The 110,680-nt window shown below is 64.5% G+C and carries 87 protein-coding genes, 3 pseudogenes and 1 riboswitch (1 of these 91 running past the window's edge); of the genes and pseudogenes, 52 read left to right on the forward strand and 38 right to left on the reverse strand.

What is annotated here, in order from left to right; translation table 11 throughout:
* The 5 genes and pseudogenes from E1H16_RS12775 to E1H16_RS19045 all read right to left on the reverse strand — a co-directional run.
* On the reverse strand, positions 1-315 hold the 5' portion of the coding sequence (locus E1H16_RS12775; RefSeq protein ID WP_134324256.1) for an L-threonylcarbamoyladenylate synthase. It extends 303 nt beyond the left edge of the window; 315 of the gene's 618 nt are visible here — the first part of the coding sequence; it begins with the start codon at positions 313-315; its stop codon lies beyond the left edge, outside the window.
* A 33-nt stretch (positions 316-348) separates the two neighbouring features.
* Positions 349-1,029, reverse strand: coding sequence for a lysoplasmalogenase (locus E1H16_RS12780; protein ID WP_134324257.1), 681 nt, complete (start codon positions 1,027-1,029; stop codon positions 349-351).
* Between the two features lie 94 nt (positions 1,030-1,123).
* Positions 1,124-3,142 carry a flavin-containing monooxygenase gene (locus tag E1H16_RS12785; RefSeq protein ID WP_134324258.1) on the reverse strand — a complete coding sequence of 673 codons (2,019 nt, stop codon included), beginning with the start codon at positions 3,140-3,142 and terminating at the stop codon, positions 1,124-1,126.
* Between the two features lie 111 nt (positions 3,143-3,253).
* Positions 3,254-3,781: pseudogene (locus tag E1H16_RS12790) on the reverse strand (HNH endonuclease); the annotation flags it as partial.
* A 91-nt stretch (positions 3,782-3,872) separates the two neighbouring features.
* Positions 3,873-5,135: pseudogene (locus E1H16_RS19045) on the reverse strand (DUF222 domain-containing protein); the annotation flags it as partial.
* Positions 5,136-5,325: 190 nt separating this feature from the next.
* Between E1H16_RS19045 and E1H16_RS12800 the strand changes: the two are divergent.
* Positions 5,326-7,599 carry a penicillin acylase family protein gene (locus E1H16_RS12800; RefSeq protein WP_134324260.1) on the forward strand — a complete coding sequence of 758 codons (2,274 nt, stop codon included), beginning with the start codon at positions 5,326-5,328 and terminating at the stop codon, positions 7,597-7,599.
* A 60-nt stretch (positions 7,600-7,659) separates the two neighbouring features.
* On the opposite strand, the gene E1H16_RS12805 is transcribed toward E1H16_RS12800, so the two are convergent.
* Together E1H16_RS12805 and E1H16_RS12810 are read right to left on the reverse strand one after the other, a co-directional pair.
* Positions 7,660-9,138 (reverse strand): lipase maturation factor family protein, encoded by a 1,479-nt coding sequence (locus E1H16_RS12805; RefSeq protein ID WP_243837847.1) that lies wholly within the window; start codon positions 9,136-9,138, stop codon positions 7,660-7,662.
* Positions 9,139-9,147: 9 nt separating this feature from the next.
* Positions 9,148-9,558, reverse strand: coding sequence for a DUF5709 domain-containing protein (locus E1H16_RS12810; protein WP_134324261.1), 411 nt, complete (start codon positions 9,556-9,558; stop codon positions 9,148-9,150).
* 128 nt (positions 9,559-9,686) lie between these two features.
* On the opposite strand from E1H16_RS12810, the gene E1H16_RS12815 reads away from it, so the two are divergent.
* The 3 genes from E1H16_RS12815 (at position 9,687) to E1H16_RS12825 (ending at position 12,118) form a co-directional block, all read left to right on the forward strand.
* Complete coding sequence (locus E1H16_RS12815; protein WP_134324262.1) at positions 9,687-10,448, forward strand: SDR family NAD(P)-dependent oxidoreductase; 762 nt, start codon at positions 9,687-9,689, stop codon at positions 10,446-10,448.
* A 96-nt stretch (positions 10,449-10,544) separates the two neighbouring features.
* A complete protein-coding gene (gene deoC / locus E1H16_RS12820; protein ID WP_134324263.1) occupies positions 10,545-11,207 on the forward strand; it encodes a deoxyribose-phosphate aldolase in 663 nt (220 codons plus the stop codon).
* An 83-nt stretch (positions 11,208-11,290) separates the two neighbouring features.
* Positions 11,291-12,118, forward strand: coding sequence for a crotonase/enoyl-CoA hydratase family protein (locus E1H16_RS12825; protein WP_134324264.1), 828 nt, complete (start codon positions 11,291-11,293; stop codon positions 12,116-12,118).
* Positions 12,119-12,207: 89 nt separating this feature from the next.
* On the opposite strand, the gene E1H16_RS12830 is transcribed toward E1H16_RS12825, so the two are convergent.
* The gene (locus E1H16_RS12830; RefSeq protein WP_134324265.1) at positions 12,208-13,815 is read right to left on the reverse strand and encodes an AMP-binding protein; all 1,608 of its coding nucleotides are present in this window, start codon (positions 13,813-13,815) and stop codon (positions 12,208-12,210) included.
* A 112-nt stretch (positions 13,816-13,927) separates the two neighbouring features.
* Here E1H16_RS12830 and E1H16_RS12835 point away from each other — a divergent pair, with 112 nt between their 5' ends.
* Positions 13,928-15,379, forward strand: coding sequence for a hypothetical protein (locus E1H16_RS12835; RefSeq protein ID WP_134324266.1), 1,452 nt, complete (start codon positions 13,928-13,930; stop codon positions 15,377-15,379).
* Positions 15,380-15,545: 166 nt separating this feature from the next.
* On the opposite strand, the gene E1H16_RS19050 is transcribed toward E1H16_RS12835, so the two are convergent.
* Entirely contained in the window at positions 15,546-15,776 is a 231-nt protein-coding gene (locus E1H16_RS19050) for a DUF559 domain-containing protein (RefSeq protein WP_424948527.1), read from the reverse strand.
* Here E1H16_RS19050 and E1H16_RS18805 point away from each other — a divergent pair.
* Positions 15,747-16,049 (forward strand): hypothetical protein, encoded by a 303-nt coding sequence (locus tag E1H16_RS18805; RefSeq protein WP_243837848.1) that lies wholly within the window; start codon positions 15,747-15,749, stop codon positions 16,047-16,049. The two genes, E1H16_RS19050 and E1H16_RS18805, sit on opposite strands and share 30 nt — an antisense overlap.
* An 809-nt stretch (positions 16,050-16,858) precedes the next feature.
* Here E1H16_RS18805 and E1H16_RS12845 read toward each other — a convergent pair.
* Together E1H16_RS12845 and E1H16_RS12850 are read right to left on the reverse strand one after the other, a co-directional pair.
* Positions 16,859-17,947 carry an AbrB family transcriptional regulator gene (locus E1H16_RS12845; RefSeq protein ID WP_134324268.1) on the reverse strand — a complete coding sequence of 363 codons (1,089 nt, stop codon included), beginning with the start codon at positions 17,945-17,947 and terminating at the stop codon, positions 16,859-16,861.
* A 279-nt stretch (positions 17,948-18,226) separates the two neighbouring features.
* Positions 18,227-18,988, reverse strand: coding sequence for an enoyl-CoA hydratase family protein (locus tag E1H16_RS12850; protein ID WP_134324269.1), 762 nt, complete (start codon positions 18,986-18,988; stop codon positions 18,227-18,229).
* A gap of 330 nt (positions 18,989-19,318) precedes the next feature.
* On the opposite strand from E1H16_RS12850, the gene E1H16_RS12855 reads away from it, so the two are divergent.
* The 3 genes from E1H16_RS12855 to E1H16_RS12865 all read left to right on the forward strand — a co-directional run bounded on the left by E1H16_RS12855 (position 19,319) and on the right by E1H16_RS12865 (position 23,355).
* Complete coding sequence (locus E1H16_RS12855; RefSeq protein WP_134324270.1) at positions 19,319-20,110, forward strand: TIGR03084 family metal-binding protein; 792 nt, start codon at positions 19,319-19,321, stop codon at positions 20,108-20,110.
* Between the two features lie 160 nt (positions 20,111-20,270).
* Positions 20,271-21,656, forward strand: coding sequence for a TIGR01777 family oxidoreductase (locus E1H16_RS12860; protein ID WP_134324271.1), 1,386 nt, complete (start codon positions 20,271-20,273; stop codon positions 21,654-21,656).
* Positions 21,657-22,020: 364 nt separating this feature from the next.
* Positions 22,021-23,355, forward strand: coding sequence for a hypothetical protein (locus E1H16_RS12865; protein ID WP_134324272.1), 1,335 nt, complete (start codon positions 22,021-22,023; stop codon positions 23,353-23,355).
* A gap of 56 nt (positions 23,356-23,411) precedes the next feature.
* On the opposite strand, the gene E1H16_RS12870 is transcribed toward E1H16_RS12865, so the two are convergent.
* The 4 genes from E1H16_RS12870 to E1H16_RS12885 all read right to left on the reverse strand — a co-directional run bounded on the left by E1H16_RS12870 (position 23,412) and on the right by E1H16_RS12885 (position 29,868).
* Positions 23,412-25,181, reverse strand: coding sequence for an acyclic terpene utilization AtuA family protein (locus tag E1H16_RS12870; RefSeq protein WP_134324273.1), 1,770 nt, complete (start codon positions 25,179-25,181; stop codon positions 23,412-23,414).
* Positions 25,178-27,151 (reverse strand): acetyl/propionyl/methylcrotonyl-CoA carboxylase subunit alpha, encoded by a 1,974-nt coding sequence (locus E1H16_RS12875; RefSeq protein ID WP_134324274.1) that lies wholly within the window; start codon positions 27,149-27,151, stop codon positions 25,178-25,180. The genes E1H16_RS12870 and E1H16_RS12875 overlap by 4 nt, the downstream gene beginning before the upstream one ends.
* A 5-nt stretch (positions 27,152-27,156) precedes the next feature.
* On the reverse strand, positions 27,157-28,686 hold the full coding sequence (locus E1H16_RS12880) for an acyl-CoA carboxylase subunit beta (protein WP_243837849.1): 1,530 nt from the start codon (positions 28,684-28,686) through the stop codon (positions 27,157-27,159).
* Positions 28,687-28,881: 195 nt separating this feature from the next.
* Entirely contained in the window at positions 28,882-29,868 is a 987-nt protein-coding gene (locus E1H16_RS12885; protein ID WP_134324276.1) for a hypothetical protein, read from the reverse strand.
* Positions 29,869-30,280: 412 nt separating this feature from the next.
* On the opposite strand from E1H16_RS12885, the gene E1H16_RS12890 reads away from it, so the two are divergent.
* The 6 genes from E1H16_RS12890 to E1H16_RS12915 all read left to right on the forward strand — a co-directional run bounded on the left by E1H16_RS12890 (position 30,281) and on the right by E1H16_RS12915 (position 36,639).
* On the forward strand, positions 30,281-30,949 hold the full coding sequence (locus tag E1H16_RS12890; RefSeq protein ID WP_134324277.1) for a TetR/AcrR family transcriptional regulator: 669 nt from the start codon (positions 30,281-30,283) through the stop codon (positions 30,947-30,949).
* A 573-nt stretch (positions 30,950-31,522) separates the two neighbouring features.
* On the forward strand, positions 31,523-32,191 hold the full coding sequence (locus E1H16_RS12895) for a SipW-dependent-type signal peptide-containing protein (RefSeq protein WP_134324278.1): 669 nt from the start codon (positions 31,523-31,525) through the stop codon (positions 32,189-32,191).
* A gap of 51 nt (positions 32,192-32,242) precedes the next feature.
* Positions 32,243-32,908 (forward strand): signal peptidase I, encoded by a 666-nt coding sequence (locus E1H16_RS12900; protein ID WP_134324279.1) that lies wholly within the window; start codon positions 32,243-32,245, stop codon positions 32,906-32,908.
* Positions 32,905-33,714, forward strand: coding sequence for a hypothetical protein (locus E1H16_RS18435; RefSeq protein WP_166741755.1), 810 nt, complete (start codon positions 32,905-32,907; stop codon positions 33,712-33,714). The genes E1H16_RS12900 and E1H16_RS18435 overlap by 4 nt, the downstream gene beginning before the upstream one ends.
* Complete coding sequence (locus E1H16_RS12910) at positions 33,711-35,630, forward strand: choice-of-anchor G family protein (protein WP_134324281.1); 1,920 nt, start codon at positions 33,711-33,713, stop codon at positions 35,628-35,630. The genes E1H16_RS18435 and E1H16_RS12910 overlap by 4 nt, the downstream gene beginning before the upstream one ends.
* 169 nt (positions 35,631-35,799) lie before the next feature.
* A complete protein-coding gene (locus E1H16_RS12915; RefSeq protein WP_208379042.1) occupies positions 35,800-36,639 on the forward strand; it encodes a DUF169 domain-containing protein in 840 nt (279 codons plus the stop codon).
* 120 nt (positions 36,640-36,759) lie between these two features.
* Here the strand turns inward: E1H16_RS12915 and E1H16_RS12920 are convergent, their stop codons facing one another.
* Positions 36,760-37,407 (reverse strand): nitroreductase family protein, encoded by a 648-nt coding sequence (locus E1H16_RS12920; protein WP_134324282.1) that lies wholly within the window; start codon positions 37,405-37,407, stop codon positions 36,760-36,762.
* Positions 37,408-37,523: 116 nt separating this feature from the next.
* Positions 37,524-37,674, forward strand: a riboswitch (cobalamin riboswitch).
* A gap of 114 nt (positions 37,675-37,788) precedes the next feature.
* Here E1H16_RS12920 and E1H16_RS12925 point away from each other — a divergent pair.
* The 9 genes from E1H16_RS12925 to E1H16_RS12965 all read left to right on the forward strand — a co-directional run bounded on the left by E1H16_RS12925 (position 37,789) and on the right by E1H16_RS12965 (position 48,278).
* Positions 37,789-38,778, forward strand: a complete 990-nt coding sequence (locus E1H16_RS12925) for an ABC transporter substrate-binding protein (protein WP_208379043.1) — start codon at positions 37,789-37,791, stop codon at positions 38,776-38,778.
* Between the two features lie 38 nt (positions 38,779-38,816).
* On the forward strand, positions 38,817-39,869 hold the full coding sequence (locus E1H16_RS12930; protein WP_134324283.1) for an ABC transporter substrate-binding protein: 1,053 nt from the start codon (positions 38,817-38,819) through the stop codon (positions 39,867-39,869).
* A 34-nt stretch (positions 39,870-39,903) separates the two neighbouring features.
* Positions 39,904-40,983 (forward strand): FecCD family ABC transporter permease, encoded by a 1,080-nt coding sequence (locus tag E1H16_RS12935; RefSeq protein ID WP_134324284.1) that lies wholly within the window; start codon positions 39,904-39,906, stop codon positions 40,981-40,983.
* Positions 40,980-42,050 carry a FecCD family ABC transporter permease gene (locus E1H16_RS12940; RefSeq protein WP_134324285.1) on the forward strand — a complete coding sequence of 357 codons (1,071 nt, stop codon included), beginning with the start codon at positions 40,980-40,982 and terminating at the stop codon, positions 42,048-42,050. The genes E1H16_RS12935 and E1H16_RS12940 overlap by 4 nt, the downstream gene beginning before the upstream one ends.
* Positions 42,047-42,877, forward strand: a complete 831-nt coding sequence (locus E1H16_RS12945; protein ID WP_134324286.1) for an ABC transporter ATP-binding protein — start codon at positions 42,047-42,049, stop codon at positions 42,875-42,877. The genes E1H16_RS12940 and E1H16_RS12945 overlap by 4 nt, the downstream gene beginning before the upstream one ends.
* Positions 42,874-43,362: a (2Fe-2S) ferredoxin domain-containing protein gene (locus E1H16_RS12950; protein WP_134324287.1), complete on the forward strand. Its 489-nt coding sequence runs from the start codon at positions 42,874-42,876 to the stop codon at positions 43,360-43,362. The genes E1H16_RS12945 and E1H16_RS12950 overlap by 4 nt, the downstream gene beginning before the upstream one ends.
* 316 nt (positions 43,363-43,678) lie before the next feature.
* The gene (locus E1H16_RS12955; protein WP_134324288.1) at positions 43,679-46,249 is read left to right on the forward strand and encodes a choice-of-anchor G family protein; all 2,571 of its coding nucleotides are present in this window, start codon (positions 43,679-43,681) and stop codon (positions 46,247-46,249) included.
* A gap of 52 nt (positions 46,250-46,301) precedes the next feature.
* Positions 46,302-46,868, forward strand: a complete 567-nt coding sequence (locus E1H16_RS12960) for a hypothetical protein (RefSeq protein WP_208379044.1) — start codon at positions 46,302-46,304, stop codon at positions 46,866-46,868.
* Positions 46,869-46,952: 84 nt separating this feature from the next.
* Positions 46,953-48,278: a copper amine oxidase gene (locus E1H16_RS12965; protein ID WP_166741756.1), complete on the forward strand. Its 1,326-nt coding sequence runs from the start codon at positions 46,953-46,955 to the stop codon at positions 48,276-48,278.
* Between the two features lie 26 nt (positions 48,279-48,304).
* Here the strand turns inward: E1H16_RS12965 and E1H16_RS12970 are convergent, their stop codons facing one another.
* Entirely contained in the window at positions 48,305-49,513 is a 1,209-nt protein-coding gene (locus tag E1H16_RS12970; protein ID WP_134324291.1) for an ATP-grasp domain-containing protein, read from the reverse strand.
* A gap of 47 nt (positions 49,514-49,560) precedes the next feature.
* On the opposite strand from E1H16_RS12970, the gene E1H16_RS12975 reads away from it, so the two are divergent.
* The 5 genes and pseudogenes from E1H16_RS12975 to E1H16_RS19105 all read left to right on the forward strand — a co-directional run.
* A complete protein-coding gene (locus E1H16_RS12975) occupies positions 49,561-50,112 on the forward strand; it encodes a TetR/AcrR family transcriptional regulator (RefSeq protein WP_134324292.1) in 552 nt (183 codons plus the stop codon).
* A 130-nt stretch (positions 50,113-50,242) separates the two neighbouring features.
* Positions 50,243-51,277 (forward strand): intradiol ring-cleavage dioxygenase, encoded by a 1,035-nt coding sequence (locus E1H16_RS12980; protein WP_134324293.1) that lies wholly within the window; start codon positions 50,243-50,245, stop codon positions 51,275-51,277.
* Positions 51,278-51,334: 57 nt separating this feature from the next.
* Positions 51,335-51,613: a twin-arginine translocase TatA/TatE family subunit gene (locus E1H16_RS12985; RefSeq protein WP_134324294.1), complete on the forward strand. Its 279-nt coding sequence runs from the start codon at positions 51,335-51,337 to the stop codon at positions 51,611-51,613.
* Entirely contained in the window at positions 51,610-52,407 is a 798-nt protein-coding gene (gene tatC, locus E1H16_RS12990) for a twin-arginine translocase subunit TatC (RefSeq protein ID WP_134324295.1), read from the forward strand. The genes E1H16_RS12985 and tatC overlap by 4 nt, the downstream gene beginning before the upstream one ends.
* Positions 52,408-52,420: 13 nt before the next feature.
* Positions 52,421-52,549, forward strand: a pseudogene (locus tag E1H16_RS19105) (twin-arginine translocase TatA/TatE family subunit); the annotation flags it as partial.
* A 363-nt stretch (positions 52,550-52,912) separates the two neighbouring features.
* Here E1H16_RS19105 and E1H16_RS12995 read toward each other — a convergent pair.
* Genes E1H16_RS12995 through E1H16_RS13005 form a run of 3 tightly spaced genes read right to left on the reverse strand, consistent with a single transcriptional unit; the run spans position 52,913 to position 56,565 of the window.
* A complete protein-coding gene (locus E1H16_RS12995) occupies positions 52,913-54,427 on the reverse strand; it encodes a sensor histidine kinase (protein WP_134324296.1) in 1,515 nt (504 codons plus the stop codon).
* The gene (locus tag E1H16_RS13000; protein WP_134324297.1) at positions 54,420-55,133 is read right to left on the reverse strand and encodes a response regulator transcription factor; all 714 of its coding nucleotides are present in this window, start codon (positions 55,131-55,133) and stop codon (positions 54,420-54,422) included. The genes E1H16_RS12995 and E1H16_RS13000 overlap by 8 nt, the downstream gene beginning before the upstream one ends.
* Before the next feature lie 25 nt (positions 55,134-55,158).
* Positions 55,159-56,565 carry an ankyrin repeat domain-containing protein gene (locus E1H16_RS13005; protein WP_208379045.1) on the reverse strand — a complete coding sequence of 469 codons (1,407 nt, stop codon included), beginning with the start codon at positions 56,563-56,565 and terminating at the stop codon, positions 55,159-55,161.
* A gap of 100 nt (positions 56,566-56,665) precedes the next feature.
* Between E1H16_RS13005 and E1H16_RS13010 the strand changes: the two genes are divergently transcribed.
* Entirely contained in the window at positions 56,666-57,910 is a 1,245-nt protein-coding gene (locus E1H16_RS13010) for a sensor histidine kinase (RefSeq protein WP_134324298.1), read from the forward strand.
* Positions 57,907-58,536, forward strand: a complete 630-nt coding sequence (locus tag E1H16_RS13015) for a response regulator (RefSeq protein WP_134324299.1) — start codon at positions 57,907-57,909, stop codon at positions 58,534-58,536. The genes E1H16_RS13010 and E1H16_RS13015 overlap by 4 nt, the downstream gene beginning before the upstream one ends.
* A gap of 15 nt (positions 58,537-58,551) precedes the next feature.
* Here E1H16_RS13015 and E1H16_RS13020 read toward each other — a convergent pair whose 3' ends face one another.
* Positions 58,552-60,135 carry a class I adenylate-forming enzyme family protein gene (locus tag E1H16_RS13020; RefSeq protein WP_134324300.1) on the reverse strand — a complete coding sequence of 528 codons (1,584 nt, stop codon included), beginning with the start codon at positions 60,133-60,135 and terminating at the stop codon, positions 58,552-58,554.
* Between the two features lie 161 nt (positions 60,136-60,296).
* Between E1H16_RS13020 and fumC the strand changes: the two genes are divergently transcribed.
* Positions 60,297-61,688 carry a class II fumarate hydratase gene (gene fumC, locus E1H16_RS13025; protein WP_134324301.1) on the forward strand — a complete coding sequence of 464 codons (1,392 nt, stop codon included), beginning with the start codon at positions 60,297-60,299 and terminating at the stop codon, positions 61,686-61,688.
* Between the two features lie 120 nt (positions 61,689-61,808).
* Here fumC and E1H16_RS13030 read toward each other — a convergent pair whose 3' ends face one another.
* Together E1H16_RS13030 and E1H16_RS13035 are read right to left on the reverse strand one after the other, a co-directional pair.
* Positions 61,809-62,795 (reverse strand): MerR family DNA-binding transcriptional regulator, encoded by a 987-nt coding sequence (locus E1H16_RS13030; RefSeq protein ID WP_134324302.1) that lies wholly within the window; start codon positions 62,793-62,795, stop codon positions 61,809-61,811.
* Between the two features lie 61 nt (positions 62,796-62,856).
* On the reverse strand, positions 62,857-63,513 hold the full coding sequence (locus E1H16_RS13035; protein WP_134324303.1) for a HEAT repeat domain-containing protein: 657 nt from the start codon (positions 63,511-63,513) through the stop codon (positions 62,857-62,859).
* 117 nt (positions 63,514-63,630) lie between these two features.
* Between E1H16_RS13035 and hrpB the strand changes: the two genes are divergently transcribed.
* Together hrpB and E1H16_RS13045 are read left to right on the forward strand one after the other, a co-directional pair.
* On the forward strand, positions 63,631-66,099 hold the full coding sequence (gene hrpB, locus E1H16_RS13040) for an ATP-dependent helicase HrpB (RefSeq protein WP_208379046.1): 2,469 nt from the start codon (positions 63,631-63,633) through the stop codon (positions 66,097-66,099).
* Between the two features lie 64 nt (positions 66,100-66,163).
* Complete coding sequence (locus E1H16_RS13045; RefSeq protein ID WP_134324305.1) at positions 66,164-67,309, forward strand: acyl-CoA dehydrogenase family protein; 1,146 nt, start codon at positions 66,164-66,166, stop codon at positions 67,307-67,309.
* 87 nt (positions 67,310-67,396) lie between these two features.
* On the opposite strand, the gene E1H16_RS13050 is transcribed toward E1H16_RS13045, so the two are convergent.
* Positions 67,397-68,500, reverse strand: a complete 1,104-nt coding sequence (locus E1H16_RS13050) for a nitronate monooxygenase (protein ID WP_243837850.1) — start codon at positions 68,498-68,500, stop codon at positions 67,397-67,399.
* Positions 68,501-68,722: 222 nt separating this feature from the next.
* Here E1H16_RS13050 and E1H16_RS13055 point away from each other — a divergent pair, with 222 nt between their 5' ends.
* The 3 genes from E1H16_RS13055 to E1H16_RS13065 all read left to right on the forward strand — a co-directional run bounded on the left by E1H16_RS13055 (position 68,723) and on the right by E1H16_RS13065 (position 72,990).
* Positions 68,723-70,273 carry an acyl-CoA synthetase gene (locus E1H16_RS13055; RefSeq protein WP_134324307.1) on the forward strand — a complete coding sequence of 517 codons (1,551 nt, stop codon included), beginning with the start codon at positions 68,723-68,725 and terminating at the stop codon, positions 70,271-70,273.
* A 292-nt stretch (positions 70,274-70,565) separates the two neighbouring features.
* Positions 70,566-72,104, forward strand: coding sequence for a class I adenylate-forming enzyme family protein (locus E1H16_RS13060; RefSeq protein ID WP_208379047.1), 1,539 nt, complete (start codon positions 70,566-70,568; stop codon positions 72,102-72,104).
* Between the two features lie 412 nt (positions 72,105-72,516).
* The gene (locus tag E1H16_RS13065) at positions 72,517-72,990 is read left to right on the forward strand and encodes a PaaI family thioesterase (protein ID WP_134324308.1); all 474 of its coding nucleotides are present in this window, start codon (positions 72,517-72,519) and stop codon (positions 72,988-72,990) included.
* A 173-nt stretch (positions 72,991-73,163) separates the two neighbouring features.
* Here the strand turns inward: E1H16_RS13065 and E1H16_RS13070 are convergent, their stop codons facing one another.
* Together E1H16_RS13070 and E1H16_RS13075 are read right to left on the reverse strand one after the other, a co-directional pair.
* Positions 73,164-73,943, reverse strand: a complete 780-nt coding sequence (locus E1H16_RS13070; RefSeq protein ID WP_134324309.1) for an IclR family transcriptional regulator — start codon at positions 73,941-73,943, stop codon at positions 73,164-73,166.
* The gene (locus E1H16_RS13075; RefSeq protein ID WP_134324310.1) at positions 73,936-74,325 is read right to left on the reverse strand and encodes an AMP-binding enzyme; all 390 of its coding nucleotides are present in this window, start codon (positions 74,323-74,325) and stop codon (positions 73,936-73,938) included. The genes E1H16_RS13070 and E1H16_RS13075 overlap by 8 nt, the downstream gene beginning before the upstream one ends.
* Positions 74,326-74,519: 194 nt before the next feature.
* On the opposite strand from E1H16_RS13075, the gene treY reads away from it, so the two are divergent.
* From treY to E1H16_RS13105, 5 genes are all read left to right on the forward strand, one after another.
* On the forward strand, positions 74,520-76,823 hold the full coding sequence (treY, locus tag E1H16_RS13080) for a malto-oligosyltrehalose synthase (protein ID WP_134324311.1): 2,304 nt from the start codon (positions 74,520-74,522) through the stop codon (positions 76,821-76,823).
* Positions 76,816-78,558, forward strand: coding sequence for a malto-oligosyltrehalose trehalohydrolase (treZ, locus tag E1H16_RS13085; protein ID WP_134324312.1), 1,743 nt, complete (start codon positions 76,816-76,818; stop codon positions 78,556-78,558). The genes treY and treZ overlap by 8 nt, the downstream gene beginning before the upstream one ends.
* A gap of 221 nt (positions 78,559-78,779) precedes the next feature.
* A complete protein-coding gene (locus E1H16_RS13095; protein ID WP_166741757.1) occupies positions 78,780-79,898 on the forward strand; it encodes a CaiB/BaiF CoA transferase family protein in 1,119 nt (372 codons plus the stop codon).
* 122 nt (positions 79,899-80,020) lie between these two features.
* A complete protein-coding gene (locus tag E1H16_RS13100) occupies positions 80,021-81,601 on the forward strand; it encodes an ABC transporter substrate-binding protein (RefSeq protein ID WP_134324315.1) in 1,581 nt (526 codons plus the stop codon).
* Positions 81,602-81,693: 92 nt separating this feature from the next.
* Positions 81,694-82,809 (forward strand): CaiB/BaiF CoA transferase family protein, encoded by a 1,116-nt coding sequence (locus tag E1H16_RS13105; RefSeq protein WP_134324316.1) that lies wholly within the window; start codon positions 81,694-81,696, stop codon positions 82,807-82,809.
* Between the two features lie 141 nt (positions 82,810-82,950).
* Here the strand turns inward: E1H16_RS13105 and E1H16_RS13110 are convergent, their stop codons facing one another.
* The 8 genes from E1H16_RS13110 to E1H16_RS13140 form a co-directional block, all read right to left on the reverse strand.
* Positions 82,951-83,922 (reverse strand): aldo/keto reductase, encoded by a 972-nt coding sequence (locus E1H16_RS13110; protein WP_134324317.1) that lies wholly within the window; start codon positions 83,920-83,922, stop codon positions 82,951-82,953.
* Positions 83,923-84,105: 183 nt separating this feature from the next.
* The gene (locus tag E1H16_RS13115) at positions 84,106-84,678 is read right to left on the reverse strand and encodes an NADPH-dependent FMN reductase (protein ID WP_134324318.1); all 573 of its coding nucleotides are present in this window, start codon (positions 84,676-84,678) and stop codon (positions 84,106-84,108) included.
* A 51-nt stretch (positions 84,679-84,729) separates the two neighbouring features.
* Positions 84,730-85,581, reverse strand: a complete 852-nt coding sequence (locus E1H16_RS13120; RefSeq protein ID WP_134324319.1) for a YwiC-like family protein — start codon at positions 85,579-85,581, stop codon at positions 84,730-84,732.
* A gap of 44 nt (positions 85,582-85,625) precedes the next feature.
* A complete protein-coding gene (locus E1H16_RS13125) occupies positions 85,626-87,137 on the reverse strand; it encodes a class I adenylate-forming enzyme family protein (protein ID WP_166741758.1) in 1,512 nt (503 codons plus the stop codon).
* Positions 87,138-87,266: 129 nt separating this feature from the next.
* Positions 87,267-88,361 carry a cytochrome c oxidase assembly protein gene (locus E1H16_RS13130; RefSeq protein WP_134324321.1) on the reverse strand — a complete coding sequence of 365 codons (1,095 nt, stop codon included), beginning with the start codon at positions 88,359-88,361 and terminating at the stop codon, positions 87,267-87,269.
* 13 nt (positions 88,362-88,374) lie between these two features.
* Positions 88,375-88,512: a hypothetical protein gene (locus tag E1H16_RS18440; RefSeq protein WP_166741759.1), complete on the reverse strand. Its 138-nt coding sequence runs from the start codon at positions 88,510-88,512 to the stop codon at positions 88,375-88,377.
* Between the two features lie 152 nt (positions 88,513-88,664).
* Positions 88,665-90,863: a linalool dehydratase/isomerase domain-containing protein gene (locus E1H16_RS13135; protein ID WP_134324322.1), complete on the reverse strand. Its 2,199-nt coding sequence runs from the start codon at positions 90,861-90,863 to the stop codon at positions 88,665-88,667.
* A 29-nt stretch (positions 90,864-90,892) separates the two neighbouring features.
* The gene (locus E1H16_RS13140; protein WP_134324323.1) at positions 90,893-91,144 is read right to left on the reverse strand and encodes a hypothetical protein; all 252 of its coding nucleotides are present in this window, start codon (positions 91,142-91,144) and stop codon (positions 90,893-90,895) included.
* 278 nt (positions 91,145-91,422) lie between these two features.
* Here E1H16_RS13140 and E1H16_RS13145 point away from each other — a divergent pair, with 278 nt between their 5' ends.
* Positions 91,423-93,327, forward strand: a complete 1,905-nt coding sequence (locus tag E1H16_RS13145; RefSeq protein WP_134324324.1) for a M3 family metallopeptidase — start codon at positions 91,423-91,425, stop codon at positions 93,325-93,327.
* Between the two features lie 37 nt (positions 93,328-93,364).
* Here the strand turns inward: E1H16_RS13145 and E1H16_RS13150 are convergent, their stop codons facing one another.
* The 3 genes from E1H16_RS13150 to E1H16_RS13160 are packed head-to-tail and all read right to left on the reverse strand — an operon-like array spanning position 93,365 to position 96,260.
* The gene (locus tag E1H16_RS13150) at positions 93,365-94,207 is read right to left on the reverse strand and encodes an ABC transporter ATP-binding protein (protein ID WP_134324325.1); all 843 of its coding nucleotides are present in this window, start codon (positions 94,205-94,207) and stop codon (positions 93,365-93,367) included.
* Entirely contained in the window at positions 94,204-95,253 is a 1,050-nt protein-coding gene (locus E1H16_RS13155) for a FecCD family ABC transporter permease (protein ID WP_134324326.1), read from the reverse strand. Before E1H16_RS13155 ends, E1H16_RS13150 begins: the two co-directional genes overlap by 4 nt.
* Positions 95,250-96,260: a FecCD family ABC transporter permease gene (locus E1H16_RS13160; RefSeq protein ID WP_134324327.1), complete on the reverse strand. Its 1,011-nt coding sequence runs from the start codon at positions 96,258-96,260 to the stop codon at positions 95,250-95,252. Before E1H16_RS13160 ends, E1H16_RS13155 begins: the two co-directional genes overlap by 4 nt.
* Before the next feature lie 44 nt (positions 96,261-96,304).
* On the opposite strand from E1H16_RS13160, the gene E1H16_RS13165 reads away from it, so the two are divergent.
* From E1H16_RS13165 to E1H16_RS13185, 5 genes are all read left to right on the forward strand, one after another.
* Positions 96,305-97,339, forward strand: coding sequence for an ABC transporter substrate-binding protein (locus E1H16_RS13165; RefSeq protein ID WP_134324328.1), 1,035 nt, complete (start codon positions 96,305-96,307; stop codon positions 97,337-97,339).
* A gap of 140 nt (positions 97,340-97,479) precedes the next feature.
* Positions 97,480-98,682: an AI-2E family transporter gene (locus E1H16_RS13170; RefSeq protein WP_166741760.1), complete on the forward strand. Its 1,203-nt coding sequence runs from the start codon at positions 97,480-97,482 to the stop codon at positions 98,680-98,682.
* A 104-nt stretch (positions 98,683-98,786) separates the two neighbouring features.
* Positions 98,787-100,364, forward strand: a complete 1,578-nt coding sequence (locus E1H16_RS13175; protein ID WP_243837851.1) for a long-chain-fatty-acid--CoA ligase — start codon at positions 98,787-98,789, stop codon at positions 100,362-100,364.
* Positions 100,365-100,437: 73 nt separating this feature from the next.
* On the forward strand, positions 100,438-102,069 hold the full coding sequence (locus E1H16_RS13180; protein WP_134324331.1) for a long-chain fatty acid--CoA ligase: 1,632 nt from the start codon (positions 100,438-100,440) through the stop codon (positions 102,067-102,069).
* On the forward strand, positions 102,066-103,538 hold the full coding sequence (locus tag E1H16_RS13185) for a bifunctional phosphatase PAP2/diacylglycerol kinase family protein (RefSeq protein ID WP_134324332.1): 1,473 nt from the start codon (positions 102,066-102,068) through the stop codon (positions 103,536-103,538). Before E1H16_RS13180 ends, E1H16_RS13185 begins: the two co-directional genes overlap by 4 nt.
* Positions 103,539-103,571: 33 nt before the next feature.
* On the opposite strand, the gene E1H16_RS13190 is transcribed toward E1H16_RS13185, so the two are convergent.
* Entirely contained in the window at positions 103,572-104,786 is a 1,215-nt protein-coding gene (locus E1H16_RS13190) for an MFS transporter (protein ID WP_134324333.1), read from the reverse strand.
* A 52-nt stretch (positions 104,787-104,838) separates the two neighbouring features.
* Between E1H16_RS13190 and E1H16_RS13195 the strand changes: the two genes are divergently transcribed.
* The 4 genes from E1H16_RS13195 (at position 104,839) to E1H16_RS13210 (ending at position 110,309) form a co-directional block, all read left to right on the forward strand.
* Complete coding sequence (locus tag E1H16_RS13195; RefSeq protein ID WP_134324334.1) at positions 104,839-105,657, forward strand: HpcH/HpaI aldolase/citrate lyase family protein; 819 nt, start codon at positions 104,839-104,841, stop codon at positions 105,655-105,657.
* A complete protein-coding gene (locus tag E1H16_RS13200; RefSeq protein WP_134324335.1) occupies positions 105,657-106,835 on the forward strand; it encodes a pyridoxal phosphate-dependent aminotransferase in 1,179 nt (392 codons plus the stop codon). The genes E1H16_RS13195 and E1H16_RS13200 overlap by 1 nt, the downstream gene beginning before the upstream one ends.
* A 136-nt stretch (positions 106,836-106,971) precedes the next feature.
* Positions 106,972-109,434, forward strand: coding sequence for an HAD-IC family P-type ATPase (locus E1H16_RS13205; RefSeq protein ID WP_208379048.1), 2,463 nt, complete (start codon positions 106,972-106,974; stop codon positions 109,432-109,434).
* Positions 109,435-109,451: 17 nt separating this feature from the next.
* Complete coding sequence (locus E1H16_RS13210; RefSeq protein ID WP_208379049.1) at positions 109,452-110,309, forward strand: SDR family oxidoreductase; 858 nt, start codon at positions 109,452-109,454, stop codon at positions 110,307-110,309.
* Positions 110,310-110,680 lie beyond the last annotated feature (371 nt).

The raw sequence follows: 110,680 nt of genomic DNA on the forward strand, positions 1-110,680 counted from the left end.
ATGGCTGGCCTTCATTATGAACGTGTACGGGCCAGGCGTTGCGTTCTTGAGTACTCGGAACAGCGAGTTGTCGAACATGACGTATTCGTTCATCTGCGAGAAGTCACGGCAGACGAGGGTGAAGTCGTGCTTACTGTCTAGCTTTCGGATGTCGCGAATCCGCTGCAGCGCGTCCTTATTGGCCAACGAGCAGCCCAGCGCGTAACAGGAGTCAGTGGGGTATGCGATCAGGCCACCGTCCCGGATGATGTTCGCTGCCTTCTCGATCAGGCGAGGCTGCGGGTCAATGGGGTGGATGTCGATGTAGGTGGCCATGCGCCGATTATCCACCGCGGGGCAAGTGTCGGGTCACCCGACCGAGTGGCGGGGGTGGTCGACTCCTTTGAGCCGGGCGCGCCGGTGCGCGACGCCGTACGCGAGCAAGCCTTGACCGACCAGATAGGTGAGCATGATCCAGAAGTCGGCCATCGGCAGTGAGATATCCGTCGCGAACGCGCCAACGGCGATGAGTCCGTCGGAGAGGAGAAACAGCGCGCCGCCTGCGGTCGTCATGCCGTTGAACCCACTGGCCAGCACTGCCATGGTCCCGAGCGCGGCGCCGTAGATCAACACCGGCACAAGAAGGTTCCCGGCGTGCGGGGCGCAGAAATAGACGAGTACGCCGATCGCTGCCGCGTAGGCCAGCAGCCACGGAGAGCGGAGGTAGGAGTCCCGCCAGTGTGGAAGGAACGACGCGATATAGGCGATCTGCGCGAAAAGGAACGCAGCCACCATGACGAGGAAGGCAGGGTCGCCGGTGAAGAAGTCAGGAAGGGCGTCACCGAGCCAGGAGAAGAACAACGCGACCAGCACGAACCGGGTGCGGCGCCCACTCGGCGGCCGCTGCGCTAGGAAAGCGACGACGAGCAGCGGCATCGCTACCCACTGGGTGACCTGAGCCAGGTCGGCGGCGTCGGCGAGTTGGGCGATGAGGTGGGTGACGACGAGCGCGCCGTACAACGCGGCCGCCCACACCCGAAACCTGTCCATCGCCCGACAATAACGCCGCGCTGCGTCGGCGCTACCGGTGTATCTACCCGGGTTGGCGATTCTGAACCGCCGGACTGGCGCGCGTGGGAGCTCGTCAGGTGACCTTTAGGTCCTTACCGAAATATGGTGCGATGACATCTCGCAGGCGCATGATGTCGTCTTCGTCGTCCGTCTTCGGCGTGGTGGGCTGGTCGCCGCTCGGATCGCGCAGCCATTCCCACAGCAGTCGGGCATCGAACGCGCCATTCGTCGCCGAGCGGCCGTGTTCATTGGTGTAGTAGTTGTGCGCGCGAGGGTCGAGATAGACCTTGGTCGCGGCGGCCTCATCCAATGCGTTGTTGTAGTTCCAGTACGCCGTTTCGGTGACTTCGACTGATTTCTTGTCATCCAGGATCAACCGTTCGATGCAGGCGAGTGCGAATCGGGTAACGAGTTCCTCGAGGTGAATCGCGGCGAATCCGACATTCGCGTTGGTGTTCGGTCCGTACAACATGAAGAAGTTCGGGAAGCCCGGCATGCTGTTGCCGAGATAAGCGCGTGCGCCGTCCTTTTCCCACAACTGCTCGATGGTGCGGCCGTCGCGACCTCGGATCTCCATCGGCCAGAGGAAGTCGTTGGCGCGGAACCCGGTGGCCAGCACGATCACGTCGACCGGGCACTCGGTGCCGTCGGCTTTCACGATCCCGGTCTCAGTGACGTGACTGATGCCCTCGGGGACGAGTGTGACGTTATCGCGCAGGATCGCGTCGTAGATGCTGTAGTCTGCGTCGACCAACACCGGCCTCGCCGACATCGGTGGTGCATCCGGCAGCATCGCGGCCATCAGGTCGGGATGAGAGCCGAGCTTCTTGCGCATGAACGCAAGCCGCTGTTCACGCAGTTCTTTGTTTGCTGCGCTGACGGCATGCGGGTCGTCGAAGTTCGGATCGACCTCGTTGGCTGGCGCAGTTTCACTTGGTCGTAGTGCCCACGAGTAGGAAAACCGCACGAAGTTAGGAAAGTACGGGAAATTCCGGTCCAGCCAACTCACCTGATCTGGGTACGGGCTGAGGTAGCCGGGCGTGTCATACACCCAGTTCGGAGTGCGCTGGAAGAGATAGACGTGCTCCACCTCGGCATCGGCAGCGAGTTTGGGCACTAGCTGGTAGCCAGTGCAGCCACTGCCGACGATAGCAACCCGTTTGCCAGCCACATCCAGTGACGACGGCCAGCGAGCGGTGTGGAAGTAGTCGCCGCTGAAGTTTTCGATGCCAGTGATGTGTGGAATGTTCGGGCGAGAGAGGAATCCGACCGCAGTAATCACGACATTCGCCCGCAGCGTTGTCGCACCGCCCGGGCCGTCGACGCTGACGTTCCATATGCCTGCCTGGTCGTCCCACGTCGCCGCGGAAACCTCCGTGTCAAAGGTGATGTGCTCGCGGAGCGCGAAGTGATCGGCGATCCAGTTGACGTATTTTTCGTTCTCGGCTTGCTCGCAGTACGGCGACGGGTAGGAGAAGTTTGCACCGAATACGTGCGTGTAGATACGGCTCGGAGTGTCGACTCGGGCGCCCGGGTAGCGGTTCTCGTACCAGGTTCCGCCCACCTGCGAGTTCTTTTCTATGACGCGGAACTCGACGCCGGCCTGTTTGAGTTGTACCGCCGCATTCAACCCGCCCATGCCCGCGCCAATCACCAACACCGAGAACCCAGCGAGTTGGTCCGGAGTGGGTTGTGAGGACCAGGACAGGCCGCGCACATGTGGGTCGAGTCCTAACTGTTCGACCCACATGTCCAGTTCGGCGGCCGGCACCGATGTGCCAGCGGTCAGACTGAGACTGCGCTGCAGGCGCTCGCGTGGGCCGAGCGGGACGTCGTGCATCCCCGTGTCGCGGCACGCCTTCAAGAATTCCCCGGCCTTCTGCCGTATCAGCGCGACGTCGTCGGCGGAACCGATTACCTGCTTGGAGCGAAATCCAGAGACCACGGTGTCGACCGTGACACCGCTTGCCAAACTCTCGTCGCCGGTCAACTGGTAGACGAGCCCGCGCAAGACAAGCGGATCGGCGTACTGCACCGCGTCGTCAATTAGCTCGTCGCTCGCGTCAAGCAGTTCTGGCTGTGTCGTGGCCATCAGCCACACCCCTTATCGTCGCTGCACACTTCGGCCGAGTTTAGTGGACGCGTTGTTGAGCAGATCACAATTGCCGGTCGCGTCTTCGCGTTCCCGCGGGAACGCCAAGAGTTAGTAGCGGGCGTCGTGGTTCGTGCGAGGTGAGGTGGCGTGGCGCTCAAGCAGGGACCAGTAATCGCATTCTCTGATACGGGCGCCCGACCAGCGTGGATAGACGTTGGTGTCGCGGTCGTGGAAGTTCGTGTGCTCGCGGACGGACTGCATTTCAGAGGGGAGGTCCCAGTCGGGATCGATTGCGGTGAGCGGTGCGGCAGGGGACCTCGGGTTGAGGGCCACTGGTTGAGGCTCCAGGATGCGCGCATCTTCGACAAGATTGCCCGACAGCAATTGCTGATCGAACGTGAGGTGGTCGTCCAAGTCGTTGAGCTGCTGGCTGTACTGGCTGGGGTGCTGAGCGGTGATCTCGGTGCCACCGATTCGGGTGATACGGTAACCTCGGCTGTTCGCGCGTTTGGTGATGGTGACGCCACCGGCGTGCACTAGGACGTGGTGATGCTGGCACAGCAGGATCATGTTTTCGACGTCGGTGTCGCCGCCGAGCGACCACGCGGTGATGTGGTGGGCGTGCAGGCGAACCGCGCGCGTGCAACCGGGGTGCTGGCAGTGCCACTCGGGCCATCATGGCCCGGCGCTGATGACGGCTCGCGAGGCGTTGCGTGCGGCCGAGGCGCAGGACCTCGCCGGTGGTCGGATTGGTGACGACGGTCTGGATCTGGCCGGTGCAGGCCACGCGGGCGGCAGTGGTGGCGGTGATGTGTCCTACTGTTTCGATCCACGCGGTCGGCCGCGGCGGGAGCGTCTGGCTCGCGGCGCTGCTGGGTGTGGGGTCGAGCGTTCCCGCGGGAACGCCGTGGCTCGTATCCGGCGCCGGGTCTGCGAGTGGGGACGTCGACGCTGCGTTGAGATCTGCGGCGCTGACGGTGATCACGACGATGTCGCGGTCTTCTCCGGAGTTGTCGACGGTGCCGGATTCGACGTAACCGCGGGCGACATCGAGCAACGCATCGGCGCGCGTGTATCGCGGCGGGTCCTGGTCGCCAGGGTCCGCGGGATCATTCGTAAACCCATCAGCATTGGACGTCGCGGCGAGGGCGTCGTCGAGCGTCGGCTCGTCGGCGACTTCGGCGGCCTGCTGAGATGTCCGGTAGCGCGTGACCGCGACCTCCAGAGCCGCGAGGACCGCAGCAGCTTCTTCAGCCGGTAGATACGCGGTGATCTGCACAGTCCCGTCGGTGTGATTACGGGTGGTGACTCGGCGCGGCTCCTCGGCGACCAGCCGGTCGGCGCGTCCGGCGCGGAATCCGCGGACGCCGCGTTCGAGCTGGGCAGCGGTCCAGTTGCGCGCTCCTTCGAGCAGGATCGTTTCGTCGATCATTCCGGTCAGGCGCGTGCATTCGCGCACCTTGGAAAACGACAACTGCCCGTCACCGAACGCGGCGGCGATCAATGGCATTTCGCGTAGCGCCCGCGCAACTCGTACGTGTTCACGCGCGGTGCCGGCGCTCATCGAGCACGCATACGCCAGCCACTGCGCGGTCGAGTCCATCCACATCTGGAACGCTCCGCCGCGCGCGTCGAACTGGCCGACCATCTCGACCCACGCCGCCGTCGTGCGCGCGACCTTCGACGCGCCAGCCGAGATCTGCGCACCGAGCTCTACGGCTGCGGCGTAGTCCAATGCATCTGCGGCAGCGGTCCCAGCATCGCGCGACTCCGTGTCGCGAACCGCATCGATCGGTCGATCAAGTTGAACCGTCATTCCGCTCTCCAGCGAGGTAGCGCGGCAACCGAGCGTCACCACTGGCATCGACGCTATCGGTCGGGTCTGACAACTTTTCCAAACGCTCAGGGCAGTCGACCGGCGGGCGCAACTGCTCAGCCGCGCAGACAAACTCTGGACGAAGGTCGCGGCCGGTGCGGTGGTCTTGAACATGCTGACAACCACCACGAATCGCCGAACCCGGCGGGATCGTCCGGGTGATTCCTAGATCGGCGCGAGCAACGAGCGACGTCTAGGTTCTGCACGGCACAAACCGTTAGGTTCCCGAGGCCGGAGTCTAGGAAGACCGCTTTTCCATGCATCGTCACGCGGGAAGTCACCGAATCGTTGCTAGGGTCGGCGAATGGAGCTCAGCATCGATGTCTTGGACGGCCAGGTCGAGATCTACTTCGATGAGTGGGGGATAGCGCACGCCCGCACAGCGACCGTGCATGACGCTTTCGTTGCCCAGGGGTACTTGCACGCGCGTGACCGGCTATGGCAGATGGACGCCGTACGCCGCCAGATGTCTGGGCGCTGGTCGGAATGGGTTGGCCCGCAGGGCATCGAAGCCGACAAACTTGCCCGCCGACTGGATGCGGCCGGCGCTTCGCGGCGTGACTTCGACGCGCTCACCGACGAAGCCCGCGACATGCTCACGGCGTACGCCGACGGCGTGAACGAGTGGATCGAGTACGCCGCCAGCAACGACCTGCTGCCGTACGAGTACACGCTCGTCGGTGGCGCTCCGGAACGCTGGCAACCCTGGCATGGCGTCGCCGCGATGCGGCAGCGTGGATATCTGATGGGCTCGATCTGGCATAAGCTGTGGCGCGCTGCGGCGCTGTCACACCTTCCGCCATCGGACGTCGCCAAACTCCGCTTTGATGACGGCGGCAATGAGGCGCTGGTCTTCCCACAGGGCGAGCGGGCAGCGCGGTGGACGGCCGACCTCGCTGAACTGGGCCCCGGTATCGAGGCGCTGATGACGCTCCAGGACCCGACACACACCGGTGGTGGCAGCAACAACTGGTGCGTCAGCGGTTCGCGGACGGCGACCGGGCGGCCGATCGTCGCCGGCGATCCGCATCGCGCCTTCGAAATGCCGGGAATGTATGCGCAGCAGCACATCGCGTGCGACGAGTTCGACCTGATCGGTTTCACCATCCCGGGTTCGCCCGGCTTCCCGCATTTCGCGCACAACGAAAACGTCGCATGGGGCGTCACGATCGCCTTCATGGATCTGCACGACCTCTTCATCGAGAAAACCGACATTGAGAAAGCCGATGGCGGAAGGTACCTGTTCAAGGATGAGTGGCTGCCGATGGAGCACCGCATCGAGACCATCGACGTCCGCGGCAGCAAACCTGTCGAGTTCGACGTGTACGCCACCCATCACGGGCCGCTCGTTATTGGCGACCCAGCCAAGGGAACGGCTATATCACTGCGATCCATCCAGTTCGAACCCACGGACCACTCGCTGGACTGCATGCTGCCGATGATGCGCGCAACGACGAGCGCCGAATTGCTGGACGCCGTCCGTGGGTGGGGCCTGGTCGACCACAACCTCGTCACGGCCGACACCAGTGGAAATATCGCGCACCGGATCCGCGCCATCGTGCCGAAGCGTGGGCCGATTAATGGCTGGCTGCCGGTTCCCGGGTGGACTGGCGATTACGACTGGGACGGCGTCATTCCGTTCGAAGACATGCCGCACTTCGCGAACCCGGAGCGCGGGTTCCTGGTCACAGCGAACAACCGAGTCCTCGACAGCGATCCGGCCACAGGCCGATACCTGGCCACCGACTGTCATCCGCCGCAGCGGTTCGAACGAATCCAGTCGAGGCTGGCGGACCTGCCGCAGGCCACGATCGCTGACATGGCCGACATACACGCCGACGTCGTCTCGTTGAACGCCCCGTTGTTCATAGCGCTCGCCGAACGCGCCGAGCCGGCCACCGCCGCTGGCCGCGACCTCGCCGCCACACTCGCCGACTGGGACACGCAGATGCTCCCTAATCACGTTGCCCCAACCGTCTATACGGACCTGCGTTGGGAGATGGCGCGGCTCGTGGCAGAACGCACCGGACTCGTGCAGAGCGCCTCTTCGGCGTACGCTGTACCGCCGCCGGGATTTGCGCCGGTGACCCAGTTGTGGTGGACCATCGCAACCCTCGTGCGGCAGGATGACCGATCGCTACTTGGCGGATCTACCTGGGAAGTGATCGCTGCCGAGGCGCTCGATAACGTCGCGGCCAAGGGAAACCCGCTGTCGTGGGGTGAGCGGCATCGAGTCGCGCTGCAGCACCCGCTCGCGACCGCGTTTCCGGACGCGCGCGCCACGCTTAATCCGGTCGGGGCAGCGCTCGGCGGCGATAACGAGACCGTGCTCGCGATGGGCGCCGGAGCGGCTGGTGATAGCCGGACGATCTCCGGATCAGTAGCGCGCTATGCCTTCGATGTAGGCGATTGGGACTCCTCTCGATGGGTTGTGTTTGGCGGCACGTCGGGGGATCCGGCCTCGCCGCACTACAATGACCAGCACGAGATGTGGTCCAGAACAGAGATGTTCCCGATGGTCTATTCGTGGAGCGCCATTGAGAAGTACGCAGATCGACTCACTCTCAAGCGCGCCTAACGAGCACGTGAACTCTGAGCGCCCGGGCAACAACGCGGCGCCCCCGACTGTTGCTGACAGTCAGCGGGCCAGGCGACGCGGAGCGGAGAGCTCGCGGCGGTTCGATCGAACCCACCAGGCGCCGTCCTCGCGGCGTTCCGCCCGCGTGGAGAATCGATAGTCGTACAGCACCACGCGGATCCAGCGCGGTGGGGTGTCGCCGAACGGATCAACGCGGCACATTTTCCGCAATGCGGGCTCACCGCGCAGCAACCCCACCACCAGCCGATCCAGCCAAGCGCCCCGAAAATGGGGCGACAATGCGGCGAACCAGAGCTGCCATCCGAGCCGTAGGTGGTACGGCGCGACTTGCGGCGGGCGACGTCGCACATCGCCGGGTTTCCCGTAGAACTCGTACTCCAGCCAAGGCTCACCTCGATCCGCGCAGCCCTCGATGATGATCTCTCGACGCTGCTTGCCGACCGTCCCGAACGCGCCGTATGACGACCCCAACAGCAGGGGGTTGTAGCGCGCATTCATCTTCTGATCCCGCGAAACGAGATTGCGCAGCGGTTGCCACACCAGCGCGAGCGACACGGCGGCGAACACGATCACGGTGACGAGCCACCACCCAGGTTGCGCCGCAAACTCCGGGCGAAAGCCCTCTAATCCAATCGCGGAATCAGCGACGAGACTCAGGCACAGGAAGACCGTGAGCAGGTTTACCCACGCGAAGTTTCCCGACAGCAGCAGCCAACACTGCGTCGCGGCCATCGCGAGCGCGGCGTACGAGCGGAGCGGCTGCGGCGCGAACAGCAGGAACGGCACCACGAGTTGGACGACGTGATTAGCGCCGGTCTCGACCCGATGCAGCACCTTCGGCAGATGATGGAAGTACCAGGACAGCGGCCCGGGCATCGGCTGTGTTTCGTGGTGATAGTCCAACGCAGTCACGTTGCGCCACTCGGCTCCGCCGCGGATCTTGATCAGCCCGGCGCCCAACTCCACCCGGATAAGCAGCCAGATCAATGCTGCGACCACGAACACCGATGGCTCCTGCGCAGCGGGTCCGAGAAACGCGCAGATAAATACGGCCTCACATAACAACATCTCCCACAGGAAGCCGTACCAACGCTGCCCGACGTTGACGATCGATAAGTAGATCGCCCACATCACCAACCACACGGACAAGTGACCCCACGCGGGCAGGCGCGCCGTCAGTCCAATCACCGTCACCGCGGATAGGGCCAGACCGACCCAGCACAGTACTTTAAAGAACCGGTCGCTGTAGTGCAGATCGAACAGGCTCGGGCGATCCCGAAACCGAGTACGCCGCAGGAACGGCTCGACCGGCATCAACCCGCGTGCCCCCAGCAACCCGGGGAACTGGGCGAGAGTGCTCGCCAGCGCTATCAGTAATAGCGCCGCCACGCCATGCTCGAGTACAGCGCGCCCCAACCAGGCGTCCGACACGTCGGCCCACGTCGACGCGAGCACACCCCGTGGCGAGCCAGCCATCAACTCAGCGAGCGGCGCCTCGCCGCGGCCGGTCGGCATCATGCATCGCCGTTACTCGTCATCCGGCACGATGTGTACGGCGGCTTCTTCAGCGCTGGCCGCCGCGCCGTCGATCCCGACATCATCGGCAATCGACGACGACTCCTCGTCTTCTCCGGTCCCCTGGTCCGGCGCGACGAGGCGACCGGATCGTGGACCGCCGACCTCGCCATCGTCCAGGTCGTCGTCCTGCCAGTCGCTGCCGTCAGGCTCAGGCTCTTCTTGCGCGAGACGCTGCTCGAGTGACTCGCCGCGCGATTCTTCATTCGCGGTGTTGCCGTAGCCCTGCCCGACCGACCAGCCGTCGCGGGTGGCAAACCCCTCGTCGAGGGCGTCGTCCACGCCGCGATCATCGAGGGTGTCCTCGCGTTGCAGCTGGTCCTCATCATCGACGCTGTAGTCGCCGTAATCTTCGGTGCCCATGGACGAATCTTAGGCGAGTTGCGCTCGAATCGAGAGTGGCACGATCGTGTCCGTCAGGCCAATCCATTACGGTCGAGGCAGCATACGCCCGCAGCTGTGGCGGGCACACGATCGAAAAGGACTCCTCGATGAGCAACTATTTTGACCTGTCCAGCAAGCGGGCCGTGGTGACCGGTGGTGGCACCGGAATCGGCCTCGCGATGGCCACCTCGCTCGCCGAAGCCGGCGCAAAGGTCATCATCTGGGGTCGCCGCCAGGAGAAGTTGGACGAGGCCGCCGCTGCCCGCCCGGAGCTCGGGCTGCGCACCCGCGTGGTCGACGTTGCCGACCGTGATGCCGTCGTCGCCGGCGTCGCCGCCGCGGCCGAAGAGCTTGGTGGACTCGATACCGTTGTCGCGAACGCGGGTGTCGGCGCCGGGGGCACGAAGCTTGAGGACGTCGATCAGGCGCACTTCGACAAGGTGCTGTCGGTCAACCTCGAAGGTGCGTTTTGGACGATCCAGGCCGCCAGCGACAAGATGCGCGAACTGGGCAACGGCGGCTCGATCATCACGATCGCCAGTCTCGCCGCGCTCGACGCGACCCCGCGCAACTACGCGTACGGCGCATCGAAGGCTGCCGTGGTGTCGATGACGAAGGCTTCCGCGGTCGAACTCGCGCGCTACCAGATCCGCGTGAACGCCGTCCTGCCCGGATGGATCCGCACCGACATGACCGAGGGCTCGCAGGGCAACGAAAAGTTCAACAACGCCATCATGCCGCGCACGCCCGCCCGCCGCTGGGGCAACCCGGAGGACTTCGGCGGAATCGCCGTCTACCTCGCCAGCGACGCAGCGGCCTATCAGACCGGCACGCAGACCGTGATCGACGGCGGTTACTCGATCTTCTAACTGGTGTTCGAGTTCCTGCGGCCGGTGACCACATCGAAGGGTCACCGGCCGCTGGGATAGTGTCGGTCCAGTCGATGACACCGGGATGATGACCAGATGAACGACCTCAGCCGTGTTCAACTCGCGAGCTATGTCGACCACACCCTGCTAAAGACCGATTCCACCGAAGGCGACATTGTCGCGCTCGCCGCGGAGGCGGTTGATCTGGGGACATTCGCGATCTGCGTGTCCCCATCGATGCTGCCGGTGGACGCGCCGTTGGGGGAGGTGCTGGTCGCCACCGTGTGCGGATTTCCGTCGGGCAAACACCTCAGCTCGATCAAGGCCGCCGAAGCCGCCGAGGCCGTCCGCGGCGGGGCCGACGAAATCGACATGGTGATTGATATCGGTATGTTGCGCGCCGGTGACCCACAGGCCGTGGAAACCGACATTCGTACGGTCCGCGAGGCGGTTCCGGACTCCACATTGAAAGTCATCATCGAATCCGCCGCGCTCAGCGATGCCGAGATCGTTGATGCCTGCCGCGCTGCCGAATCCGCCGGCGCAGACTTCGTGAAGACCTCGACGGGGTTTCACCCGAGCGGTGGCGCCAGCGTCGACGCCGTACGCCTCATGCGTGAGACCGTGGGCGATCGCCTTGGGGTGAAGGCCTCTGGTGGCATCCGCGCGTACGACGATGCGCTCGCGATGATTGACGCGGGCGCTACCAGGCTCGGGCTCTCCGGCACCGCGGCCGTGCTCGCCGGTTGTCGCTGCTGAACAGAACGTGGCGAGCGGCGTACCGCGGTCCGGCAGCGTGGACTGCTCTGGCCACAAGATGACACGTCAGTCATAATTGCCGCATGACAGACGAGCAGATCCGCACCGAAGACCGCGTCCGCTACACCATCACCGAGGACGGCATCGCCGACGTCCGGATGGTGCGCGAAGACAAAATGAATGCCCTCGACGACGCGATGTTCGAAGCGTTGATCACCGTTGGCCAGGAAATCGCCGCCAACAACAAGGTCCGCGCCGTCGTGATCTCCGGTGACGGCCGCGCGTTCTGCGCAGGTCTGGACTTCGGTCGCTTCGAGGCGATGAAGGGCGGCGCCATCCGCGCCGTCAGCCAGCGCGATCCGATCGGCCCGGCGAAGGCGACCGGTCAGCAGGCACCGCACGTGTGGACCGCCATGCCTGTCCCGGTCATCGCGGCCGTGCACGGATTTGCGTTCGGCGGCGGCTGCCAGATCGCCCTCGCCGCTGACATTCGCATCGTGCACCCCGATACCAAGATGTCGCTCCTGGAGACGAAGTGGGGCCTCATCCCCGATATGACCGGCACCCAGTTGCTCGCCGGTCTGGTACGCCGCGATGTCGCCAAGGAACTGATTTACACGCACAAGATCGTCGACGGTGTTGAGGCCGAGCGCATCGGGCTTGCGACGCACACCTCGCAGACGCCGTACGACGACGCGATGGCGCTCGCGAAGGAAATCGCCTCGAAGTCCCCGCACGCGATCCGGCACGCGAAGGTCCTGACCGAGATGGCCGGGCGCGCGAGCCTCGAAGAGGGATTCGATCAGGAGCAGGTTGCGATCAAGGACCTCATCGGTACGCCGAACCAGGTCGAGGCCGTTACTGCGGGAATGAGCAAGCGCGAGGCCAAGTACGCCGACTACGACGGCTAACGACTCACAGTTTGTCCGCGGGCGGGAGCCGCGCCATCACCGATGAGTGCGGCTCCCGCCCGTTTCCTTTCGCCGTACGGCTCGCCCCGCTACCCGAGCCGTTCGGCGGCCCATTCCTTCAACACAGCCGCACGAATCTTCGTACCGTTCGTCCCTGTCGTCACCGGCATCTCGTCGATGACGTACACCGCGACCGGAACCTTGTAGCGCGCCAGCGACGCGCGGCAGTACTCTACCAACTCCTCGCCGTTCACCGCGGCGCCCGGCTTGAGCGTCACGAACCCGACGGCTTCATCACCGGCGTCTCGGCGTACGCCGACTACCTTCGCGATTTCCACGGCCTCGTGAGAGGCGAGATGATTGGCGATCTCGTCCGGCTCGACCAGGAATCCCTTCAGCCGCAGCGCCTCCGCGGCCCGGCACACGTACCGGAACGCGCGGTCGTCGATCGCGCGGCCGAGGTCGCCGCTGCGTAACCACCCATCGGCGGTGTAGTTCTGCTCCATCTGATGCGGCTGTCCGAGGTAGGCGTCGACGGCCTGCGGACCTTTGAACTGGACCTCGCCCTCCGAACCGTCGGTGATTACCCGCTCGCCGTCGGCGATCCGGTAGTTCAGTGAGTCGACCGTCAACCGGCCGCCTGGTTCCCACCGCTCGGGCGCAGCGATCTCTGGGCCGGACACGGTCAACAGCGCGAAGGTTTCCGACGAACCGTACAGACCAGTCACATGCGCCCCGGCCTGCTCCTCCAGCATCTGGGCCAACGAGCGAGACGAGCCTTGGAAGTCAGCCATGCCGACCCATTTCAGGTTGGACAGGTCCTGCCCCCGACCCACCTCGACCACCCGCGTCATCATGTCGTCGCCGAACGCGAGATGAGTGATGCCATCGGCGCCGACGCGGCGGACCACTTCGGCGGGATCGAAGGACGGATGCAGCACGATCGTGCCGCCGGCGGCCAACATCCCGAACGCGCCGACAAAACCGAACGTCCCGGAGAAGGGCAACGCCGCCAACAGGCGATCGCCCGGACCGGCCATCATCGCGCGGCCAGCAGCCTGGATCATCTCCAACGTCGCCGCCTGCTTATGCGCCGCCAGCTTCGGCAAACCGGTCGACCCGGACGTTGTGACGGCCAGATACAACTGGTCTGTTGTCGGCTCAGATAACTCGTCAGGCCCGAGCGGCTGGGTGTCGGCCGAAGGGAGCCACACTCCGCCGCCCACGTCGTACGACGCGGAATCGGCGACGTCGGCGTCGCCAGGGGAGGTCAGCGGTACCACCGCCGGCGCGCGCCAGCCATCCGTGCTCGCCGCTGCGGCCGCCGCTTCACGAAGCCGATTGATGAGATCGAGCCCGACGAATCCGTCCGCGATCGCGACCACCTTCGGCCGCGCGAGCGTCAGTACGTGCGTCACCTCGTGCACGTTATAGCGGGTGTTCACGCCGATGACATGGCCGCCGAGCGACCCGACAGCCAGCTGCCACGCCAGTGCCGACGACCAGTTCGGTAGCCAGATGGCGGCGCAGTCGCCTTCACCGAAACCCTGGTCGTGCAGATCGCGGCGTAGGCGCAGCGCCAGAGACATCAGCGCGGCGCGGTCGATCGCGACGAGATCGTCACCGACGGGTTCCAGAACGGCGGTCGCGGACGGATCGTGTTCGGCCAGGTTGCTGAGGTGAGACAAAACGGTCATCCGTCCATCTCAAACCACGGCCCACCGCGCGGCAATACCGGGGGTGGGTTCTGCTCGTTTAGGGTCGGCATACAGCGGTTTGGGATTGATCGCCGCGTGTCTGGAGGCAGCCATGGCGGACACCTCGCGCGGGGTCGTCGTACCGCTCGAAAACGGTAAGCGCAGTAGTACGTCGTTCGGTCGGGCGGTAGTGAGCGCGGCGCTGGCACACGCCGACCCGATCGGGTCGGCGGCCGCGGCGCGAGAGACGGACTGGCGCCGCAAGTACCCCGAACATTTCCGCCGACTACTCGAGGCCGGGCTGAATGGCGAAGAGGCCGCCGTGGACATCGCCCGGCGCGGGCTGGCCGAGGTGCACGCTCGGATGCGATTTGCCGAGGACGGTACTGATCACGCGCTGTCGCACGCGTTCGGCGCGGAGCCGACCCACACCACGGAAGTAGTGACCGGGACGGCCGAGCCCGAGCACGAACTAACGATCCCGTTCCGCGGCGAGCGCTTAGCCGCTGAGAACCTGCGGCGGCAACTGGACGACTGGGTTGCCCGCGGGTCGATGGAGCCGAGCGCCGCGGACGCCGTGCGTGCGGTGCAGCAGAACCCGGACTGGCTGCGGCTTCCCGGACGCACGCTGGCGGTGTTGGGTGCGTCGTCCGAGATGGGACCACTGCGTTCGTTGCTGCGATGGGGCGCGAGCGTGGCCGCCGTCGACCTTCCCCGTCCCGAGCTGTGGCGCGAGACCTTCTCCTGGGCGCGGCAGTCGGCCGGCACGCTGCAGGTTCCGGTTCGCGACGGCGACCTGCCGGCGGACCAGCGCGCGGGCGCCGACTTGCTGCACGACGTGGGTGCGGTCGGCGGGTGGCTTGCTTCGCTACCGGGCCCGTTGGTTCTGGGTAATTATGTGTACGCCGACGGCGTGGTGAACCTGCGACTGTCTGCGGCCGTCGACGCGCTCACGTCCTGGCTCGCGTCGCAACGTCCGGACGATGTGGAACTGGCGTTCCTCGCGACGCCGACCGATGTGTTCGGCGTACCGCGCGAAGTTGTCGAGTTCAGCGAGCAGGCTTACCGCGCCGGAGGGATATCCAAGGTGATTCGGCCCGCGGCGCGCCTTGTCAGCGGCGGGCGGCTATTGCGCCGGAACTATGCCCCCGGTTCTGCGCCTGGGCTCAACGACAGCATGGTGCTGCAGCAGGGCCCGAACTACTTGCTCGCGAAGCGGATCCAACGGTGGCGGGCCACTGTGGCGCGCCGCGACGGACTGCCGGTGTCGATGCTCGTCGCGCCACCGACCCGCACCCGATCGGTACTGAAGAATCGGGCGCTCGCTGCCGCGTACGCCGGTGCGCATCGATTCGGCGTGGAGGCATTCGCGCCGTCCACCAGCAATACGTTGATGGCGGCGCTGCTGGTGCACGATCTGAGCACCGGCCCGCGGGCGTTGGATGTGCCGTGGCGCGAGGAGGCGGCGAAAGCTGTGCACGGCGGGCTGTGGCGCGGCCCGTACGACCCGCGCTCAGCTCTCGGCCTGGCCGTAGTCCTAGGCATCGGTCGCGCCAAGTCCTAGTTGCCCCGCGGATGACAGCCCGCCCCGCCAAGGGCAGGGACCGGGTTTCCCTCCGCGTCGGGGAGGCCGTCCAAAAACGCAGCGAAAACAATGGGGCATCGCGCTCTGCGCGATGCCTACCCGATTTCGCTGCGTGTTTGGCGCTATCGGGCGTGGTGACGGCGGTCTACGCCGCGAGTCGGTTCCGCCTCCGCCTGTGCCGGTGCTGAAAATAGTGCTCGCGGCGACGGATAAGGGTGAGCAGCGAGGTCATAACAGCCTCGCCCTGATCAAACACCTGGCGGTACGTGAGTCGAACACATAGGTAACCCAAAGTGTGGAGCGTGAGGTCGCGATGCCGGTCGGTTTCGTAGGCTAGCCGGTTGGTGTGGTGCTCCACGCTGTCGAGTTCGAGCACCAGACGTTGGCCGACGACCAGATCAACGCGTCCCAAGCCTCGAATCCGGACCTGCGGTCGTACGTTGACATTGATCCGAGCCAAGCGATAGCGAGCAACGGATTCAGTCCCCGACTCGGCGCGCTCGTCTACAAAATTCAAGAGTCTTCGGACTCGTATCGATCGACCCTCGAGCGCGTCCCGCACGTCCCCGAGCACGCACTTGCGCTGGTAGAGCATCGAATCGATGATTGCCACGAGCTCTTCGTCGCTGACGCATCCCGATGCCGCTGACAAGGCAACCATCAACGGATCGACAGCGCGGGCTGGTCGCAGGTCGCCCAAGTGTTGGCCACATTGCAGTGCGTCTGATTTGGTCGTCGACCTGCCGCCCCGATACTGGGCGTGGTCGGTCAGACGCATGTGAACTCGCGTGTGCTCTGGGGTCCAGACGCCGTGCAGTTTCAGAGCCGATATGCAACTAAGAACGCCGCCGGCTCGCACGGCCGCTGCCACATCCGCGTTGTGGTCGGGCGTTGCGTACCAGCCATGCCGGAGACGGTGCAGAGTGCCCGCGTTCGCCGCCTTGCGAATGTCGTAGCGCGACATTCCGGACTGACAGAGAAGGCCAGCACGCAAGACCCCGTAACTGTTTCTGATCGCGAAATCTAGATCCATGGACCCAATCTGGCCGGAGAACGGCGATTCGACCCAGTGCAGTTGAAATCTGTGGATTACCTGTGGACAAGGAACACGGGAGACGCGTCATGGTGCTATGTGTCGCTCGTCGGGCTAGCAGACCGAGGATTGCTGCAAAAAGCGCAGCGAAATCGGAGGGGCATCGTTCTCTAGGCGATGCATAGGCGATTTTGCTGCGTTATTGGGGAGGGGATGCGGAACCGCCCCGGCGAACTTCGACAGAGGTGCCTCACAGCCTCGGCGAGTTGCGCGCTGCCCAGATGCGGGCGGGATGTGGCGTGGCTTTAGTGAGGTGCGGGAGGGGACGTCGCGGCGTTAGCGAGGTGCGGATGGGAGGTCGGACGGGTCTTCAGCGAGTCGCAGAGGCCGTCGCGTTTCAGCAAATGGCGTGCCGACGCGCTGGTTCAGCGAGCTGAGGAGGTTTCGGCGGAGTCATCTGGTTCGGTCAGGTCCTCGCGGCCGAGGATCTTCGACAGCAACGGCGCCATTAGCAGCACGAGTAGCAGTCGTGCCAGTTGCACCGCGAAAACGTACGTCGCATCGGCGTGTGAGTCGGCGGCAATCGCGAGTACGGCGGGCAGTCCGCCTGGCGTAGTCGCGAGGTACGCGGTCAATGCGCTGACTCCGGTTGTCGCGGCCAACACCCAGCCCAACAGCGCACTGCCGAGGACGACGACGGCAATCAGCACGACGGCGGCCGGGAGCAACTTGGCAATTGACTTCAGACTTGCCCTGGTGAAGCGGAGTCCGACCTGCAATCCCAGCAGGATGAAGCAGGCCGCGACGATCGGCCCGGGCACTTCGACCGGGCCGAACCAGCCACTGATCGCCAACGCCGCTGACACGGCCATTGGGCCGAGCAAGAAGAACGTGGAGATCGGGATTGCCCAACCGATCAGCGCGCCCACCCCGACGCTGAGCACGGTGAACCCGAGACTGCTCCACAACTCGGTGTCCACGTCGGACGGTGCGGCGGTGTGTTCGCCAAAGACAAGCAGGACGACGGCGGGAAGAGTGACGAGTATCAGCAGGACGCGCACGTACTGCACGACAGCGACCACCCGGTCATCACCGCCGAGTTCACGCGCGATCGAGGTCAGGGTGCCGGCGCCGCCGGCGATCATCGACAGGACGCCGGTCAGCCGCCCGATCTTGCCGAGCCGTGCGAGCAGGAATCCGCCCGCGATGCTGAGCGCGAGCGTCGCGGCGGTAACGACGACGGCAACGAACCAGCCGGACGCCAACCGTTGCAGTGCTGGAAGTGTGACGGTTGCGCCGATCATCGTCCCGATCACGGCCTGCGACACTCGGGTAGTACGGCGACCAACTTGCGGTGGATTGTCCAGCGTGAGCGCGACGACACAGCCCGCGACCAGCCCGCCGAACAACGTGGGTGACGGGACATCGAGCAGGTTCAATCCGAACCCGACGAGGACGCCGACGACGATGGCGATCAGCCACGTCGCGAGCGTTCGTCGTCGGTCCCGGGTCACCCGGCCATGGTTCCACTACCCGATACGGCGGTCCACACGGGCGGGCAGGTGCAGGGCAGTCGCCGTGCGGTGGATCGGCCCACCCAGGAGCGCAGGTGCTGGGTGGTGTTGTTCCGGCGGGCGGGCAAGTGCTGTGCGGTGCGTGGGTCCGGGCGGGTGAGGCGGAAGCGATGGTTTACGTAGGCAGTGACCATTACCCGGTGCGTTGGTCTACGTAGGCGAGCGGGTGCGTTGGTCCGGGCGAGCGCTACGCGACGCAGCGCATGGTGGCAGAGACGGTTACTGCTGCCACGTGGGCTTGCGCTTTTCGCGGAACGCCATGATCCCTTCTTGAGCTTCCGGCGAGGCGAATAATCCTTCCGACAGCGTCACCATGGCGGCGCCCTGCTCATCGATCCGCGCGACCAGATCCCGGCTGAGCAATTCCTTCGTCTTCGCCAGGCCTTGTGGCGAGGCCATCAGCAGCCCGTCGATGGTCTCCTGCAGGACGGCGTCCAGCTGATCGGCAGGCACCGCGCGGCTGATGAGCCCGGCGGCCTCTGCGTCGCGCCCGGTGAAGGTCTCACCGGTGAGGTACCAGCGAGACGCGAGGCGCTGGTCCATCCGCGGAAGCGTCGTCAGCGAAATGATCGCCGGCGTGACCCCGAGCCGGGCTTCGGTGAATGCGAAGGTTTGCTCATCGACGGTCAACGCGATATCCGCCGCTCCGACGATTCCGAGGCCGCCCGCGCGGACAGCACCCCGGGCATGCACGATCACGGGCTTCGGCAGCGATGCGATCAACCGCAGCATCGCGACCATCTGCGCCCCGGAGTTCATCCCGGTGCCGCTCGTTGCGGCTTTCAGATCGGCGCCAGCGCAGAAGACCTTGCCCGCGTGCGTGATGACGATGACTCGAACTTCGGCGTTCGTCTCACAGGTCCGCAGGTGCGCGAGCAGTTCGTCCATCAATTGCGCCGACAGCGCATTGCGGTTCTCCTGCGAATCTAGAGTGATCGTTCCGACGCCGTTGGCGATATCAAGGTGCACGAGTTCGGGCATAACTTCTCCTGGATCGGTCGGCGACTACGTCGTACGTTAGTTCTTCGCCGCTGCCGGGGAAACCCAGTGCGCACAGGAGCCAGGGAACACGCAATGCATCGCGCCCGGACACCGCGCACCGCACCGTGGCTGCTGGCGGGAACAGCCGAGCGCGACTCGCGCTGGCGGCACTGTCCCGGCCCAGAGGGCATAACGACCCGGCTATTCAGGACATGATCGGCGGTTCGGACACAGTCCCGGTCGCGACGGCGTAACCGTTGGCCGCTTGGCGGATCCTGCCGGTGGCCGATAAGTTGATGCCAACGTCAACTTCGAGGGAGTGAGAGCGACATGGCAGACATCGAGTCGTTGATCGCCGATTTGCGCGCCGAGCAGGAGTCCGTGGACGGGGTGCTGGCGCAGATCGACGCCGCCGCCTGGCAGACGGACACTCCGGCTGAGGGATGGAAGGTGGCCGATCAGGTCGCGCACCTGACCTATTTCGACGGCGCCGTCACGCTCGCGGTCACGGACGCCGATGCGTTCTCCGAAAGCCAGTTGAACCGCAAGGCCGATGCCGACTACGTCAATACTGTTGCCAAGGACCTCGTCGCACTTCCCGCCGAAGAGTTGTGGCAGAAGTGGAAAGACGGACGCGATGCGATGTACCAGGGCTTTCGTGACGCCGATCCGACGAAGCGCTACCCGTGGTACGGACCCCCAATGAGCATCGCCTCCGCCTGTACTGCCCGGATCATGGAGACGTGGGCCCACGGACAAGACATCTGCGACGGAGTCGGCATCCAGCGGGCGCCCTCGGATCGACTCAAGCATGTGCTGTTCATCGGCTACAAGGCTCGCCCGTTTGCGTACGCAAATCGTGGCCTTGATCTGCCGGCGGGCGACGTCCGCCTCGAGTTGACCGGTCCGGACGGCGGTACCTGGACGTTCGGGGACAGCGATACGGACGTGATCCGCGGCAGCGCGCTGGACATGGCGTTGTTGGTTACGCAACGCCGTCACCGTGCGGACACCTCACTGACGGCTGAGGGCCCGCTCGCCGATGACTTCCTGGACAAGGCGCAGGCGTTCGCCGGTCCGCCCGGAGGTGGCCGCCGACCGGGTCAGTTCCCGAAGTCGTAACGCACTCGGCACAACAAAGATGGAGCCGTCGGTCAGCTGGGTACGAGCCCCGGCTGGCCGCCCATGCCAATCCCGAGGCGCCGGAACGCCGGAACGTCGGAACGTTAGAACGTCCGGTTCGACGCGCGCCTGTTCGCGAAATTGCCGCAGAATCGGACGTATGCGTTTCGAGCACGAACTGACTCTGCCCTACCCGCGCGACCAGGTTTTCGCCTGGCATGAACGGCCGGGTGCGCTTGTGCGCCTCACTCCGCCGTCGTTGGCTCGCGTCGTGCAGGAACCGACTGAGGGTATCCGGGACGGCTCGGTCGCCGTACTACGACTGGCCATACCAGGCACAGTGGGCGCCGCCGGGCTGCGATGTACGGCGCAGCACTCCGGCTACGACCCACCCGCGAAGTTCGAGGATTCGATGATCGGCGGGCCGATGAAGGCCTGGCACCACACGCATCGGTTCATCGACGCTCCCGCCAACGGCACCATGATCCGAGACGAGGTTGATTTCGAACTTCCGGCGCCAGCCATCGGGCCCGCTGCAAAGATCGGCGAGCGGGTGGCCTTGCAGCAACTGTCCCGGATGTGGGCATTCCGCGATCGTCAATTGGCGTTTGACCTCGACTTCCACTCGCGACACACGACGCCCAAGACCGTCGCGGTCACCGGAGCTACCGGAATGGTCGGCACCCAACTCGTCGCCTTCCTGCGAGGTGGCGGGCACGACGTACATCGGGTCGTCAGGACTGAAGCGCGCGGCGGCGACATTGCCTGGGATCCTGCTCGCGGCATCCTGGACGCCGAACAGTTACGGGACGTCGACGTCGTCATCCATCTCGCCGGCGCCCCGATTGGACGCCGCTTCACCGACAAACATAAGAAGGCCGTCCGCGACAGCCGGATCGATGGCACGAGGCTCATCGCCGACACGCTCGCCACATTGGCGGACGACGGCCGCCGTCGCGCGCTGATCAGCGCATCTGCCTCTGGCTACTACGGCGCAAATCCCGGCGATGAAGTGCTCGCCGAGGACCGCGCGCCCGGAGACGGATTCCTCGCGGATCTCTGTCGTGACTGGGAAGCAGCCTGCCAACCAGCCCGGGACGCCGGCGTACGGGTGGTGAACGTGCGCACCGGGATCGTGCAATCGGCGGCTGGCGGACAATTAGGGATTCAGGCGCCGCTGTTCCGCCTTGGTGCCGGTGGCCCGCTCGGCAGTGGGGACCAGTGGATGCCGTGGATCGCGCTCGAGGATGTCGTCGGCATCTACGCGCACGCTGCCATGCACGAGGATCTCGAAGGCCCGATCAACGCGGTAGCACCTGGAATTGTCCGCAACGCCGAGTACGCCGACGCACTCGCGCACGTACTGCATCGGCCGGCGTTCCTGAAGGTGCCGAGGATCGGCCCGGCGATGCTGTTCGGAGCTGACGGCGCAGACGAGTTCGTGATGGCCGGGCAGCGGATGTCCGCGGAAAAGATCGAGACCGCGGGCTACCGCTTCGGCTACCCAGAACTCATCGACGCACTCGGCCACACCCTCGCTCGATGACTGGAATGCGATAACCGGACCCCGAACGCGATCACCGGAATGCGATTACCGGAACGCGATCGCCGGTATGCCGCGGGATACGCCTCGCAAAGGTCAGGCTCGAGAGACACCTGGGTGGACGCGCCGTCATCGTCGGGGCTGCCGCGCTCGGGCGCGAACCCGTATCCCGCTGCGTCGGCAAGCGGCCAGCTACAGCCGCTACGCGCTCGTGGTGTCTCGATTCAGCGTCGGTGACCTGTATCGAATCCGCCGGTGCGCGGTTTTGTCGGCTCCGTGCCCAGCGAGACCGCGCTGTGCCCTGTGTATTGTCGGTGCGCGCCGATGGACGATCAGCCGGCGCTGATGTTTGAGGGTAGGAGTTTCTGTGTCGATCTATGACTTGTCGAACCGGCACCCGGATGACCTGATGCGGCGGTTGCGAGCCACGACTGCAGAAATCGGCGGAGACGACGCGGTCGCCGAGATTGATGCGCTGGAAAAGCGCCTCCAGCGATACTCGCATCTTCCCGGCGTGCTCAAAGGTCTGGCGAAACTCGACTTCAGCGCTGCGTTGTGCGATGCAGCGGCGTACGTCGTCCGCGGTTCGACGATGCAGAAGTTGGTTGATGACACCTTGTTCGGGGCATGGGCGGTATTCGTGCTCGCGGCTCGCAGCGATGCGAGCGTTATTGACGAGATCGAAGCGGGCGTCAGCGGTGATTACGTCGCCGCTCGGGTCCGCGAGTTGCGCAACGGTACGAAGAAGGCCGTTGATCGCCGCGCAGCTGAACCCCAGGTTACGGCTGAGGCTGCGCCCGCGGCATCCGGCAACGAGCTCGCCGGACCGGCGTCGGTGGGCAAGGTCAAGGCCTGGCTGCGCGACCACCCCGACGCCGACCCGCGCATCCTCGCGCCGAAGCCGAAGCAAAAGGCCGCGATGGTGGCCGCCGCCATCCGGGCCTTAGCGCAGCTGGGGACGCCGGCCGCGTTCGAGGTGATCAAGCAGTATGCGACCGATAAGCCCACGGACCCGATGCTTGAGGAGCTCAAGCGCGCCTGGCACGGGTTCGACGAGCGCGAGTTCGCGGCCGCGATGTTCCGCCCGAGTGAGGCGCTCGGACATCTCGACCTGGGCATCGTGACCAAGCTGGATGGCATCGATGCTGTCGACGGACTCCGGTCGCTGCGGGTCGTCATCGATGACAACAAGTCCGGTCAGACCGATCTCACGCCGCTGCGCGACTGCTCGACTCTGACCTCGCTGGACGTGCAGTTCAACGAACCGGTGGGTCCGGCGAATGTCGACTGGCTGCGTCCGTTGTCAGGTCTACGGTCATTGCGCCTGGCCGGGCCGATGGACGGCGTTGACCTCACTGTGCTGCGGGAGATCAACGTGCAGTCCCTGTCGATCAGCCTCGTGGGTTGTGACGGATCGATCCTGCTGGAGGTCCCTCAATTGAAGGAATTGACCCTCGTGGGCGCCAGTGCGCGGCACGACCCGGGACCTGCAGTCGCTGCGCACCCGGGTCTCACACAGGTCGTGCTCGACCTCGTCGAGCGCGGCGTAGCGGTCTCGGTCTACAGCTTCGATAGTTGGTCGAGCGAGGTCCTAGCGGAAGCGGAGACCGCCGGAATGCACCTCACCGGCCGCAGCGGACTTACCACGATTGACGCGGCTAGGCAGTCCAGACGGAGCGAGAGGGCTGGGCCCGTCGGGTAGGCCGACGGGCCGCTGGGGCCGATCGGGTAGGTGCGTCGGAGATAGACTGGTTGAGATCACGCGCCCGGTAGGAGCGACTCCGGGACATCCAAGTGCCGTGCCCGCAGAAACTCTCCGAGCCCCTTCGCCTGCGCATCAAACCTCAACGATGAGGACACACCGTCTCCGAGGAACCCTTCGACGATGAAGTTCACCGCCCACAGGTTCGGCAGCACATACCGCCGGATCGGCAGATCGGCACAGCCCGGCAAGAGCGAACGCACCCGCGCGGTGCTCAGGTGCTCGTTCAAGAAGTCGAACGCCTCCTGACTGCGCGCCCACACGCCGACATTCGCGTGCCCGCCTTTATCCCCGGACCGTGCGCCGGCGATCGTCCCCAGGGCCACGCGCCGCGTTGGGCCATCAGCGGTGGTCAACGTGCCCTCGTCGTACGACGGAGGATCCAACTCGAGCGAGGAGATCGTGCCGCTCTCCGGCAGTGTGAACGACTCGTCGCCGATCTGTCCGTGTGCCGATACGACACCGGCGGCGACCACCGCCGGGATGTACGTCTCGTACGACGTTGCGCCACCGGGCGGTGAGGTGCCGAACAGGCCCGGATAACTCGACAGCCCGGTCTGGATCACCGCCCCACTGAACGCGCGGCCTACCAGTTTCTCGTCACGGTCGGCGACGGCGATCCGCAGGATCGTGTTCGCGGCGCCGAACGACTCGGGATCGGCGGCTGTGTTGCCGATCAAATCGACCTCGACCCGCTCGTAGGCGTCCTTGCCGCCGGGAATCATGTCCCAGATGGCCTCTTGGGCAACCCGCGCCTTACCTTCGGGATCATCGCCGGTGAGAACCATCAGCATCTGGTTGCGATATCCGCCCTCGACGGCCATTGACACCTTCAGGCCGCTGGGCGGGGCCTCGCCGCGTACGCCGGAGATCTCCACGCGATCAGGCCCGTCCTGTCGCAACTGGATCGAGTCCAGTCGCGCGGTCGCATCCGGGTTCGCATACTGTGGCCCGCCCACCTCGTACAACAGTTGCGCTTTGATCGTGTCGACGGTGACCTGCCCGCCCGTGCCGGCGTGTTTGGTGATCACCGACGACCCGTCCGGACGGATCTCGGCCAGCGGAAAGCCTAGGCGCCGATAGTCGGCAACCTCGTCATAGAAGGAAAAGTTGCCGCCGGTGGCCTGCCCGCCGCACTCAATAACGTGCCCGGCGACGATCGCGCCGGCGAGCTTGTCGTAGTCCGAACGTTGCCAGCCGAACGCCCAGACGGCCGGACCTACGACGACCGCAGCGTCGGTAACGCGCCCGGTCACCACGATGTCGGCACCCCGGTTCAACGCCTCAGCGATCGAGTAGCCACCGAGGTAGGCGTTCGCTGCCAGCGGCGTACGCCCATCGAGATCGACGGGTTGGCCCCCGTCGAGTTGAGTGAGCTGACCGGAGGCGATGAGTTCGGGCACGCGCTGCAGGATGTCGTCACCGTCGACGTACGCGATCTTCGGTGACAGCCCAAGGTTCGCGGCGACCTTCTCCAAGGCGCGGGCCGCGCCGGGCGGGTTCAGCCCGCCGGCGTTCGAGACGATCTTGATGCCCTTATCCATACAGGTGCCCAAGACGTCCTCGACCTGGGTAATAAAGGTGCGAGCGAATCCGGCGTCCGGGTTCTTCGCCTGCTGGCGTCGCAGGATGATCATCGTCAACTCGGCCAGCCAGTCACCGGTCAGTACGTCGATATCGCCGCCGTCAACCATCTCGCGGGCCGCCGACAGGCGGTCGCCGAAGAAACCGCTGCAGTTCGCGACGCGCAGTAACTGTCGACTCATGACTCCTCCACCAGGACGAGGGGATCGTGATAGTCCACGGTATCCCCGACGTTCACGTAGATCTCCCTCACCGTCCCGGAGCCGCCGGCGGTGAGCTTGTGCTCCATCTTCATCGCCTCGAGGGCGATCAGCGGCTGGTCGGCCTCGACCGCATCGCCGACCTGCACGTCGATCGATACCACCAAACCAGGCAGTGGTGCCAGAACGCTGCCAGCAGCGCCCTCGGCGTCGTCCTCGCCGCCGATCACCGCTACCGGTGACAAGACGACGACGCCGCCAGGCGAATGCACGACCGTCTGCTTTCCCGCGATAACAGCGAACCGGCGCCGTACGCCGTCGATCTCCAGGAATATTGCATGATCTCGTCGGCGCGCCACACGCACCGACGTCTCCGCGGAATCACGCACCAATGACCAGGTGCCGTCGCGCTGCGGGATCAGATCGACGACGATCTCCTCGCCGTCCACCAAATACTTCGAGGTGATCGGCAGGCTGCGTAGATTCCGGAATCCGACCGGCGCGAAGGAGTTCGGCCCCGGAGCCCCCGAGAGCAATTCGGTAAGCGCGGCGGCGACTGCTGCGAGTCGTACGTCCTCAGCGCTGGCCGGCGAATCAACGAGCGAACCGCGGCGGTCCAGATAATCGGTTCCGACCGGACCGGATACGAACTCGTCGTCGCCGAGAATCGCCACCAACTGACCGATGTTGGTTTTGACACCGGCAACTTCGACACCCAACAGCGCCTGACGCAATAGCGCCAGTGCGGTCGGGCGGTCCTCGGCGTACGCCACCGCCTTGGCAATCATCGGGTCGTAGCGAGTGCTGACCACACTGCCTGTCTCGACGCCGATCTCCCAGCGCACGCCGTCGATCTCGGGTACGGACCAATGCGTGATTTCGCCGGGAGAAGGTAGGTAGTCGTTCGTCGGGTCCTCGGCATAGATGCGTGCTTCGACCGAAGAGCCCGCAGCGAGACTGTCGGCGTCGGCGTCGAACCAGGAGGGCAAGGGTTCGCCCGAAGCAACCAGGATCTGCAGTGCGACGAGATCGATGCCGGTGATCTCCTCGGTGACCGCGTGCTCTACCTGTAGGCGGGTGTTCATCTCCAAGAACGCGAAGCCATCGTCGAACGCGAGGAACTCGACCGTTCCGGCGCCGACGTAACCGATCTCCTTAGCCAACGCAGCTGCAGCCGAGCAAATGTCATCGCGCATAGTGGCCGGGTTAGTCGCTGGGGCGGGCGCCTCCTCGATGATCTTCTGATGTCTGCGCTGCACGGAGCAGTCGCGGGTGCCGAGGTGGATTACCCGCCCGGACGAATCACCAAAGACCTGCACTTCGACATGACGCGGGCCTTCCAGATAGCGCTCGACAAACAACGTGCCGTCACCGAACGCTGATGCCGCGCCGCGTGCGGCTTCCACCAAGGCTGTTTCCAGCCCGTCGTGGGAGTCCAGACGGACCATGCCTTTACCACCGCCGCCGGCGGATGGTTTGACCAACAGTGGTGGCTGCAGGCCCTTGATCGCGGTGACTGAGGCTGCGACGTCCTCGGTCACCGTGACCGAATCGAGCACCGGAACGCCTGCTGCTGCGGCGATCTCTTTCGCGCCGATCTTGCCGCCCATCTTCTCGATGGCTTCAGGGCTTGGACCGATCCAGGTCAGTCCGGCATCGATGACGGCGCGTGCGAAATCGGCATTCTCGGCGAGGAATCCGTAGCCGGGGTGTACGGCGTCCGCGCCGGCCTGGCGTGCGGCATCGAGAATCTTCTCGATGGATAGGTACGGCGACGCTGACTGGTCATCACCGAGCGCGATCGCCAGGTCCACATCATCGAGATAGCGCGCGTCGGCGTCGCTGGCGGCGTACACACCGGCCGTGCGGATACCCAACTGAGCGGCGGTACGTGCGACACGGGAAACGATCTCGCCGCGATTGGCGACGAGGATGCACGAAATTCGGGACATCTCACTCACATCCGGTAGGCGGCGTAGCCGCGTTCAGAGTCGATCGGGTTACCGCGGGCAGCTGACATCGCAAGCCCCAGCACGGTTCGGGTGTCGCGTGGGTCGATGATTCCGTCGTCCCAAATCTGACCTGTCGCGTACAACGCGGTCTGTTCGGAGTCGATCTGCGCTTCGACCGCGGCGCGCGCCTGTGCCTCGGCGTCCGCGTCGAGTTCGCGCCCGGAGGCCTTCGCCGCATTCTCGCGCACGATGGAAAGAACTCCAGCGAGTTGTTTTCCACCCATGACGGCGATCTTGTGCGTCGGCCAGGAGAAAACGAACCGCGGATCGTAGGCGCGGCCGCTCATCGCGTAGTTTCCCGCGCCGTACGAGTTGCCGACCATCAGCGAGTAGTGCGGCACGCACGAGTTGGAGACCGCGTTGATGAGTTTGGCGCCGTCCTTGATGATTCCGCCTTGCTCGTACCGGGTGCCGACCATGAAACCGGTGATGTTGTGGATGAACAGCAGCGGAATCGACTGCTGGTTACACAGCTGGATGAACTGGGCGCCCTTCTGTGATTCCTCGCTGAACAAGATCCCGTTGTTCCCGAGAATGCCGATATCGCGTCCGTGCAGCCGCGCCCACCCGCACACCAGGTTCGCGCCGTAGAGCGGTTTGAACTCTTCGAACTCTGAGGCGTCCACGGTGCGCGCGATGACGTCGCGGATGTCGTAGGGAATGCGAGGGTCGACCGACGGTACGCCGAGGAGTTCGTCGAGGTCGTACACCGGATCTGGTCCGGTGGCGCCGTCGGGGGCCGGACGCGACATCCGCAGGTGTCGCATGATCTGCCGGCCAAGCGCGATCGCCTCGAACTCGTCGCGGGCGAGGTAGTCGGCCAAACCGGACTGCTTCGCATGCATCTCGGCGCCGCCGAGGGTCTCCTCGTCGGCGTCCTCATTGGTTGCCATCTTCACCAGGGGTGGACCGCCGAGGAACACTTTCGCGCCGCCCTTGACGAATACGGTGTAGTCGCTCATGCCAGGGACGTACGCCCCGCCGGCCGTGGAGGATCCGAAAACGAGTGCGAGGGTCGGGACGCCGTTCTTCGAGAGCCGGCTGATCTCCTTGAATGTGGCGCCGCCGGGGACGAAAATCTGCGACTGAAATGGCAGGTCGGCGCCGCCGGATTCGGTCAGGTTGATCAACGGAAGCTTATTTATTCGGGCGATCTCGTAGCCGCGTAGCGCCTTGGCGACGCTGACCGGAGACTGCGATCCGCCGCGAATTGTCGGATCGTTGGCCATGATCAGGCACTCGGTTCCTTCGACCTGACCGATCGCCATCATCATGCCGCCGCCGAGCGGGTGCTCGGTGCCGTAACCGGCCAGGGGTGAGAGCTCCAGCATCGGTGCGCCGCGGTCGACGAGTAATTCGACGCGCTCGCGTGCGGGAAGTTTGCCGCGCTCGCGATGGCGCGCGACGTACTTCGGTCCGCCTCCGGCGAGTACCTTCTCGTTTTCGGCGTTGATCTCGTCTAGCAGGGCGAGCATCGCCTCACGGTTCGCGACGTATTCCGGTGATCTCGTGTTGAGTCGGGAATGGATAGGCGGCACGGTTCCTCCAGCGCTGGTCGGAGACGGGTTTGCGACGCGCAGTGCTCACTCTCGGCCAGTTCTGACAAATGTGTCAAGTTCCGCGATCGTGTCGTGCAGCCACCCACCCGGTGCTCGGCCAGGCGACCGCGCTCAGCCCGTCGACGCGGTATCGGGACTCGGTGCCGGGGTGGGAGTCTCGTTCGGAGTCGTTGGGGCAGTCCCGCCCTGCTCGGTGTCGGTCGATTCGTCCGCGCCCGAGCCCGAGTCGGTGCCTGAATTGGTATCGGTGTCCGTGTCGGTACCGTCCGGTTCGGTCGCCGGGCCGTCGTCGGTCGCGGTGTCGGTATCAGATTCCGTGGTGTCGGTGGCCTCGGCGTCGTTCTTATCCGCGTCCGCCGACCTCTCCGTGTCCGTGGTGGGAGCTGCCGGTTCGGTCGTCGTTGGCTCGCCAGGTACCGGTGCGGGTGCCTGGGTGGTTGGTTCGGCCACCTCGCCCGTATTGCTGTTGTCGAGCGGGTTGGGCGGCGCCTGCGTTGGCTTGGCCGCGACGCCGGTACCTTCTGCGATACGCGAAATCGTGGTTGATCCGTGGTCGCCGGACAGCGAGGAGCCGGTCAGGGATTCGTAGGCGGTGATCAGGCCGAAAGCGACCACGAATGTTGCGAGGGTGCCGACGAGGGCGATCCGCCATTTCGTGCGCAGCGAACGTATCCAGTCACTGGCGCGCGACGTCCGGAATCCGGCGGTCGTTGCACCTTCCTCGCGTGCCGCCTCGAGCGTTGTGGGCTGCGGCGCGTCGGTACGTCGGCGCGCTGCGCGGTCGTACGCGATCCGCAGGCCGTCACGGCTGCCCTCGAGCGAGGCATTGAACAGGGCGCTTGCGACGCCGGAGACGAGGCTACCGACGCCGGCGCCGATGATCGTGCCCGCGACACCGAGCTGTGCGCCGAGCGCGGCGGCGATGACTGCCGCGAACGCGCCCGCGAGCAGCCCATTCCATGACAGGTCGATCTTGCGTCGGGTGGTGCGGGCCTCGCCGTCATCGCGTCGTTCGACCTCGGGAGTCAACGTCGCGGTAGCGCTTGTGGCGGGGCTGGTATCGGTGGTTGGTCGGCTGGGGAACTGCTGGTCGGTCAAGGGTCCAGGTTCTTTCATCGCGGTGTGATCGAGTCGCCGTTCCAGGCGCCCCAGGCGCCGAGGAACGGCCATCCAGGCTACGCCGGAAGTTACGAGTCGGTAACGATCGTGAAGTGCTTCACCGAGATCGGCCCCAAATTCGCTCCTGGCCTCACCTGGGTCTCACGATGCGACTCGTGCAGAGCTGACCGGGAGCGTTCGGCGCGCGGCACCCGCCGTGGGAAGTGGCGATATTTAGTCGCGCGGTCGCTGCCGGTTCGGGGGCGGCAGCGAGTTGGTGCACGCGTCGCGCGTGGTGGTGGCGCGGGCCGCGCGAGGGATCCACTTGTCTGCTCGCGCCGACACTTCGACGCAAACATGACAATCGTGTCAAGTTTCCGATACGGTGTGGTATGACTCGAAGGAGCACGCGATGACGAAGGCCGTCCCGGCGCAGGCGAGTGCCGCACACGTGTCCAACGGTGAAGCGTTGCCAGCGACCGAGCGAGGTCGCCGCAAGCGCGCGGCGATCGTCGCCGCCGCGCGTGAGGTTTTCGAGGAGTCTGGCTTCAAGGACGCGCGAATCGCGGATATTGCTCGTAAAGCCGGGGCGTCGTACGGGTCGTTCTATACCTACTTTGCTTCCAAGGAAGAGATCTTCCAGGAGGTCGTCCAGCAGGTCACGAATGAGATGTTCAATTTCTCGCGACCAAGCGGAACTCGCGCGGACAATCCGGTACAGCGGATCGAAGCAGCAAATCGACGATACGTGCAGGCGTATGCCCGTAACGCCCGAATGATGAGTGTGATGACCGAGGTCGCCGCGTACGACGACTTCACTCGCGGTCTGGCGCGGCAGATCCGGGAGCGGTTCGTCGAGCGCAATGAAGAAGGCGTCCGGCGTTTGCAGAAGCAAGGACTGGCCGACGAGAACCTGGATGCCCGGGTGGCTGCGGACGTCCTCGGCGGGATGATCGAACGCTTCGCGCACGTGTGGGTGGAGAGTCGCTCGCAGCAGGAGATCGACGCCGCAGTTCCGGTTCTGACCAAGATCTGGGCGCGCGGGCTCGGGTTGGACGAGTCCGAGATCGAGCAACTGTAGCTACCACGCTACTGCGGGCGGGCTAGCTCGCCGCAATCGCGGCGCCGCTTCCCAGCGCCGTTTCGCGTCCTCGAGCCGCTCCACATGCTCGCGTTGTGTAGCAAGGGATCGGGATCGCCCACACCACTCGAGCGCCCTTTCGGCGAGCTGCCGATGGCAGGTGACCGGCAACCAACGCCGTTGCGCTACCGGTGTGCATACACCCACGGCGTCCGGAGAAGTGGGTTGACTGACTCGGTCCCTAACGACCCCGTATCGACATGCGATCGATGGTGTCCGCGGCCTCGTACTGGGGTGATACGAGCATCACCCAGGGTGATGAAATCGGCGCACAGTTTTCACCCTTGTCGACCTGTGTGCTGGGTGTGAAACTACTTCCGAGTGCGGTGCTGGACGCCAGTTATATCGGCGAACAGCAGCGTGATCCTCGCGTTGAGAATGTCCGACCGACAGAACGATCCGGGCATCTCACGGGTCGCGCCCGACACCCAATCCGACCGATGCGTCTACTTTGGCGTGCCCTGCGCCGGGACTGATGAACGCATCGGACCTATGTACTCGAAAGGAACCTCCATGGCTACTCAGCAGTCACGGAAAATGCGAAAGATCGCGGCCGTTGCCGCGGGCGCGCTCGTAGTCGGAGTCGGCGCCAGCTTCACCCTGGCGTCGTGGACCGACTCGGAGTGGGTCAGTGGCAGCGTGGACGGCGAGACTCCCGGCGTCGGCACCAGCGACTTCGAGGTGCAGCAGAACACCAGCTCGCCGTACGCCGATACGGGATGGACCGATGAAGAGGAGAACCCCGGCGGTGCGCTGCTGTTCTCCGCCGGCGCCCTGAGCCTGACCCCCGGCGACAGCATCTACGCGCCCGTCGCGTTGCAAACCACCGAAGACTCGCTCGCCGCCACCGTAAACCTGCAGGGCGCGGTCGCCTCAGCCGGAATCACGATCGACGACCCCGATGGCGCGCTCTGGGCGGCCATCGACGTCGATGTCTACACGGCAGCCGGCGCTACCCCTCCGGCGTGCACCCCGGCCGACTTCGACGCTGCCGACTGGACTGCGATCCTCACCGGCGGACTCGACGACGCAGCGACGGCGCCGCAGGACCTGGCAGCGGAGTCCGGCTCCACTCAGCACTACTGCTTCGTGCTCACGCTGCCGGATGACGCGGCTGACACCTTGCAGGGCCTCACCATCGCCCCCGCTTGGGAGTTCGCTTCCGAATCCGTCGACGCGTAAATACTGCGCGCTGAAGCGCACTAGCCGAACCAGCAGACGGGACCGACCGCAATGATCAAGAAGATCATCGGAGCTACTGTCACGACGCTAATCGTCGCGACAGCAGTTGGTCTCGTCTGCTGGTTCGTGCTTGCGGCGACGACCGGTGCCAGCCTGATCACGTTCCGGACCGGGTCGATGGCGCCGAGCATGCCGCAGGGTGCAATCGCGGTTGCGATGCCCGTCAAGGCGTCCGAGATCAAGGTCAACGACGTCGTCACCGTGCAGCGTCCGGGCGAGTCACTTCCGGTGACACACCGGGTTGTGGAGGTGCGCACCCCTGAGGAAGCCACCACGCCGGACGGGATCCCGGACAACGCGCGCGAGCTCGTGCTCAAGGGCGATGACAACGATGTGGCCGATTTCGAGCCGTACGTAGTGACCGACGCGAAGAAAGTGGTCTTCTCACTCGCGAACGCCGGTGCGGTACTCACCTGGCTCAAGACACCTATCGGGATGGGCTTGATGATCCTGCTGGTCGGTGCGCTGACCACCTGGGCATTCTGGCCGGCCCGGGAGATACCGGATTCGGAAGACTCCGCTTATGCCGAATCGGACGGATCCACAGATCCTCCGCCGGACGACGATGCGAATCCCAGCAGCGCGGACCGTGCCGGTACGGATCCGGCTGATTCCTCGGCGGAATTGGCCCACGAAATCTTGGGAGCTAACAGATGACGGCGAACGACGCACGCCCAATGCGCCCCAAGGGGGCTCGGGCGAAATGGCGCGCCGCCACGTTCGGGGTACTCGCGCTATCGACCGCCGTCTTCGCGGTTGGCGCAGTCATGACGGTTGATCGTGCTTGGGCCGCGTTCGAGGATGTGACTGAGACGGGCGTGCCCGGGCTGTTGCACCTCGCTGTCGATGACCGCGGTCCCTTACACGTCGAGCTCGCTCCCGGCGAGAGTGCCCATTGGCTGATCCAGGCAGAACTCGACGACGCGCCGAGTGGGGCGCTGACCGTCGAAATGCATGCCAGCGGGGAACTGATCGAGCAGGACCAGTTGCTCGTCGCGGTTAGCGCTTGTTCTGGCGAGTACTACGATCCTTCGGTCACAGAGCCTGCGTGCGACGGTGAGCAGAGTGAGATTCTCGCAGTCACGTCGCTCAGCGCGGTCTCGTCCGCGGGCGCTCTCTACGAGCTCGGCGAAATCACCCCGACTGATCCGCAACAGGTGTTGGTCACCTTGTCGCTACCGGACGATGCGAGTTACGACGACGGCGCCAGCGCCGACATCTTCGTCGGCTTCCACGCGTCCGGGGCGGACGACCCCGGTGAGCCACCGACAGGTACGCCACCGACGGGTACGCCGCCGACCGGAGCACCCCCAGCGGGTCCCGGGTCGACGGGAACGCCACCGACGGACTCCCTCGCGTCAACGGGTGCGGATGTCCGTGCCCTGGCCCTACTTGCCATCGGTGCCATCGGAATCGGCTCCGGACTCGTCATGCTGCGGCGTGAGCCCGGGAAGGAATCATGAAGATCTTCACCAAGCCCCGGTCCGTCTTGCGAGGTCGCGGCACCACTGTGCTCGCCGCGACGATGGTGACGACGTCCGCGCTCCTCGCGCAGACCCTGGTAGCGACCAACGCGACGTGGAACGACGCCGAGTGGGTGCACTCAGATGGGGTCGGCACCCTTGATTGTGTGGAGCCGGCTGGCCAGTTCGCCACCCGAGCCGAGGGGCGGTTCCTCAGCGGTTCGCTGCTGGACATCAATCTCGACAGCATCGCCGAGGCAGAACGCGTAGAAGTGACCAACGATGGGTCCCGCTCGATGGTGCAGACCGCCGGCACGCCCGTCAGCGGTCTGCCTGACGCGTACGCCGATCCGCTGTCCGCCGAAGTGCTGAGCCTGCTCAATCTCGACCTCACTGGGCTGCTGGAACTACCGGCCGATGCCTCGACCGGTGTCGTGGGGCAGTTCGGTCAAGCACAGTCCGATGGCACCGCGGTCGGCGCCAGTGGGTTGATCACGGATTCCGGTGGTATCGATCTGTCGCACGAACAGACCGGCGACTACCCGGACCTGGCAACACTGCAACTCTCCGAAATCCTAAACTCTGACCTGCTCGGTGACCTGGGACTCGGCACGCTGCTGTCCAACGTCGCAGATCTCACCTTGGAACTTGGCGCCGTTGCGGGGCGCGCCAGCTACTCGACCTGTGACTACCTCTGGGGATCGGACCCCGACACGGTCAACCGCGAGTATCTCGCCGCATCCGCCGATCTTGGCTTCTCCACGCCGCTGATCGGCGAGTTGGTGAGCGCTATCGGCGGCTCGGAGCAGGAGCAATGCTCCGATACGCCGCTCAGCACCGTGAAACTGCTCGAATGCACGGTCAACGGTCTCGCGAGCGATGAAGGCGTCGTCGACTCCCTCGTCAGTGGTGTCACGGGGTTGTTGGGCACGCTGACCAATAATCTCGGCCTCGGTGAGATCACCGCCGATCTCACTGCCACAGTTGACCTGAGCGGGGTTCAGGCGTTGTTGGATGACACCCTCACCGATACCGGCGGCGTGATCACGGTCAACCTCGGCGACGGCACCGTCCAGGTCAACACGGCGGCGCTGCTGGAAGCGGCGTACCCGGGGACCTACACCGACGGACTCAACGGACTCGCTCCGAACACCAATCCGCTGGCGGATCCCGGCGTCCTCAACGAGTTGGTCGATCGGGTCAGCGCCTTGCTGGCCGACTGGATCGTGAACGTCCAGAATGCAATCACCACGGCGATCGGCCAGACGACGATCACCGCTGGCGTGCGCATTGACCTTGAACTCACCACGATTCTCGGTACCCTCCCGATTGGCGATATCGAGGTCGCCGTCGACTGCCGCCCGACGGGCAGTACGACGGCGGGACCGGGATGCACCCTCGCCGAGTTGCTTGACAGCGGCCCGAATCCGGGCGTGCAAGAGGTCACCGCAGGCTTCGAGGTCCTGCCCGGTCTGCCTGGCCTTGTAGGGGATCTCCTGAACGGCGTGGTTGGGACGGTGATTGCCGGATTGGTCAGCAATCTTGTGAGTGGTACCGCCGGTCTGGTCGGGACGGTAGTGAACGACACTCTGGACCCCGTCGTCACCGGAGCGGTCAACGCGTTGCCTGGCTTGACCGCACCTGTCGTCAACCTGGTCAGCGACCTTTACAACGGGCTGTTCCTCAGCGGAATCGTCGCGCTGACGATCAATGCGCAGAACGACACGTCCGATCCGAACGATGTTGAACCGCAGGAGTGGGCGACGTTGCCCGAGGGCCAGTTCGATGTGTCGGCCATCAGGGTGGGCGTACTTGATCTGCTCGGCGCCTATCACGTCAACGTGCACCTCGGTCGGGCTTCGGTGGGGCCGGGCTGCGCCGTCGCGACGGCGGCGGTTGACTGCGCGGGGTACTGAGTGAACGCATCGACACTCGTGACGGTGTCGATCTTCAGGTAGCACCAGAACGCTGAGGTGGGTCCATTCTCGATTCGAGGATGGACCCACCGCAGTTCTCGGGGTTGAGGCCCGCTGTCGGCTGTAGTGGTCTGGGTCATAGTCTGGGTGGGACGTGAGGAGTGGCCAAATGACTGACACCGCCCAACCTGTGAACCTCCCGATGCCGAGTCGCCGACCGCAGGATGAGCCGCCGGCGCTGTTGGGACCGAGTGAAACCGACTGGAGTGCGCTGACCGACCGCCTGAATCGGCTGCTGCGGCTGCGTACTACGCCGGTGGGGATGAAGCTGTTCGCGACGGTCGCCGAGATGGAGGCTGTGCCGAAGATCCGGCGTCCGAAGGCGATCCACACGACCGACCAAATCGTCGCGCAGGCAGCTCGGATCGGTTTCACCGTAGGAATCACCAACGACGACCTCGTCGGCCCACAGTGTGGTGCGGTGATCGGATTGCACCCGCGCGATGAGTCGTGGCTGTCCGGCGACCGCATGGCCGGTGTGTGGTTCGCCGATCAGGAGGAAGCGTCGCGACACCAGCATGCGATGGATACGGTGCCCGACAACCTGTACGAGGCGATGGCCGTGTCACCGCTAGCCTCCGGCCGACTCGACCCGCCGGACGTCGTCCTGATTTATGCCACCCCCGCACAGTCGATTCTGATGATCAACGGGCTGCAGTGGTCGGGCTACAAGAAGTTTGAGTGGTCCTGCGTCGGGGAGTCATCGTGCGCCGACTCGTGGGGGAGGGCGCTCGCGACTCGGGAACCGTCGATGTCGATCCCGTGCTACGCCGAGCGTCGGTACGGCGGCGTCCTCGAGGACGAACTCTTGTTGGCGCTGCCGCCGGAGTACCTACCGGGGATGCTCGATGGGCTGGATGCGTTGGGCCGTAACGGATTCCGCTACCCGATACCGCAGTACGGCATCCAGTCGGATGCGCGCGCCGGACTCGGTGTTTCCTACACCTGAGCCCCCACGCGAAACCGACGACGAGTGCGCCGTCGGCACGCCGACTTGCGGGGGAGCGAGTAACGATAATCGGCCCAGACCGTTGCTCGCTGCCCCGCAGAATGGCCAAGTGCGGCCGGATTACGCCGGGGTTGATTCGCCCCAGGTGTTCCAGAACGTGATGTCTTCGATCGGCCCGCGGGCGGCGGGTTTGAAGTCGGTGCCCTTGGTGTAGGCGATCGGCAGCATCGCCGCCTGCGTGAAGCCCTCGGGGATCTCCAACAGTTCGGCGGTTTCCTGCGCGTGGGCCAGGTGGAACGTCGTCCACACCGATCCGAGGCCGCGCGAACGCAGCGCTAGGCAGAAGCTCCAGATCGCCGGGTGAATCGAGCCGAAGAATCCTGCGGCGCTTTCCAGATTTGCCGGCTTTCCCGCGATGCAAGGGATGACCAGCGCCGGTACCTGCTCAATGACATCGACGAGGTATGCAGCCGAGCTACGTACGCGTCCGGTCTGCTCGTCGGCCTCCTCCTGGCCCTTCGTGGCCATATACTTACGCCCGACTTCCTTGTAGAACTCGGCGAGTTTGGCGCGCTTGGCCTCGTCCGTCACGATCATCCAGCGCCATCCCTGGGAATTGCTGCCCGTGGGGGCTTGTACGGCCAGGCGAAGGCATTCGAGGATGACTTCGGGCTCGACCGGGCGCTCAAGGTCAAGACGTTTGCGGACGGCGCGTGTGGTGCTCAACAGCCAGTCGGTGGCCTGCTTCTGTTCAGGTGAAATCGTCATGACTTGACCCTAGCCCGAACAGTTCAGTGCACCAACGGATGTAGTCACGCTGCTGTCAAAGCGATCTGCTGCCGACATCACCGTCGGCGCGCCTTCGGGCGTAGCGACCCGCTCAACACTAGGGGAAACTGCCGGGTGCTAATCTCGACGAGTCCATTGCGATGGGACCCGAGGAAGCCGGTGTGAATCCGGCGCGGTACCGCCACTGTAGACGGTGCACAGACACGTGCCCGTGAGCCAGATACTCGCCCCATTCGTACCTTTCAGTGTCGGGGCGGCGTACCCCGAGAAAGGCTGCGCGAAGTCGTGCACGCTTCTTTTACTTCATCCCACCTTCTCGGCAGGCGACGTCGCCCCTGGGTCTTGCTCGCGTGTTTGGCTGTGGCTGCATCGCTAGCGAGCTGCTCAGCCGAAACAAGCCCAGAGGCGCGAGCGTCTGGGGGCGCCTCGGTCGAGAACTGCGACATCGATGTCCCCGTTGGCGATCCGCCCGAGCGTGTGTTCGCATCTGAACAGCCGGCAATTGAAATCATGCACGCGCTGGGGCTCAGCGACCGACTCGTCGCTACCAGTACGTTGCACGCCGCGATCCTGCCGGAATACGCGCAAGTCCAAGCGGACCTGGAATACACCCAGGACCTCCCGAGTCGGGAGGGTCTGCTGGCGATGGATCCGGACTTCGTCCTTGTGGGTTTCAATCATCCCTTCGCCGAGGACGGCACGTTCGGCACCCGGGCGAGCCTGGCCGACTTGGGCATCCGCACTTGGATCCTGAGCCCGCTGTGTCCGACGGAGGATGGCTTGTCGGACGAGGCACTTGATCCGCAGAACGTCAGCGTCGAGACGATCTATGACGACCTGCGCGGATTGGGTGTGATCTTTGACGTCGAGGAGCAGGCGGAGGAGATCATCGCGGACCAGCAGGTTCGCATCGCGGCCGTGGAGGAAGCCGTCAGCGGCGCAGATCGCCCCAAAGTGGCATTCGTCCGAGCTCTCGAAGATGGAACCTTCCGCATTGTCAGCGGCACTGACTTCGGCACCCGGATTATCGAGCACGCCGGCGGCGAGAACGTTTTCGCCGATCTCGATGCCGATCGCAAAATCATCGTCGATGCCGAAGAACTGATCTCCCGCGACCCCGACGTGATTCTCACCGACAGCTGCTGCGACCCGAGTTACACCGTCGAGAACCGCGACGAGGACGCTCTGGCAATCCTGCAGCATCCCGCGCTCGCCGGCGTCACCGCGGTCGAGAACGATCAGGTTTACCCGTTCCTGTTAGCCGATCGCAGCGCCGGCATCCGCGCTGCCCAAGCAATCGAGATGGTCGCCGCGATTCTGCACCCACACCTGGTGCAGGAACCCGCATAAAGCGCCATCCACACTCACACCTAAAGAGGGATAGTCGCATGACTTTGCTTCATTACCGAAGGCTCGCCGTTGTTGCCGCGTGTTTAGGCCTGGTGGGCACGAGCGCGTGCGCTGCCAACGCGAACGACCGATCCTCTGCCGCGGATGCCGTCACCGTTGAGAACTGCGGAATCGACGTCACGGTAAGTGAACCGCCTGAACGCGTATACGCCGCCTATCAGCCGGCCATCGAGATCGCGCACGCGTTAGGTATCAGCGATCGCCTGATCGAGACCGCGTTCCTTGATGCACAGGTGCTGCCGGAATACACGCAGGCCCAGAGCGAGGTTCCGTATGTGGAGAAACTGCCCAGCCGCGAGGCCATGTTGGCCACCGCGCCTGACTTCATCCTGTCGGGGTATAACAACGTCTTCACCGAAGATGGTGCTGGTGATGAGGGTTTCGGGACTCGGGCAAGCCTGGCCGAACTAGGCATCCAAAGTTGGATCCTCAGTCCGCTGTGTCCTAGTGAAGACGGGCTCTCCGATGAGGCGATTGATCCCGCTTCCGTCGATGTGGAAACGATCTACGACGACCTGAATGACCTCGGCGTCCTATTCGATGTCGAGGAGCGCGCTGAGGAGGTCATCGCGGACCAGCAGCAACGCATCGCCGCCGTCGAGCAGGCGCTCGCTGGAGTAGATACGCCCAGCGTCGCGATCGTCCTGCTGGACGAAGGTGGGGGCATTCGCGTCGCCGGTGGTATCGACTTCGGTACCCAGATCATCGAGCATGCGGGCGGGGTGAACGCGTTCGCCGACCTCGTCGATAAGCGCCATGTGGACATCGATCTCGAAGAGCTGATTGACCGTGACCCCGACGTCATCGTCACCAGCACGTGTTGCGACGCCTCCTATACCCGCGAGGACGGCGTGGAAGAAGTGCAGACGCTTATGCAGAACCCCGCGTTGGCAGGTATGTCGGCGGTGCAGAGCGAGCAGGTGTATCCGTTCCTGTTTGCTGACCGCGCGGCGGGGGTCCGCGTCGCCTACGCGATCGAACTGATGGCTTCGCTCCTGCACCCCGACTTGGTCCCGCCCAGCGAGGATTAGGCCGAGCAAGATGCAGCGGAGTGACAATACGGTGATGCCGGCCGCGCCGGCTTCCGAGCGGCCGGTCGAGGCCGCGCGCCCGGCTGCCCGCGTTGCTGTTCCTCGCGCCGGTTTATTGAGCGGCCACTGGCGTTCGCTCGGCATCCTGCTTGCCGTTGCGGTGCTGGTGGTCGTAGCGCTGGCTTCTGTCCTGCTAGGCACGCTCTCCGTCAACCTCTCCGACGTGTTCGGCGCCGTCACGGGTCCACCGGACACAGACGTTGAGCGGGCTGTTCGCTACATCCGAATCCCGCGCACGGTGACGGGTCTACTAGCGGGAGCGGCGCTCGGTATCGCCGGTGCGGTAATGCAAGGCCTCACCCGTAACCCGCTGGCGGGCCCTGGCCTGTTGGGTGTCAATGCCGGCGCGGCGCTGGCGGTGGTCCTGGCAATGATTGGCCTAGGCATCACTACCGCCGCCGGTTATGTGTGGTTCGCCCTTGCCGGTGCCGCCGTCGCCGCTGTCTTCGTTTACACGCTAGGTTCTCTCGGCTTGGGCGGTGCCACACCCGTGAAGCTTGCGCTGGCCGGGGCAGCATTCACCGCGCTGCTGGGCGCATTCACCACGATGATCACGTTGCAAGACGCCTCGACAATGGACGACTTTCGTTACTGGGTCGTGGGGTCGTTGACTCGTGCGGACAGCGACACGCTGAGCGCAGTGGCGCCGTTTCTCGCCGTTGGTATGGTCCTGGCGGTTGGCTTGACCCGTTCGCTGAATGCCCTGGCGCTGGGCGACGATCTCGCCCGCACCCTCGGCACCCGTTTATGGATCGCCCGTGCCGTGGGGGCCCTCGCAGTGGTCCTACTCGCTGGCGGCGCCACTGCTATCGCCGGCCCGGTCGGGTTCATCGGCCTGGTGGTATCGCACATCGCACGGATGATCACCGGACCGGACTACCGCTGGGTGCTCGCCTGGACCGCCGTACTCGCCCCCACACTGCTACTGATAGCCGACATCCTGGGTCGCATTCTGGTCCAACCTGAACAACTTCAGGTTGGCATCATCACGGGACTGGCCGGCGCACCGTTCTTCCTTTACCTCGTCCGCAATCGCAAGGTGATTGGAACATGAAGTTGTTGGTTCGTCGCGGACCGACTCGGGACACCCTCGTAGTGGCTGTTCGAGGCGGCGCTGTCTCGTTCCGGCTCAGTCGCGCCTCCGTGTTGCTCACCATCCTCGCGGGCGCGGCAGCAGTTGCCATCGCCACGGCGTCGTTAACCCTCGGGGTGTACCCAATCTCGGTGTCCGATGCCATCACCATCGTCGGTGGCGGAGGCACGCTCATTGAACGTGATGTTGTGCTGGGCGATCGCCTGCCCAGGGCGCTGACCGGCCTCGGCGTCGGTGCAGCGTTCGCACTGTCGGGCGCCATCCTGCAGCGCATCGCCGCCAACCCGCTGGTCAGTCCCGATGTCATCGGTATTAACTCTGGCGCCGCGATGGGCGCACTGATCGTGCTGCTCATCGCGGGAGGCAGCGGCCCGCAGCTGGTCGTCGGCGCGCTCATTGGTGCGATCGTCGCAGCCATGATGATTGTGCTCATCGCCTATCGGCGCGGACTGCACGGGTTCCGGCTGGTGCTGGTGGGCATCGGCGTCGCCGCGATGCTCTCCTCGGCTATCTCGTACTTGCTTACCCGCTCGGACATCCACCGCGCCATGAGCGCCGCCGCCTGGTTGACCGGCAGCCTCGCCAACCGCAGCAGCATGCACGCGACGATTATCGGCATTGCCCTGATAGCGGCGATCCCAGCTTTGGTCGTCGGTTCAAGGCACCTACGGCTCCTCGAACTTGGCGACGACCTCACCCGCTCCCTGACCGGCGCTGGCCAAGGCCGCAAGGTGGCTTTGCTGCTGCTCGCCGTGGTCCTTGCTGCGATGGCCACCGCAGCCGCGGGACCTATCGGATTCGTTGCGTTGGTGGCGCCGCAGATTACCCGACGCATCCTTGCTGAACGGCAGGTCGCTCTGGCGCCTTCAGCCGCTGTCGGAGCACTCGTGGTTGTTGGTGCAGATCTCGCGGGCCGACTGTTATTCGCGCCTTCAGAGATGCCCGTCGGCGTTCTGACCGCAATCATGGGAGCGCCAGTCCTGCTCTACCTCCTCGCCCGCGCCCACCGCATAGGAGCCGCCGGATGAAGTCTCAGCGATCACCGGTCACCGCGTCAGTCGCGGTGACCACCAATCAGCTCAGTCTGGGATACGGCCACGCGCGGGTCGTCGATCAGGTGACGACGAGCCTGCCCGCCGGTCGCATCACGGCGATCGTCGGGCCAAACGGCTGCGGCAAGTCGACTCTCCTGCGGGGCTTGGCCCGTCTGCTGTCGCCGCAGCATGGCAGCGTCCAGTTGGACGGTGTCGAACTCACCGAGATGTCGGCGCGGACCCTGGCCCGCACCCTGGGCCTGTTGCCGCAACAGCCCATTGCGCCGGACGGCATCACCGTCGCCGATCTTGTCGGCCGGGGCCGCCACCCCCATCAACGCTGGTTCCGGCAGTGGAGTGCGGACGACGAAGTCGCGGTTGCTGACGCAATGGCCGCGACTAGTGTCGACGATTTGGCAGATATGCCGATCGACGAGCTCTCTGGCGGCCAGCGCCAGCGGGTATGGATCGCGCTCGCGCTCGCCCAGGGCCCCGACGTCATGCTGCTTGACGAGCCCACGACCTTCCTTGATTTAGCGCATCAACTCGAGGTCCTCGACCTCCTCGCCTCCCTCAACCGCCGGCTCGGACGCACCATCGTGCTGGTGCTGCACGACCTCAACATGGCCAGCCGTTACGCCCACCACCTGGTGGCCATGCGCGCGGGCACGGTGGCCACCGCGGGGCCTCCCAGCGAGGTTGTCACTACGGAGATGGTGCGTGAAGTATTCGGTGTGGAAGCCACCGTGATCACAGATCCCGTGGTCGGTACGCCGCTTGTCTTGCCCCACCAATCGACCGACATCGAGGTCACCCGATGACAGAACGGGTCTTGGTCGGCATGTCGATCCGTGAAGCCGACGCCGCCAGCGAACTGAGAGTCGCCGCGGAGGAGGCCGGCGCACGGCTCGCCTTCCTGCAGATCTCCGAACCCGCGCTATCGACCGTCCTGAACGAACTTGCCGATGCTGGCGCGACACGGATCGAACTGGTCGGCGTCAGCTTCGGGCCGCTTGCGCCGGGTCTGTCTTGGTTGCGGCGGGTCGCCGCGCACTGGTGGCGTGAACGCGGTCCCGAGCCTCCCGAGATCATGATCGCCACCGCCCTGGTCGGGCCAGAGATCGGCGAGCATGGCGCGATCGAGGCTGCCGCGCAGGAGGTTCGCCCGATCCGAGGAACAGAGCCGGTAATCGCCGTACAGCCCGATGACGTCTGGTACGGGGGCATCCTGCCCACCGATGTGACCAGGCTCATCGACGCCCACCTCGTCGCCGGCCGACCACTCGATGAAAAGCGGATTAGGTAGAGCGGGAATACGCATCCTGAACCCGTACCGCGGCTGGTAGTCCGACGGGGCATCGGTAGTCACAAACGCCTCACTCGTCTCCCCCGGCACATCGATACCTAATGCTCGATAACGTTGAGATAACGAAAACCTATGGTCAGTTGATTAGGTGATCCCTAACGCGCAAGCCTCTGACTGGGGGTCAAATCCTTAAGACCAATTAACACGAATGGTGCTCCAGTCACCAGAACCCCCTCGCATTTGCTGTCTGTCCGAGTAGTTCGGGCCATCTTTGGCATGCCCGCAAACTTCTCACTCAATGGAGTAAAGGAGACATATGCGTACGAAACGTCGTGGTTCGACGGCGCACAGAAAGGTCGCTCGCACTAGATGGCGGCGGCCTTTACGTTCGACAATCGCAACGGGGACAGCGCTAGCCCTCGTCGCGAGTACGTTCGCGTTAGGGGGAGCGTCCGCTGCTGGACTCGATACCTATCCGGATGATCCGGCCGAGGCCGAGGCAAGTTTGCTGGATATGGCCCTCGCTGGGAACGACTTGTTTGGAGTCGCTCAGTCCAACGCCGGGTCTGTTCAGGATCCTGGACCGAATCAGGAGGCATTTAGCGGGACGCTTGCGGGTACTGAAATCGTTGATTTCGGCTCGGGGTTTCAGATCCCATTAGATCAACTCATCAGTTTTGGTGAACTTGGCGCGCTTCAGAGCGAATCGACCGCCACGGACAGCGGGAACGCCGAAGCGATATCCGGTATTGCAGGCGCCGACGGCGGAGTCACGCTTGACGGCACCGACTCCGATTTCGGTGAGGCCTCGATCGACCTACTGTCTCTGTTCGACGCGGCAGGCATCAGCGAGATCACGGATCAAATGATTGATCAGGCCGAAATCAACTTCGGCCTTGGTGGTGCGTGGGTTGAAGCAATTGAGGGCGTCTTCCAAGATCCCGACTTGGTGGGCGAACTCGCGCAATACCGCGCCGGCTCACTCAGCCTGGATCTGCATTCGCCGGTAATTGAACAGGCGGCCACGGGTGTCAGCGATGCGGCTGGCCAGATGGAACAGGCCCTTCTCGAGCAGATCAACACGCTGCTCGATATAACGAGCCTGGTGAGCCTTGTGCCCGGCGCGGAGCTGGACGTCAACGTGGTGAGCACGCTCCAGCAGGATGTGTTGGACGCGATTCTGCTCGCGCCGATCAGCACCGACGATGGTCTGGCCACGATTGATATCGGAACCGGAACGCTGTCCGTTGACCTCGGCCGGATTGGTGGTAACGACGACGGCGTGATCGATCGCCCGGTCGGAATCAACAACCAGAACCCCAATACCGAACTCATCGACGACGAAACGTACCCGTTCGTTGCCAGTAGCGTGCATGACGTCATCGAGAAGGTCATTGATGTGGGTGTCGGTGCAGCGATCGACTCGCTGCAGGCAGTAACGCTTGAGTTCGATGGTTCTGTCCCGATTGTGGGCTCGGCGTCCTTTGGGATCAACCTGACCGGCGAGGTCGTTGAACCGTGCACCGGCAGTGCGTGCGTCGTGTTCGCGCCGATCATTGCGGCTGCGCAAACCGCTACAGGGCCGATTTACGATGCTCTCGCAGACCCTGAAGGGCTTCTGTACGAAGCGTTCACCACGATCAAAACTGACATGATCACGATTCCAATCAGGGCAGCGATCGACCCACTGCTCGAGTTGGTCGCGCAGAACGTCTTCTCGGTGCAGTTGAACCACCAAGAGACGCAGATGTGCACCATGCCTGACGGCAGTGAGGCCGTCACGGCCCTGGAGGTCTCCGCGCTGAGCTTCGGTGTTGCTGGAGGCACAGCACGACTAGGAATCGGAAATGCAGGTGTGCGCGTTGACGCCTGCGAGACAGCAGCCATCACTCCTGAGCTGACGGTCGACACGCCAGTTCCAGTTGGCCTCTGCGCTGACGTTTCCTCGAGTGGGTGGAATCCCGAGTCTGAGGTCACGCTGCAGTTGACCGACGCTGACGGTAGCCCGATCGGTGACGCGGTCACCGTGACGACCGATGCCGACGGCAACCTGCCGGCAGACACCTGCGTCACGATCCCCGAAGGAACCGAGCCCGGTGATTACACGCTCACCGCTTCGGATCCCGATGGAAATGAGGCCACCGACACCATCGAGGTTTATGCACCCGCGCTCGAGGTAGAAACGCCGGCCGAGGTCGGTCAGTGTGCTGCCGCCACTGGCACGGGCTGGCTGCCGGAGTCTGAGGTCACGCTGCAGTTGACCGATGCTGACGGTAACCCGATCGGTGACCCGGTCACGGTGACGACCGATGCCGATGGCAACCTGCCTGCAGATACCTGCGTCATGATCCCCGAAGGAACCGAGCCCGGTGATTACACAGTGGTCGGCACCGACGACAACGGCGCAGAAATCAGCACACCAGTGATGGTGGTTGAGGCTGGTGTCCCGGCGATCGACGCTTCCTCCCCGGCTCCTGCCGGCGGTGAAAGCACGATCACCTCCACCGGATGGGGCCCCGACACCGAGGTCACGCTGCAACTACTGGACCCTGCCGGTAACCCGGTTGGTGACCCGGTCACGGTGACCACCGATGCCGACGGCAACCTGCCGGCTGACACGATGTTGCCGATCCCGGATGACGCCACCGCTGACACCTACTCGGTGCAGGCCAGTGATCCTGATGGCAACGAGGCCACAGACACCATCGACGTCTACGTCCCGGCGCTGGAAGCTGGTTCGCCGGTGGCTGCGGGTGATTCGACTCCGGTTACCGGTAGTGGTTGGGTGCCGGAGTCTGAGGTCGCGTTGCAGTTGACTGATGCTGACGGTAATCCGGTTGGTGATCCGGTCACGGTGACTGCTGATGCTGAGGGCAATATTCNCTGAGGGGACTGAACTTCTGGTTCCTGAGGGGACTGAGCCTGGTGATTACACGGTGGTGGGTACCGATGAGAACGGTGCAGAAGCGACTACCGGCATCATCAAGGTTTATGCTCCCGCGCTCGAAGTAGAAACGCCGGTCGAGGTCGGTCAGTGTGCTGCTACGACTGGTTCGGGGTGGCTGCCTAATAGCGAGGTCACGTTGCAGTTGACTGATGCTGAGGGCAACCCGGTTGGTGATCCGGTGGTGGTGACGACGGATGCTGAGGGCAATTTGCCGGCAGATACGTGTGTCACGGTTCCTGAGGGGACTGAACCTGGTGATTATGCCGTGGTCGGTACCGATGAGAATGGTGCTGAAGTCAGCACGCCGGTCACCGTTGGTGCTGGTTCGGGCGGCTCCGGCGGCTCGGGTGACGATGGCTCCGCGTCCGGTATCGGCGGCGGTAACGGTTCGGGATCGGGTAACCCGATCGACGATCCCTGGAATTCGAACGGGGACCTTGCCCACACGGGTGTCGATGTTCCGTCGTTGCTGTCTCTGGCATTGCTCTTGATCGTTGCGGGTGGGCTTACGTTCGCCTTCGACGGTCGCCGGCGGAAGCGAGGTGGGGCTCACTTGTAGCTAGCGGTTACAAGTAAGGGGCGGTGGTGGCCTGACGTATCAGGCCACCACCGCCGCACCATTCTCGTCGATATGTTGGGATTCATGTCTTTTCGTGCCGCCCGTACTAGCGTTGCTGCAGTCATCATCACGACGGCGTCTCTGCTCGCTGGCTGTGAGGAGCCGGCACAGGAGCCGGCACCAGACTCCTCCGGTAGCTTCGACTGCGATGAGGGCGCACCAATCAGCCAGCAGTTCGATTCAGGATCAGCGTGGGCGATGTGCTGGAGCGTGCACGAAGACTTTGGGCTCGTGCTCTCGGACATCACGTTCACGCCTGCCGGAGGCGAGGCCATCCCCGTCATTGCCTCCCTGTCCATCGCGCAGCTTGAAGTCCCTTATGACCACGGTGAAACTACTACCGAGGACATCACTGAGGCTGGGTTCGGCGGCGGCCACATGCTGACGCTTACCGACACCCATTGTGTCGGCGAGGTCCTTGCAGCCGAGATCCCCTACGTCGGGGAGGGGGAAGTCGGCGCTAGTCCTGTCCGGGATGTGCTCTGCTCGGATGTGGTCGACGCAGGTGTCGCATACACCTCGAATGACACGGGGCAGACTCAGGCTGCTCGTCGCAGCGAATGGCAACTCTCGACCCTCTCGCGGGTTAGTTGGTACGAGTACATCTCGCTATACACCTTCGGTGACGATGGATCTATCCGCCCGTCGCTCGGTGCTACCGGCAACCTATCGCCGGTGGACTACACGGACAGCGATCATGGCTGGCCGGTGGGAGAGGGCGATGACGACCACGCTGCCAGCCATTCGCACAACGCTGTCTGGCGCATTCATTGGAGCCTCGGCGGCGGCGATCTCGCTGTACAGCAGTATGACGCTTCGCCAACCGGTGTATACGGGCCCAAGTCGGAGGTGGTTGACGGGTCCCTCGCTGATCTCGATCATCCGACAACAGCCGAGTGGGTCGACCGGCGGTGGTGGCGAGTATTGGCCCCTGAGATCCTGAACGCCGACGGCCACCCGATCTCCTATCAGATCGATCTCGAGTACACCGATACCTTCACTTTTACCTCTGACGCGCACACACACGGCAGCGACGCGGGGTACGACGTTGCGTTCACCAACGCCAGCACGTGTGAACTGTTCGCGACGAGTAACCCGGGAGACTGCGGCGATAGCGTACTTGACTACGTAGCGGATTCGAGTACGGAGCAACTTTCTGATGTGGTCTCTTGGGTCGCGGTTGGGTTCCACCACGTCGCCCGCGATGAGGATCAGGGCCCCATGGACTCGCACTGGCAGGGGTTCACTTTGTTGCCTCGAGACCTCACTGCACAGCGCATCAATCCGCCAGAGGGGTACGCCGATCTCAACGGTGAACCGGGCGAGGCGTGGCAACTGCCAGGGTCTTAATCAATCGACGGCGGGCCGTCTCGCGGTCAGGTGCGATCGCATTCGGAAGCGTAATCGACCAGCGCCGCCCATCCCTCGGGGCTGAGCGCATATGACGAGACGGTGTCGTTCGTCAGGGACCGCCACGCTGACGGGCGGGCAATGAGCGTCGCTGTGATCGCCGCGAGCAGCGCCGCCGAACGCCATTCCCCACCGCGTACTGGCGTGAGTTCCTCGCGACTGCCGCGATACGGGCCGCGACGCAGCACCCCATTGACGGCTTCGGCCGCGATACGGCGCCGTGAGGAACCCGAGTCTGCCGCTCCAGTGAGCGCGAGCAGGAGTTGATGAGTACGGACCTCGGGTATCGAGGCGGGCTGCGGAGCCGCCTGATCGAACGCTGCGGCCATCAGTGCACCGAGTAGGTCTACTCCGCTGGCTGCAGCATTGGCCGGTTCGACCAGTCGCGGATTCACGTCTATCACCAGCGGCCCGTCGGAGGTGAGAATCAGGTCGGCGCAGAGCGCACCGTGCCACCGCAACTCGCTACCTATACGGTGCAGCGGCGCAAGGACGTCGTCGCGCGCGAGACTTCGTTTACGGCTCGCCCCGCCGCCGGATCCCTCCGCGAGACGCTCGTTGGCATGTGCCGCCACTAGTTCGCCGTGGCGCCACACCGACTGCGCCATCACCAACTGCCCTGCTGTGGGCTGCTGCATCACCAGTTCTTCGCCGCTGGCGATGCTCGGCAGTTCGGCGCGATTTCTGGCCAGCACCACACCGGTTGATCCCGTGGCCACCGGCTGTTTGGCGTAGATCGGGAATCTGTCCCAGGTCTGGATTCCCTCCGCGGTGACGATATGAGTCGCGGGAGTGTCGACGCCGAACTCGGCAAGTGTTGCGGCCGCCGAGACCTTGTCCTGCAACTTGCGAAGCGCCGCGAAGGGTGGGACGACTGTACGCACGCCCGAGTCCTCGACGAGGTCGGCGCACGCGCTCAACGCGGCCGCCTGTTCCTGTGTCGGTAGCAGCACGTCGTACTCGCCATCCTGTGCGATCCTCAGCGCTTCCTGCACCCACGTGATGGGATCGCGGCCATACGGCGTAATCCGGTACCGAGTCCCGATCGCGCGGGTCATCGCTGCCAGTCCGAATCCCGTGCCGCCGAGGGTGTCGACTCGATGACCGCCGGCGTGCAGCAAACCCGCGGTTTGCCGAGACGCCAGGCTAGACCCGTCAGTGAGAAGTATCTTCATCGAGTTAGTATATACAGTAAACTTACGATCTTGACAGGAGAACTTCAGTGGCCAGACCAGCGCTCATTGATCGCAGCGCGATTCTCGATGCCGCACTTGGGGTGGCCGACGAGAAGGGGATCGATGCGGTGACGATGGGGGCGGTCGCCAGCCGGTTGGGGGTGTCCGCGATGGCTCTGTATCGGCACGTAGGCACTAAATCGGAGTTGCTTGACGGTCTCGTCGAACGATTGCTCGATGAGATCCCTGGCCAGAAGGGGAAGCTCGCCCCGTCCGCCCAGCTAGCGGCGTACGCCGACGGTGTGCGGACGCTGGCGCGCCGCCATCCGGGCGCGTTCGTGCTGCTGCTGGCGCGACCTGCGCGGACGGATGGCGCGCGGCGGCGCCGGGACGAGTTGGTCGATCTGTTGCACCGAATGGGCGTGCCCCGATCACGCGCGAGACGCCTTGAGCGGCTAATCAGCACGATGGTCCTTGGCTACGCGGCGAGCGAGGTGATCGGTCGATTCGACGCCCACTCACAACATGTGCGAGACGGGGATTGGCGCGCGTTAGGGGACGCCGTAGATCAGATGATTGACGCTGCGATCTCGCGATGACCACGGGCCTCATGGCGTCGGCAACCGAGCGAGGGCGTTCAGAGCCGATTCATAGCATCGCCACAGGTTGCGCAAGGGTTCGCCGCCCATGCTTTCGGTATCGATCCAACCGACTGCTTGGAGGACCAATATGGCGCGCATTCCCGAGGCCACCTACACACCTGAAGGACCCACCTACGAAGGGCGCCTGCTTGATCGTTCCGATGAGGAAGTGGTCGATCAAGGTGCTCGATTCGATATTCAGACCGTGATCACTCGGCGCGGCGTCATCGGTGTCTTCGGCGCTGCTGTTGGCGCGGCCGTCCTATCTGCCTGCACCCCGTCGGACTCCACAAGCCGCTCAGCGTCCGGTGGCACATCATCTACCGCGTCGACCTCCGCCGGATCGTCGTCCACCGGGACCTCGGCTGCCGAATCAACGGCGGCGAGCGGAGGCCTTCCCTCGGGTGAGATCCCGGAAGAGACTGCCGGGCCATACCCGGGCGATGGGTCGAACGGGCCCGATGTGCTCGAGCAGAGCGGAATCGTCCGCTCAGACATTCGCTCCAGCATCGGTGGCGGTGCGACTGCGGATGGAGTCGGGCTGCAGTTGACCTTGACGGTGCTCAATATGGCCAACGACGACGTTCCATTCGAGGGCGCCGCGGTCTATGCCTGGCATTGCGATGCGCAGGGGCGCTACTCGATGTACTCCGAGGGGGTCGAGGACGACACGTATCTGCGCGGCGTTCAGGTCGCGGATGCGGACGGCAACGTGTCGTTCGCATCGATCTTCCCCGGCTGCTATGCCGGCCGCTGGCCGCACATCCATTTCGAGGTATATCCAGATGTCGACTCGATCGATGACCCGCAGAACGCTATCGCAACGTCTCAGATCGCGCTCCCGAAAGATAGCTGCGAGGCGGTCTATGCGACCGCGGAGTACGACGGATCCGCGGACAATCTCTCGCAGGTCAGCTTGGACTCCGACGGCATTTTCGCCTCGGACGGCGGCGAGTTGCAACTCGCGACCGTTAGCGGCGATACGTCCAACGGCTACCAGGCCACGCTCACGGTCCGCGTCGACACGAGCACGGAACCCGGTAACGCAGATATGGGTGGCGCTCCGGACGGCGGCACAGGGGCCGGGCCGGGTGGACAAGGCGCCGGCAGTACACCGAACTAGCCGCGGCTCCACGAACGCCAACTCACCAACTAGATCATCTATATACAAAGGAAAAACATGTTCTCAAACCTTACTGGCTGGCATGCAATCATCATTCTGGCCGTCGTCGTGCTGCTTTTCGGGGCTGCCAAACTACCGGCGCTGGCCAAGAGTGTCGGCCAGTCCATGCGCATCTTGCGCAGCGAGGTCGAGCATTCGACTGAGCCGACGACAGCGGCCCCGAGTGTCGCAGCACCGTCGACAAGAGTGGCCAGCGATGAGTCGGCTAACGCATCGTCCAGTGCTGGTGTCGTCAGCGTGAATGCGGCTCCGATTCGCGAAGCGGCTCAGGCATGAGCTCCGCGGCCGCGCGTACGGCGATGCCCTGGGGCGAGCACCTGAGTGAGGCGCGGCGCCGGGCGGTGCGTGCGGCCGCGGCCTTACTTGCTTCGGTGGTGATTGGATACGTCCTCTCGGATGCTGTCATGACGCTACTGCGTGAGCCAATCGTGCAGATCGCCGAATCTCGACAAGCCACGTTGAACTACGACACCGTGACCGGCGCATTCAACCTACGAATGCGGATCGCCCTGTTCTCCGGGTTATTCATCGCCAGCCCGATCCTGATGTACGAGCTGTTCGCGTTCCTGGCGCCGGGTCTGCAGCGCCGCGAACGTCGATACCTTGTCGGATTCGTAGCAACGGCGGTGCCGTTGTTTCTCGCCGGCGGGCTGGTTGGTCTGAGACTGTTCCCGAACATGGTTGAACTGCTGGTCGGGTTCGCCTCCAGCGAGGACAGCACCATCCTGCAGGCCTCCGAGTACTTCGACTTCGCGATGCGGATCGCTGTGATGTCGGCGATTGCGTTCGTGCTCCCGGTGCTACTGGTGATGCTGAACTTCGTCGGCGTCCTAACCGGCGCCGCGATGGTGCGGGCGTGGCGACCTGCGCTGATCGCAATCCTGGTGTTCAGCGCCCTGGCGACCCCGTCGGCCGATGTGGTGTCGATGGTGCTCATTGCCGGATGCCTTTGCGTACTCACCGCCGCAGCCGCGGTAGTCGGCGTGCTGCATGACCGGGCGTTGGAACGACGCGTAGCAGTCGCGCCAGATCCCGACCCTGCTGATATCCGGATTCCAGAGTTTGTCTGAATAGGAGAGACCGATGCTCGGACTGAGCGTGGAAAAGATTGTGGTGATCGTTCTCGTCGCCGCGGTCGTGGTAGGCCCCCAGCGGTTGCCTAGATATGTCGAGAAACTGGTCGGATTCGTCAACGGGGCACGCCACCTAGCGAACGGCGCCCGGGTGCGCGCGGAATCTGCAACCGGAGTGCCTTTCGATGCAACTCGCTGGAACCTCACCCAGTATGACCCGCGGCGGATCATTCGTGGTGCGCTTGATGAGTCCGACGCCGGTGATCTCGCGCCCATGCAAGCCACAACGGCTGCGGCGTACGACGACGCGGAGAACCCTGGCGCTGGTCGGCGTCTCATGCCGCCCGAACACGTGATCGCGGGTGCGGCGGACGGCGCCGTGCTGCGCGGGGCGCAGGCAGATCCGTCGGTCGGCGCGTCAGAGGCACAGGCGGTGTCGCAGCCGGCTGGATACATCATCGCCGGATCGTCGGGTCATCCGCGGCGAATACCGCTCAGCGTGTCACTCAGTTCGGTTGATGGGCAGGGTGACGGTGAACTGCGTGCCGCCTCCATCGCTAGCGACGCTCACCTGTCCGCCATGAGCGCGCACGATCGCTTCGACGATCGCGGTGCCGAGGCCAGTGCCGCCGTCGGCACGTGACCGCGCCGAATCGCCGCGAGAGAATCGATCGAAGATATGGGGCAGCAGTTCATGCGAAATACCCGGGCCATCGTCTGCGACCCGGAGCACGGCGTGCCTGCCATCGGCGGAAGTGAACAGCCGCGTGCTGATGGTCGTGCCGACCGGCGTATGCGTTCCCGCGTTCGCGAGCAAGTTCACCAGCACCTGGCGGATCCGATCCGGATCGCCAGTCACCTCAAGGTCAGCCGCGTCATCGGAAAGTTCGAGGATCCACGTGTGGTCGGTCGCGGTGATCCGGGCATCGGCGCAGGCCTCGACAACCAGACCGGCGAGCTGGATGGATTCGGTCCGCAGCGGTACGCCGGAATCCAGGCGGGCCAGGAGCAGGAGGTCATCCACGAGAGCGGTCATCCGTACCGACTCGGAGCGGATCCGCTGCACCGAGTGGCTGATTTCCTGAGGGAGGTCAGCGTCTGCGCGGGCAACGAGGTCCGCGTAACCGCGGATGGTGGTCAGCGGCGTGCGCAGTTCGTGGCTGGCATCGGCGATGAACTGACGCAGACGCTGTTCGCTCTGTTCTCGGATCCGCAGCGATTCTTCGACGTGTTCCAGGAGGGTGTTCAGGGCTCCGCCCACCTGACCAACTTCCGTGTGTCCGTCGGAATCCGCGGCCGTCACACGTTGCGGAATCACGACGACACCGGAGGTCAGCGGCGTGTGGGTGACCTTGGCGGCCACACCGGCGACGCGCCGCAGTGGTCGCAGCCCGAGGCTGATGAGCGCGATGGCTACCAGGAGCGCGATGATCACCGCGATCACGGCGACGATGACGAAGGTGATGATGGCGTCCCGCACGGTCTGGGTGACCTCATCGAGCGAGTGCGCGGAAATGACAGTGGCTGGCTTGCCCATCACCTCGACGGAATCGGCTGCGACTCGATACTCTCCGGCGGCGCCGAGGTCGACGTCCTCGGGTTGATCGGCGGTGCCGGCCGACGCCGTGAGCGCGGCGATCTCGTCGTCGCTGAGCGCGCGGTCCGTTCCGTCATGCTCAGTCAGTTGAGCGAGCAGTGGAACGTCGTTCACAATCACGAGCGAGATCGAGCCGGGCTGTGGACCCGGACCGAGGGTGGGCCCTTGGTTCTCGGGTGGTTCCGGCTGGGCGTCGTTCAAGCTTCGTGCCGACGCATCGAGCGCGACGCGCACCTGTCCGTCCAACCGATCGAGCAGGCTTCGCTGTTGGATTCCCACGCTGACGCCGCCAATAATCGCGACCGCGATGACGATCAAACCGGCGGTCAGCGCGGTGAGTTGCCACTTCAGTGGCCAGCGGCGGCGGGACGAGGCGGCGATCTGGGCGGCCGAGGTTGCTGGTGCGGGGTCCTTAGTCATTGGCGGGCCGAATCGAATAGCCCGCGCCGCGGAAAGTGTGGATCATCGGCGGGCCGAGCGCGTCGATCTTCTTGCGCAGGTAGGAGATGTAGAGCTCAACGACGCTCGCCCGGCCACCGAAGTCGTACTCCCACACGCGGTCGAGGATCTGCGTCTTGCTGAGTACGGCGCGGGGGTTCTGCATCAGGTAACGCAGCAGCGCGAACTCGGTGGCGGTCAGGTCTATCGGCGTCCCCGCGCGCGTGACATCGTGAGTCTGCTCGTCAAGCGTGAGATCTCCGACGACGATGCGCGTGCTGAGCGGGGCGGACTGAACGTGTCGGCGAATCATGCCGCGCAACCGGACGATGACCTCTTCGAGACTGAACGGTTTTGTGACGTAGTCGTCGCCGCCCGCCTGGAGTCCGGCGATACGGTCGGCGACGTCATCCTTCGCGGTCAGGAACAGCACAGGTACGTCGTTTCCCTGCTCGCGTAGCCGGCTGACCGTGTGGACGCCGTCCAGTCCAGGCATCATCACATCGAGGATCACGATGTCCGGGTCGAATTCGCGTATCGCGCGCAACCCCTCATAACCGTCGCTCGCCGTCCGGGGCTGCCATCCCTCGGTGCGGGCGGCCATGGCGAGCAGGTCGCTGATCAGCGGATCGTCGTCGACGATCAGTACCCGGATCGGTTCGCCGTCCGGACGAGTGGGCGCGGTCATGCTCCGAAATCTAACAGCGCCGCCGCTATTCGTACCCGGCGATGATCTGAGCGAGTTCGGCGTAGCCGGCCTCTTGCGCCAATTGGCGTGGGGTATTTCCGTTGGCATCGGCAATTGACGGCTCGGCGTCCGCTTCCAACAGAGCGGTGACGATCTGTTGATACGTCGATCCACCGTCACCGAACACGATCGCTTCCAGCAGCGCTGTCCATCCCAGGTCGTTGATGTGGTTGACATCGATGCCTGTCTGAACCACCCACTCGACGTACGCCAGATGGCCGCGTTCACTCGCCGGATGGATCGACAAGCCACCGAATCGGTTCTTTATCGCTACATCTGGATTCGCCGGCCGCAGGGCTTCGGCCATCGGCACGCTGCCGGTGACGCCGGTGACCAACCACGGAGTGTCGTGCCGGTTATCGAGAGCGTCTGGATCGGCGTCCATCGCGACCAGCAGGCGGGCCACGTCGACGCGATCGTACGTCGCGGCGATGAGCAGGGGAGTGCGCTCGCTGTCGTCGCGCACCTCCAGGTTGGCCCCGGCGCGCAATGCGGCAGCGGCCTGGTCGGCATCCCCGGATTCGGCGGCCGCTAGCAGGGACGCGTCGGGGTTCGCGATACCGCTCGCTTCCTGCGCGGTGGTCAATGCCGCCGCGATGTCATCGAACCCTTTCGCGGTCGCCATCTGTTGTGGGGTCAGTTGTTCGGTGCCGGATGCGGTGTCCAGGTCGACGCCGCCTGCGATCAGCACGCGCACCGTATCGAGTGATGCGGCGTCTGCGTCCCCGTACCAGACGGCTTCGTGGATCGCTTGATAGCCGGACGCGTTCACGTGGTCTTGCTCGATTCCGGCCACCAGGAGCTCCCCGACGATCGTCGCCAGTCCGCGTTCGGCGGCGCGAATCAGCGCGGTTCCGTAGTAGCTGTCCTTAGCCGCGAGATCCGCACCGTGCTGCAGGGCCAACCTCAGCATCTCTAGCGGTCCTTCGCTGGCCGCGATCAGGAACGCCGACTGCTGGGTTTCGTCTTGAGCGTTGACGTCTGCGCCCTGCGCGATGAGCTCCGCGGCAGCCTCGACGTCGCCGTCCCAGGCGGCCTGGCGCAACTGTGCATCCATGGCCTGCTGGTCTTGCTTCTTGTTGTTGTCACTGGGGCTGGGGGCTGGCGCACTCGTACTTGCCTCAGACGTGCTCGTCGGTGCGGAGTTTGTCGGCGCCGAGCTTGAGGTGTCGGTTCGCGGCCCTGATCCGGTATCGGCACCGGCTCCGCAGCCGCTCAGCAGCAGTGCGACGCCGAGGACGAGGGCGCTGACTATTCGTGTGTGGGGTGACATGTGGGCCTCCGGATCGTGATGAGCGCGCGGTGGACCGCCCTCGCGGCGCAGATTGAGACCTCGATACCGATCTTCGTCCAGTGCGTCGTCGGTATCCATCGTCGGTGGTTTCCGCGTCGCGCACACCGGGCATCGGGTTAACCCGAAATAGCCGATCGGATGATGCGCGCAACCGGATGCGTTCGTAGGCTGAATGGTCATGGACGTCGCCACGAACGGATCCGCTGTGCAGCAGGCCGATGCGCGACGTCCTGGCGGCGGATTGTTGGGCTCGATCAGAAACCTCGACCCGTGGCTGCACATCGCGCTCGCTGCGCTGATCGCCAGTTGTACCGCGCGATACGTCTCTCGGCACGGCCTGGACGCAAGCGGCGTCCTGATTCTGCTCGGCGCGATCGCGTTGATGGGTGCGTACGCCGTGCGCCCGTTCGCCCGGCGCACGGTATCCGGTTCCCGGGTATGGGTCGGCGTGATCATCGCGATCTGGGCCGTACTGACGCTCGTCGCGCCGTCCTTCGCATGGACCGCCGTACCGCTGGCCTTCGCGGCGATGCAGGTGCTGCCGTTCCGATATTCGCTTCCGGTGGTCGTGCTGATGACCGCGGTGGTAAGTTTTGCCTGGCTGCGTATCGTTCCCGAGTTCGACCCCACACTCATCGTCGGACCGGTCGGGATCGCCCTGGTCACGGTGATGTCGTTCCGTGCACTGGAGCGCGGCTCGTTGCTCCGACAACGTCTGTTGGACGAACTGACCGACGCTCAGGCTGATCTGGCGCTCGCACAGCGGCGGGCCGGAGCGCTCGCCGAGCGAGCCCGGCTGTCGCGGGAGATCCACGATTCGGTTGGGCAGGGTCTGACCAGCATCAATCTGCACCTACAAGCCGCGGACCGGGAGTTCGCTGATCGCCCCGACCTGGCCCGCAGTTACGCCCACACGGCGTCACAGACAGCCCGCGAGAGCCTCGACGAGGTACGCCGGATCGTCCGCGATCTGGCGCCCGCCGTGCTCGATGACGCCGAGTCGCTCGTGCCGGCGATCCAGCGTGTGGTCGACTCGAAGGCCACCGATATTCCAGTCGAGATTCACGTGCATGGCGTGGAAACGCCGGTGCCGGTGGCGGTCGCGGGCGCGATCGTGCGCACCGTTCAGGGTGCGCTCGGTAACGTGCTCGAGCACGCCGGCCAGTGCCGGGTGGCGATCACGTTGACGTACGAACCCGACTCCTTGATCCTCGACGTACGCGATGATGGGCGCGGTTTTACGCCGCAGCGGCGAGGCTCGCGCGAGGCACGTGGGCATGGACTCGCGGGCATCGCGCGACGCGCTGAATCTCTGGGTGGGTGGGCGAATATCGAGAGCGCGCCGGGTGACGGGACGACGCTCACCGTGTGCATCCCGCTCTACGACAGACCATCGGGCACCGCTTCTGAAGGACAGCCGTGACTGCACTCGCATTAGTTCTCATCGACGATCACCCCGTGGTGCGCGCCGGGATCCGTGCGCTGCTCGATGCGCAACCAGACTTGAGGGTCGTCGGCGAGGGGGCCAGCCTCGCCGAGGCGATCGACGCGGTGACGGCGAACCGACCAGACGTCGTCTTGATGGACCTCAACCTTGGTGGTGGAGCTGACGGCGTGGACGCGACTCGCGCGATTCGCGCGCTGCCGGACCCGCCGGCGGTACTGGTGCTGACGACGTACGACACGGAAGCGGACGTACTCAAGGCGCTCGATGCGGGAGCTGCCGGCTACCTCCTGAAAGACGTCGCACCAGAGGTGTTGTGGGACGGAATCCGCACCGTCGCCGGCGGCGGAACGGTCTTCGCGGCGTCCGTGGCTGCGCGGCTCATCCGGCGCTCGGCAGATCCGTCACCGGGTATCACCGCGCGCGAGGTGCAGGTCCTGGAACTGCTATCGCGGGGATTATCGAACCGGGAGTTGGCGCGCGAGTTGTTGGTCTCCGAGGCCACCGTCAAGTCGCATCTGTCGCATATCTACGGCAAACTCGGCGTCGACACTCGCGCCGGTGCGGTGACGGCGGCCATCGAGCGCCGCGTCATCCGTACATAGTCCGTACCCGGCTGCTCAGGCGAGTTTGCGTAGCTCGTGCTTCTGTACCTTGCCGGTCGCTGTCTTCGGCAGGACGTCGGTCATCACGACGCGCTTCGGCACCTTGTAGCCGCCGAGGCGTTCCTTGCAATGTGCGATCACGTCTGCCTCCGTCACGTCGGTGCCATCGGTGACGACGAACGCGGTGACGGCCTCGCCCCAGCGTTCGTCCGGTACGCCGATTACGCCTGCATCCACGATATGTGGGTGTTCCAGGATCATCCGTTCGACTTCCATCGACGACACGTTCTCGCCGCCAGACTTGATCATGTCCTTCGAACGGTCGGTGAACCAGATGACGCCGTCTTCGTCCTTATAACCGAGGTCGCCGGTGCGCAGCCATCCGTTCGCGAACACTTCGCTGTTGACGTCGCCGCGGTTCCAATAGCCAGCCATCACCTGAGCGCCGCGGTAGACGATTTCGCCATGCTCCCCGCGTGGCAGCAGTTCGCCGCCTGGATCGACGATCCGGGTATCCACGGTGGCGACCGGCGGCCCCCAGGACGCCGTCTTCGTGACCTCGTGCTCGGGCAATTGAAATACCGTCGGAGGTACGCATTCGGTCATCCCCGAGCCCAGCAGGGCGTAGCCGTTCGGGAATAGTTTCTTGATCCGCCCCACTCGCTCGTCCGGCATTTGGGCCATCGCGTACATGCAGATCCGCACGTCTTCGAAGGTCTTTCCTTCCGCACGTGGACTCTGCAGCAGCAACTCGTACATGTGCGGCAGCAGCATGATGTGCGTGAGGCGGTCGTTCTTGAGCGAGTCGACGAATTGCTCGGGTTCAAAACCCGGCAGGGCGACGACGGTTCCACCGGTGGTCAGCGTCGGCATGGTCAGCACGTTCAGCGCGGTGGTGTGAAACAGCGGGACGATCACACCGAACACGCTGGGCTCGTTACCCCACTTGTGCCCGAACGTGATCGCAGTGGTCAGGCAGGCGACGACGACCGACACGTGAGCCGTGAGCACACCCTTGGGGCGGGACGTCGTACCGCTGGAATACAGACATTGCAGGATGTCCCGGTCGTACACCGGGACCTCGAGCAGTGAGCCGTCGCCGTCCGCCAGCGAATCCCACGATGTCGTCTGGATGCCGCCGATCGTGCGTTGCTCGCCACCATGCAGCACGATCCGGGTGACTTGCGGGAGTTCGGCGATGATCTGCTCGAGTATCGCCACGTACGCATCGTCGATCACGATGGTGCCGACCTCGGCGTCGGCGAGGCAGAACCGGATTTCGTCGGGGACCTGAGCGAGGTTGATGGGCAGGCTGATCAGCGCTGCCTTCGCGCAGCCGTAGTAGGTGGCCATGAACTGCCATGAGTTGCCCATGATGAAACCGACTGGCTCCTGGCGCTGCAGTCCCAGGTTGAGTAGGCCGCGTCCGATCGCGTTGGCGGTCCGTTCCAGTTCGGCGTACGTCACCGATCCGGTGCCGTCCTTGATCGCTACGCGCTCGCCGAACTGCTCAGCCGAGCGGGTGAGTTGATCGCCAACGACGCAGCGCCCGGCGAGGTTCAAGTCAAGCGCTGACACTCCGGTTACATCGGGTTTCATGAGACTCCCTCATCGGCTGGCTACTCAGTGATGCTGGCGCCGATTCTCGCCAGCGAGGGTCCCTCCGTCAACCGCCTCGAAAAGGCCGGACTACTTAGGGCACCCTGACTAACGCGCCACACCGGGTGACTGGCGAGCCAACGGCGAAGTACCGTCGATCCATGACTACGCGCAATGAATCCGACAGCATGGGGCAGATCGAGGTCGCCGCGGACCGATACTGGGGAGCGCAGACCGAGCGCAGCTTGCACAACTTCGACATCGGACGCGACTCGTTCGTCTGGGGCCGCCCGATCGTCCGTGCGCTGGGCATCTTGAAGAAGGCTGCCGCCGAGGCGAACGCTGACCTTGACCAACTCCCGACCGATGTCGCGCAGCTGATCTCACGCGCCGCCGACGAGGTCATCGCCGGCGATCTGGATGACCACTTCCCGCTGGTCGTGTTCCAGACCGGGAGCGGCACGCAGAGCAATATGAACTCGAACGAGGTCATCTCCAATCGCGCCATCGAACTGGCCGGCGGCGAGATGGGGTCCAAGGCGCCTGTGCACCCGAACGACCACGTGAACCGCGGCCAGTCCAGCAACGACACCTTCCCCACCGCGATGCACATCGCCGTCGCACTGGAGTTGCGTGAACGGCTGTACGACGGGGTCTCGACGCTACGCGACACACTCGATGCCAAAGCAAAGCAGTTCGAGGACATCGTCAAGGTCGGGCGCACTCACCTGCAGGACGCCACCCCCATCACTCTGGGCCAGGAAATCGGCGGTTGGGTCGCTCAGATCGACCACGCGCTGGCCGATGTCCGTCACGCGGAGAACGGACTGCATCGGCTCGCGATCGGCGGTACGGCGGTCGGTACCGGACTCAATGCGCACCCGCAGTTTGGCGACCTGGCTGCCAAGAAGATCGCCGAGCAGACCGGTATCCCGTTCACCAGCGCACAGAACAAGTTTGCCGCCCTGGCCGCACATGACGAGCTCGTATCGGTCAGTGCCGCGCTGCGCACCCTCGCTGGCGCGCTGTTCAAGATCGCTAACGACGTCCGCTGGCTGGCCTCGGGGCCCCGCAACGGAATCGGCGAAATCGTGATCCCGGAGAACGAACCGGGCTCCAGCATCATGCCTGGCAAGGTCAACCCGACTCAGTGCGAGGCGTTGACGATGGTCGGCGCCCGAGTGTTCGGTAACGACGCGACGGTCGCTTTTGGTGGCAGCCAGGGCAATTTCGAACTCAACGTCTACAAGCCGGTGATGGCGCACGCCGTCCTCGAGTCGATCCGGCTCATCGCCGACGCCTGCATCTCGTTCAACGATCAGTGCGCCGTCGGAATCGAGCCCAACCGCGAGCGGATCGCGCACAACCTTGAGACGAACCTGATGCAGGTCACCGCGCTCAACCCGCACATCGGTTACGACAAGGCCGCGGCGATCGCGAAGAAGGCGCATAAGGAAGGGACGTCATTACGTGAAGCGGCGCTCTCGCTCGGTTACCTCACGGACGAGCAGTTTGACGAGTGGGTCGTCCCGCTGAACATGACGCATTCCTAGTCTGGATGGAGTTCCTGGCGGCAGATGTTGAACCGTACTCGGTGCAACATCTGCCGCCAAACCTATGCGCCCGGTCCCGGCGTGGTGCCTGCGGCGTGATGGATGCACGTCGCATCGCGTTCAGCGGCCGTCGCGAGCGCGCAGGAGATACGTAGCGGTCACGGCAACGTGCCGATCACCGTCGTCGCTGAGCGCGTCGAGCAACGCGCTCGCCGATTCTCCGGGTACGTCGGCGAGCGCCTGGGTCAGTCGCCGACGGGCGTGCGAATCCGACGTGTTCAGTGCTCGTTCGATCGCGGCAGTGACCAGTTCGGCGTCGTGCACGGCGATCGAGCCGAGGGCGTCGGCCGCCGCCACGTCGTCAGCCCCGACCGTAACCATCCGAGTCAGTGCGCCGATGACGCCGGTTTCGCCGCGGCGCCCGCGCACCAGCGCCGCCTGCCGGTTGACGACCGGATCGGCGTTATCTATGGCATCGGCGAGTACGTCGAGTGCGGACGTAGACCCGATCTTCATCAATGCCTCGACCGCTCTGCGCCGTCGTTGCGCAATCGGTGAATCGAGAGCAGTAGCGAGGATCGGAATCGCATCGTCCGCCCGCCGTGCCAGCGCCCAATCGAGCGCCCCGGCCGCGTTGCGGTCGTGCTCGCCGAGTGCCGCCTCGGCCAAGGGCGCGACCTGACCGGCCCCGTCATCGATCAGCGCAAAGCGTTGCCGCGCCGACCCGTCGGGCGCGTCGAGTCCACGTAGGAACGCGATGGTGCGCACCACCTCGGACCAGTCGGTCGGTTCGACCGACTGCACCCGCTCCAGCCGGCGGAGCAGTTCTTCGTCGCGGGCAATCCGCGACCGGGTGGCGAGCGCGATCTGCTCGATGAGGTCCCTCGGGTCGAAGGTGAGGTCATCGAGGGCAACGGCCACATCGCGCAGCCCGATGCCCAGCGAGCGGAGCCCCTCGATGTGGAACAGACGGCGAAGGTCGTCTTCGACGTACTCCCGGTAACCAGTAGCGGTACGCGTGGACGGGGACAGCAGCCCGATGGAGTCGTAGTGACGCAGCATCCGCACGCTCACGCCGGAACGTTCGGATACCTCCCCGATCAACATGTATCCACCCTAGGGCTGCTCCGCCGCGGCCGTCTCCTCGATCGCGGCGGAGCGCTCCGCCTCAGATTCCGGGCGCATCGAGCAGTGAGACTGTTCGCTGGGCCTCGGCGATCGCCGCGTCGAAACCTTCATCAGGGTTCGCGACGATGCGCTCAGTGGCCAGCGCGTGCAACCGGACGGCGTCGTCCCGGCTCGCTTTCGCCCGTTCGATGACGGGTGCGGCGACCTCGCCCAACTCTACGAACGCCCTGCTCAGACTGAGTTGTACGTCGCGACTGCCGCGACCGAACTGAGTCGCGAGCGTGTCTGCCAGCCGCGCATGCTGATCCGCCCGAACCAGGGCGACCGCGGTGCGCCAGGCTGCGCGGGCTGTTTCGTCGTCCACATCCGTCAGCAACTCCGTGGTGATCGCCGCAGCGGTCGCCGGGTCGCCAATCTTGGAGATCGTATGGATCGCTTGGCTACGTGCCTGCGGTGTGTTCGAGCGCAACTGCGGCAGTACTCGCTCAAGGACGGCTGCCTTGTCGTGGCGGATCAACGCCCAGGTCAACATATCGCGCACAAAGAAGTCCGGCTCTACCGCACAGCGATCCACCAGCACCGGAATGTAGGTCTCCTCGGGCTGGGTGCCCGCGGCCAGAGCGGCACGCAGGCGCGCCGAACTATCGCGAGCGGTCAATGCTCTGGCGAGTCGCTGCGCGCTGTGTAACTGGGTCACGTCGATTACCTCCGCGCACCATGAAACGGCCTGACACCGTGTCAGGGTCAAGGGATTTTTCGTATCGGTGGGATCTGCCTGCGCACCCGCGCAACGCGACCCGAGAGGATAGGCAGCGTGTTTCTTCGACCTCACCTCGCGCGCGAGCTGCCGTTTGCAGCCGCCACCGATGACCTGGCTGCGGCCGTGCGGGAGAGCCGAGTCGCCGTGGTCGAAGCGCCCCCGGGCACCGGCAAGACCACCCTTGCACCGCCGATTCTCGCCGACATCGTGAGCGGGCGGGTCGTGGTGACGCAACCGCGCCGGATCGCCGTCCGCGCCGCGGCACGCCGCCTCGCCGCCCTCACGGACACGGCAGTGGGCGAGCAGATCGGCTTCACCGTGCGCGGCGAGCGGGCAGTGGGTCCACAGACGCGAATAGAAATGGTCACTCCGGGCGTGCTGCTGCGGCGGCTACTGGCCGATCCGGAACTGAGCGGCGTCGGCGCGGTCATCCTCGACGAAGTGCACGAACGCGGTCTGGATACGGACTTGCTCGTCGGTGTGCTTCAGGAGGTTCGACAACTTCGCGAGGATCTGGTTCTCGTGCTGATGTCCGCGACCGCAGACGTCGCGGGACTTGCCGAACTCATCGGCGAAGGCCACCGGGCGCCGGTCATTGGGGTCGACGCCGAAACTCATCCGCTCACCGAGCGGTGGGCGCCGCCGGACTCGCATCCGCTCGACTCGCGCGGCGTGCGACCGGAGTTCCTCGAACACGTCGCGCAGACCACGCGGCGTGCGCTGCGGGAGAACCCCGAAGGTGACGCGCTGGTGTTTCTGCCTGGCGTGCGTGAAGTACGCCGGGTTGCCGAGGCGCTCACCGGTTCGGTGGAGGCCGAAGTTCTCCAACTACACGGACAAATCAAGGCCCGTGAGCAGGACCGTGCGGTAGGTGAGCGACGGGCGCTGGCGAAACGCCGCGTGGTCGTGTCGACCGCGCTCGCCGAATCGTCTTTGACGGTAGACGGCGTACGCATCGTGGTGGACGCCGGACTGTCGCGCGAACCCCGCCGGGACGCCGTCCGCGCGATGTCCGGGCTCATCACCGTCCGCTGCGCGCGGTCATCTGCGGACCAGCGCGCAGGTCGCGCCGCACGTCAGGGGCCGGGCGTCGTCTGGCGCTGTTACGACGAGGCAACGTACGCCACATTGCGGGCGCAGGTCACCCCGGAGGTCGCGAGTGCTGATCTCACTTCCGCGCTGCTTTCCTTGGCGCGCTGGGGATCTCCGCGCGGGGAAGGACTCGCGTTGCCGACCCCATTGCCACCCGCAGCGGTGGCCTATGGCGAGGCGGTGCTGCGTTCGCTGGAAGCCGTGGATGCCGAGGGGCGAATTACCGAACGTGGCGATCGGCTAGCCGGATTGCCCCTGTCGCCGCGTTGGGGGCGCGCGTTGCTCGACGGTGCTCCGCTGGTCGGATCTCGCCGCGCTGCTGAAGTTGTCGCGTGCGCTGAACTGGATCTCGTGCGCGCCGAACCGGACCTACTGAAAACAATTACGGCATTACGCCGTGGGGCACCGGATGCGCAGCGCTGGGAGCGCGAAGTGGGTCGGCTGCAGCGACTGGTCCGGGCCGAACCGGACAACGACACCGGCGCCGGAATCGTTATCGCCCTCGCGTACCCGGAACGGATCGCTCGTCGTGTGGGCGACACCTACCTCTTCGCGTCGGGAACGCGCGCGGCCGCGCCCGCTGAGCTGGCGGGCCACGAATGGCTCGCCGTCGCGGACGTTGCTCGAGTAGCAGGCGCACAGGGCCAAGGAACCGGCGCCTCAATTCGCGCAGCCGCGCCCATCGATCGTGACACCGCGCTGGTGATCGGCGCGTTCACCGAGGAAGTCCGCGGCTCTTTGACCGGTGGTCGACTGTTGGCCAGGCGGGTGCAGGCGATCGGCGCGATTGAACTATCGGCCACGCCGATTCCCGCTGCTGCGCTGGGTGCGGCGGCCGTTGAGGACGTCGTACGCCGCGAAGGCCTCGAGGTGATCGGCTGGTCCGAGCAAGCCGACGCTCTGCGCCGCAGACTCGCGATGCTGCACCGTCACCTCGGCGAACCGTGGCCAGACGTCAGCGATGAGGCGCTGCTGGGTCGCCTGGATACGTGGCTCACCAGCGATCTGGCGAGCGCAGCCGACACCGGCCGGCTCACCTCAATTGATCTGCTGGAGCCGTTGCGGCGCCTCTTGCCCTGGCCGGAGGCGAGCAGCCTGGAGGAGTTGGTACCCCAGCGACTGCAGGTGCCGAGCGGAACGCGCGTACGTCTCGACTATCCGCGCGTCGGTGCCGACGGCCCCGCGGTGTGCGCCGTCCGGCTGCAGGAGATATTTGGCCTCACTGAGTCACCGTCGATCCTTGGCGGTCGGGTGCGATTGCAGTTCCACCTGCTTTCGCCGGCGCGTCGCCCGGTGGCGATTACCGATGACCTGGCGAGTTTCTGGGCGGGTCCATACGCGCAGGTACGCGCCGAGATGCGCGGCCGCTACCCGAAGCATGCGTGGCCTGAGGACCCGCTGAGTGCGCCCGCCGTACGCCGTGGGCGGTGAGCGCATGTCCATTCCCCGCGGTACGTGCTAACTTGACACGCACGTCAACTTTTGGGAGAGGTTCATGGAGTTCACCGCCGAGCACAACGCGTTCCGCGAGATGGTCCGTAGCTTTGTCGACAAGGAGCTCACCCCGCACGTCGATGAGTGGGAGAAGGCCGAAATCTTCCCGGCGCACGAGGTGTTCAAGAAGGCCGGAGATCTCGGCATCCTCGGGATCGAGTACGACCCGGCGTACGGCGGCATGGGCCAGGACCACCTCTACACGATGATCGCTGTCGAGGAGATCGGACGGATGCCCTGCGGCGGCGTACCGATGGCGTTCGGCGTTCAGATGATGATGGCTACCCCGTCGCTGCACAAGCACGGATCGCCTGAACTGAAGGAGAAGTACCTGCGCCCGGCCATTGCCGGCGACATGGTCACCTCCATCGCGGTCACCGAACCGGACGCCGGTTCGGACGTCGCCGCGATCCGCACGCGCGCGGTGAAGGACGGCGACGACTGGGTTATTAATGGCTCGAAGGTCTTCATCACCAGCGGCACGCAGTCGGACTGGCTGTGTCTGTTGGCGCGGACGTCGGACGAAGGCGGCTACCGCGGTATGTCGCAGATCATCGTGGAGCGCAATGCCCCCGGGCTCGAGGTTGCGAAGAAGCTCGAGAAGTACGGTATGCACTCCTCAGATACCGCTCTACTGACCTTCGACGACGTGCGCGTGCCTATCTCGAACACGATCGGCGTGGAGGGTCGAGGCTTCCAGCAGCAGATGGAGCAGTTCGTCGTCGAGCGGATGTTCGCCTCGTACGGCAAGGCCGAGTCGATGCAGCGTGCGCTGGACAAGACCGCGGAGTACCTCAAGCAGCGGATCGTGAAGGGTCGCCCCCTGATCGCCAGCGACTATGTCGCGTACAAACTGGCGGACCTGTCGGCACAGGTTGATGTCTTCCGGGCTCATGCGAATGCCATGGCAGAGAAGTTCAACCGTGGCGAGGACACGACTCGTGAGGCCACGATTTCGAAGCTCATCGGCGCGCGGCTGGCTCGAGACGTAGGTGACTGGTGTCTGCAGTTCCACGGCGGGATGGGCTACATGGAAGACTTCTGGGTCGCCCGGTACGTCCGCGACACGCGCCTAGGTTCGATCGGTGGCGGTAGCGACGAGACGATGCTGCAGGTGTTGGCGAGAATTGACGGCTTCACGCCGTGACCGTGTCGATGGTGGAACGGATCGGTGCCGCGGCGACCGATCCGTTCACCGTCGAGGCCTAGTCTTCGCGCTATGGACTTCGGGGCTCTAGTCTTCGAGAGCGGACTGCATCGTCGCGTACGAGTCGACCAAGCCATCCATGAAGTCCCGCACCACCTCGCGGGCCGGCTTGGCTTGGTTGAGTAGGCCGACGACCTGCCCCACGAAGTACGAATCCAGTTCCTGAGCGCCGGGGACGCCTTTCTCCGCCGCGGCGCGGATCCGCCGCCACGCTTCATTTACCAAGATGCCCTGCTGCGGCATGGGCAGTGGGTCAGGATTAGCGGCGTCCGACCACGCCTCGTGGTACGCCGTGACCAATTGGCGTGCGGGCTTGCCGGTGCGTGCCCGCGATCGTTCGGTGTCCGAGGACGTCGCCGCCAGGAACTTCTGCTTCACCACCGCATCAGTTTCGGCTTCATCGGTAGTCAGCCACACCGACCCTGTCCACGCACCCGCAGCACCAAGTGCCAGGGCCGCGGCCAACTGGCGCCCGGTCGCGATACCGCCGGCCGCGAGCACCGGAGTCGGGCTCACCGCATCAACCACTTCCGGCGTGAGCACCATCGAGGCGATCTCACCGGTATGTCCGCCGGCCTCGTACCCCTGCGCGACGATCAGATCGACACCGCGTTCCTGTTGCTTGAGCGCGTGTTCGACCTTCCCGGTCAGTGCCGCAACCGGTACGCCGTGCTGCTTGCCGCCGTCGATCATGTCCTGCGGTGGTACGCCGAGCGCATTGGCAATGAGCTTGATCGGGTGCGCGAAGGCGACCTCGAGCGCGGCGCTGACTTCGGATGGTGCAACGCTGGGCATCGACGCGCTCAGCGTGTACTCGTCGGACTCATCGATGACGCCGTGTGAGCGCAACATGTCTTGTACGAAGGCGATGTGCTGCGGCGGCACCATAGCCAGCAACTCGTCGGGCGTCTCATCGGTGAACGAGAGTTTCGCCGGCGCGAGAAGGTCGACGCCGTATGGTTTGCCGCCGGTGTGCTCGTCGAGCCACCGTAGTTCCAGTTCGAGTTGGTCTGGCGTGAACGCGGTCGCGCCGAGGACGCCGATCCCGCCCGCGTTCGTCACCGCGGCAACCACGTCCCTGCAGTGGCTAAAAGCCGCCAACGGTACGTCGATGCCAAACATCTCGGTCATCGCTGTCTTCATCCGAAACACCCCTACGTACGTAGCTCCTGGTTCGGCACATCCTTACGCAGCAGTGGCGCCACGCACAATAGCGCTCACGCCGAGCGGCCCAATCTGTCTCCGCGCGCGATCGCTCGAAGACCCGGGAGGATTCGCTCTTTGCGCCGCGCTAGCCGCGCGTTATGGTCTAGGCCACACCCAACGCTTCACACCGACTCCAGGAGTTGCGATATGGACAATGGCATCGGCCGCTGGAACTACAAGCAGGCTTACAACAACCCGAAGCGTACGGCGCTCGTGTATGGCGAGCGTCGCATCACGTACGGCGAGTTGAATGAGCGCACCAATCGGCTCGCGGATGCGCTCGCGCGGCGCGGTGTGGAGCGCGGCGATCGGGTGTGCATCCTGTCGACGAACTCTGCCGAATTCCTGGAAACGATGTTCGCGGTGGCGAAACTCGGTGCCGTGTTCGTACCGATAAACTTTCGCCTCGCCGGCCCTGAAGTCGCTTACGTACTGGGCAATGCCCGCCCGAAGGTGTTCTGCTACAGCGGCAATCTAGCCGCCACCGTTGATGCCGCTCTCGCGCAGGACGGCGTTGGGCAGTTGCAGCTGATCGCCATGGAGACCGCGGACGTCCCTGACGGCCGCGAAGCGTTCGAGGACGTCCTCGCCAGCGGTTCGCCCGAGCGGGTCGAACGAGACGTCGACCGTGGCGATCTCGCGATGATCATGTACACCTCGGGCACCACCGGCCGCCCGAAGGGCGCGATGTTGACCCACCACAACATCGAATCGAACAACTACAACATTCTGTCGATGGGACTCGGCGTCAACAGTTACGACATCACGTGTACGCCGGCGCCGTTGTTCCACATCGGCGGCCTCGCGGTGCATACGCTGCCGCTGCTGTTCATTGGCGGCACGGTCGTCGTGCTACCGACCTTCGATCCCGCCGGAACCCTGCAGGCGATGCAGGACCACAAGGTCACGGTGCAGTTCCTGGTGCCGGCGATGTGGGCCGCGCTCACTCAGGTGCCGAACTTCGATTCGTATGACACGTCGGCGATGCGTTTTGGTATTTCCGGCGGCGCACCATGTCCGATCCCGGTGATTGAGTTCTTCCAGAGCAAGGGATGGGCATTCACCGAGGGATTCGGCATGACCGAAACCTGCGCAGGATGTACCGGCCTGGCGATGGAGGACGTCGTCGAGCGCGCCGGTTCGGTCGGCGTACCGGTGCTGCTGGTGGACGCGAAAGTCGTCGATGAGGTCGGCGAGCAGGTGCCCGCCGAGGCGGTCGGAGAACTCATCGTGCGCGGCGACAACGTCTTTATCGGGTACTGGGAGATGCCGGACGCCACCGCCGACGCGATCCGCGACGGCTGGTTCCATACCGGAGACTTGGCGAAGGTCAGCGAGGACGGATTCATCACCCTCGTCGATCGTAAGAAGGACATGATCATCTCCGGTGGCGAGAACGTGTACCCGATCGAGGTCGAGCAGGTGCTATATCGACATCCCGCGATCGTCGATGTGGCGGTGATCGGCGTACCGCACGAGAAGTGGGGAGAGACGGTGAAGGCAATCGTCGTCCCCGCAGCGGATGCGTCGATCAGTGAGGCCGAGGTGATCGCGTTCGCCCGTGAGAATCTCGCCGCGTTCAAGTGCCCCACATCGATGGAGACCATCGATGAGTTGCCGCGCAACGCGACGGGCAAGATCCTCAAACGCGCGTTGCGTGAGCAGTACACCGGTCGTGGCGAGGCCGTCACCCGGTGATACTCCGATCGCGTTTCGCGACCGGTGGGCTGCGCCGACCGATGCCCGAGCGCCCTGGCCATAGCGGGCGTGGTCTGGCCGGGAGGAGCGTGGTCCGATCAGGTGCTCGCCGGACCTCCGCCGCCGCCTCGAGGTTCTCCCGCAGCGCGTGGCTGGGGAGATGCGCTTCTGATCCGGAAGATGCGCCGACTGGGCGACGCGGGTGCGGCGCGGGGTCGCGACGAGGGCGCGGCCCGAGAGATGTGAGCGCGGCCGGGACACGTCCGCGATATCTGACTAAGGGAGAAAACCAGTGACCACCTTCGCCGACCTCCTCACCCAACAGGCGGCCGAACGCGGCACCCGAGTATTTCTGCGCGCCGACTCGGCCGCGGGCCCGATGACCCCGATGACGTACGCCGAGGTCGAGCAGCGTTCGCGTTCGATCGGTGCCGGTCTACAGCGATTGGGGCTCAGCCGCGGCGACCGCATCGCGATCGCCGCGCCGAATGAGCTCGAATGGCTCGAATTGTTCTACGGCGCGGTGCGTTCCGGGCTGGTCGTGGTCACGCTCAATACCCGGTACCGCGAGTCCGAACTGGCGTACATGCTGAATCAGTCGGCTGCAAAGGTCGTCGTTTCCAGCGCGCGTCTTGGCGACTTTGACTATGAGGCGCTGTATGCGCAGTTAGCCGACCGACTCCCGACCGTGAACCACTACTTCTTCCTCGGTGGCTCAACTGAAGGACGGCGCTTCGCTGATTTGTATGCCGATCCCTCCGATTTCGACGCACCGCAGCTTTCCGCTGATGATCCGGCCGTGATCCTGTACACCTCGGGCACCACCGGCCGTCCGAAGGGCGCGACGCTGACGCACAAGTCAATGATCGCTTCCGGACAGGCACAGCGTGACCACACTGACTTCGGTCCTGAGAATGTCCAGATCTCCTGTATGCCGCTGAACCACGTCGGCGGTATCACCTGCGCCGTTACCACCTGCCTGATCGGCGGGGGTGAGTGCGTGATGCTTCCGGCGTACTCGCCAGAGGGTGCACTTGAAGCGATCAGTAACTATGGCGGTACGAACTTCGGCGGCGTACCGACGATGTGGAAGTTGATGATCGATCACCCGTCGTTCTCCTCGTACGACACGAGCACGATGAGCGAGGCCATCATTGGTGGTTCGAATGCCGAGCCGACGTTGTGTCGGGAGATTACCGAGGCATTTCCGGGAGTGCGGTTGAGCAACCTCTACGGGCTTTCGGAGTCCTCGGGCGCGGCAGTCCTATCGGCCGCCGATGACACCGTCGATGAGGTGTCGACGTATATCGGTGTAGCAATTGGTGGAGTCGAGGCCCGGGTAGTGGACGCGAGCGGCGAGCCGCTCGGGGAAGATGCCGAAGGCGAGCTTCAACTGCGGTGCGATGGTGTGGCAGCGGGCTACTGGGACATGCCTGAGGAGACGGCAGCGACGTTCCTGGCGGATGGCTGGCTGTCGACCGGTGACATGGCCAGCATCACCGAGGACGGACACATCGCGCTGCGCGGCCGGCTGAAGGAGATGTTTGTTCAGGGCGGATACAACGTCTACCCCGTTGAGGTGGAGAACCTACTAACCAGTCATCCCGCGGTCGCGATGGCCGCTGGAATCGGCATTGCGGACGATGTACTCGGCGAAGTCGGGCGCTATTTCATCCTCAAGCAGGGCGAGGTGAGTCCAGAGGAGCTGATCGACTTCTGCGCGCAACGTCTGGCGAACTACAAGGTTCCGCGGGAGATCGTGTTCGTGGACGAGATGCCGACGACGCCGTCCGGCAAGATCGCCAAGGCGCAACTTCGCGAGCGCGGATAACGCACCCCCCAGGCGCCCTGAACAGAGTTGCGAGGCTCTCGCAAGTCGCATTCTGTGGCTTTCGCGTCGCGGGGACAGATCGGGCGGGTTCGTCCTTGTCGCCGACGCACGGTGCGTCACGAGGTCTCGCAAATAACGCAGCGAAATCGGCTAGGCATCGAACTCACGGCGATGCCTAACCAGTTTCGCTGCGTTATTTGCGGGTTCCGACATCGTCGAACGCGGGTAGAAGCCACGGTGATTCGCACCCCGGCTGGACCGGGGCCGATTCGTATCCGGATGGCCCGGCCGATTCGCACCCCGGCTGGCCACGGGCCGATTCGTTCGATTTCTGCCGATTCCACGCATCGCCGTGTAGTGGAGCGATGTCGTGTAGTTGTATGGGTGTGAAGCGATCGAGGTAAGGGGCACTATGGAAACGACGGCAGATCCGAGCACGACGGATTTCTTCTCCAGCGGCGTGGACATCGCTGAGGGGGAGTGGGCGGGCTGGACGACGCATCCCGGAGGGGATCCATTCGAGGACCACACCGGGCCGTTCTACCACCGGGTCGTCGACGGCGAAGCCGTGTGTGCGTTTCGCGTCGAAAAGAAGCAGCTCAATGGCGGCAACGCGCTGCACGGCGGGTGTTTTATGACGTTCGCTGACTTCAGTCTCTTCGTGATCGGGCGGCCCGCGTTGATCGGACAGCGCGCGGTCACCGCGACGTTCAATTGCGAACTCGTCGGTGCCGCCACGGAGGGACAACTCGTGGAGGCTCGCGGTGAGATCATCAAGGACACCCGCAGCATGGTGTTCATCCGCGGAACGCTCACGGCTGACGGGGAGACGATCATGAGTTACTCCTCGGCGCTGAAAAAGATTGGCGCGCGCAAACCAAACTAGGCACATTCGCCGGCGTCACTAGCCCTCGTCTCCAGGCGATCGATGCCCGGAGGGAACTCAGCGGTCAGGCGGGCGCGGGTCGGCCACCTTCACCGTCCGCGGGTCCCGGCGCAGGTCAGCTGCCGGTGCGAGGTTGCGGACGACTGAAGGACCCGCTTTGGCGCGGCATCAGGTCAGTTGCCGGTGCGAGGGTCGGGGAGTTTCGGGGCAGGCGGTCGCGAGGGTCCACCGAGTTGGATGGTCAACCGCTGCGCCGCATCGACGACCGCTTGCTCAGCGTGGTGCGCTTGCGCGGGCACCTTCTTGCTCGGTATCGACACCCCGATCGCGCCGATCGGGGCTGCGGAGTGATCGAACACCGGCGCGGCAGCCCCCCACACCCCTGGCCAGCGATCGCCGGTACCGCTGGCGAAACCACGCGAGGCGACCCGACGTAACTCGGCAACCAGGCCCCGTCTCGCGGAAAAGTCGAACCCCTTCTTTCCCTGCGTGCTCAGGATCTGTTCGATCTGTTGCGGTGCAAGCCATGCCATGATCGCGTGCCCTGTGGTGGTGTCCAAGGCCGCGTAATTACCGCCCAGCGGCACGTGCGCGCGCACCGGCTTGCTGGGCTCGGCCTGTGCGGCATAGGTCAGCCGACCTTCCTCGTACGCCGCGAACACGACCGTCTCGTCGATTTCAAGCACGAGATCACGCAGTATCCGTTGGGTCAGTTCGCCGAATCCAACCGAGTCTTTGACTGCGCACCCGAGCCGCCACAGCAGCCTCGTCGGTCGCCACTTACGGTCGCCGTCTTGCTCCACATAGCCCTCATCGGCGAGGATCCGCAGTGTGCGCAGCAATGTCGGCGGCGTCAGCGACGTCAGTCCACTGAGCGTTGTCAACGTCGCCGGTGAATTTTCGCTGACGACGCGCAACACCCGCAGTGCCTTGTTGATCGCACCCTCAGCCATGTGTCGTCTGGGGCGCTTCGCTCCGCAACCGATCGCGCAACTCGCGACGGAGCAGCTTGCCGACCTCGGACCGCGGCACCGCGTCGGTGAACACCAGTTCGCGCGGCACCTTGAACCCGGCCAGCCGCTCGCGCAGGAACGCCTGCAGGTCATCCGCGCTCAGCTCTGCCGCGGTCACGACTTTCGCGTGCACCCGTTCACCCCACTCGTCGTCCGGGACGCCGACCACGCACGCGTCGGTCACTAACGGGTGCTCCAGCAGGGCGTGTTCGATCTCTGCCGGATAGATGTTCACGCCTCCGGAGATGATGAGATCTGCCGCGCGATCTCTCAAGAACAAGAACCCGTCGCCGTCAAGATGGCCGATGTCACCGAGCGTCATCAGTCCGGTTCCGGCTGTGAACTCCGACCGGATTTGAAGCACCTGCGGGTCGGCGTTTCATGCGGTCGAAACCGTAGCCCGCAACTTCAGTTAAACCGAAGAAGATTTCACTGAGCGAAAAACTCCGGTGTTCGCGCTGGGTGGATCGAGCGTGGGTAGCCTGGTGGTGCCGGTCCGAGTGAAGGAGAAGGCCCGTGCGGGTCCCGAAGAGCACGTATCGACTGCAACTCTCCAGAGATTTCACGTTGTACGACGCGGCGCGCCAGCTGCCATACCTGGCCGACCTCGGTGTGGACTGGGTCTATCTGTCGCCGATTCTGCAAGCGGCCGCCGGGTCGTCGCACGGTTACGACGTCGTCGATCATGACCGGATTGACAAGTCCCGCGGTGGCGCAGACGGACTGAGTAAGTTTTCCGCAGAGGCGCGGAGACACGGACTCGGCATTCTTGTCGACATCGTGCCCAATCACATGGGGATCGCCAATCCAGCGGAAAACCGTGCCTGGTGGGACGTACTGCGACACGGCCGAGAATCGGCGTACGCCGACTGGTTCGACATCGATTGGGACGCCGCGGCGCGTGTCCGTATCCCCATCGTGGGCGAGCATGACGTGCTGCCCGGGGGCGAGATCGCGAACCTGAGCGTGACCGCCGGAGAGCTGCGTTATCACGACCACCGGTTTCCACTCGCCCCCGGAACTGAGGATGAGGTAGATCCGCAGGCGGCGCATTCGCGTCAGAACTACGAACTGGTCGACTGGCGCCGCGCCGACCGTGAACTCACGTACCGCCGCTTCTTCGGTATTAACAGTCTCGCTGGGCTGCGCGTTGAGGACCCGCGGGTCTTCGCTGCCACCCACCGCGAGATCGCCCGGTGGTTCGCCGAGGGCCTCGTCGACGGTGTGCGGGTCGACCACCCGGACGGGCTCCGCGACCCAGCCGACTACCTGACGCGGTTACGGGAACTGACCGGCGGCGCCTACGTCGTCGTGGAAAAGATCCTGGAACCCGCGGAGAGTCTGCCGCGGTGGGACTGTGCGGGGACGACCGGCTACGACTCGCTCGGCATGATCGACCGCGTACTGGTCGACCCTGCCGGCGAACGACCGTTGACTGACCTCGCGGACCACCTCGCCGGCGCGCCGGTCGACTGGTCAGAACTGATCCACAGCACCAAACGCGCGATCGCGGATGGCACGCTCGCCGCCGAGGTCGAGCGGCTGGCGCGTGAGATGCCAGTTGTAGAAACCCCGAGGCACCGTGTGGTGGATGCGCTCGCTGAGTTACTCGCCAGCTTCGGCGTCTACCGCACGTATCTACCCGTCGGTTCTGAGCACCTCGACGGTGCGGTCGGTGCCGCGAAACGACGCCGTGCTGATCTGAGCGCCGCGATCGATGAGATCGCCGAGACGCTCGCAGATCCGCAGCAGCCGGCGGCCGCGCGATTCCAGCAGACCAGCGGCATGGTGATGGCCAAAGGCGTTGAAGATACGGCGTTCTATCGCTTTTCACGGCTCAGCAGCCTGAACGAAGTGGGCGGCGACCCGAGCGTCTTCTGTATGAGCGCGGCGGAATTTCACACCGCCATGGCGCACCGGTTGAGCGATTGGCCGCACACGATGAATGCGCTGACCACGCACGACACGAAGCGAGGAGAAGACACCAGGGCGCGGATCAACGCTATCTCCGAGCATGCAGCCGACTGGGCCCGGTTGGTGGCCACACTTTCGCCGCTGGCCCCCGGGCGCGACCGTAGCTTAGGCAACCTCGTCAACCAAGCGATCATCGGCGCCTGGCCCGCCGGCGCCGAGCGGCTTGGGGCATACGCCATCAAGGCAGCGCGCGAAGCGGCCACGATCACCACGTGGACCGACAATGATGAGCGGTACGAGCGCGCGATTCAGCGGTATATCGACGCACTAACCTCACCGGTGCCGATGGTTGCGATCAACGAAATCGTTCAACTGCTGGAAAGTTCGCGGTATGCGAATGCGCTTGGCGCGAAGCTGCTCAACCTCATGATCCCCGGCGTACCCGACGTATATCAGGGAACTGAATGCGTTCACATGAGCCTGGTTGACCCGGATAATCGCCGACCGATCGACTGGGAGTCGCTGCATGAACTTCGCCGGCGCGCCGAGCATCCGCTGCGCGGTGGCGAGGACCTGGACGTCGCCAAGGTGCGGCTGGTGGGCGAAGCATTGCGATTGCGGCGCGACAGGCCGGAACTGATCTCGACATATCAACCACTCGAGGCCGTCGGAGACGCGGCCGAGCATCTGCTGGCCTTTGACCGCGGTGGAGTTATCGTCGTTATTACTCGATTCCCGGCCAGACTCGTAGCCAACGGAGGCTGGGGGAACACCCGACTGACCCTGCCCGGCGGTCGCTGGAGCGATGCGCTCACCGCGGTGCGCAGACCCGGTGGGATCTGCGAGATCGGCGACATATTAGCGAAACTGCCCGTGGCTCTGCTGGTGAGGACGTCTGATGCGTGAGTACTGGGTATGGGCGCCGAATGCCGGACAGGTGCGCCTTGCGGTCGGCGACCAGATCTACGACATGACTGTCGATACCGGCGGTTGGTGGGGTGCGAGCGCGCCGGACGGGGATTACGGATTCCTGCTCGACGACGACCCGACGGTACTTCCGGACCCGCGTAGCCGATGCCAGCCGGACGGCGTCCACGGCCGATCACGGTCTTTGGTCGCGACGAATTGGACGGATCACCAATGGCGCGGCGCACGCGTTGAAGGCGGAGTGATCTACGAACTCCACATCGGCACATTTACGCCCGAGGGAACTCTGGATGCTGCGGCCGACCGGCTGGATCATCTGCGTTCTATCGGCGTCACGCACGTCGAACTGATGCCCGTCAACGCGTTCAACGGCGTCCATAACTGGGGCTACGACGGTGTCTGCTGGTACGCCGTCCACGAGGAGTACGGCGGACCGGCTGCGTATCAGCGATTCGTCGATGCCTGCCACGCGCAGGGGCTAGCGGTCGTCCAGGACGTCGTCTACAACCACTTCGGGCCGAGCGGTAACTACCTGCCGCGGTTCGGTCCCTACCTCAGCAGCGAGGGGCGATCGTCCTGGGGAGAACATGTCAACCTCGCCGAGTCCGAAGTCCGCCGCTACATCCTCGACAACGTAGCGTTCTGGGTCGAAGAGATGCACGTGGACGCGCTACGCCTGGACGCCGTCCACGCCCTGGTCGATGAACCCCCGCACAAGATCCTGGCGGAGATGAGCCAACTGGTCGACGAGATTGAGACCCGCACCGGCCGCGCGATAGAACTGATCGCCGAATCTGACCTCAACGATCCGGCGATGATCACACCACGACCGGTCGGGCTGGGCATCGACGCGCAATGGAGCGATGACTTCCATCATGCGCTGCACGTTGCGCTGACACGCGAGACCGACGGTTACTACGCCGATTTCGCGGGAATCGAGGCGATGCGGAAGGTCCTGGCCGGAGGATTCTTCCACGATGGCACGTACTCGTCATTCCGGGGTAGGGACCACGGGGCCCCGATTGATCCGGCCACGACCGGAGCCTGGCGACTCGTCGTGAGCGCTCAGAACCATGATCAGATCGGCAATCGTGCCCGCGGCGACCGGATAACCGAGAAACTCGATGAATCCGAACTACTGATCGCTGCGCTCATGCTGTACGCCGGGCCGTTCACCCCGATGCTCTTTATGGGCGAGGAATGGGCCGCATCGTCACCGTTCCAGTACTTCACGTCGCACCCCGAGGCCGACCTCGGTGCGGCGGTCGCGCGGGGACGAATCAGCGAGTTCGCACGCATGGGCTGGGACCACGATTTGGTTCCTAACCCACAAGATCCGCAGACGTTCCAGCGCTCGAAACTTGACTGGTCGGAATGCGGGTTTCGGGGCACGGCGCATCGCGAATTGGCCCAGGGGGCGCGGCACCGCCGGGTGCTCAATGCCTACCGTGAGCTGGCCGAGCTCCGCGCGGAACTGCCGTCGCTGCGCTCGCGCGAGTTCGCCCGCGACGCGTGGTGCGACCCGGAGCAGAATCGACTGCGATTCACCCGCGCGGAGGGTGCCGAGTCTGCCGAGGTGCTGGTCAATTTCGGCGTAACGGAATGGCGCGTTGAGGTGGCCGGTCGCCGTACTCGGTTCGCGACACATCCCGACACGCGAGAGTTGGCCGACACCATCGTCTTGCCCCCGCGCGCGGGGGCATTGCTTCTCTAGCTGCCACGGGTCGCCCGACCTGTACGAGACCAGCGCGCCCGGCGTCTTCGCGGTGGGCGATGTCCGTGCGCAGTCCGTCAAGCGGGTGGCCTCTGCGGTCGGCGAGGGTTCGGTCGCGGTGCAGTTCGTTCACCAGGTGCTGCGTAGCTGATTGCTCTCGACTCGCCGACCGGAGCGCTAGTCTGCTCTGCAGATAGATGAGCCGAGTTAAGGGTGTTGGAATGAGCGGACCGCTGGACGGCGTACGAATTCTCGACCTAACCCACGTGGTGATGGGACCGTACGCGACCCAACTGATGGCCGATCAGGGTGCCGACGTGATCATGATCGAGAGCCCCACCGGACTCGACGCGAATCGTGTTCTGGGCGGAGGACCGCACGAACAACTCGCCGGAATGGCGCTGAATATTCTGCGCAACAAGCGATCGGTTGCCCTGGATCTGAAAAGCGACGAAGGGCGCGCCGCGATGCGGAAGCTCATCGCGACCGCGGACGTCCTGCTGGCTGCGCTGCGACCCTCCGCTCTCGAACGGCTCGGATTGGACTACGAGTCCGTGCGCGCCATCAAACCCGACCTGATCTATTGCCAGGCTCAGGGATTCCCGATGGACTCGGAGCAGCGGGACGCCGCGGCGTACGACGATGTCATCCAGGCGGCGTCCGGCATGACCTCGTTAACTCAACGTGCGTTCGGTAAGCGGTCCTTGGTGCCGACCGTTGTCGCTGACAAGGTGTCGGGGGTGAAGATCGCTCAGGCCGTCTCAGCGGCGCTGTTCCAGCGCGAACGCACCGGTCAGGGAACACACATTGAGGTCGCGATGACCCGCGCCACCACCGCATTCCTATTGGTTGAACACGCGACGCTTGGCATCACTGAACCGCCGATGGGCGACTGGGGCTATCAGCGGATCCTGATGCCGGCCCGCGAGCCGCACAAAACTAGCGACGGCTACCTGCACGTGCTGCCGTACACCCCGAAGAACTATGACGATCTGTTTGGCACGGTCGACTGGCCCGAGTTGCGGGACCGTTCGCGCTATGAGACGCACGCCGCGATGTCGACGAACGGCGACACGCTGTACCCGGACATCAGTCGAGTGCTGGCCACTCGTACAACAGCCGAATGGACGCAGTTCTGCACCGAACACTCAATCCCGGCTGCTGAGGTCCGGGCGATGGAAGACCTCATCGCCGAGTTCCCGATCGAGCAGCACCCGGTTGTCGGCGGGTACCGGGTAATCGAGTCCGGCGCCCGATTCAACGGCGAGCGCACCGTCGTACGCCGGCACGCGCCGCTGCTTGGCGAACATACCGAGGAAATCCTCGGTTCGCTGGAATAGCGTGGTCGCACGCTCGGCGGCTTCTAACCAGCGAGAAATGTTTGCATCCAACGCGGACTGAACCTCAAGATTGCGCAACCGGTTGGGACCTGGACCCAGCCTCGCCGCGGAGGAGAATCCCGATGATGCGCACGTTGCGGACCGTTGCCACAGTGAGTGGAGCTCTGCTGGTCGTGGGGTGCGGTGCGCCGCCTGAGAAAAACTCATCGGCGTCCGAGGCAGCCGAGTACGGCACGACGATCGACTTGGCGGACGATTTCGACTCCGAGGGCCACTTCAACTGGGGATACGCTGCGGCGCCGTCAAACTGGGACCCGTCGCAAAGCGCGAGCGGTGGTGACGGAAACTTCTATGAACCGGTCTACGACCGGTTGTTGTCCTATCAAGCCGACGGCACCATCGTCGGGATGCTGGCCACGGACTTTGAGGCGTCTGAAGATGGGCTCACGCTGACCCTTACCTTGCGCGAGGGCCTGGAGTTCAGCGACGGCACCGCATTCGACGCAGATGCGGTGAAGTTCAATCTCGACCGAAATCGCTCGGCCGATAGCCGGCTCGCCGGCGACCTGCATCAGGTCGAATCGGTCGAGGTGGTCGATGAGTACACCCTCGATATCCACGTCACCGGCGCTATCGGTGCGCTCCCCACCGCGTTGAGCAGTCGGGCCGGAATGATGGTCTCGCCCGCGGCAGTCGAGGCCGGGACGCTTGAGTCCGAACCAGTTGGGATCGGTGCGTACCTCACCACCGAATTCGTCCCGGGGGCCAAGGTGGAGTACGTCGTTTCCCCCGACTACTGGGATCCCGAAGCGCAGCGGGTGGCCTCGATGACGTATTACTACATGCCCGATGACCAGACTCGGATCAATGCGCTCAAGTCGGGAGAGATCGATGGCGCGAACATCCGCCCCACGGATTTCGGTCCGTTAGCGGACGCCGGTCTGACTCCGATCGTGCAGGCCAGCGGCCAATATGTGTACATCGCGGTGAATACCTCGAAGGAACCGTTCGGCGACCCTAACGTCCGTAAGGCCATCAATATGGCGATAGATCGCGAGGGGATATCGGAAGGAATCTACGACGGGTACTGCACGCCACAAATCCAGCCATTCGCCGAGTCGGGGCCAGGCTACAGCGAGAAAATCGGTGACGGCCTGGACATCTTCGGGTACGACCCTGCCGAAGCGAAGGACCTCATGGACGCCGCCGGCGTCGACGAGCCGATCGAGATCACCATGATGACACCCAGCGTGACGGTGTACACCAAGATCGCGGAGGTCGTGCAGGCGCAGCTGTCCGAGATAGGAATCTCCGCCAAGATCGATCCGGTGCCGCCGGCCGAACTCGTGCAGAGTTTCGCGCTTGAGCAGACAGCCGAATCGATGGTGAGCATTTCGACCAGCATCAACGATCCCGATGTGGTCAACAGCCGGACGCTGGCACCCGGCGCGCTGTGTAACCCTGGTAAGGCTGAGTATCCCGAACTCATCAAGTGGGGTGACGAAGGAGCGGCGTCCCTGGACGCCGACGAGCGGGCGCCCGCGTACGAGAAATACATGGACGCCTGGGTCGAATCGCCGCCGCATCTGATTCCGATTTGCATGGTGCATGCGGCGTCGGCGTATGCGGCGCACGTGTCGGGCGTGCAGCAGTCGGTCACGGGTGGGCCGAATCTGCGTGGTGTGGCGATTTCCGCCGCGTAGGTGGGCTGAGGCTGGGCGCGTCGAGGTCTGAGGTGGCGACGCAGCGTATCCTCGCTGGGATTAGTTAGCACAGCGAAGGGTAGGACGACGCGATGGCAGGACCACTGGACGGCATCCGCATTCTTGACCTCACCCGGGTGGTGATGGGGCCGTACGCGACGCAGATTCTCGCCGATCAGGGTGCTGACGTGATCATGGTCGAGAGCGCTAAACCCGACACCAACCGCTACATGGGCGGGGGTCCGCACGAGGACCTGTCCGGGGTCGCGCTGAACCTGCTGCGCAACAAGCGGTCGATTGTGCTCGACCTGAAAAGCGATGAGGGCAAGGAAGCAATTCGGGCTCTGGTGCCGACCTGCGATGTAGTCGTCGCGACCATGCGGCCGAAGGCGCTGGAGAAACTGGGTCTGGACTACGACACCTTGCGCGAGCTCAAACCGGATCTCGTCTACTGCCAGGCGCAGGGATTCCCGCTTGCATCAGAGAACCGTGACGCCCCGGCGTACGACGACGTCATCCAGGCCGCAACCGGTGTCGCCGACATCACCGAGGCCGTGTACGGCGAGGGGTACCTGCTGCCGACCATCTTCGCCGACAAGGTTTCGGGACTTCAGATGAGTCAAGCGATCACCGCCGCGCTGCTCAAACGCGAACGTACCGGCGCCGGCTCTCACGTAGAGCTCGCGATGAACAGGGCGACGACGTCCTTCCTACTGGTGGAGCACGGTTCGCTAGGAATCACCGAGCCCCCGATGGGCAAGCCAGGGTACGCCCGGATCATGACTCCGGAGCGCCGTCCGCACCCCACGAAGGACGGCATGATTCACGTGCTGCCGTACACGCCGAACCATTACGACGACATCTTCGGCACGGTCGATTGGCCCGAATTGAAGGATCGAAGCCGCTACGCCAATCCCGGTAAGGCGCTGCTGAACGGGCCGTCGCTGTACGCCGATATCCGCCGCGTCATGGCGACACGCACCAGCGCCGAATGGCTCGAGTTCTGTCGTGAGCGTTCGATTCCATCCACCAATGTGGGGCGTTTGGAGGATCTGGTCGCACAGTTGCCGGTCGTGCAGCACCCGGTCGCCGGGGGATATCGCGTCACGGACACGGGTGCGTACTTCGATGGCGAGGGCGCCGAGCTTCGTCTGCATGCACCGATGCCAGGTGAGCACAATGACGAGATCCTCGGCCCGGTGCAATAACGCCCCGCAAATGCACCATCTGCGGGGGAGTGAGTAACGATAAAGCGCTCGTAGCGTTACTCATTGCCCCGCAGGTCGCCCGGATCGTGGCAGGTCGCTCCCGCAGGTCGCTCGCAAACCCCAGAGGTCGGGTGAAGCTCGTTAGCGAAAGCCGGCGTTCTCGCGAGGCGAGTAATGCTCCTGCAGTCGACCCACCTCAGTGTCGGACAACTGGATCTGCAATGCCGCGATCGCTTCGTCCAACTGCGCCGGCTTCGATGCGCCGATGATCGGGGAATCGACCACCGGGCGCGAGCGCACCCAGGCCAGCGCAATCTGCGCCATCGACACGCCTCGCTCAGCGGCAATATCGGCCACGACCTGGACGATCCGCGCATCGTCATCGCGGTACAGCGTCTTACCGAACTCGTCGGTCTCGGTGCGGTTCGTCGCGGCATCCCATGGTCGGGTCAGCCGGCCGCGCGCCAGCGGGCTCCACGGGATGACACCGACACCCATGTCCAGGCACATCGGATGCATCTCCCGCTCCTCTTCGCGGGCCAACAAGTTGTAGTGGTCCTGCATCGCCATGAACGGCGTCCACCCATTCATCGCGGCGACGTACTGAGCCTTCGCGAACTGCCAGGCGTGCATCGAGGAGGCGCCGAGGTAACGGACCTTGCCAGAGGACACCAGATCGTGCAGCGCCTCCATGGTTTCCTCGATCGGAGTGTGTCGATCCCAGCGGTGAATCTGATACAGATCGATGTAGTCGGTACCCAGGCGCCGAAGCGAGTCCTCGCACTCGGCCATGATCGCCTTGCGTGATAGTCCCGCGCCGTATGGTCCGGGACGCATCCGATTGAACACCTTGGTTGCGATGACGACGTCGTCGCGGCGGGCCATATCGTTCAGCGCGCGCCCGACGATCTCCTCAGACGAGCCAAGCGAGTAGACGTTCGCGGTGTCGAAGAAGGTGATGCCGGCATCGAGCGCCTGTTTGATCATCGGGCGCGACTGTTCTTCCGGCAACGACCAGGAGTGTGTGCCCTGGTTGGGGTCGCCGTAGGTCATGCAGCCCAGCGCGATCTCCGAGACGACTAATCCGCTGTCGCCGATTCGTACGTACTCCATCGTTCTCCTCCCACCGGCGCCGGTTCGGCGCCCACCGCAGTTGAGTCAACCAGCCCGCGAGGAGTACGTCGACCCCTGCGGATCAGTGATATCGACAGCACCCGATGGTTCGAAACACGCCGAGATTGACGTGCCTCTATCCATGGCACCACCCGCGGCGTGTTTCGAACCGAATGCCGAGAACTAGTCGCGCAGTTGGGCCATCACCGGCGCGGTCTTGGCCAGTTCATCCAGCAACGCGGTCGCTGATTCGGTGACGATGTCCGTGGGCGTGAACGTGGTGCGGTCCTCGCTGACATGCTCGGCGACGTTGGGGATCGATACCGTGGCGCTCATCGGGTACATCCGCAGGGTTGTCACGACTTCCTTGAACATCTGCACTGATCGGATACCGGCAGACATTCCGCCGTACGACACGAATCCGACCGGCTTCATGCCCCATTCGTGCCACAGGTAGTCCAGCGCATTCTTCCCGGCCGCAGGCAGACCGTAGTTGTACTCAGGAGTGACGAGTACGTACGCGTCTGAACGCGCGATCCGTTGCGCCCACTGCTTGGTGTGCTCATGCTGGTACTGCTGCATGGCCGGATGGTGCGGCTCGTCCAGCAGCGGCAGTTGAATCTCCGCCAGATCGGCTACCTCGACGTCCAGCCCACCGTGCGCACGGGCAGTCTCGATAAACCAGTCGGCCACTGATTTGCCGACGCGCGTCGGGCGGGTGCTGCAGACGATGACCTGAAGAACAGGATTCGACACGGGGCATTCTCCTCGCTAATCGTTTACTGGCCCGAGACTACTCAAGCGCGATTAAAGCGCAGTGCAGATCAAGATCGTGGCCAGCGCGAGGGTCGCAATCAACTCCACGATGCCGAGGCGCCCAGGTGCGAGTTGACGCCCGCGCATCGGCCACATCATCGGCATAGCCAGCGCCCGCGCGGTCATCGCGGCGAAGTATGCCGCCAGCGCCCAACCCAGCCAGCCCGATACCCAGATTCCGGCAGCCGCCACGCATGCCAGATGCCAGAGCACCGAGGCGACCACATACCCGACACTGCCGCGCTCGCGAATCATTGTCTTGACGTAGAGAACGGTGCCGAAGAAGTATCCGAAGCTGGCCGCGCACACCAGCGCGATGAGGTCGTACGGCGGCGACGACACGCCATCGATGAAGTCGAACAGCCCGTCGGCGTACACCACGGCCGGCATCAGACTGGCGGCCGCGACGGTGGCGAGTCCGGACGGGATTGAGCGGTCATCACGTCGGTACGCGAAGTACAACCCGATCAGCAGGATCGGCGCGAACGGCAGCAGCCAGCTGATAATCGCCGGCTGTAGCGCGAGCGTGATGACGCCTAGAACGGCGGCCGCGCTGACGTAGGCGCGTACCGGCGGTAGGTAACGCGGCCTACGTCGGGATTTCAGCCACAGGGAGGTGGCGAAAAAGGCGAGGTACCCGACGAACCACAGCCCGAACAGCGTGATGTCGGCAATGTCGAACCGGCCATCGATCGCGGTAATGACCAAGCCGACGGCGTACGGCGCAATTAACATCGCCCACGCGCCGTGTTGATTGGGCACCCACCCTGCCGAGCGTTTCGTCGTCGACCGGGTACCGGTGGGTTTAACGGACGACGAACGATCTACAGGTGGGGCGGACATGCCCCTATTGTCGTCCGAGGGTCAAGTGCCGGTGTGGTGGTGGATCAGGAGTCGCGTGCGGCCGAACGCAGTTCGACCTTCCTAATCTTGCCCACTGCCGTTCGCGGCAACTCGTCGATAGCCACGAACGACGAGGGCTGCTTGAACTTCGCCAGCCGTTTGCGACACCACTTCGCCAGCGCCGCTTCGTCGAATGACGCGCCTTCGGCGAGGACGACGTACACCACGATCTGCTCGTCACGCATCTCATCGGGAAGTCCGATCGCGGCGCACTCGAACACCGAGGGGTGCTCGTTCACGACCCGCTCGATCTCGCCCGCGGCCACGTTCTCCCCGGCTCGTTTGATCATGTCCTTGGTGCGATCGACGAAGTAGTAGAACCCGTCCGCGTCGCGGCGTGCGACGTCGCCGGTGCGCAGCCAGCCTTGGGCGAATGTTTGCGCCGTCGCCGTCGGGTTGTGCCAGTATCCGCTCGCGACGCGTTCACCAAGCCGCCCGCCGACTAGGAGTTCCCCTGGCGTTCCGTCCGGGACATCGGCGCCGGTTTCGTCCACGAGGCGCAGTTGCGCTCCTGGCATCGCCTTGCCCATCGACGACCACCGGCGTTCGGCGGAGACGGGGTTCAGTGTCGGCGGTAGAACCGTCTCGGTCATCCCGTACCCGTGGATTAGTCGGGTACTGAATCGCCGCTCGAATTCACGCGCCTGATCATCGGTAATCGACTGGGCGAACATGGTCGTGCGGATCCGAGAATGCTTGTCGTGTCGGCCTTCGGGTTGCGCGAGGATCATCCGTAGCGGCGCGGCGAACAGAGAGGCGAGGGTGGCGCTGTGCCGACGAGCCTGCGCGCCGAATCTGGTCGCGCTGAAGGCCGGCATGATCGCCAGCGAAGCGCCAATAGTCAGCGCGGACATCGTGCAATAGAACTGCGCATTGCCGTGGAATAGCGGCAGCACGATCAGCCACCGATCGTCAACGCCGACGCTGTAGTGCTCCGCGCACGCTCGACCCACCGCGAGGTACGACCCGTTCGTGATCATCACGCCCTTGGGTCGGCTGGTGGTGCCGGAGGTGTAGAGGATCGTGGCCAGGTCGGTGCCGAGCGCCGGTGTGTGGTGCGTCGGCGTTGCGGCGGCTGCCTTGGTGGCAAATGTCGTGCGTGTCAACGAGCGGATGCCCGGCCGAAGAGCTTCGTTCACGGTGTCGTACGCGTCATCGTCGGCGATGCTGGCCGATGCGCCGGAGTCGCGGAGGAAGTGCGTCAACTCCTCGACGGTGGACTGCGGGTTCGTCGGTACCAGGACCGCGCCGATCGCGTTAGCGCCCAGCCATAGGTCCAAAAACTCCGGGCAGTTGCTGAGGTGCACATGCACCCGGTCCCCGCGGTGTATGCCGAGTTCGCGCAGTACGGCGCCCGCGCGCAGTGACCGATTCACCTGAGAGGCGTAGGTGACGGTGGTGACCTTGCCGTCGGCGTCCTCATAGCTGGCGAATGAGCGGGTCGGAAAATGCGACCAACGCTCGAGCAATTGGAACGGTGAGACGGCGTCGGACACGGTTACTCGCTCCCGGGAAGTTCGAAGTCGGCTCCTCAAGACTAATTCGAGAGGGCGACACACCGCCATGAGTGGCGAACGGTCCGCAGCCGCATAGGTCTCGAGCCTGGACGGACGTGGGAGGGCGTCTCAGTCGCCGTCCGCCGCCCGCGACGTCTTGCTCGGGCTCATCGAGTCCGGTGTCGCCTCGTTCGCGCTGATCGAGCCCGCGCTCGTCGAGCCCGCCCTCATCGAATCTGGTCCCGCCGAATCTGGTCCCGTCGAATCTGGGCGCGGTGAATCTGGGCGCGGTGAATCTGGGCGTGGTGAACCTGGGCGTGGTGAACCGAGCCAGGCGAGTCGGCGGGCCAATGGGATGAATACGAGTAGGTCGACAAGCATCATCAAGACTCCGGCGAGACGCTGATCGGCTACCGGCCCGAGGCCCCACGGTGACATGTCTGACGACATCAACGGATAGGGGCTCAGCAATAACGCAAGCCCGAGGATCCCGGACGCGCCTCCGACGAGAAGGACCGTCCGGGACGCGGCCGGACCAGCTCCGGCGGCACACTGGCCTAAGACGGTGCGAAAGAACAGAAGTCCGGTCACCGCGACGCTCGCTACGAGCGCCGCCTGGATCGCCCGGTTCGCCATCATCGACTGGTGTACGGCGGGAACGTGCCAGAAGTACAGCACCGCGACATACGCGATACCCGACGCCGCGATCAGGTGCCCGCTACCTCGCCGGCTCGGGTTTCGATTCAGCGGCGCGCGTGTAGTGAGCGCGAGTAGAGCCGGTGCGAGCACCATCAGCGCCATCAGTTGAGCCATCATCGCCAGGTGCGACGCGATCGCCGAATGCCACGACTGCGGTAACAGCGCCAGTCCGGCGACGACGACTGCGGTTGCCAGCCACCAGACGCGCCACCGCTCGATCTGTTCGAGGTCCCGCGGCCAGGTGGGTATCGAGCGAGCAAACAGCCAACCTCCGAGGACCATCGCTGCTGACAACAACGCGACGGTGACTGCGCCGACGACGTTGGTTGTCGGGTGGGCGCTGTGGCTGGAATCGGCGGGATCAGCAGATCGCCATAGCAGCACGAATCCGGCGGCTAGTCCCGCCGCAGCCGCGAGCTCCAGGACCGCCATCGCGACGAGCCTGCCAAGTCGCTCGCCGACGAGATCATGCACGGTCGCCGGTGGGTTCGGAGCGCCGGGATCCTGCGGCCGAGACGCGCTCACAGCACAGCGCTAGTTACGCTGCGGCCCGTTCCTCCTGGTGGGGCTCCACGGTCGTTGCGTAGTAGTAGGCCAGCCATGCGGACTGATCGGGCAATTCCCTTGCCCGGCGTCGTCCGAAGCGTGCCTTGATCGTTTCGAACAGGTACGCCACTATCAAACAGCACGCCACGAACACCCTCCTCGCTCGAGGTCACAGCAACGACACGAACTGCCACACACCGGCGCCGAGCAACAACAACGCAACCACAGCATAGATCGCGATGATGGCCGCGGACCCGTCCTTGCGGGCGCTGGTCTGCTCGGTCATGACGCCTCCGTCGGCTTGATCAACTGCGTAGTGCGCTCGCTAAGGCGCACCCGGGCCACGCCCGCACCGGTGGCGTCGGTACGGAACGTCCGTCCCGAGGTCCCGATCTGGTATTCGCGACTGGGCGCCAGCCGCTCGAACGCCAACTCGAACTCACCAGCTCCGGCGGTGGGTTCTAGCGTGAGGCAGAGAACGTCGTCCCGGCCATTGGCGTAGGTGACCAGAACGTCCGGGTACGGCGCGGAAGCGAGAATGGGACCGCCATACCGCGGGATCCGCGCACACAGAAAGTCGTCCTGTTTGTACAGTCGCGACCAGCGGGCTTTCGCTGCCGTCGTATTCGCGGCGAGGCTGGCGTGGAACGGCCGATCCGCATCGGGGCCTAGGAAGTTTGCGGCATCCATACCGCGGACGGCGGCGTCGGCGATGTCGTCCTCACCGTAGAGGCGCGCGAGCTCGCCGATACCGGCGTACACCACGGTGTTGTTCGGCGGATAACCAGTTTTCTCCATCGGCGACCACGCGCCCGAGAGGAAGTGGTTGACGCTCGGCGAGCGGGAGAGCAGCCGCGCGAGCCGACCGCTGGAGGCACCGGGCCGTTGGGCCGGCGGCAATGTCAGCACGTCGTCGGTGATCGGCAGTTTCGCGAACACCGCCGGATTGTCTCCGATGAGGTAGAGCCTCGCGGCGATCTCCGGCGACATCGTGCGACCCAACCCGACGATGAATTGGTTGCCGTCCATGAACATTGGCGATGTGCCATCGTTCCAGGTCAGTGAGCCGACATTCACGCCGAGGAACGAATTGAAGTGCCCGTAGTAGTCGCCGTTCGGTTTCATCCACTCGTGATCGAGCGCATCGAGGTAGCGCTGTGAGACCGTGTCCCACTCATCGGTGCCGTGCACCGCGGAGAATCCGCGCACCCCGGCGGCGCCCATCTGATTACACACCGAGTAGATCTGGTGTGGCTCGCATGGCCACCACGACATCGGGGATTCGGCGTACGCGGCGGCACAGTGCCGAGCAATCTCCGGGTAACTGTAAGACCAGGAACGCCCGTCCTCCCAGGTGAACGTGAGCGAGTCCGGCTCGTCGTAACTCAGGTCGCCGGTCGCGGCCTCATAGTGCGCGATGTGCTTGGCCAGGAACCCGCCGAACATGACGTTCTGAAACTTTGCGCCGACGACCGGGTCGGGGCTGCGGCGGAAGTTACCCATGAACTCCTCGCCGTACCAGTAACCCCAAACAGCCATCTCCTGAGCCTTGTCGATGACGTTGCGTTGCGCCTGACCGAGCAGTCCGGGATAGGCGGGTGCGTAATTCGCCTGGAAGTAGGCGAGCGCGTACCCGACCTCGTTGACTTGGTAGCGCAGCGCCGATGCCTCGACGGCGTCCTCGCCCCAATCCCACCCGTCGAACTCGGCGCGAGGTTGCATGGAAATGCGCAGTAGCCAGCGGATCATGGTGGCATCGACGTCGTTCACCGGCAGCGGCGGCTGCATCCGCCCGCCGCGCTCGACGACCACCGCGATGGGGTCGAAGTCTTGTACGTGCGGCCGCGCGCTGGGCGGATCGAACGAGCGCACGACACGCTCCACGACGTCTGGACTGACGGCGGCCAACGCCGCGTTGCGCGCCTCGCGGCTTTGCAGCGCTCGAAGATGAGAGCGGCGCAGGTTGATCAGGTGGTGAACGACGTACAACCCGGCGCAGATCAGCACAATCGGGATTGCCCACGGCCACGTCGTTCCGGGGTGCGTGCCGAGGCGGGGTCCGTCCGCGAGTGCAACCGATCCGATGACGGAGGCCGCGTACACCGCGATGAGGTGGATCATCGAGCCGAACCCGATCCACAGGTTCCAGCTCAGCCAGAACAGCACCCACGTCAGCACGAACAAGATCGGCCACGCGTCATAAAGGAATCCGGCACCTGGCACCAGCAGCGCGATGCCGCCGGCGTCGGTCCATCGCGTGTTGCCGAACAGGATGAGGCTCAGCGCGATCACAGTTACCGCGAGCACGGCCAACGCGAACCGTTTGGTGTAATGGCGCCGCGCCGGACCCCAGCGTGGTACCTCGGGGATCCGCTGGATGGCGGCACGGTCACGTATCAGGCTCCCGGCGGGCGCCGCGGCCGGCACAGGGCTCGAGTCCGAGGGCGGCCGCGACCGCGTGGATACCAGCTGATCAACCACGAGCTACTCCCTTGCCTATGTCCGGCACTTCAGCCCCACAACCGCTTGCGGCGACGAGCCCAGTGGATGGCCACGGCGTACCAGGCAAGCAACGCGATCGTGCCGAACCCGAGCGCGACGAGCCACAGGACGTTCGCCGGAGTTGTGCCTACGTCGTAAGTGCTGGCGAAGATCGCGAATGCGATGGCTAGAACGCCGCTGACGAGGGTGGTGATCCAAGCCGCGCCGGGCTTCGGTGTTCTGATGCTGGGCTCCATGGCCTGGCGGTACTTCGTTGTCACGACAGCAATCCCGTCACCGTGGCGCTTCGCATGAAGGGAAGCGCTTTGCGTGATTGAATCACTCGCGCCAAAACGCGCGCAATACTTCGTCGATCTGCAGAAGACAAGCGCTCGCACCGGTGGATTCCTTGGTAGCGCTGGATTCCGGGTACAAACCGCGCGAATCTGTGAGGAGATTGGCGTTCCTGCCTTAGACGTGACGAGGCCCGATGGCCGCGGCACCGCGAATGCCTGTAATGCCTCAAGGGCGGTGTGAGCGCGGCCGATAACCTGGGTCCATGACGTTTCAGTTGCCTACGGACATACCCATCAATGCGTGGATTGCCCAGCGCACCGCGCAGTCGCTGGCCGCCGGGAGCGACGGCGTCGACAGGCTGAAACGTGAGCCGGGCGGCGCCATCGACGTCCTGCGCGGGTGGAACGAGGTGTCAATCGCATTGGGCGGTGCCGGCGCAATCGCTGAGACGCTGTCCGAGATGCACCCTGACCCCGTCGTCCGGCAGGCTGCCGATCAGGCCATCCAAGAGATCGCCACGTTCTCCACCGATCTGGAACTTGATCGCGATCTGTACGAGGTCTTCGCAGCGGCCGACGAGTCCACGCTCGATGCTAATGGCGTGCGCCTGCTGCGGAAGATCCGTCAAGACTTCACCCGGGCCGGCGTCGACAAGGACGAGGCGACGCGCGAACGTATCCGCGCAATCAACGAGCGGATGGTCGTGCTCAGCCAAGACTTTGGCCGCAATCTGCGTGAGGACGTCCGCAGTATTCGCGTAGCTCCGGCCGTCCTGGAGGGTCTCCCGTCGGATTGGGTCGCGGCGCACCCCGCAGACGACGACGGCTTCGTCACGGTCACGACCGACTACCCAGACGTCGTTCCCTTTAGTTCCTTCTGCGCGGACGCGGATGCGCGCCGTGCGCTTCGCGTGGAGTTCCTGAACCGTGGCTGGCCGCAGAACGACGCCTTGCTACAAGAGCTGTTCGCGCTGCGTCGTGAATACGCCGCGTTGGTCGGCTATGACTCGTGGGCCGACTACACCGCAGAGACCAAGATGATCGGCAATGGCGTAGCTATCCTGCAGTTCATCGACAGGATTGCAGATGCGGCGCGCGAGTCCGGTGAGCGTGACCGCGCCATTGTGCTGGAACGGCTGCGCCAGGACCGCCCCGAAGCGAGCACCGTGGACGCGGCCGACCTCGCCTATTACTCCGAACTCGTCCGCAAGGAGCAACTCGACGTCGATGCGCAGTTGGTGCGCACGTACTTCGACTTCGAGAAGGTGCGCGCCGGACTGCTGGAGGTCACCGGCAGACTATTCGGGCTGCGCTACCAACCGATCGAGGCGAGCACCTGGCACGAAGATGTTGCGTCGTACGACGTGTTTTTTGCTGATACCGACGCTCAGGTAGGTCGGATCCACCTCGATCTGCATCCCCGCGAGGGTAAGTACAAGCATGCCGCTCAGTTCACCTTGGTCGAGGGAATCGTCGGCCGCCAGCTCCCGGAGGGCGTGCTGGCCTGCAACTTCAGTCGGGGACTCATGGAGCACGACGACGTCGTGACGCTGTTCCACGAGTTCGGCCACCTGGTGCACCACATCGTCGGCGGACACACCCCATGGCACCGGTTCTCCGGCGTCGCGACCGAATGGGATTTCGTCGAAGCGCCCAGTCAATTGCTCGAAGAGTGGGCCTGGGACGCCAGCGTCCTGCAGAGCTTCGCGACCAACGCCACCGGCCAACCCATCCCGACCGACCTCGTCGCGGCCATGCGTAAAGCGGAGGATTTCGGTAAGGGTCTGCATGCCCGAACGCAGATGTTCTACGCCGCCATGTCGTACTGGTTCCACGTCGAGGAGTACGACGACCTGACGGCTCGGCTGCGTGAGCTGCAAGAGCAGTACAGCCTGCTGCCGTACATCGATGACACGCATATGCACGCGTCATTCGGACATTTGGACGGCTACTCCTCGGGGTATTACACCTACATGTGGTCGCTGGTTATCGCGAAGGACCTGTTCAGCGCTTTCGACACCGCGGACTTGTTCGAGCCAACCGTGGCGCGACGTTACCGAGAGCAGATTCTGGCCGCCGGCGGCACTCGAGATGCCGCCGACCTGGTGACTGCGTTCCTCGGTCGCCCGTCGTCATTCGCGGCGTTCGAGGCGTGGCTAGCGCTGTAGCGACGTACGACGGGCTGCTAGGACGTTCGGCAGCCGCTCAGGGTTTGGTGATTAGCGGCGGAATACTGCTGAGATCCGGCGGTGGCGCCGGATTCGGGATGATCATCGACGCGCCGCTGGCTTCGTCAACGACGAGTCGACAGTCGAGACCGAACACGTCCGAAATCAGGTCCGCGGTCAACACCTCTGCCGGTGGGCCGTGAGAAATCACTGTGCCCGCGCGCATCACGACGAGGTCGTCTGCGTAGTGCGCTGCCTGCTGTAGGTCATGCAGTACGGCGATCACGGTGCGCCCCTGCGCGCGGACCATTTCGCGCACGAGTTCTAATAGCGAGTGTTGATGCGCTATGTCGAGGAAGGTTGTCGGCTCGTCAAGCAGCACCACCTCGGTCTGCTGCGCCAGCACCATCGCTACCCACACGCGCTGGCGCTGCCCTCCGGAAAGGTCATCGACAAGTCGATCACCGAGATCGGTCATCTCGGTTGCGGCGAGCGCCCCTTCGACGGCGTCGTGATCAGCCGAACTCCATTGCTTCAACAGGCTCTGGTGTGGGTAACGCCCGCGAGCGACGAGGTCACGCACAGTGATGCCCGACGGTGCGTGCGCGGTCTGTGGGAGGAGCGCGAGCCGCTTCGCGAAGCCGCGGGCGTTCAGCCCGCGCGCGTTCACGCCGTCCAGCGTGATTTCGCCGTGCGAGGGGTGAAGCAGACGGATCATCGTGCGCAGCAGCGTCGATTTACCGCAGCCGTTCGGCCCGACGATCGCGGTGAACCGACCTGGCGCGATATCCAGGGTCATGTCGGGAATGATCTGATTGCCGTCGAGCGTCACGCGCAGGTCGTGCGCGCTGAGTCTGGCCGCGTGATCGATCGGGATCATGATTTCCGAGCCTCCTTCGCCAGTAATAACACGAGGTAGATGCCGCCTATCGTGGTGGTAACCACGCCGACCGGCAGTTGGATGGGATCGAACGTGCGTTGCGCGAGAACATCGGCGACGAGCAGCAGCGCGGCGCCAGTAAGCGCGGTCGGGAACGGCGTGACCTGTGGTGATCGAGTGATCCGGCGCGCGAGGTGAGGAGCGGCGAGCGCGACGAAAGAAATTGGGCCGGCGATCGCGGTTGATACCGCGGTGAGCCCGACCGCGACCGCCAGCAGCAGCGGTCGCGTCACGGATAGCCGCAATCCGAGTCCGGCGGCGGCATCATCGCCGAGGTCGAGCGCTTGCAGTCTGCGAGTCAGTGCAACCGAGCCTGCGACGAGGACGACCAGGGCGATGCCGGCGGGCGCGACCTGAATCCACCGCAGTCCGTTGAGGTCGCCAGCACCCCACGTGGCTGCGGCCATCGACAGGTCGAGATCGGCCGCACCGATCAGCCAGCGATTCACGGCCGCGAGCATCGCGGACACGCCAAGCCCGACGAGCACCATGCGTAATCCCGCAGAACCGGAGCGCTGCGAAAGCAGATAGACCGCGCCGGCCGCGACGATGCCCCCGGCCAAGGACGCGCCCGCGATGGGGGCGAAACCGGTGGCGCCGCCGTACATCGCCAGCAGCACGCCGGTATACGCGCCGGTGTTGAAACCGATCACATCGGGGGACCCGAGTGGGTTGCGGGTCAGCGACTGAAAGATCGCGCCGGACAGCGCCAGCGCTCCACCGATCACGATCGCGGCGACGATCCGGGACAGTCGCCACTGAAGTACTACGGTGGCTGGAAATCCGTCGAGCCCACCGAAGAGCACAGCTAGCGCGTCTGCCGAGGTGAGACCTGCGCCGGGCTGAATGAGCGCTCCGAAACCGACGAGTAGTACCACGAGTAGCAGGATCGTGCCGACCGCGACGCTGCGTCGATGTAGACGCAGGCTGACCGGCCCGACACTGACTGGATGAAACACCGGTCGCGAGGGTTTCGTGGAGGTCATAGCGCCGCCACCCTCCGTCGCCGCGCGATCGCGATCAGGAATGGCGCGCCGACGAAGGCGACGACTATCCCGGCGGGTAGTTCGCCGGGAAGTAGGACTCGGCCGAGTACGTCGGCGCCGATGAGCGTGATCGGTGCAATGACCGCCGACAGTACGATTACCCAGCGATTGTCGGGACCGCTGATCCGGCGAGCGAGATGTGGAACCATCAGCCCGAGGAAGATGATGACACCGGCGGTCGCAGCGACGGAGCCGGCCAGCAGCGTAACAGCGGCGACGGCTAGAATGCGCGTGGTGCGGACTGACGCCCCCAGGGAGGTGGCGGCCTCCTCACCGAGCGCGATCGCGTTGAGCCCCCGCGCGCATAATGCGGCGAGCACGAGACCGGTTAGTACGAATCCGCTGATCTGCCAGGTAGGCGTCAGTGTGCCGACGTCCACGATGCCGAGATTCCAGGTGCGCAAGCGATCAAAGGCCTGCGGGTTGAGAAGGGCTAGGCCTTGGCCGATACCTTCCAGGACGGCAGAGAGTGCGACGCCAGCGAGCACGAGTCGTGCCGGATCGGCGCCGGTGCGACTACGGCCGATGAGATACACGCTGACAGAGGCGACTAATGCTCCGAAGAACGCGAACCAGATGTAGCCGAGAAGTGGCTGGATACCGAAGATCCCGACAGCGAGTACGACGCAGAACGCCGCCCCGGCGTTGACGCCGAGCACACCCGGATCGGCAAGCGGATTACGGGTGAGTCCCTGAATTACTGCTCCGGCGACCCCGACGGCAATCCCGGCAACCAGCGCGAGCACGGTGCGGGGGATTCGGCCATCCCAGATCGGGGTGTGGTCTGGATTGGTCAAGTCGCGTTGAAATACGGCCTCGAGCACGGTCCCAGGAGAAAGCGCTCTGGCGCCGATCATCAGACTGAGTACCATGACCGCCAACAGGAGGGCGACGAGGCCGCAGAGCCAAAAGAAGAGACGACCGTGTGAGGTCGTCGGCTTTTGCATGCGCGAGAGGTTATCACGAGCAAAATTAGGCTAACCTAACCGCTATGAATTCAAGGAAGCGCAGCGGTCGGCTGCTCCTACCGACCCTTCTCGCACTCGCTTTGTTCGTGAGCGGATGCGCCGGCGGATCGGACGACGCCGACGCGAATAACAATGCCGGCACCGGGAACGACAAGGTGGCCACCGGCGGCGAGGAGTTCGCAGACGCGGACGCGGAGACCGCCAAACTCGGCTCGGATGCCGCGCCCGGCGAGTTCCCGCGCACCGTGACGCACTCAATGGGGGAGACCGAGATCCAGGAGAAACCCGAACGCGTCGTCGTCCTGGACACCGGCGAGTTGGACGACGTCCTCACGCTGGGCATCATGCCTGTTGGACTCGTAACGACTGAGGGTGCCGATCCCATTGCGCCGTACCTTGCCGACCAGGCAGAGGGCATCGAGTCTGTCGGCACAGTCAACTCGCTCAACTTGGAAAAGATCGCCGAACTGCAGCCCGACCTGATTCTGGGCTCGCAACTTCGCGCGGACAAGCTCTACGAACAGCTCTCGCAGATCGCGCCGACCGTGTTCTCGATCCGCCCGGGATTCCCGTGGAAAGAGAACTTCACTCTGGTCGCCGATGCACTGGGTGAGGAAGAGGGCGCCGAAGCTGCGCTCGCCGACTACGACGCCAAGGTAGAGGAAGTGAAGGCCGCCATTGACGGCGACCCGACCGTCTCCCTCGTCCGTTGGATGCCGGACAAACTGCGGATCTATGGCGACAAGTCGTTCATCGGCGTGATTCTGAACGACATTGGCCTCGCGCGCCCGGACAACCAGCAGATCGACGAACTTGCCATTGAGATTTCCCCAGAGAACATCGCTGAGGCGGACGCCGACTACATCTTCTACAGCAGCTATGGCGATCCCGACGCAACCGGCGAGACTCAGGTCATAGAGGGTGCAGGTTGGAAGGCGCTCGATGGGGTCAAGAATGGGAAGGCGTTCCGTGTCGACGACGGCGTCTGGTTCCTGGGGCTCGGCCCGACAGGTGCCGACCTCGTCCTAGACCAGCTGAAGGATTACCTCAGCAAGTAGCGCGATAGCCACATATCTGCGGTGTTCGCACACGTGATCGTCACCGGCTATCGCGTGTACGGGCACTGCAGATCTATCTATGGATGAGATTTCATCTCGCGATCGACGAAGACTTCCCATCCGTGCGGTTAACTCGGCGTATGAACAACGCGCTGGAATCCGAAGAAGAACGGCCCGATCAGTTCGGTCTACCACGCGGGATCATCATCCTGCTTGGCCTCGCGTCCGTAGTGGTCGTGGTATTCGGCATGCGTGCGGTCGCCGATATCCTCGCGCCGATCTTCTTGGCGCTGGCGTTGACGATCACCGTGTATCCGATGCGCGTCTGGCTTCAGCGGTACGGGGTCCCCTCCTGGCTGGCCACGCTGCTGGTCGTCGTCGGGGTCTATCTGTTGCTCGTGGTGCTGGTTTTCGCGTTCGTCCTCGGCGTCACCCGGCTTGCGGAACTGTTGCCTGACTACGCCGCGCAGTTCTCCAGCACGCTCGACGACATCACGACGTGGGTCGGGGGTTTTGGCGTTGGCAGCGATGAAATCCAGGAGGTGTTGGCTAACGTCGATTACGGCTCGCTCGTCGGCATCGTCGGGGACATCGTCAACGGACTTTTGGGCATCCTGTCGGACCTGATTTTCATCATTGCCCTCCTGCTCTTCATGGGAATTGACAGCGCCAAGTTCACCACTCGGATGGAGCGGGTACGTGGTGGCCGGGAGCAGGCGCTCACTGCGCTGGGCGCGTTCGCCACAGGCACGCGCAAGTATTTCGCCGTCTCGACCATCTTCGGCGCCATCGTCGCGGTCCTCGACTGGCTCGCCTTGGTGATCCTCGACGTCCCGGCGGCGCTGCTGTGGGGCATCTTGGCGTTCATCACCAACTACATCCCGAATATTGGGTTCATCATCGGGTTGGTGCCGCCGGCATTACTGGCGCTACTGGCGCACGGTCCGGGGACGATGATCGCGGTCATCATCATCTACATTCTGCTGAACTTCATCATCCAGAGTGTGATTCAGCCGAAGTACATGGGCGACTCGGTCGGCCTGACCACGACCGTGACCTTCCTGTCGCTGATCTTCTGGACCTTTGTGCTCGGCCCGCTGGGCTCGATTCTGTCGGTGCCGATGACTCTGCTGGTCAAGGCAACCCTGGTGGACTTCGACCCGCGGAGTCAGTGGCTGCAACTGTTCCTGGGCGATCCGCCCGATCACGCCGCGCGCCGGCGGCGCCGACGCGGCACCGGGGTGCGACGAGTGGTGGTGCTGATGCGCCGTCGGCCGAGCGCTGCGGGGGAGATGGACGTCGAGAGCGCCGAGCCCCGTTCGACACAGCAGGGCGAGACCTGAGCCGCCGGTTACCGCTGGGGTCGGAATCGTTAGGTTTTGGTGGCCGAAACTCGTTAACCCACGTTTAATGTCATATGACCCACATCTCATTAAGGAGTGACTCCGTGTCCCAGCCGTTGTACCCGGGATCGATCGCCGAAACCCCCGACATCCAGCAGGCGCGATCCTGGGCGTTCAGCGCCCACTTGACCCGAATGGCGCGCAAGCAGCCCAACAACATCGCGTTCAAGTGTGATGACGAGACGCTGACTTACGGCGAGTTGGATCATAAGGTCACCCGGTTGGCTAATGCGCTGCGCGGACGGGGCATTGAGCGCGGCGATCGTGTCGCAACGATCAGCATGAACAACCTTGAGCACGTGATCACGTTCTGGGCCGCGTGGCGTCTGGGTGCTGTCGTCGTTCCGATGAACTTCCGACTTGCCCCGCCAGAGCTCACGTATCTGATCACCGATTCCGGTGCGAAGGCTGTCGTCGTGGACGCCGCTTTCGACAACCTTGAGCAGGCGGCGCGTGACGCGGTCGCCGTGCGCCTGGTCATCGGCGGAGAGCCGTCCGACGGCGCCGAAGACTTCACGGCCTTCCTGGAGTCCGGCAGCGACGTACACGAATACGTGCACGTTGAGGAGAACGAACTCTGCACCATCATGTACACCTCGGGCACCACCGGTCTGCCCAAGGGCGCGATGCTGAGCTACAGCAACTTGCTCGCGCAGGTACACAACATCATCGCGATCTTCAAACTCACCGGTCCGGACGAAGTGAATCTGTGCGGAGTCCCGCTGTTCCACATCGCCGGTATCGGTGGACTACTACCGAACTTCCGCCTCGGTGGACGGACGATCGTCCAGCGCCTCGGCGCGTTCGATCCGCAGGCAACCCTGGAGTTGATCCGCGACGAAGGGGTGACCCAGGCGTTCCTGGTCCCGACGCAATGGCAGGCGGTGTGCGCCCTGCCGCCGTTGGACCCGCCGATCACGACGCTGCGGCGGATCTCCTGGGGCGCGGCGCCGACGACCATCGGCATCCTCGAGGGAATGGAACGCACCTTCGGCGGCATCGAGAATATCGCCGTATTCGGGCAATCGGAGATGTCGCCGGTCACCTGCTCACTGGACGCCAAGGATGCGATCCGCAAGATCGGCTCGGTCGGCCTGCCGATTCCTGGAGTCGAGGCGCGTGTCGTGGACGCATCGGGGAACGACGTTGCCCAGGGGGAGGTGGGGGAGATCGTCTACCGCGGTCCGAACATGATGCTGGGCTACTGGAACCGCCCCGAAGCGACTGCTGAGGCGTTCGCCGGCGGTTGGTTCCATTCCGGCGACCTCGTCCGGCAGGACGAAGAGGGTTTCGTGTACGTCGTTGACCGGCTCAAGGACATGCTGATCTCCGGTGGTGAAAACATTTATTGCGCCGAGGTCGAAGCTGCCGTCCAATCGCATCCTGACGTGCTGGAAGCCGCCGTGATCGGCCGCCCGCATGAGAAGTGGGGTGAGATTCCGATCGTGATCGTTGCCGCGAACCCGGGTGCGACTCTTACCGAGCAAGACGTTCTCGACCATGTCAGCGACAAACTCGCACGCTACAAGCAGCCGAAGGGCGTGCATTTCGTCGATGCGCTGCCGCGCAACGCTTCGGGTAAGGTCACCAAACCCGACCTACGTAAGGAATTCGGTAAGTAGTAGTTGCCGGCGCGCGCCGTAATCGCGACGTGCGCCGGCTCCTGTAATCAATATCGAGAAACGGGAGGGTCTCATGGACGGCCTCATGCAGCGCGTACCGCTGAGCATCGTCGACATCTTCGAGCATGCCGAGCGGATGCACTCACACAAAGAGATCATCACGCGCGGACCCTCGCCGAGCCGCTACACGTACGGGGACTGGGCGCAACGAGTGCGCCAACTCGGGACCGCGCTGGACCAGCTAGGGCTCAGCGCGGATGCGCGAGTCGGCACGTTCTGCTGGAATCACGCGCAACACCTCGAACTGTACTTCGCGGCGCCATGTAGTGGACGTGTACTGCACACGTTGAACATCCGCCTGTTCCCCGAACAGTTGGAATACATCATCAACCACGCCGACGACGAGGTCATCTTCGCCGACCGCTCGTTGCTCCCACTCTTGCTTCCGATCCTGGAAAAGACGCCGGGGGTCCGTCAGGTCGTAGTCATCGACGACGGATCCGGACCGGAAATAGTGGACGGCGAAAAGTTCCTCGACTACGAGCAGCTGATCGCGGGACGCGAGCCTGCCCAGTTCACGATCGAGGACGAAAATCAGGCCGCGGCGATGTGTTACACCTCCGGTACAACAGGGAATCCGAAGGGCGTGGTGTACTCGCACCGATCGACGTACCTGCACGCGATGTTGATGACGTCCACCGTCACGATCTCTCTCGCTGAGGACGATCGACCTCTGGTGATCGTGCCGATGTTTCACGCCAACGCGTGGGGTATGCCGTACGCGGCGCCGCTTTGTGGCGCGTCGTTGGTATTCCCCGCATCTGACATGTCGCCAGCCGCGAACGCGCAGACCATTCAGGACGAGAAGGTCACCATCGCGATGGGTGTGCCCACGATTTGGCAGGGGCTGCTGCCAATCCTCGAGCAATACGACTTGTCGTCGCTGCGAGCGCTGTGCGCCGGTGGCTCAGCCGTGCCTCGCGGGCTGATCAAGGAGTATCGCGACCGCGCGAATCTGCATATATACCAAGGATGGGGAATGACCGAGACCTCGCCCATTGGCAGCATGGGGAGAGCTGGGTCCTCTGAGCAGGCCCTGGATCCTGACGCGCAGTTGGACCTCGCGGCCACCGGCGGGTACATCGTCCCGGGGGTCACGGCGCGCATCGTCGAACCAGATACCGAGAACGTGCAGCCCTGGGATGACGAAGCAACCGGCGAGTTGCAGATCAAAGGTGCATGGATCGCCTCGGAGTACTACAAGCCGGAAAAGCCAGGGCTCAGCACCGCGGGTGGGTGGATGCGGACCGGGGATATAGCAGCGATTGGGCCGCGAGGAGTGCTGCGGATCGTCGACCGAACCAAGGATCTGGTGAAGTCGGGTGGTGAGTGGATTTCGTCCGTCGACGTCGAGAATATTCTGATGGCGCATCCCGACATCAAGGAGGCGGCGATCGTTGGCGTTCCGCACCCAAAGTGGACCGAGCGCCCGCTCGCGTGCGTCGTGCTGAAGGACGGCGTCGAAGCGACGGAGGCGAAGAAACAAGAGATTCTAGAGTTCTTGGCGCCACAGATCGCGAAGTGGTGGCTGCCTGATGCTCTTGAGTTCATTGACGAAGTGCCGAAAACCAGCGTAGGGAAGTTCTCCAAGAAGGATCTGCGGCAGCGCTATGCCGACTATGCGCTGCCCGGTTCCGAGGCATGATGCAGCGTAAACGAATCCTGAATAGTGTCGCCCGCCGTGACGAGGCCGCTTACGCGGCGCTCGCCAGCCGCGGTGGGAGCGGCGCCGATCGAGTGTGGCGCGGGCTATCGCGCGCGGCGGACTACTCGATGATCTGGATCGGCGCTGCGGCTGCGATGCATACCCTCGGTGGACGTCGAAGCCGTCGAGCGGCCGCGCGCGGACTCGCCACCGTGGCTGTCACCAGCTTGATCACGAACCAAGGGGCGAAGCGACTCAATCATCGCGCTCGGCCCGATAGCGGGCTGATTCCGTTGCGTAGGCGGGCATTACGGATGCCGACCTCGGCGTCCTTCCCGTCCGGGCATTCGGCGAGCGCGGCAGCGTTCGCGACCTCGGTCGCCACGGAGAATCTTCCGCTCGGGGCAGCCGTCGGCGTTCTCGCCGGCGCTGTGGGAATCTCGCGCGTGGGCTCTGGGGCGCACTTTCCCAGCGATGTGGTGGCCGGATTTGCGCTCGGCACCGGGATCGCGTTACTGGGAGCCAAGATCGTGCCACCGGTCCTCCCGCTGCCGAACCCCGATGATCACCCGCCGGTCGAGGACGCGCCCGCGCTGGCCCGTGGCGCCGGGCTCACCGTGATCGCCAACGAAGGATCTGGCGTCGACAAACCTTCAATCGTGCAGGACATCCGTGACGGCCTGCCCGAGGCAAAGATCATGACGCTCGGCGAGGATGACGACTTGATCGAACTGGCCGAGCGGGCCATCGTCGACGGCGCGAAGGTGCTTGGCGTCTGCGGTGGCGATGGCACGGTCGTGGCGCTCGCGAGCGTGGCGATCAAGCACGACGTGCCGCTGGCGGTGTTTCCCGGCGGGACGTTCAATCACTTCGCGAAGGATGTCCGGCTACCGGAGGTTGCCGACACCGTCCGCGCCCTCGAGGCGGGAACCGTAACGCGTGTCGACGTCGCAACTCTTAACGACGACATCTTCTTGAATACCGCGAGCATCGGTACCTACCCGGAGTTCGTCACCGAGCGTGAGTCCCTCGAACCGAGGTACGGAAAGCGCGTGGCTGCGCTTATCGCGGCGACGCGGCTGATGCGGGCGAAACCGCGCACTCGGCTCGTGATCGATGGTGAGGAGATCCCGGCGTTGCTGTTCTTCGTCGGCAATTCGCAATACGAGCCGAGGGATTTCGCGCCGGCGATGCGTCCACGTCTGGACGACGGGAAGCTAGACGTGCGGGTGTTGGTGCATCACGGGCGCCTACTCACCGCACGCCTGTTATGGGCCACCCTGACCGGCACTTTGGAGCGTTCGCGTGCATACCGGCACATGAGCCCGAGTGAACTTGACGTGCGGATCCTCGAGTCGGAGGTCCTGATCTCCCGGGACGGGGAGGTAGACGCTCCAGTTGAGCGGGTGCGCTTCGGCGTGCGGCCACGGGCCCTGCGGGTCTACCAGCCGGCCGACACCACCTTCTAATCGCGGGACGCCGCGGAGTCAGTGCCGAGCGCTCTAGTCTGCTGCTACGTCGCGCGTTGCGCGCCGACGTAGCAGCAGGGCGATCAGCAGACCGATCGCCAGCAGGGTGATGGTGCTGATCGCGAGCGCGTCCCACCCGCCGTACTGCCACGCGATCCCGGCCAGGGTGCCGAACACCGACGAGCCGAGATAGTAGGTGAACAGGTATAGCGCGGACGCCGACCCCGTCGAGCGGCCAACCGCATGCGCGCGCGTCGAGACCCAACCAGCCGCGATGCCGTGTACGACGAAGAAACCGATCGTCAGTACAGCCATGCCCACCACGAACGTCCACAACGGCGCCAACATAGTGATCAATACGCCGATCATCGCGATCGCGAATCCGATCGGGACCAGCCGTGGTCGACCGATACGCTGCTCGAACCGTCCGGCAACGATCGAACTCACCGAACCGATCGGGTATACCAAGAACACCAATCCGGCGATGCCTGCAGGCAGAAGGTACGGTGCTGATTCCAGGCGATACCCGGTGATGTTGAAGACGGCAACGAACGCGCCCATGCTCAGCCCGCCGATCGCATACAACCCAACCAATACCGGCTCGCGCAGCGCGCCCATGAATGCCGACAGGGAGGACCGGACGCTGCTAGGAGCGGGATGGAAGTTTCGGGATTCCGGCAGTGCGAGCAGCACCACCGCAGCGCACAGCAAGCCGTAGGCGCCGGTGCCCAGCAGCGCCCAATGCCACCCGCCAGCCTGGCTCAACCCGCCGGAGACCAAGCGGCCGGTCATCCCGCCGAGCGCGGTGCCGCCGACGTAGAGACCGGCGGCGCGGGCAAGCGATGCCGGATGGACTTCCTCCCGCAAATAGGCCATCGCGACTGCCGGAAACCCGGCTAGAGCTAGCCCGGTGAGGGCGCGCAGCACTAACAGCCATCCCCAGGACCCGGCAGCGGCGGTCGCGGCGGTGATGACCGCGGCCCCGACGAGCGCGGTCCGCATCACCGTCGTGCGACCGATGACTTCGGAAAGTTGTCCGGCGATCAGCATCCCCACCGCCAGAGCAATGGTCGTCACGCTGACCGACAAGGCGGCCGATGCCGCTGACAGGTCGAACTCGCGGGAGAACGACGGCAGCATCGCCTGAGGCGCATACAGCAGACCAAATGACGCGAATGATCCGGCAAACAGCGCGATCGAGACCCGGCGAAATCCGGGTTCGCCGTGCCGGTAACCGGAAAACGTCATGGTGGGAGACTAGTAAGCGATGCTCACCACCTCGCGAAGGAGGCGCCCACCGATGACCGCGCTCGCCACGGCTCGCACGCTGCTGTTCGTCCCCGGTAACAAACCGGCCCTGTTCGGTAAGGCCGCTGGATCAGGCGCCGATTGTTATATCGCCGACCTCGAGGACGCCGTGGCACCCGCGGACAAGGAGCAGGCCCGATCCGCCGCCTTGGACGGGCTCGCTGGCACGCCCGGGCTCATCCGCATCAATGCCGCCGGGACCGCCTGGCATGACGACGACCTGCAGGCGATTGCCCTCGCGCCGGGCGTGCAGGGCGTCATGCTGCCGATGGCCGAAGATGTGGACGCCGTCCGTCGGGTGTCCGATCGGTTGGCAGGCATCCCGTTGGTGCTGCTCGTGGAGACCGCTCGCGGCATCCGCGATGCGGGCATGCTCGCACAGGTTCCCGGGGTCACTCGGCTGGCATTCGGCAACCTTGATTTCGCCTTGGACGCGGGGATTGAGCCGCGGACGGATGACGAAGACGAGTTGCTGTACGCCCGTTCGGCGCTGACCCTCGCGGCGCGCGCCGCTGGCTTGCCGGGCCCCGTCGACGGCGTACTTGGGGATTTCAAGAACACCGATCTCCTGCGGCGGCGTACGACGCGGGCATGGGACCTCGGCTTCCGCGGCAAGTTGTGTATCCACCCGTCGCAGGTAGCCGTGGTGCACGACGCGGTCCGTCCGTCGGAGGACGAGGTTGCCTGGGCGAGCCGGATCGTCGACGGTGCCGGTGATCTGGATGGCGCTGCGGTTCAGGTGGACGGTGAAATGGTCGATCGCCCGGTGCTGTTGAAGGCGCAGGACCTGCTCGCGCGCGCCGTCGTCTGATGACTCGGGTGTCCGTGCGCGGTGACACGCCACCGTTCCACGTCATGGAGATCCTGAAGGCGGTCGCCGTACGGCAGAAGACGCATGGCGATGTCTGTCTGCTGTGCGTGGGACAGCCGTCAACTCCCGCGCCCGAGGCCGCGCTGGAGCGCGCGAGGCACGCGATGTGCTCGGAGGTGCTCGGCTACACCGAAGCGGTCGGAAATCTTGAACTGCGCGAGGCGATCTGCCAGCACTATCGGGACTGGTACGGCGTCGACGTACTCCCGACGCAGGTCGTGCTGACGACCGGATCATCTGCGGCGTTCACCGCGATCTTCCTCGCGGCCTTTGACGTCGGCGACCGGGTCGTCGTGACTCGTCCGGGGTATCCGGCGTACCGGAATTCGTTGGCTGCGTTGGGATGTGAGGTCATTGACCTGGACTGCGGACCCGAGACCCGGTTCCAGCCAACGGTGGCCATGCTCGAAGCGTTACCGCATAAACCAGCCGGTCTCGTGTTGGCCAGCCCCGCGAATCCGACCGGCACGGTCGTTCCGGCCGAAGATCTCGCCGACATCTCTCGGTGGTGCGCCGAGAACGACTGCCTGTTGATCAGCGACGAGATATATCACGGGATCAGCTATGGCGTCTCAGCCCGGACCGCCTGGGAGTTCGGCGATTCCGCGGCAGTCATCGGTTCATTCTCGAAGTACTTCTCGATGACCGGATGGCGCCTTGGCTGGGCAATCCTGCCCAACGAACTGTTGCGCCCAGTCGAACTACTGCTGGGAAATCTCAACCTTTGCCCGCCGGCGATCTCGCAGGCGGCCGCACTCGGGGTGTTCACGACCTCGGCGGAGGCCGAGTTACGTGGACACGTGCGGCGGTACGCCGCCAACCGCGACCTCGTAGTCTCGCGGCTGCCGGACATCGGTGTACACGACGCGACGGCGCCAGATGGAGCGTTCTATGCGTATGCGGATATATCCCACCTCGCTGACGATTCGCTGACCTGGTGTCGTGATGTTCTCGCCGCTACCGGAGTGGCGATCACGCCCGGAATCGACTTCGCCGCAATCGGGATAGGCGATCCGGCCTTGGACGGCAACCGGTTTGTGCGGTTCTCGTTTGCCGGCGAGGGCGCCGAGATCACCGAGGCTTTCGACCGGCTCACCAACTACGTCACCGGTGCGTGATTGCGTGCGGCCTCGGCATTAGGCCGCGGATCGATGTGCACTGAGAACAGCTTCGCCGGGACTGGAGGCTGCGTGTCTTCGGTGTCGGCCGCGGCGGTGCTCAACGCGTGACTGGGTTCTCGATACGATGAGGCACGTGCTGCCGCCTTCTGCTGACGAACAAGAGAACTTGAGCCCGTCGGACGTGATCACTGCTGATACCGGACTGACGTCGGCGCAGGTTGCCGAGCGTACGGCGCAAGGTCTGACGAACGCGGTTGACAGTAGTTCGTCGCGAAGTATCTGGGAAATCGTTAAGGCGAACGTCTTCACCCGGTTCAATGCGATCCTTGGCGCACTGTTTGTGCTGATTCTGATCACTGGTTCGTTCGCGGACGGGCTGTTCGGCCTCGTTCTCGTGGTGAACTCCGGGATCGGGATAGTCCAGGAGTACCTCGCGAAACGCAAACTCGATCGCCTCGCGCTGCTGAACGCGCCCATCACCAAGGTGGTCCGTGACGGCGTAGTGCTGGAAATCCCTACCGCCGAAGTGGTCCAGGACGATCTGGTCGAGCTTCGCACCGGCGATCAGGTGCCCGCCGACGGTGCGCTCCTGAGTTCCGACGGCTTGGAGCTGGATGAATCAAACCTCACCGGAGAATCTGACGCTGTCCCAAAAGCGGTCGGCGATGAGGTCCGCTCCGGTACAGCGGTAGTCGCAGGCGCCGGCCGGTTCGTCGCGTCGGCCGTAGGCCCGAACGCCTACGCCAACAAGATCGCCGCGGAGGCGCGCGTGTTCACCCGCGCCCGCAGCGAAATTCAGGATTCGGTCAACCAGTTACTGAAGTACATCACCTGGGTGATCGTGATTGCGCTGCCGCTGCAGATCTTTTCGCAGGCGCGGGTGGTCGGCGATCAAGGTTGGCGCGAGGTAGTGATCCGCTCGACCGGTGGACTGGTCGGATTGGTTCCGGAGGGCCTCGTCCTGCTGACGTCGGTTGCGTTTCTACTCGCCGCGGTTCAACTGACACGGCAACAGGTGCTGGTCCAGGAACTGCCCGCTGTCGAGGGACTCGCCAGGGTTGACGTGGTCTGCTTGGACAAGACCGGCACCCTCACCGTCGGAGACATTCAGTACGAAGACGTGCACGCCCTTGATGACACGACGGACGAGGAGATTCGCTCCGCGCTCGGTGCGCTCGCAGATGATGCGAACGCAAACGGCACGCTGAAGGCGGTCTCCGATGCGATCGGTCCGCCCGAGGGGTGGACCCGCTCGGCAACCGTGCCGTTCAATTCGGCGCGTAAGTGGAGTGCCGCATCGTTCAGCGGGCGCCTAACCTGGGTTCTCGGCGCGCCGGATGTGCTGCTGGCCGAGGACTCGCCAATCCGCGACCGAGTCACCGAACTCGCCCGTACCGGCCGACGGGTACTGCTGCTGGCCAGCAGCGCCGCGGCCGTGTTGGAGTCTCCCGAACTTCCGGACGACTTGCGGCCCCGCGCGCTGGTGACGTTGACCGAGCAGGTGCGGCCGGACGCCGCAGAGACGTTGCAGTATTTCGCCGATCAGGGCGTGACGTGCAAGGTCATTTCCGGGGACAACCCGCAGACGGTGGCCGCGATCGCCAAGACCGTGGGGCTTGAGGTCGATCTGGAGACCCTGGACGGGGTCGTTGACGCGCGCACTATCGGTACCGACCCCGATGAACTGCGCGAGATCGCGGATCGTACGACGGTGTTCGGACGGGTGTCGCCCGAGCAGAAGCGTGCGTTGGTGCAGGCATTGCAAGCCGACGGGCACGTGGTTGCGATGACCGGCGACGGAGTGAACGACGCGCTCGCGCTCAAGGACGCCGATATCGGCGTCGCGATGGGAAACGGCGCGCAGGCAACGAAATCAATCGCCCAACTCGTACTGCTCGACGGCCGGTTCTCGCACTTGCCCTCGGTGCTGGCCGAGGGGCGCCGGGTCATCGGCAACGTGGAACGCGTGGCGAACCTTTTCGTCGCGAAGAACGTGATGAGCCTGATCGCGATCCTCTCTGCAGCGGCGTTCGCGATGCCGTTCCCGTTCTTGCCGCGGCATCTGACCCTGGTGAGTGCAGTGACGATCGGAATTCCCGCATTCTTCCTCGCGCTCGGACCGAACAAGCGTCGATACGTACCAGGGTTCTTAAAACGCGTCCTGAGGTTCGCCGTGCCTGCCGGCGCGGTCGCCGGACTGGTAGTGCTCGCGTCGTACCTGTGGGCGAGTCAGTCGTACGGCGTACCAACCGGAGAGTTTGGCGAGCGGTGCGCGGTCACCGCTGATGCTGGCGGCATCACGCATATCGCCTGCTGGCAACCGGGCGCCGCAGCAACGGTGTCGCTATTGGTGGTGTTCTTCTGGATCTTGGTGGTGCTCGCTCGGCCATTCCGGGTATGGAAGGCGGCGTTGATCATCGCGATGATCGTGCTAGCAACACTGGCGTTCGCTATCCCGTTCGGTCGGGAATTCTTCAACTTCGACCTGCCGGCGGCGCTGTTCTGGCAGTCGCTGCTCGTGGGCCTACTCGGAGCTGTAGCCATCGAGATCATTTACCGGACGGCGCGCGATATGCGCGCCGCGGCCAACGCCTAGCGCCCTCGAATGGTGGGATGAGCATTGCGCCACCTACGACGGTGCGCGAGGCTTGGGCTACTCGAATCATCTCCCGTTCGAAGAACGCGAAGGAGCCCGCTATGGACCTGGGAATCGCTGGTAAGACGGCGCTGGTGTGCGCCTCGACCGCAGGGCTGGGTGCAGCGACCGGACGCGCGCTCGCTGCCGAAGGGGTGCGGGTCGTCTTCAGCGGACGTCGCAAAGAGTTGGCGACGCAGCAGGCCGAGCAGTACGCCGGCTGTGTGGGGATCGAGGCCGATCTGTCGACAGTCGAAGGCGCCAAGAACCTCGTGGAGGAAGCTGAAGCCGCTGTAGGCCAGATCGACATCCTGGTGCTGAACGGCCCGGGGCCGCGACCGGGCACCGCGACCTCCGTCGACACCGAGGATCTGCATCACGCGTTCGAGTCGCTGATGGTCGTCCAGCACGCGCTGGTCGAGGACTGCCTGCCGCACATGCGCGATCAAAAGTGGGGTCGAGTGCTGTCCATCGCCAGCAGCGGCGTAGTCGCACCGATCACCAGTCTCGCGCTGTCCAGCGTCGGGCGGATGGCACTTGCCGGTTACCTGAAGGCGCTCGCCAACGAGGTGTCCAAGGACGGCGTAACAGTGAATATGCTGCTGCCGGGGCGCATAGCGACCGACCGACTCAACTCCCTGGACGCCAAGCGCGCCGAAACGACCGGCATGACGCTCGAGGAGATCCAGCGTGAGGTTGCGCGGACCATTCCAGTCGGTCGATCCGGCGAACCCGACGAGTACGGCGCGGTCGCGGCGTTTCTGTGCAGCCAGCTCGCGTCGTACGTGACCGGCTCCGCCATCCGTTGCGACGGCGGGGCACACTCCGCGCTCTAATCCGAAAAGTTCCTCGCTCTGCCCCCTGTCTGAGGGGCGCAAGTTGGTGCTACTCTGGACGACGCACTTCGCAAGGGGTGCACATGGAAACTGAATCAGTGCGGCGCGGGTCACAGAACAAGTTCTTGCCAGCGCAGAACTCACCGAGTAGAGTTCATCAGGTTGCTCCCGACAGGGAGTAAACGGAAAACTTAAGCGGTAAGTGGCGCGGGACACAGCGAAAGCGGTTGACGGCGCGAAACACACTGAGTAATGTTTTCCGGGTTGCCTCCGGGGCCTGCTGGTTGTGGGTTGTGGGTGTGCGTCCGATCTTTGAGAACTCAACAGCGTACTTGAAAGTCAGTGCCAATTTTTTTATTGTCCTCGGGCAT

This window comes from Cumulibacter soli (genome assembly GCF_004382795.1).
In the GTDB taxonomy this organism is placed as follows: domain Bacteria; phylum Actinomycetota; class Actinomycetes; order Mycobacteriales; family Antricoccaceae; genus Cumulibacter; species Cumulibacter soli.

Excerpts from the sequence above, each read along its gene's own strand:
- E1H16_RS13210 (WP_208379049.1), top strand. The coding sequence starts at position 109,452 with ATGAGCATTGCGCCACCTACGACGGTGCGCGAGGCTTGGGCTACTCGA.
- E1H16_RS13110 (WP_134324317.1), bottom strand. The coding sequence starts at position 83,922 with ATGGAGTACGTACGAATCGGCGACAGCGGATTAGTCGTCTCGGAGATC.
- E1H16_RS12915 (WP_208379042.1), top strand. The coding sequence starts at position 35,800 with ATGACTGACACCGCCCAACCTGTGAACCTCCCGATGCCGAGTCGCCGA.
- E1H16_RS12875 (WP_134324274.1), bottom strand. The coding sequence starts at position 27,151 with ATGTCCCGAATTTCGTGCATCCTCGTCGCCAATCGCGGCGAGATCGTT.
- E1H16_RS13180 (WP_134324331.1), top strand. The coding sequence starts at position 100,438 with ATGGACGGCCTCATGCAGCGCGTACCGCTGAGCATCGTCGACATCTTC.
- E1H16_RS13150 (WP_134324325.1), bottom strand. The coding sequence starts at position 94,207 with ATGATCCCGATCGATCACGCGGCCAGACTCAGCGCGCACGACCTGCGC.
- tatC (WP_134324295.1), top strand. The coding sequence starts at position 51,610 with ATGAGCTCCGCGGCCGCGCGTACGGCGATGCCCTGGGGCGAGCACCTG.
- E1H16_RS12890 (WP_134324277.1), top strand. The coding sequence starts at position 30,281 with ATGACGAAGGCCGTCCCGGCGCAGGCGAGTGCCGCACACGTGTCCAAC.
- E1H16_RS12970 (WP_134324291.1), bottom strand. The coding sequence starts at position 49,513 with ATGAAGATACTTCTCACTGACGGGTCTAGCCTGGCGTCTCGGCAAACC.
- E1H16_RS12965 (WP_166741756.1), top strand. The coding sequence starts at position 46,953 with ATGTCTTTTCGTGCCGCCCGTACTAGCGTTGCTGCAGTCATCATCACG.
- E1H16_RS13095 (WP_166741757.1), top strand. The coding sequence starts at position 78,780 with ATGAGCGGACCGCTGGACGGCGTACGAATTCTCGACCTAACCCACGTG.
- E1H16_RS13170 (WP_166741760.1), top strand. The coding sequence starts at position 97,480 with ATGAACAACGCGCTGGAATCCGAAGAAGAACGGCCCGATCAGTTCGGT.
- E1H16_RS12995 (WP_134324296.1), bottom strand. The coding sequence starts at position 54,427 with ATGACTAAGGACCCCGCACCAGCAACCTCGGCCGCCCAGATCGCCGCC.
- E1H16_RS13070 (WP_134324309.1), bottom strand. The coding sequence starts at position 73,943 with ATGGCTGAGGGTGCGATCAACAAGGCACTGCGGGTGTTGCGCGTCGTC.
- E1H16_RS13065 (WP_134324308.1), top strand. The coding sequence starts at position 72,517 with ATGGAAACGACGGCAGATCCGAGCACGACGGATTTCTTCTCCAGCGGC.
- E1H16_RS12850 (WP_134324269.1), bottom strand. The coding sequence starts at position 18,988 with ATGCCCGAACTCGTGCACCTTGATATCGCCAACGGCGTCGGAACGATC.
- E1H16_RS18435 (WP_166741755.1), top strand. The coding sequence starts at position 32,905 with ATGACGGCGAACGACGCACGCCCAATGCGCCCCAAGGGGGCTCGGGCG.
- E1H16_RS12830 (WP_134324265.1), bottom strand. The coding sequence starts at position 13,815 with ATGACCGTTTTGTCTCACCTCAGCAACCTGGCCGAACACGATCCGTCC.
- E1H16_RS13145 (WP_134324324.1), top strand. The coding sequence starts at position 91,423 with ATGACGTTTCAGTTGCCTACGGACATACCCATCAATGCGTGGATTGCC.
- E1H16_RS13000 (WP_134324297.1), bottom strand. The coding sequence starts at position 55,133 with ATGACCGCGCCCACTCGTCCGGACGGCGAACCGATCCGGGTACTGATC.
- E1H16_RS12985 (WP_134324294.1), top strand. The coding sequence starts at position 51,335 with ATGTTCTCAAACCTTACTGGCTGGCATGCAATCATCATTCTGGCCGTC.
- E1H16_RS12835 (WP_134324266.1), top strand. The coding sequence starts at position 13,928 with ATGGCGGACACCTCGCGCGGGGTCGTCGTACCGCTCGAAAACGGTAAG.
- E1H16_RS12950 (WP_134324287.1), top strand. The coding sequence starts at position 42,874 with ATGACAGAACGGGTCTTGGTCGGCATGTCGATCCGTGAAGCCGACGCC.
- E1H16_RS13075 (WP_134324310.1), bottom strand. The coding sequence starts at position 74,325 with ATGACGCTCGGTGACATCGGCCATCTTGACGGCGACGGGTTCTTGTTC.
- E1H16_RS13050 (WP_243837850.1), bottom strand. The coding sequence starts at position 68,500 with ATGACCGAGATGTTTGGCATCGACGTACCGTTGGCGGCTTTTAGCCAC.
- E1H16_RS12980 (WP_134324293.1), top strand. The coding sequence starts at position 50,243 with ATGGCGCGCATTCCCGAGGCCACCTACACACCTGAAGGACCCACCTAC.
- E1H16_RS12935 (WP_134324284.1), top strand. The coding sequence starts at position 39,904 with ATGCCGGCCGCGCCGGCTTCCGAGCGGCCGGTCGAGGCCGCGCGCCCG.
- E1H16_RS12805 (WP_243837847.1), bottom strand. The coding sequence starts at position 9,138 with ATGATGCCGACCGGCCGCGGCGAGGCGCCGCTCGCTGAGTTGATGGCT.
- E1H16_RS12815 (WP_134324262.1), top strand. The coding sequence starts at position 9,687 with ATGAGCAACTATTTTGACCTGTCCAGCAAGCGGGCCGTGGTGACCGGT.
- E1H16_RS13190 (WP_134324333.1), bottom strand. The coding sequence starts at position 104,786 with ATGACGTTTTCCGGTTACCGGCACGGCGAACCCGGATTTCGCCGGGTC.
- E1H16_RS13010 (WP_134324298.1), top strand. The coding sequence starts at position 56,666 with ATGGACGTCGCCACGAACGGATCCGCTGTGCAGCAGGCCGATGCGCGA.
- E1H16_RS12880 (WP_243837849.1), bottom strand. The coding sequence starts at position 28,686 with ATGCTCGCCCTGCTAGACGAGATCAACGCCGAAAACGAGAAGGTACTC.
- E1H16_RS13200 (WP_134324335.1), top strand. The coding sequence starts at position 105,657 with ATGACTCGGGTGTCCGTGCGCGGTGACACGCCACCGTTCCACGTCATG.
- E1H16_RS13155 (WP_134324326.1), bottom strand. The coding sequence starts at position 95,253 with ATGACCTCCACGAAACCCTCGCGACCGGTGTTTCATCCAGTCAGTGTC.
- E1H16_RS12920 (WP_134324282.1), bottom strand. The coding sequence starts at position 37,407 with ATGACGATTTCACCTGAACAGAAGCAGGCCACCGACTGGCTGTTGAGC.
- treZ (WP_134324312.1), top strand. The coding sequence starts at position 76,816 with ATGCGTGAGTACTGGGTATGGGCGCCGAATGCCGGACAGGTGCGCCTT.
- E1H16_RS12800 (WP_134324260.1), top strand. The coding sequence starts at position 5,326 with ATGGAGCTCAGCATCGATGTCTTGGACGGCCAGGTCGAGATCTACTTC.
- E1H16_RS12895 (WP_134324278.1), top strand. The coding sequence starts at position 31,523 with ATGGCTACTCAGCAGTCACGGAAAATGCGAAAGATCGCGGCCGTTGCC.
- E1H16_RS13100 (WP_134324315.1), top strand. The coding sequence starts at position 80,021 with ATGATGCGCACGTTGCGGACCGTTGCCACAGTGAGTGGAGCTCTGCTG.
- E1H16_RS13165 (WP_134324328.1), top strand. The coding sequence starts at position 96,305 with ATGAATTCAAGGAAGCGCAGCGGTCGGCTGCTCCTACCGACCCTTCTC.
- E1H16_RS13185 (WP_134324332.1), top strand. The coding sequence starts at position 102,066 with ATGATGCAGCGTAAACGAATCCTGAATAGTGTCGCCCGCCGTGACGAG.
- fumC (WP_134324301.1), top strand. The coding sequence starts at position 60,297 with ATGACTACGCGCAATGAATCCGACAGCATGGGGCAGATCGAGGTCGCC.
- E1H16_RS12855 (WP_134324270.1), top strand. The coding sequence starts at position 19,319 with ATGGCAGACATCGAGTCGTTGATCGCCGATTTGCGCGCCGAGCAGGAG.
- E1H16_RS12910 (WP_134324281.1), top strand. The coding sequence starts at position 33,711 with ATGAAGATCTTCACCAAGCCCCGGTCCGTCTTGCGAGGTCGCGGCACC.
- E1H16_RS12780 (WP_134324257.1), bottom strand. The coding sequence starts at position 1,029 with ATGGACAGGTTTCGGGTGTGGGCGGCCGCGTTGTACGGCGCGCTCGTC.
- E1H16_RS13105 (WP_134324316.1), top strand. The coding sequence starts at position 81,694 with ATGGCAGGACCACTGGACGGCATCCGCATTCTTGACCTCACCCGGGTG.
- E1H16_RS13030 (WP_134324302.1), bottom strand. The coding sequence starts at position 62,795 with ATGTTGATCGGGGAGGTATCCGAACGTTCCGGCGTGAGCGTGCGGATG.
- E1H16_RS13195 (WP_134324334.1), top strand. The coding sequence starts at position 104,839 with ATGACCGCGCTCGCCACGGCTCGCACGCTGCTGTTCGTCCCCGGTAAC.
- E1H16_RS12785 (WP_134324258.1), bottom strand. The coding sequence starts at position 3,142 with ATGGCCACGACACAGCCAGAACTGCTTGACGCGAGCGACGAGCTAATT.
- E1H16_RS12945 (WP_134324286.1), top strand. The coding sequence starts at position 42,047 with ATGAAGTCTCAGCGATCACCGGTCACCGCGTCAGTCGCGGTGACCACC.
- E1H16_RS12900 (WP_134324279.1), top strand. The coding sequence starts at position 32,243 with ATGATCAAGAAGATCATCGGAGCTACTGTCACGACGCTAATCGTCGCG.
- E1H16_RS12870 (WP_134324273.1), bottom strand. The coding sequence starts at position 25,181 with ATGAGTCGACAGTTACTGCGCGTCGCGAACTGCAGCGGTTTCTTCGGC.
- E1H16_RS13120 (WP_134324319.1), bottom strand. The coding sequence starts at position 85,581 with ATGTCCGCCCCACCTGTAGATCGTTCGTCGTCCGTTAAACCCACCGGT.
- E1H16_RS13045 (WP_134324305.1), top strand. The coding sequence starts at position 66,164 with ATGGAGTTCACCGCCGAGCACAACGCGTTCCGCGAGATGGTCCGTAGC.
- E1H16_RS12930 (WP_134324283.1), top strand. The coding sequence starts at position 38,817 with ATGACTTTGCTTCATTACCGAAGGCTCGCCGTTGTTGCCGCGTGTTTA.
- E1H16_RS13005 (WP_208379045.1), bottom strand. The coding sequence starts at position 56,565 with ATGGATACCGACGACGCACTGGACGAAGATCGGTATCGAGGTCTCAAT.
- E1H16_RS12940 (WP_134324285.1), top strand. The coding sequence starts at position 40,980 with ATGAAGTTGTTGGTTCGTCGCGGACCGACTCGGGACACCCTCGTAGTG.
- E1H16_RS12810 (WP_134324261.1), bottom strand. The coding sequence starts at position 9,558 with ATGGGCACCGAAGATTACGGCGACTACAGCGTCGATGATGAGGACCAG.
- E1H16_RS12860 (WP_134324271.1), top strand. The coding sequence starts at position 20,271 with ATGCGTTTCGAGCACGAACTGACTCTGCCCTACCCGCGCGACCAGGTT.
- E1H16_RS13020 (WP_134324300.1), bottom strand. The coding sequence starts at position 60,135 with ATGAAACCCGATGTAACCGGAGTGTCAGCGCTTGACTTGAACCTCGCC.
- E1H16_RS12825 (WP_134324264.1), top strand. The coding sequence starts at position 11,291 with ATGACAGACGAGCAGATCCGCACCGAAGACCGCGTCCGCTACACCATC.
- E1H16_RS13160 (WP_134324327.1), bottom strand. The coding sequence starts at position 96,260 with ATGCAAAAGCCGACGACCTCACACGGTCGTCTCTTCTTTTGGCTCTGC.
- deoC (WP_134324263.1), top strand. The coding sequence starts at position 10,545 with ATGAACGACCTCAGCCGTGTTCAACTCGCGAGCTATGTCGACCACACC.
- E1H16_RS13055 (WP_134324307.1), top strand. The coding sequence starts at position 68,723 with ATGGACAATGGCATCGGCCGCTGGAACTACAAGCAGGCTTACAACAAC.